Below are 115343 nucleotides of genomic sequence, written 5' to 3' on the forward strand. Positions count from 1 at the left end.
AGGAGCCGGTCAACAACGAGGCGCCGCCGAAACTGACGCTGTCAGGTTTTGGCGATATTAAATTTTATGGTGACGTTGAGCTTAATATGGATGCTGCCAGTAAAACGGGTAGCCTGACGTCTGTTAAGCAAAGCGCTAATAACGACTGGGCACCCGGGGATAAAGAACGCTGGGATATTAATGGCCGTATTCTGCTGGGTTTTGATGGTTATCGTAAAATGAATAACGGAAATTATGCCGGATTCTCCGTTCAGCCGCTCGGCGATCTTGCTGGGCAAATGTATCTGGATGACGCCGTATTTTTCTTCGGTTCTGAAAAAGACTGGGAAATTAAGGTTGGTCGCTTCGAAGCGTATGATATGTTTCCGCTCAATCAGGATACCTTTGTGGAATACTCGGGCAATACGGCAGACGACCTTTACAGCGACGGCTACGGCTATATCTATATGCTGAAAGAGGGGCGTGGCCGAACCGACAGCGGCGGTAACTTCCTGGTGAACAAAACGCTGGACAACTGGTATTTCGAACTGAATACCCTGTTTAAGGACGGCAGCGATCTGTACGTCGACCAGCGTTATCACGGCGCGGAGCTTGAGAACGATAAAAACGTCGCCTACGTGCGCCCGGTTGTCTCATGGCAGAGCGGACCGTTTTCAACCGCGTTCGCTATGGAGACCAACCTGGTAAACAACGCTTACGGCTATCGTGACGATGCCGGGCGCTGGGTCGATCAGTCAGACCGGACCGGCTACGGGTTTACTATGACCTGGGACGGACTTAAAACCGATCCGGAAAACGGGGTGGTCATGAACTTCAACACGGCTTACCTGGACGCGACGGGCGAAACCGACTTTACCTCAGGCATCAATGCCCTTTGGCGTAATTTTGAGCTGGGCTATATCTATGCTCATAACGAAATCGACGAGTTTAATACCTCAACCTTTGATGCCGAGTGTGAAAACGACTGCTGGATCAGCGACCCGGGCGAATACGACATTCATACCATCCATACGTCGTACCTCATTCCGAACGTCATGAAGATGAAAAACTTCAACATCTATCTGGGCGCGTATGCGTCCTGGGTCAACGCTTCTCCAAAAGAGGGTGACAATAAAAACGACGATCGCTACGGCGGACGCGTACGCTTTAAATACTATTTCTGATGCCGTACGCCAGTCAGGCTTCTTCCGGAGTCTGGCTGGCTTCCCGCAGCGTGCCCGGCGCATGGCCAATGATGCGCTTAAATGCCCGGCTAAAAGCCGCCAGCGATCCGTAACCCAGCCGCAGCGCGACGGTTTCGATCGGCTGGTTTTCATGACGAATATACTGAATGGCCAGCCGCATTCTCAGCTCGCTGAGATATTTTGCCGGTGTCGTTCCCGTCGCCGCGAGAAACCGTTCCGCGAAAACGGATCGGGAAGTCCCGGCTTCTTTTGCCAGATCGGCGACGCTCCAGTTCAGGCCTGGCTGCTGGTGCATAGCGTAAATGGCCCGGCTCAGGCGCGGGTCGCGCAGCACCTGCACCCAGCCGGTGGCTTTGCCGCAGCCGCCTTCAACCCAGCCCCGCACAATTAACGCCGCCACCACATCGGCCAGCCGCGCAAGGATCCCGGCATACCCGGCCTGACGCGCCGCGGATTCCCGCTCCATTGCCGCCAGCAGCGGATGAATTTCCGGCCAGGTGGACATCAGCCGGCTGACCATCATCACTTCCGGCATCGCCTTGATCAGCGGCTGCATGCCGCCCAGCTCAAAATCCATGCATCCGCTAAAGATAAGGGTGTTCTCGCTCTCCGGGCAGGGCTCGCAGGTGATAGCACAGACCGAGCTACAGATAGGCTCGCTCGGAAAGGCGTTGACAGGGGTAAGGGTGGCCTGTTCGTCAGAGAGCAGGGCATGAGAATTTCCGCCGGGAATAAAGAGGGCGTCGCCACCGCTCAGTTCGAACGTTGCACCGCTCTCCATGCGCAACAGGGCGCTACCGTGGCTCACAAAATGAAACTGCGCCCTGCCGGGAGCCTGATGAAACGCGACGCCAAATGGCGCACTGGCTTCAATCCGCCGGTATTTCACGCCTGACAGGCGCATGCCGCGTAAAAGTTCGCTGATCAAATCGGGTGACTGGACGGTCATGGCGCAACTCCGGACGAATAATCAATAAGTGGAGATTATATGTCATAGATCGTCCAGGGTGAACCTTCTATTCTTTTGCGACACTAGTCACATTTTTATAACGGGAGATCAACAGATGAGTTCATGTGTCGCGGCGAGCGAGGCGGTAGCGCCTGCAAAACCCGCCTGGCGGGCCGTCTATTCACTGGGGCTGGGGGTATTTGGTTTGATTACGGCCGAATTTCTGCCCGCCAGCTTGTTAACCCCCATGGCCGCGAGCCTGGGCGTTACCGAGGGGATGGCTGGACAAGCTGTCACCGCCACCGCGCTGGTGGCGCTGGTCACCGGACTGCTGATCACCCCGGCAACCAAGAGTATCGACCGCCGCTGGGTTCTGATGTTTTTCTCGGTGCTGCAAATTATCTCCAGCCTGCTGGTGGCCTTTGCGCCCAATTTGCACGTCCTGCTAATGGGGCGCCTGCTTCTGGGGATAGCGATCGGGGGATTCTGGGCGATGTCGACGGCCACGACGATGCGTCTGGTTCCGGCAGATAAAGTGCCGAAAGCGCTGGCGGTGATCTTCTCCAGCGTGTCGATTGCCACGGTAGTCGCGGCGCCGCTGGGTAGCTATCTGGGCAGCCTGATCGGCTGGCGCAACGTCTTTGTGCTCTGCATTCTGCCGAGCATGCTGGCGCTGCTGTGGCAGCTCTGGGTGCTGCCGTCCATGAAGCCGGAGAGCAGCGGTAGCCTGAGTACGCTGTTCCGCGTGCTGCGCCGTCCGGGGATGATCGGCGGCATGCTGGCGACCATCCTGATCTTCAGCGGCCATTTCGCTTTCTTTACCTACCTGCGTCCGTTCCTGGAGACGGTAGGCCAGGCGAGCGTGGAGACCATTTCACTGATCCTGCTGGGCTTTGGTATCGCCAACTTTGTGGGCACCTCCGTGGCCGGGCATCTGCTGGCACGTAATCTGCGCCTGACGCTGGCGCTGGTGCCGTTTGCGATGGGCGTTCTCGCGCTCATGATGGTCGCCTTTGGTCATCTGGCCATGCTGGACGGGCTGCTGGTTGCGCTGTGGGGCTTTGCATTTGGCCTGGTTCCGGTGGGCTGGTCCACCTGGCTTGCGACCACTGTTCCGGATGAAGCCGAAAGTGCAGGGGGGCTGCTGGTGGCCTCAATCCAGCTGGCGATAAGCGCCGGTGCGGCCGGAGGTGGGGCAGTGTTTGATCTTAACGGCGCAAGCGGCGTGTTCGCGGGCAGCGGTTTCCTGCTGGTGACGGCGATGGTGATTGTGTTTATGGGTGTGAAAGTGAAAGCGGAGTGATTTTTTGCCGGGTGAGCGTTCGTGCCACCCGGCCTCAGGTTTACAGCCCTTTCTTATCCATCAGCACCGCCAGATCCACCAGGCGGTTAGAGAAGCCCCACTCGTTGTCATACCACGCCAGGATCTTCACCATGTTTCCGCCAATGACCAGCGTGGAAAGCCCGTCGATAATTGACGATCGCGGGTCGCCCTGGTAATCGCTGGAGACCAGCGGTTCATCGCTATAGCCCAGGATATCTTTCAGGGGGCCGCTGGCGGCCGCGTTGCGGAACGCGTCATTCACCTCTTCGGCGGTCACGTTGCGGCTCAGCGTCACGGTTAAATCGACAATCGACACCACCGGCACCGGCACGCGCAGGGAGTACCCGGTCAGCTTGCCGTCCAGGGAGGGGATCACTTTCCCCAGCGCTTTCGCCGCGCCGCTGGAGTAGGGCACAATCGACAGCGCCGCCGCGCGTGCGCCGCGCAGATCTTTTTCCGGCTGATCGTGCAGCGCCTGGCTGTTGGTGTAGGCGTGCGTCGTGTTCATCAGGCCATGCTCAATCCCGAACTGCTGGTGCAGCACCTGAGCGGCCGGTGCCAGACCGTTCGTGGTGCAACTCCCGTTGCTTACCACCGTGTGCCGGTCGGGATCGTACTGGTCATGGTTGACGCCCATCACAATCGTCAGGTCGTCGTTTTTCGCGGGAGCGGAAATGATGACACGCTTAGCGCCGCCGTGGGTGATATGCACCGCCGCTTTCTCCCGTTCAGTGAAGAAGCCGGTGGCTTCAATCACCACGTCTACCCCGGCATCACGCCACGGGATATTCGCCGGATCGCGTTCGCTAAATACGGCGATCCGCTGGCCGTCTACCTGCAGCGCGCCGTCAGCCGCTTCAACGGGCGCGGGCAGCTTGCCCAGAAGGGAATCATGTTTCAGCAGATGGGCGAGGGTTTTACTGTCTGTCAGATCGTTGATGGCCACAATCTGAAGCGCCGGGTTGCCCAGCGCCGCGCGCAGGACATTACGTCCGATACGGCCGAAACCGTTAATACCGACCTTAACCATGGTGCACTCCTTATCTCTGTTGTCTGGAGTCACTGTAGGCGTCGGGCCGGTTGGCGTAAACGACAAAAAAGGATCAGATTACGCCATCTTGCGGCAGTGAAAGCGCTGGCGGTATTCGCCGGGCGTGAGGTGAAGCTGTTTCTCAAAGATGCGGCGCAAGTTAATGCTGGTACCAAAGCCGCTTTGCTCAGCAATGCGTTCAAGGGGATCGCGGGTCTGTTCAAGCAGCTGGCGGGCGGCGGCCAGACGCGCTTCGGTCACGTAGCGGGCAGGCGAGACCCCGGCCTCGCGGGTAAACACGCGGGTGAAGTTACGCGGGCTCATCGCCGCTTTCTCGGCCAGGTTCTCCACGCACAGATCGGCGGTGAGGTTCTGCAGGATCCAGCTTTGCACCTCGCCTATCGGGCCTGCTGTGCCGGGCTGCTGCAGGCTGTAGCGGCTGAACTGCAGCTGTCCGCCGGGACGTCGCAGATACATCACCATATCCTGCGCCACGTCGCGGGCGAGGGTAAATCCGTAGTCGTCCTCCACCAGCGCCAGGGTCAGGTCGAACCCGGAACTCACGCCGCCGGAGGTCCAGATGGGGCCGTCCTGAATGTAGAGTGGGCCGCCTTCAACCTGGATTGACGGGTACTGGGCTTGCATGGTTTCCAGCAGCCGCCAGTGGGTGGTGGCGCGACGACCGTCCAGCAAGCCGGTCTGGGCCAGCAGCATCGCGCCGCCGCAGATAGAGGCGATCCGCCGGGCGTGCGGCGCAGCGAGGTGCAGCCAGTCGACTACGGCTATGCTCTCCTGCTCGTTCATACCGCGTCCGGTGATGATAATGGTATCCAGCGGTTCACGCGGATCCAGCTCCGGCAGACGATAGTCCGCCAGCAGGTTCAGGCCGGACTGGCCGTGGATCACCTGGTGAGGCTGCGTGGTGGCGATGATAATCCGGTAGCGGGGCTGCGCAAGCCCTTCCGGATGCAGCCGGTTGGCCTGCATCAGAATGTCGGCGATACCGGCGGCTTCAAACAGCATGCCGCCGTCGGGAACGATAATCAGGATCTTCTTCATGTCCTGAAAAGTACCTTTAATACAGAATAAGTCAAGCGACGCGTGCGCTCTGTGTTTCTGGCAAAGCAAAGCGATTTAAGTTCTTTGTTATTTCAGGCGTAATCCCCGATCTTCAGGGCTCTGTCTCTGGCGAAACGGCGTCTGAAGGAATGGGTAAACGAAGCTCCCTCTATTTACATCCACAACAACGCAATCAAATCCACCGCCTCGCGTCGGGTTTCTTGTGGCGAAGCGAACTGCCCACCTGGCTGTTAATGTTCACGATTTATGCGGGCTGGTTTGCCACGCTGGCGTTCTGGCAAACGCTCGGCCTGCTGCCCGCCACGCTGCTGCTCATCGGGTTTACCGCCTGGTATATGTCGTTGCAGCATGAGCTGATCCACGGGCATCCCACGCGTTTTGCCTGGCTTAACCAGCTGTTCGGCACGCTCCCGCTGGCGGTGTGGTACCCGTACGGCCTGTACCGGGATTCCCATCTGGCTCACCATCGGTACGATAGCCTGACCCATCCGGTGGATGACCCGGAGTCGTACTATTTTACCGAGGCGAGCTGGGCGCGCTTTTCTCCCTGGCAGAAGCGCCTGATCCGGGCCCGAAATACCTTTGCCGGGCGGCTTCTGCTGGCGCCGCTGCTGGATATCGTCCAGACGCTGGGCAGCGCCGTGGCGGCGTTTCGTCATCTTCACCTGCGGGCGATGACGATGTGGCTGGTTCACATCACGCTGCTGGCGGCACTCTTCGCCTGGATGACGCACGTTGGTTTTTCACCTGTCTGGTTTGTGCTGGCGGTCAGTTATCCGGCGCTGGCGCTGACCAAGGTACGATCGTTTTTCGAACATCGTGCGGCGGACGATCCGCTGGCGCGCTCCGTCATTAACGAGGCCGGGCTGTTCTGGCGGATACTGTTTTTAAATCTCAACTATCATTCAGTACATCATGATCTACCGGGCGTGCCGTGGTACGGACTGAAGGCGATCTACCAGCAAAACCGGGAGGCGTACCGGGAGCGAAACCGCGGTTTTCTGGTCAGGGGCTACGGTGAATGGCTGCGCCGGTTCTGGTTCAGTCCCGTCGACGTCACCGTTCACCCCGGAAAGCAACAGGGAGAAGGGTATGAGTAACCTGCTGGCGTTTCCCATGTATGCGGTGGATCGCGCCGACACGCGCGCGCTCTGGCTGGCGGTAAAGGGGCTGCTGGCCGCACGGGGTGTGCCCGTCGATGATCTCCCCGACGGGCCGGAGTCCGATCTGCTCACGCACTGGCAACAGCCCGGGCTTATCCTCAGCCAGACCTGCGGTTACCCGCTGGTCACGCAGCTTCCGGACGTGCAGGTTGTCGGCTGTTTTCACTACGCGGCTCCGGGCTGCGAAGGGATCCAGTACCGCAGCTTTCTGGTGGTGCGCGAGGAGGATCGGCATCTCACGCTGGCGGATTTTCGCGGCCGACGGGCGGTCTGTAACTCTGCGGACTCGCAGTCCGGCTACAATGCGCTGCGAAAAAAAGTAGCGCCTCTGGCGGCTGACGGTCCGTTTTTCGCGCAAACGTCCTTCAGCGGCAGCCATCGCCAGTCGCTGAAGGATGTCAAACGCGGAGCAGGGGATATCGCAGCCATCGACTGTGTCACCTGGGCACTGCTGCAGCGTCACGAACCGGAAAGTCTGACGGGGCTGGCGGTCATTGACCGTACCCCGCTGACGCCAGGGCTGCCGCTCATTACCTCGCCCCACACTTCGCCTGACACCCTGAACGCCCTTCGCGATGCGCTCCACGCGCTGGTGAGTTTGCCGGAACACCGGACCGTTTGCGACGCGGTACTGATTGAGGGGTTTAGCGCCGTGACGCGTCAGGCCTACGCCTCATTGCTGGCGTAATAAATCTCCTGCGCGTCGGTAAAGCAGCGCAGCGCCAGCGAGGAGACCGGTTTTTGCCTGCGCATAATCAGGCCGACAGGGGCCTCAATGTTCGCATCGGCGATGGGGACAATCCTGAAATGGCTGTTCAGATCTTCCAGTCCGTTGTTCAGCGGCATCACGGCGCAGCATACGCCGCTTTGCACCGCCTGAATGATCTGGAACGTGGAGTCGCTCTCGAAAACGGACCTCGGTTCAATGCCAGCAGACTTAAAGCTGGCCTCCATATGCGCCCGGTAATGCATCCCTTTGGTCAGGAACCCCAGTGGAAAATCCGTCAGGTCGCGCCAGGTCAATTTCTCCTGGCCGAGCTGGAAATGGCGGACGTCGTGCAGCAGGCCCATCTTCGTTTTGGGAAGCTGGATAATATCGAACTGGCTGATGTCGATGCTGTTGAGATAGCAAATCCCCAGCTCAAGCTGATTGCGGCTGACGCCGTCGGCAATCTGCGCGGAGGACATGGAATAGAGGCTATAGGTCAGCTCCGGGTATTTTTGCGTCAGCAGGCGAATAAAGATCATCGGATCCACACTCGCCAGCGGCACCATCCCCAGACGGAGTTCCCCCACCACCTGGCCTTTGCACAGCGCGGCTTCCGCCTGTAGCCCGTCATGCGCGGCCAGCAGCGCGCGGGCCCATGCGAGGATGCGTTCACCCTCCGGCGTAAACCCCTCAAAGCGCTGCCCGCGCACAATCAGCACCAGCCCCAGCTCCTCCTCCAGGCTGCGGATGCGCATGGAGAGGGTCGGCTGGGTGATGTTGCACTGCGAGGCCGCCTTGCCAAAATGGCGGGTCTCGTCGAGCGCGATTAAATATTTTAACTGTTTAATATCCATCTTTTTCTCTGCGCGAACAGCCTTACAGCATGCGGATCTCTTTTGAGCGCAGGGTGATGCGAACCGGAACGGATTTATACGACGGCGTACCGCTGTCCTTATCCAGATAATCAAGCGGTACCAGCACGTTGGCCTCCGGATAATAGGCCCCGACGGTCCCCGGCGCGATGTTGTACGCCACCACGGTAATGTCTTCCAGACGCTGTCCGTTGCCGGGCAGGGCGGTTTCGATATCCACGCGGTCGCCGTGTTCCAGCCCTGACTGCGCCATATCGTCTTCGTTCATAAACAGCACGTCGCGACGGCCAAACACGCCACGGTAGCGGTCATCCAGCGCGTAAATGGTGGTGTTGTACTGGTCGTGGCTGCGCAGCGTGATCAGGCGCAGAACGTGCTCACCTTCACCGCTGGCGTTCTCATGTACGCCGTCGAAGACCGAGAACATCGCTTTTCCCGTCGCCGTTGGCCAGAGACGTTGCGTTGGCGGCAGCGGCATACGGAAGCCGCCGGGAACGCGGATCCGCGCGTTGTAGTTCTCAAAGCCCGGAATGGTCTGCTCGATCAGGTCGCGGATGCGGTCGTAATCCTCAACCAGCGTCAGCCAGTCTACGCGGGTATCCGGCAGGGTGGCTTTCGCCATGCCCGCGACGATAGCGGGTTCTGACCGAAGCAACGGCGAGGCGGGTTTTAACTTGCCGGATGAGGCATGGACCATCGACATCGAGTCTTCGACGGTAATGGACTGGCGGCCGGTGGCCTGAATATCCAGCTCGGTACGGCCAAGACACGGGAAAATAAAGGTCTCTTTGCCCACCAGCAGATGGGTACGGTTCAGCTTGGTCCCGACGTGAACGCTCAAATCGAGGGAGCCCATGGCCGGAAAGCCGCGTTCATGATCGGGCATCGCCACCGCAAAATTACCGCCGAGGCAAATGAGCGCTTTTGCGCGGCCGTCGATCATCGCCTGCGTGGCCTGCACCGCGTCATGGCCGTGGTGAGACGGTGGCTCAAAGCCGAATACATCCTTCAGACTGTTCAGGAAGGCCGGCGTGGGTTTCTCGCTAATCCCGACGGTACGGTTCCCCTGCACGTTTGAGTGACCGCGCAGCGGGCATATTCCCGCGCCGGGCTTACCGATATTCCCGCGCATCAGCAGCACGTCAGCGATCAGGCGGACGTTGGCCGTCCCTTTATTGTGCTGGGTAATGCCCATCCCGTAGGTAATAATGGTGGCATTCGATTTCGCATAGGCCTCAGCCACCTGTTTGAGTGCCCCCTGGCTCAGACCCGACTCGCGCTCAATGTCGTCCCAGCGGGTTTGTGCGATATCGTCGGCAAAGTCCTCAAAGCCCTGGGTGTGTTCGGCAATAAACGTGCGATCGAGCACGTCCCCGCGTTCGGCCTCCATTTCCAGCAGGTGTTTGGCAATCCCTTTCAGCGCGGCGGCATCGCCTCCGGCCTTCACCTGGAAATAGGTCGAGGCGATATCCGTGGAGCTGTAGGTCGCCATTTCAATCACGCTCTGCGGATCCGCAAAACGTTCCAGGGCGCGCTCGCGCAGCGGGTTAAAGACGATAATCGGCACGTTGCGGCGGGCCAGCTCGTGGAGGGTCCCCATCATTCGCGGATGGTTAGTGCCGGGGTTATGGCCGATGGAGATCACCAGTTCAGTCTTATCAAAGTCATCCAGCGAGACGGTCCCTTTCCCAATCCCGATCGAACGGGGCAAACCGACGCTGGTGGCCTCGTGACACATATTCGAGCAGTCGGGGAAGTTGTTGGTGCCGTATTCGCGAGCAAACAGCTGGAACAGATAAGCTGCTTCGTTAGAGGCGCGTCCGGAGGTATAGAACTCGACCTGGTCCGGCTCGAGCCCGCGCAATACTTCGCCGATGCGTTGAAACGCCGCGTCCCAGTCGACGGGGCGGAAGGTGTCACTCGCCCGATCATAGCGCAGGGGGTGCGTGAGTCGACCGTAGCCTTCCAGCTCAAAGTCCGATTTTGCCAGCAGCGAGGAGACGCTGTTTTCAGCCAGAAACGCGGGGGTGACGCGTTTGCTGGTCGCTTCCCAGGTCACCGCTTTGGCGCCGTTCTCGCAGAACTGGAACGTCGATTTGTGTTCTTTATCAGGCCACGCGCAGCCCGGGCAGTCGAAGCCGTCAGGTTGGTTGGTGCGCAGCAGCGTCGCGGGGGCGTCAAGGGTATCCATTTGGGTGCGTACCGCAATGGCCGTTGCTTTCAATGCGCCCCAGCCGCCAGCAGGGCCGTCATAGTGTCTGATGCCTGGCACCGAGCGTCTTTTCTTGTTCATACCCACTCCTGGTTTGTTCGATCACACAACGCCTGAGCTCAAAAAATCACTGACGAGAGCAATAGGTGAAAGCAATGACGACCGAATGGCAACGCACATACGGAACGGAAAAGTGCCTTAACGCAAACTCTTTTTATTACAGTAATTTATCTGGTCTGGTGTTTAAATATTTAAAGAAATTATAACGAATTTTTATCATTTTAATAATAAATCTTATCTATCGTCCGGTAGGCGAGATAGATGGCGGTGAGCAGGAAAGTATGTAGCGCCAGTAAAACTTCGAATGAAGCTGATGCGCTGAGGATATCGCCGCGATTCGCGGCTGGTGGGCTGCTCGAGGCATTTTTCAATTGAGAGAATGGCAGGAAGGTTTACTCACGCTTAATGAATAATAGATATAAGGTATACCTGACAGTGGAATTATTACGGCCGAAAATATACGCTTTTTTTGCGGCATGAAATTAACATCTTGCTGCATAAGTGAAATATTCTCACCCAGGCGATGAAGCGTCTTCAATATTAAAGATACCCTGTTAGTGCAACAAATAATTCATCAGAGATATATTCCTTTGACATCAAAAAAACGCGAATTCTACTAATTATGGTAGTGGCGATAATAGCGTGATTGCGTTAATGAAAGTGGTTCTCCTTTGTGTTTTTTAATATATAAAACATAAAGTTATGTCGTTTTGTGGTGAAGAAATAAGAAAGGGTGGGCCATATCGTTTTTTATCATAGGATTAATCCTATAATTTTCCGACTGCTTCATTTACCAACAGTTACGCGGCGGTAAATATTGAATTGATACGAAGCTCATGTAAACTTGTTTACCGTTTGTCAAAATATGTCAGGAAGACACTGGGCCTTATTCTGAAAGGCTCGTGCGGTAGCTATGCCCTTAAAGTAGTAACGCCCCGAAAATATCCTGGCTATTTTAACAATAGCACTTAAGTCAAACTTCATCCCCTTATCTCCATCATCGAAATATCGCTACGGAAAAGCATATGAAAATGCGCGTACTGTTTTCACTTCTGTTTGTAATGGCGGTGGCGGGCTGTAAAGCACCGCAGAAACCTGTGATCAACGACGATACGATCGAGACCAGCCAGGTCAACGGCGTCACCTTAACCCACCGTCACGCCGTGACGGCGCCGACGGAGTTCAACCCGGTTAACGAGCCGTATCGTGCCATGTATCCGGCCTCCCTGATGAGCCGTCCTGACTTTGGCGGTAAAGTTATCCGCACTCTCGAGACCGGAAAAACGTACGTGGTGCTGGGGCAGGTTGAACACTACTGGATGGCGCTTGCCGATGAAGGTAACGAACAGCTGATTGGTTACGTTCCGATGCGCGCTGTTATCAAGGCCGACCAGTACGAAGCCACCGTGCGTAAACAGGCTATTCGTCCAAAGGTGCGTAAAAAAGCGACCTGTGTTGATGTCGACGGTAACAGCAAAGCCTGCAAAGACAGCGCTAACGGTACCTGGATCCTGAACTAAACGGCTTTCATGAGCGCATTTTTATGAATAATAAAAATTTTCATAAGCTGTGGTTACCCTTTTACGCGATGATTTTCGCGCTGGTCAGTGGTTGTACGTCGTCTTCACACAGCGACCCCTCCCGCTACAATCTGCAGTTTCAGGCTCATCCACAAATCAATGAATCTGCGCCGCTTAAGGTCCGGGTACTGTTGCTGAAATCCGATGCGGATTTCATGTCCAGCGACTTCTACTCCCTGCAGAACAACGCGTCAGCTACGCTTGGCGCGAATCTGCTGAACAGCGATGTGTTCTTCCTGATGCCGGGACAGCTGTCAAAAACCCTCAGCGGGCAAAGCTCGCCGGAGGCTCGCTACATCGGCGTGATGGCGGAGTATCAGGTGCTGGATGGCAAAAAATGGCGCGTTTCACTCCCTCTGCCCGTGCCTGGCGAAAATCATATCTACCAGTTCTGGAAATGGTCCGCAGATGAACTTCAGGCCAACGTTTTTCTCGACGTGAACGGCATTCGGGTCATCAGCCAGTAACGCGCTTCAAAACAGGAAACACATCATCATGACGAAAGCAGAAAAGGTCGTCTGGACCGAAGGCATGTTCCTGCGTCCACACCATTTTCAGCGGACTGAAAGCTATCTGCTCAACCATGTTCGTGAATGGGGCGCGCTGCAGCGATCGTATCTCTGGGGCTTTCTCGACGTTGAACTGGATGAAGCGATGCTTCGTCAGGGATGCATAGCACTGAGCTACTGCAGTGGGCTGCTGCCGGACGGCACCTTTTTCCAGGTCCGTAACGGGCGCAACGGTCCTGTACCGTTGAAAATTCCTGACAATCTCACCAACGAAAAAGTGGTGCTCGCACTGCCGGTTCGTCGGGGTGAGAGAGAAGAGGTGATTTTCAGCGAAGAGCCAGCCTCGCTGGCGCGCTTTATCGCGTTTGAGCAAGAGGTTGAAGACGATAACGCCATGTCGGTGGGGGATGCCACCGTCCAGTTTGGCCGCCTGCGTCTGACCCTGATGCTCGAAAAAGACCTCACGGCAGAGTGGACCGCCATCGGCGTGGCGTTTGTGACCGAGAAGCGTAACGACAACCATGTGCGGCTCGACAACAGCTACATCCCGCCGATGCTGAATGCCAATAACAGCCCGCAGATCTACAGCATGATCAACGATCTGCACGGCTTGCTGGTGCAGCGCAGCCAGCAAATTGGCGGCCGTTTGCGCCAGCCCGGCCGCTTTAACACCTCCGAACTGATCGAGTTCACGCTGCTGTCGCTGGTTAACCGTCACCTTGGCGAGGTGTCTCATTTAAAAACCCTTCCGCTGCTGCACCCGGAAACGCTCTGGCGCAGCTGGTTGCCGTTCGCGACCGAACTTGCCACCTGGACATCGCAGCGAACCGCTGAAAGCGTGCTGCCGATTTACGATCATGACGATCTGGCAAACTGCTTCAGCAAGCTGATGCTGATGCTGCGTCAGGGGCTGTCGCTGGTGATGGAAGACCACGCGATCCAGCTGCCGCTTAACGAACGCTCTCACGGCCTCAACATCGCCACGGTGCCTGAAACCAGCATGGTGCGTGAGTTCGGCTTCGTGCTGGCGGTCAAAGCCAATGTGCCGGGCGAACACCTGCAAACCCATTTCCCGGCGCAGATGAAGGTCGCACCGGTGTCGAAAATCCGCGATCTGGTTCAGCTTCAGTTGCCGGGCATTATGCTGCGCGCCATGCCGGTCGCACCGCCGCAGATCCCGTGGCATGCCGGCTACAGCTACTTCGAGCTCGAGAAGGGCAGCGAGCTGTGGCACGAGATGGATAAGTCCGGCGCATTCGCCCTGCACCTTGCAGGGGAGTTCCCGGGGCTGGATATGGAGTTTTGGGCCATCCGTAGCCCGACAGAATAATAAAGCGAGCGCTTAATATGCAGGAACGACAGGATACCGGCAGCGATGCCGCGTTCACCGGGGCCAGTAGCAACAATCAGCTGGTGGCGGCCGCCAATCCGCTGCTCAATGCGATTCCGCAGATCCGTCATTCGGTATCGCATGACGATCAGGTGGCGCTACGCCAGCGCCTGATCGATGAAATTCGCCGTTTTGAAGTCCGTTGCCAGCAGGCGGGGCTGCCCTACGAAGTGATCGTCGGGGCACGCTACTGCCTGTGTACGGCGCTCGATGAGGCTGCCGCGCTCACCCCCTGGGGCAGCAGCGGGGTCTGGTCAAGCAATGGCCTGCTGGTGACGTTCCATAACGAAACCTGGGGCGGCGAGAAGTTCTTTCAGCTGCTGGCGCGCCTGTCGCAAAACCCGCGCGAGCACATTCTGCTGCTGGAGATGATCAACTACTGTCTGCTGCTCGGTTTCGAAGGGCGCTATCGGGTGCTGGACAATGGCCGCACCCAGCTTGAGACCATCAAGCAGCGGCTGTGGCAGATGATCCGCGGCGTGCGCGGCAGCTATCCGCCGCCGCTTTCTCCTCATCCGGAAGATCGTCCGGTGCTGCGCAAGCTCTGGCGGCCCATGGTCCCCCTGTGGGCCTGTGTGGCGCTGGCCGGGTTTATCGCCTGCCTGTTTTATATCGTGCTTAACTGGCGTCTTGGCGACAGCACCAACCCGGTGCTGGCGAAGATTTACCAGTCCCAGCTGCCGGAAACCACTATTCAGCAGCCGGCGCGTCAGCTTCCGGCGGTGCTGAACCTGCGCGGCTTCCTGAAACCGGAGATCGAGGCTGGCCTCGTCGCGGTGAAAGATGAAGCGGATCGCAGCGTGGTTATCCTGAAAGGCGACGGGCTGTTTGCCTCTGCCTCGACCGTCGTGCGTGACCGCTATGAACCGGTCATCCACCGCATCGCGCAGGCGATGAATAACGTGAGCGGCAAAATTCTGGTGGTGGGCTACAGCGACAACGTGCCGATCCGCAGCGCGCGCTTTGCCTCTAACTATGAACTCTCTCTGGAACGTGCTCGCTCGGTACAGAAAATGCTGCAGGGAAGCCTCTCTCAGCCTGGCCGCGTGAAAGCGGAAGGGCGGGGCGAGATTAACCCGGTGGCGCCGAACACGACGCCTGAAAACCGCGCCCGTAACCGCCGTGTGGAAATTACTCTGCTGGTGTCGCCTGAAAATACCCAGGCCGAGCTGAACGGATTGCCGCAAGGAAACTAAGGAATGCTGACGACTCTTCTTTCCATACTGACTAACCGCATTCTGTGGAGCTTCCTCGGCGTCACGGCGCTGGCGGCGGTGATCTGGATGATTGGACCGCTGCTGTCCATCGTGGACACCCGACCGCTTGAATCTGAACAGAACCGCATCATCAGCATCGCCGTGGTCTACCTGCTCTGGGCGCAGGGCCATATTCTGCCGCGCCTGTACAACGCCTGGCTGAACCGCAAGCTGATGGATAAGCTCAAAGAGAATACCGCCAGCCCGGAAGCGGCGGATCCGCAGAAGCGACTGAACAGTGAGGAGCAGATCCTCGCCAGCCGTTTTGATGAAGCCGCGCAGATGCTGAAAAAAGCGCACTTCAGCAAGGCGGGACAGGGCGCCCAGTGGACGCAGCGCTTCAGCACGCAGTACCTCTACCAGCTGCCGTGGTACGTCATTATCGGCGCGCCGGGATCCGGTAAAACCACTGCGCTGGTCAACTCCGGGCTGCAGTTCCCGCTGGCCGACCGTTTCGGTAAGACCGCCCTGCGGGGTATTGGCGGCACGCGTAACTGCGACTGGTGGTTCACCAACGAGGCCGTGCTGCTGGACACCGCGGGTCGCTATACCACCCAGGAGAGCGAGCAGGTGCAGGACGCCGGGGAATGGCTGCAGTTTATGGGGTTACTGCGTAAGTATCGCCGCCGCCAGCCGATCAACGGCGTGATCGTCACCATCAGCATTTCTGACCTGCTCACCCAGTCAGCCGAGGCGTCCCGCCAGCAGGCGGTAAACCTGCGTCAGCGTCTGTCCGAGCTGCATGAACAGCTGGGTATCCGCTTCCCGGTCTACGTGATGGTGACCAAGGCCGACCTGCTTAAAGGCTTCCGCGCCTGGTTTGCCGACTACGACAAAGCGCAGCGCGACCAGATCTGGGGCTTCACGCTGCCGTGGGAACAAACTAAACACGCCGATTACGACCTGATGGGCAACTTCCAGCAGGAGTTTTCTCTGCTGCAGCAGCGCCTCGACGCCGGGCTGCCGGAAACCATGCTCAAAGAGCATGACGCGAAAACCCGCGCCGAAGCGTATCTCTTCCCGCAGGAGTTCGCCGCGCTGCGTCCGCTGCTGGCGGATTACCTGAGCACGGTCTTCGCCCGCTCCAACTTCGAAACCGAATTCTCCCCGCGCGGGATCTACTTCGCCAGCGGGACGCAGGAAGGCATGCCGTTCGACCGCGTGATGGGCGAACTGAACCGCGCCCTGTCGCTGCCGGAAGGGGCAGAGAGCGATAACTGGGATTCGGTCAGCAAAGAAGCGCCAATCCCGGGCGCAAAAGGCCAGAGTTTCTTCATCAAGAACCTGCTGCAAAACGTCATCTTCCAGGAAGCTGGGATCGCCGGGGAAAACCGCTGGTGGGAGCTGCGCAACCGGGCGGTGATCTGGTCAGGCTATGCGGCGCTGCTGGCCATGCTCGTGATCCTGGGCGGGCTGTGGCTCACCAGCTATGCCAAAAACAAGGCCTATCTGGAAGAAGTGGATGCGAAGGTTCCGCTGCTCGACCAGCAGAGCAAAGCCCTACAGAACCAGACTCAGCGTGACCTGTTCGAACTGCTGCCGCTGCTGAATAGCCTGGTGGATCTGCCGAAAAGCGACGCCTTTGATGTGAACGATCCGCCGATCTCCCGCCGCATGGGGCTTTATCGCGGGGATGACGTTAGCGACGCCTCCCAGTCCCTGTACCAGAAAGCGCTGGATCAGATGCTGCTGCCTGCCGTCGCCATGCACATCACCACCTGGCTGCGCAACGACAACGGCAGCGATGTGGAATACAGCTATGAAGCGCTGAAAGCCTATCAGATGCTGTATCAGCCGAAACACTATGACGGCAAATTCCTGCATTCATGGGTGATGCTCAACCTGCAGCGTAACCTGCCGCAGAACGTCACGAAGGCGCAGCTGCAGCAGCTTGAATGGCATCTGACGCAGCTGCTGGAGCCGAAGATTCAGGCCTCGCCGTACGCGCAGGACGAATCCCTGGTCGCACGCGAAAGAGCGATGATCAACCAGCAGCCGCTTTCCACGCGCGTCTATGGCCGCCTCAAGCGCCTGCTGGAACATGATGACAACCTGAAGCCGGTCTCCCTTTCCGAACTTGGCGGACCGCAGAGCGAGCTGGTGTTTTCGCGCAAAAGCGGCAAGCCGGTGAGCGAGGGCGTACCGGGTCTCTATACGCCGGACGGCTACTGGAAAAGCTTTAACGGCCAGATTGACAGCGTCACTACGGCGCTGCACGAGGACGACGCCTGGGTACTGGGGGCCGCCACCGCGCAGGAAGATAAGCAGCAGATCGATAACGCCGTGCGCCAGCTCTATATGCGCGACTTTATCGCCAACTGGGATCGCTTCCTCGCCGACATCCAGCTCAATAACAGCGCCGACCTTTCCCAGCGCATCAACACCGCGCGCCTGCTCTCCGGCGCCAACTCGCCGCTGCGCCGTCTGGTGCAGAACCTGAGCCAGGTCCTGACGCTGTCACGCAATGCGCCAGCGCCGGAAGATGCGGGTAAAGCGCAGGATCAAAGCAACCGCGCCACCCGTACGCTGGAAGCCCTGTTCAGCAACAACGATGCTGCGCCGACGCAGGCCGCGGTGGTTACGCAGGCACCGGAACAGCTGGTGACCGACCACTATGCGCCGATGATTGAGCTGGCGCAGCCGCTGGAGAAGGGCGGGAAGACCATCGTGTTTGATGATTTTCTCAAGCAGGTGGATGAACTCTATCGCTACCTGACCGCCGTTCAGGATGCGGCCAACAGCGGCATGCCTGCGCCGGGCGGGGAGGCGATCAGCCGTCTGCAGGCCAGCGCCGGTCGTCTGCCGGGCGGGCTGCAAACCATGTTCAGCAACATGGCGGTAGGCGCCAGCAGTGACACCCAGCGCCGTGACCTGGAAAACGTACGTAAGCGCATTAACGTTGAAGTGGGTGGTTTCTGCCGTCAGGCAATTGCCGGTCGCTACCCGCTGGTGCGCAGCGCCAGCACCGAGGTGACGCCGGACGATCTCGCGCGCATGTTTGCGCCGGGAACCGGGCTGATGGACGCCTTCTTCCGCGACAATCTGACCAACAAGGTGGATACCACGCAGGCCAACTGGCGCTTTATGCCGGGCATTGACGGGAAAACGCTGCCGGGAAGCGAAGGGCTGCTGAGACCGTTCCAGCAGGCCCAGTCGATTCGCGACGCCTTCTTTGCTAACGGCGCAACCACGCCGTCTTTCAAGGTGACGGTTCGCACCGTGCGAATGGATAACACCATTCTGAACCTGACCCTGGATGTTGACGGTCAGCTGCTGCGCTACAGCCACGGCCCGCAGGCCGTGCAGATCATGAACTGGCCGGGGCCGGGCGGCACCAACCAGGTCCGTATGCAGCTGGGGCTGGCGAACGGCAGTACGGCGACGCTGGTCACCAACGGCGCCTGGGCGCTGAACCGCTTTTTCGATAAAGCGAGCACCAGCCCGGGTACGGGTAGCCTGAGCCGTCAGGCCACCTTCAACGTCGACGGACATCAGGTCACGCTGGAGTTTGCGCCGAACAGCATTCGTAACCCGTTCCAGCTTCCCCGTTTCACATGCCCATAACCGCAAGGACAGCCGTATGACGAATACCCCTGCGATGAACCGCTACAGCTGGTATGGCAAGTTACCCAGCGCCGGAGATTTTTTGCAGCGTCGCTTTCCTGACACCTTACAGCGCCAGTGGTCGCACTGGTTCCAGGTCGGTCTGCTGGCCTGGCAGCAGGAAGAGCAGCGCAGTGGCGAGCGCCCGTTTCAGAAAGCGCCAGTCTGGAATTTTGTGGTACCGCCCATGCTGGGCAGCCAGATGATCCAGATGGGCTGTCTGCTGCCCGGCCGCGACAGCGTTGGCCGACAATACCCGGTTTGCCTTCAGCTAAGCTTCGCGCCGTCAGAATGGTCGACCAGCCTGCTCAGCCAGGCCGAAAGCTGGTATCAGCAGATTGGGCGCCTGGGGCTGCACGCGGTGCGCAACAGTTTTTCCGCCTCGCAGCTGGATGAGATGCTGATGACCATTCCGGCGCCGCAGCCGGTCGAGCCGCAAAAGCGCTCCGACATCCTGGATGTGATTGGCTATGACGAGGACGGTCAGAGCACGCTGGGCTGGCCGCAGGCGGCAGAGTGTTTTGATCCGCTGCGTCAGACCAGCTACTGGTGGACCAACCGCTGCGACGGTTACCCGCTGTACACCCACGTGCACAGCGGTAACTTCACCGGGCAGCTTTTCACCCTGCTGTTCGATCCGGCAGGGGGCGCCCGTCCGGGCCGTCACGGTCTCTATCCGCCTATGTTTGAATAAGCAGGGATCTCATGAATATCGAAGAATTTCTCGCGCCGATAAGCGCCGACAAGCCCTGCGGCGAAAACCTGGAATATGACGCCGACTTTCAGGCGATGAACCAGGCAAGCCTTGGGAAAGCGGAACAGCAGTTTGGCGACACCATTATCCCGGCGGAGCCTGCTGACTGGAACACGGTCGAAAAATACGCCACCAGCCTGCTGACCCGCACCAAAGATCTTCGCGTCCTGCTGGCGTTAACCCATGCCTGGACCCGCCGTCGCGGGCTGGCGGGCTACGCGGACGGATTACTGCTGGTGCAGGAGGCGATCGCCCGTTACTGGGAGCCGCTCTATCCGCTGCTGGAAGAGTATGGCGAAACCGATCCGTTCTACCGCATTAACGCCCTGGCAGGGCTGAGCGATAAGTCTGACCTCACCGTCGCCGTGCGTAACGCCTCGCTGCTGCGTTCAAACGGCGATGAAATTTCGCTGCGGGATGCCCAGGCCCTGCTGGACGGCAGTAAGACGGAGTGTCCCGACTATCCAGGCGGCCGTCCACGGCTGATTGACGAGCTGGCCCGCGGCGACCAGCCGGGAACCGCAGCGGTTATCGTCATCAACGAACGGCTGCTGGCGATTCGCGAGCTGCTCACCGGTCATCTCGGTGAAAGCGGCGTGCCCGAGATGGAGCAGTTGTTGAAAACCGTGGGGCTGGTGGCCAGTGCCTGTCAGGTGACCGACATCAGCAAGCTGCTGCCGAACCGTGAGGCGCAGGCAGAACTACAGGCGGAGCCGCCATCAGCGGCAACGCAGCCCGTTCAGCCGGTGACCGACTGGCGCAGCGTGCAGGTCACCAGCCGCGCCGACGCCCAGCTGATGCTGGAAAAAGCGAAGCAGTATTTTGCACAGTACGAACCGAGCCACCCCGCACCGTTGATGATTGAACGGGTGCAGCGGCTGTCAGAACTTAACTTTATGGACATTATTCGCGACCTGGCGCCAGACGGCGTTAACCAACTGGAAAACATCTTTGGGCGCCGCGAATAGCGCGTCCAGGCATTATGACGTCAGGCATGGAGCCTGGCGTTTCACCTTCACCGCGCATCTTTGATGGAGAACATCATGGCAATGAGTAACAGTGGGCAGAAATTCATCGCACGTAACCGTGCCCCCCGCGTGCAGATCGAGTATGACGTAGAGATCTACGGTGCAGAACGTAAAATTCAGCTGCCGTTTGTGATGGGCGTTATGGCCGATCTGGTCGGCAAACCGGTGGAAAACCTGCCGGCCGTCGACGAGCGTAAATTCCTCGAAATTGACATCGACAACTTTGACGAACGCATGAAGGCGCTGAAGCCGCGTGTGGCGTTCCAGGTGGATAACACCCTGACGGGCGAAGGTAAGCTTAACGTGGATCTGACCTTCGACAGCATGGACGACTTCCTGCCGGACGCGGTAGCCCGCAAGGTTGAGCCGCTGAACAAGCTGCTGGAAGCGCGTACCCAGCTCTCCAACCTGCTGACCTATATGGACGGTAAAAACGGTGCGGAAGAGCTGATCGCAAAAATTCTGCAGGATCCGACGCTGCTCAAATCCCTGAGCCAGTTGCCGAAAAATGACGAAAGCGCGAAAGGTAGCGAGGAATAATCGATGAGCAACCAGACTCAACAACACGAGCAGCAGGCGGGTCAGGCGTTCAGCCAGGATGAATTCAGCGCGCTGCTGAACAAAGAGTTCCGCCCGAAAACCGACCAGGCCCGCTCCGCGGTAGAAAGCGCGGTCAAAACCCTGGCGCAGCAGGCGCTGGAAAATACCGTCACCTTCTCGAACGATACCTACCGCACTATTCAGAACCTGATTGCCGGTATCGATGAGCAGCTGTCGCAGCAGGTGAACCAGATCATTCACCACGAAGAGTTTCAGAAGCTGGAGAGCGCCTGGCGCGGTCTGAGCTACCTGGTGAACAACACTGAAACCGACGAGATGCTGAAGATCCGCTTTATGAGCATCTCCAAGCAGGAGCTTGGCCGCACCCTGAAGCGCTACAAGGGCGTGGGCTGGGACCAGAGCCCGATCTTCAAGAAAATCTACGAGCAGGAGTACGGTCAGTTCGGCGGCGAGCCGTTTGGCTGCATCGTCGGCGACTACTACTTCGACCACAGCCCGCAGGACGTTGAGCTGCTGGGCGAAATGGCGCGCATCGGTTCTGCAGCGCACTGTCCGTTCATTACCGGTACCGCACCGGGCGTGATGCAGATGGAGTCCTGGCAGGAGCTGGCCAACCCGCGCGACCTGACCAAGATCTTCCAGAACACCGAATACGCCGCCTGGCGTTCACTGCGTGAATCGGAAGATGCCCGCTATCTGGGCCTGGTGATGCCGCGCTTCCTGTCGCGCCTGCCGTATGGCATTCGCACCAACCCGGTGGACAGCTTTGACTTTGAAGAGCAGACCGACGGCGCGAACCACAACAGCTACTCCTGGGCGAACGCGGCCTATGCGATGGCCGCCAACATCAACCGCTCCTTCAAAGAGTACGGCTGGTGCACCTCGATTCGCGGCGTGGAGTCCGGCGGGGCGGTGGAAAACCTGCCGTGCCACACCTTCCCGAGCGATGACGGCGGCGTGGATATGAAATGCCCGACCGAGATCGCCATCAGCGATCGTCGTGAAGCCGAGCTGGCGAAAAACGGCTTTATGCCGCTGGTTCACCGTAAAAACTCCGACTTTGCCGCCTTCATCGGCGCGCAGTCCCTGCAGAAACCGGCGGAGTACCACGACCCGGATGCGACCGCTAACGCGCGCCTGGCATCACGCCTACCGTACCTGTTCGCCTGCTGCCGTTTTGCCCACTACCTGAAGTGCATCGTGCGCGACAAAATCGGCTCCTTCCGCGAGCGCGAAGAGATGGAACGCTGGCTGAACGACTGGGTCATGAACTACGTCGACGGTGACCCGGCGAACTCCTCTCAGGAGACCAAGTCCCGTAAACCGCTGGCAGCTGCGGAAGTGCAGGTGCAGGAGATTGAGGACAACCCAGGCTACTATGCCGCGAAGTTCTTCCTGCGTCCTCACTACCAACTGGAAGGTCTGACCGTTTCCCTGCGTCTGGTTTCTAAGCTGCCGTCGCTGAAGACGAAAGACGCGTGATGATGAGTGCCGGCCCTGGAGGGCCGGCAAAGTAAACTACATTGGCAAAATTCATCTAGAAAGCCATCGACATTCATGAACCTCAGGAGGAATCAACTTTGGGAACGAGTTCACCAAAAGAAATTGCAGATGGCATGCTGAAAATTTTTGATACGCGTAAACAAAGTGGCCCAGAAATTTTCGCTCGCAGCGCGGTCGATGGTTTTATGTCAATTCCAGAAGACTTATGGATGTTAACAAAAGATTTTCTGGATACAGACCATCGGTGGCGAAATGAAACAGATAAAATTAGATTGTTAACTTTAATAAAAAAAGGGCTTACATCAGAAGATGTGCGTCGGTTAATCAATACAGTGGTCAAACGATATCTGTCTGGTTTATCTGAAGAACAATCTAAGGAACTCCTCCTAAAAGTCGGTGGGTCGCAAGTAGGTGGTATAGCCTTTAAAATGGTTTTCGTAAATGAATTAATTACGCTATTCGTTTCAAAAATTGTGCCGCGATTTCTTGTTTCTGCAGGGCTTACTGGTGTATTAAGCGTGGGGGCTTCAATTTCTCGCTCAGTTTATGCCTCATACGATCTATTAAAATTAAACAAAAATGTTTACTATGAGTTGCGTGGTGCGGGCGATTTAGATTTGTTATATTTTCTCGTTGAAGATAATGTTAAGCCATTTATTGAAGCTATAAATTTCCAACAGAGTCATGGTGCCATAGATAAAGAGATTTTTAGTCAGTTTTTAGCAGGAGCTACTCGTGTTTGAAAGAGCATCAAAGTACGTTATAGTCTATCTCATGCTTATTGTTTCATTTATGCTTTTTTTCTCAACCCTTGGCTATTATATTTTTGTTTTTGATTGGTCGGTAACCATCTTGGAAATAACGATAAATGCCGCTCTATTAATCATTCTCTTAGTTGCATCTATCGCTATTTACTATTTTGCGGAAAAATTAAAATCAAGGCTTTGATTTGCGCAAAAATCTTAGCGAGAAGTAAAATGCTAAAAGTATGATCAGCAGGAAAAGTAATTTTCCAAAAAGTAAACCTGCAGAACTTGTAGTGACTTTTTCTAATGAAAATACATACCAGGCGGACTGAAAAAGATCTACAGTTGTGAAAATTGCGATAATTAAAAATACAATGGTAAGTATTAATAACAATATTTTCTTCATGTTATGTTGCCTTTGATGAATGATAGACGATTGAAAATATTCTAGATGATACAGTGAATGATTGTCTAGCGCTTAGTTACCATGAAGTGTAACTAACAAAATTTAGGGTGGTTGCAATTGCAGGCACTCTGAAGAGTCTGTACGAAGTACGAATTCGTCAGGCTAGAGGCAGAGGTAAAATATGGACGGTTTTATTCAGCCCCATGCTTTCCTGTTTGCCATATAAGTGCTTTTTCGAAAGCAATAATTTTCATCCACGAAGAGTAGATATTATGGCTATTGATATGTTTCTGAAGGTCGAGGGTGTTACGGGCGAATCTAAAGATTCTAACCACACCGGCTGGACTGATATTACCTCCTTCTCCTGGGGCGCTTCCCAGCCAGGTAATATGAGCGTTGGCGGTGGCGGCGGTGCCGGTAAAGTTAACTTTAACGACCTGCACGTTAACGCGCTGATCGACAAATCCACCACCGCTATCCTGAAACACTGCGCAAGCGGTAAACACCTGACTAAAGTTGAACTGTCCGTTTGTAAAGCGGGCGGCCAGCAGGTGGAATACTCCCGCATCACGCTGGAAGATGTGCTGGTGACCTCTGTTCAGTACACCGGTGCAGACAACGGCGATACCGTTGGTGTGACCTACGCATTCCAGGCTGCGAAAGTGAAACAGCAGTACTGGGAGCAGACCACGTCGGGTGGTAAAGGTGCTGAAAGCAGCGCTGGCTGGAACATCAAAGAGAACAAAGAAGCGTAATAATAGTGGGCCCGAAAGGGCTCACTTTATCCGGAGCTTCTTATCAAGGAGAAACAAGATGTCTCAAATGCGTCCTGCTTTTGGTGCCGCCTGGAACAGATTCAGAGAAGTGAACGTAAGCGTAGAACAGGTTGGAAAATTGTTGGGTGGAAAAGTTCAGCATAATATCGACGCCGGTATTTTTAAAAATGCCTGCCCAATTCGTATGAGCTACGTTTTAAATTACTGTGGCATTCCGATTCCTTCTAACAGTAAATATGCGACAGTGACCGGAAACGACAAAAAGCGCTATATGTTCCGCGTTAAAGATATGATTGCATTTCTACCCACGGTACTGGGTAATGCCGATATGTCTGTCTCTTCTCCCACTCCTGCGCAATTTGCAGGCAAACAGGGCATTATCATCTTCACCGGGCACGGCTGGAGCGACGCTACCGGGCATGTCACACTCTGGAATGGAAATATTTGCTCTGATGATTGCCATTTTCTGGGCTCACCGGGTAATGGTTCATTTATTCCGACCAACGCAACATTCTGGAGCCTGAAATGAAACGTTTGTTACTGCTGATCCTGGCTATAAATGCCCCTGCTGTTTATGCCCAAACCCTGCCTGATGTTAGCGCTTTTTCTCAGCAACAAATCTTTGAAAACTGGGTGCAAAATCGATGCATCAGTAAGATTGCGGACAGTAAAAGTCTTAAAGATGATGCAGAGGCCAGTGCGGCCGCATGGCTGGAAGCAAGCAATCTCCCTGCTGAGAATTTTGAGAAAGCTGACAAGGTGATTGTTTCTTTACTGAAAGAGAAAGTAGGTGGTACCGAACCGGGTCAATATCAGGTTTTAAAGTGCAGCTTAATCGCCAACAGCGACGCGATTCGTCCGCTCAAAACCGCAAAATAGAACCAATGGAATCGCCCCCAAACGCCGCCGTTCTCGCTCCGAGAGCGGCAGCGTTTGAGCGCTAATCATACCAGCAGGAATACGCCATGCGATTCACGATTATTTCTACGAAACCCGGTCATCAGCCGCCGCAAAGCAGCTGTGATTTTTACGCCCCGGGCGGCACCATTGGGCGCGGTACGGATAACAATCTGGTGTTGCCGGACAATGACCGCACCATCTCTCGTCTGCAGGCCATTGTTCACGTTGACGCCCAGGGCGAATGCCGCGTGACCAACCGTGGCAGCGTCACCCGCGTGGTATTAAATGACATTCCGCTGGAGCGGGGACGTCAGGTTGAGCTGCAGGATGGCGATATTCTCGGTATTGATGACTACCGTATTGAAGTGACCGAACTGATCCACGATACGCAGCCCGTAAGCCGCATGGCGGCCAGCCTGCACCAGCAGGCGCGTCCGACGGTCGCCCCTGCGCCAGCGCAGCAGCCGAAACCGGCGAATGCCGCACCGCGCGGGAAAACCGAGCCGACCGCCGTGCCAACGGAGATCTGGGATAGCCTGATGCAGGAGTTCTCCATCTCCGACAGCATCTCCAGTAACCGCACAAAGCCGCAGCCTGCTGCATCGCACGATCCGTTCTCCCAGCCTGCGGCTCCGGAGCGTAACGCCGAAGATCCGCTGGCGATGTTCAACGACAGCGATCCGACGCTCGAGCGTAAGCATGTCGATCCGGATACGCTGTTCAGCGATGAAGCGTTGTTCAAAAAAGAGAGTATTTTTGACGACGTCACCCCGTCAACCCTGGTGCCGCCGGGCGAGACGAGCCCCGTTAAGCCAGAAGAAGAGGCGACGGACGAGCTCGATCCGCTGGCCCTGTTTGGCGGTAAAGCCAGCGCGCCAGCCGCGCGCAATGACGACCCGCTCGGGCTGATGGGCGGCGCGCCGTTAACCCATCCGGATGACATTATCAACGAGAAGCCTGCCCCCGTGCCGGAACCTGAGCAGGAAGAGGACGTCCTGGCCGATTCCCCGCTGTTCGCCCCTGAGCCGCAGGAAGAACCGCGTGCTGAAGAAGAACCCGCGCGACCGGATTACGCAGGCTTCACCATGCCTACGCCGCAGGCCGTTGCGCGCAGCAGCGCGCAGGCCCCGAAGGGCCGCCTGCGCATCGACCCGGTCAATAACGCTGCCGCCCCAACCGCCACGGCAAACAGCGGTGAGAAGGGTGAAGTGCTGCAGGGCGAGCTGCTGGAGGCGCTGCTGGAGGGGATGGGGCTGAGCGAAATGCAGCCCGTTCCGCAGTTTGACCGTGAAAATATGCGTCAGCTGGGGCAGATCCTCGGTATGTTCTCTCAGGGGACCGTGGCGCTGCTCTCCTCGCGCTCCATTCTCAAGCGCGGCGTAAAAGCCGACATGACCATGGTGCTGGACGATGCCAACAACCCGTTCAAGCTGTTGCCGACCGGCAAAACCGTATTAATCCAAATGTTCGGCACCCCGATGCCGGGCTTTATGCCACCAACCAAATCCGTGCGCGACGCGCTGATCGATCTGCAGGCGCACCAGCTGGGTATGATCTCCGGCATCCGCGCCATCATTGCCGCGATGCTGCAGTCCTTTAACCCGGAGCAGCTGGAAGAGCAGGCGAAACAGAACGGCATGACCTCGCGTCTGGCGCTGCCGGGCAGCCGCAAAGCCGCCCTGTGGGACTACTTTGTTCGCAGCTATGGCGAGACGGCGGGCGAGATTGAGGACGACTTCCACACCCTGTTCGGCGAAGCCTTCCTTCATGCGTATGACATGGAGGTCAATCAGTACAAAGACTCACAGAGCGGATCGGAAGACAAATGAATATCGCAACGGCTTCTCTCTCCCGCCAGGGGACGCGCGCCAGCAACCAGGATCAGACGGGAGAAACCATAGGGGAACGTTCAGCCTGCTTTGTCGTCTGCGACGGCATCGCGGGGCTGCCGGGCGGCGAGGTGGCCGCCGCGCTGGCCCGCAACAGCATTATCTCCCGCTTCGATGGCGACAAACATCTTAATGCGCAGCACATCCGCGACTACGTGCAGACGGCGAATCGCACCATTCTCAGCGAACAGCAGGCCGTTCAGGACTATCGCCGGATGGGCACGACGCTGGTCAGCCTGTTCATTGACCGTGATTACGGGCTGGCCTACTGGGCGCATGCCGGAGACAGCCGCCTGTACCTGTTCCGCCGCGGATGGCTGTGGCATGTGACCACCGACCACAGCCTGGTGCAGCAGATGAAAGATGCCGGACACCAGACCGACAACCTGAACAGCAATCTGCTCTATCTGGCGCTCGGGATTGAAAACGGCGGGCCGGAAGCGAGCTACAGCGACGTGGTACAGGTTGAAGACGGCGATGCATTCTTACTCTGCACCGACGGATTCTGGCACGGCGTCAGCGAAGAGCAAATGAAGCAGTCGCTGCACATGGTGAATACGCCGCAGGAGTGGCTGACCTTAATGAACCAAATCATTCAAAAGAATGGCGAGCAGGAGGGGAATGCTCAGGATAACTATACTGCCCTGGCGGTATGGATGGGCAACCCTCAGGACACCACTTTGCTGCACACCCTCTCTGACGCAGCACAATTTCTTCCCTGCGGAACTGATTAGACACACAAGGAACGATATGAAACTTTGGCTATCGGGTTTGGCACTTCTGGCGGCGACCTCCACCGCGCAGGCTGAAAATTTCCGCATCGTGCAGTCTCCTGCGCAGAAGCTGGATATCTGGATCGACAACATCAAAGACAATACGCCGCAGAGCTGGTGTAAGCCTGAGGTGGCGCTGCGTATTGTGGCAAACGGCAAGAAAGATGTCTCCGTGCTGGAGAACTTTGTGCCGCGTCTTGGCTCACTGCTGGAACACCAGTGCAGCAAAGTGAATAAACTCAGCTGGACGCTCAACGATCCGGCGGGTACCACGCTGGCGCAGGGCTCGGCTGGCAAAGCGCAGGACTGGGCGCTGGTGGTGAAACAGGAGCAGGCCGCGTCTGCCGCGACCGTCACCGCCACCCCAGCCAGCGGCGCGTTACTGCCGCCCGATCAGAACGTGGCTTCCCGCACCGTTGCCGCCGACCGTACACCGTGGCAGGAGTTTACGCTTCAGGACGGCTGCCACCTGCGCACCTTCTGGGAAGGGGGCGCTTCTGCACCGGCGCTCTTTATTCCCGATTCTGACACCACCCGCTGCGGGAACGGCAGTTGGCTGAGCGGACACACCGTTGTGTCGCAGTCCCGCAACGGCGGGCAGAAAGAGATGGCGGTGACATACATTCATGGCTTCCCGGTCACCGGGCTGAATCAAAGCGCCGACCCGGAAAACGCGCTGATCACCTCCGTCAACAAAGAGCGCATGGTATTCAGCACTCCAAACAGCGACCAGAGCTGGATGATCCTGCCTTACGATAACGCCCTGAACAGCTGGAAGAGCAACGGCACGGTCGCGGTGGAGATTTCCCGTGAAACCGCCAGCGATGATGCAAAACTGCAGGCGCGTATCGCGGCGGTGAAAAAAACCTGGAGCGCCTGGGTGGCACCCGGTACCCCGCTGAATATCGTTCTGATTGACACCCTGCGTCCTCAGCTGCGCGATCCGGCCGTCGGCGCATGGCGCGCGGCAAATTAAGGAATGGCAATGAATACGCTCTATCAACACCTGGCGGGTGAGTCGCTTAACGACGCGCTCGCGCGTCTGGAAGCAGAAATCAAAGCCCGTCCGGCAGATGCCGACCTCCGCGCCGCGTTCGTGCAGTTTTTAACCCTGAGCGGCAACTGGACGCGTGCCCTGACCCAGCTAAAAAGCTGGCTGGCGCTGAAGCCGCAGGCGAAGCCCACCGTCACGCTGCTGGAGCAGTCCATTCAGGGCGAGCTGCAGCGCGCGCAGGTGATGGCGGGACAGGCGCGTCCGGCGATGCTTGAAACCCAGTGGCCGTGGCTGACCACCCTTGCCGCGGCGCTGAGCGAGGAGGGCGAGCGCGCGCAGGCGCTGCGTCTGGAAGCCCTTGAACAGGCGCAGGCAAACCCTGGTAGTGTCACCCTTGAAAACGAGGAGACGCTGGCCTTTGAGTGGCTGATGGACGGCGATGCCCGGCTCGGCCCGGTGTGCGAAACCATCGTCAACGGCCGCTATTTCTGGCTGCCGTTTAACGCTATCGCGGAGATCCGTTTCCAGGCGCCTGCCAGCGTCACCGATCTGGTCTGGCGTCACGCGCTGGTGCGCCTGACCGACGGAACGGAACAGGTGTGTCAGATCCCGGCGCGTTACCCGTTTGCAGCCGATGCCTCTGATGCGGTCAAACTGGGCCGCACCACCGACTGGCACCCGCTCGACACTGACGGCACGCTGTATGAAGGCCAGGGCCAGAAGGCCTGGCTGAGCGAGCAAAGCGAAAGCCCGCTGCTGTCCTTGAGCCTCGTGACGTTCGCGACGGATGGAGCCGATGAGTAATCCCGCTGGCGAAGGCGATCTGCTGCGCAGCGGCTGGCAAGCCCGCAGCAAGCAGGAGAAGGTGGGGGCGCGCGACAAAATGCAGCCTTCGCTGCTCGATCGCCTCACCGATAACGATCCGGAAAAAAAGCGCGAGTCGGCCAACAGCAATCTGATCACCCACGCCGCCCTGCGTCGCAATGTGCTGCGGGATCTGCAGTGGCTGTTTAATACCATCAACCACGATGCCTCCGGTGATTTGAGCGCGTTACCGCACGTGAGCCGCTCGGTGGTTAACTTCGGCGTCGCGCCGCTGGCCGGAAAAAGAATGTCGGACATCGAATGGCACGACATTCAGCGCAAGCTCACCGAGGCCATCATTAATTTTGAACCACGCATTTTGCCGCAGGGGCTGCAGGTCCGCTGCGTGTCGGATACCTCCTCGCTGGATCTGCACAACGTGCTCTCCATCGAGATAAAAGGGCGTTTATGGTGTGTGCCGTACCCGCTGGAGTTTCTGTTTCGTACCGATGTCGATCTGGAAAACGGCCATTTTGAACTGAAAGATGCGGGGTAATCATGGAAAGTAAACTGCTCGAATACTACAACCGTGAGCTGGCCTACCTGCGCGAAATGGGGGCCGAGTTTGCCGAACGCTACCCTAAAGTCGCCGGACGGCTGGGCATGCGCGGCATCGACGTGGCGGACCCGTATACCGAACGCCTGATGGAAGGGTTCGCCTTCCTGACCTCCCGCGTGCAGATGAAAATGGACGCGGAGTTTCCGCGCTTCTCCCAGCGTCTGCTGGAGATGATTGCGCCAAACTATCTTGCGCCCACGCCGTCGATGGCGATTGCGGAGATTCAGCCCGACAGCAGCCGGGGCGACCTGAGCAAGGGATTCATTGTGCCGCGCGGTACCATGATGGACAGCCTGGCGCTGAAAAAAACCGGCGTGACCTGCAGCTATACCACGGCGCACGAAGTCAACCTGCTGCCGCTGAAAATCGACAAGGTCGAGCTGGGCGGTGTCCCCGCCGATTTGCCGCTCGCACAGCTGGGTCTGAGTCAGCGGGGGATCGGCAGCGCCCTGCGGATCCGCATCGCCTGCGACGGCCCGCAAAATCTCGGGCACCTGGATTTCGACCGTCTTGAGTTTTTCCTCGCCGGTCCGGATATCGAGGCGCTGAAGCTGCTGGAGCTGGTGATGGAACACCACGCCGGGATCGTCTGTCAGACGGTCAGCCCGCAGCCGCAGCGACAGCTGCTGGCGTCGGACGCGCTGCGTCAGGAGGGCTTTGAGCCTGACCAGGCGCTGCTGCCGGACGATCTGCGCAACTTTGACGGCTATCGTCTGCTGCAGGAGTATTTCGCCTTTCCGGCCCGTTTCCGCTTCATTAGCCTCAGCGGCCTGAGCACGCTGATCCAGCGCTGTGAAGGCGAAAAAGCCTTCGACATCTTCATTTTGCTGGATAAGTCGGATGAACAGCTGGAGCGCGTGGTCGATGCCAGCCACCTGGCGCTGCACTGCACCCCGGTCATCAACCTGTTCCCAAAGGTCGCGGCGCGTCAGAAGCTGAATGAAGGCCAGCATGAATACCATCTGGTGGTCGATAACATCCGTCCGCTGGATTATGAGATTTACGCGGTCAAAAAAATCTATGGCAGCGCGGATGGTCAACGCGATGACCAGACGTTTCGCCCGTTCTGGAGTACCTGGAGCGGTGATGCGGGCAACTACGGAGCCTATTTTTCCCTGCGCCGTGAACAGCGCGTGCTGTCCGAGCATGCCCTGCGCTACGGCACCCGTACCGGCTATATCGGCTCGGAGGTCTTTGTTTCGCTGGTGGATGAACAGCACGCCCCCTGGCAGGAAAACCTGCGCTATATCTCTGCCGAGGTGCTCTGCACCAGCCGCGACCTGCCGCTGATGCTGCAGCAGGAGCTCGGGCAGTTCATTATGGCGGACTCCATGCCGGTGAAATCCCTCACGCTGCGTAAAGGCCCGACGCCACCGCGTCCGGCGCTGGCGGAAGGGTTCAGCACCTGGCGGCTTATCAGCCAGCTGCAGATGAACTACCTCAGCCTGATGGACAGTGACAATGAGGAGGGGGCTGCCGCGCTGCGCCAGCTGTTAGGACTGTACGCCAACCTGGCCGAAACGCCCGTTGCGCGCCAGGTGGAAGGCGTTCGTCACTGCGTGCTGGAGCCGGTTCACCGCCGCGTGCCTGAACCCGGCCCGGTGGTGTTCGCCCGCGGGATCGGCATTACCCTGACGGTGGATGAGCGAGCCTTTTCGGGGGCCAGTCCGTGGCTCTTCGGCAGCGTGATGGAGCGTCTTTTTGCCCGCCTGGTCTCCATCAACAGCTTCACCGAGTTCACCCTGAAGAGTCAGCAGCGAGGCGAGATTGGCTACTGGGCGCCGCGCATGGGTAAAAGGGCGCTGATATGAGTGACGCCGCCACTGTACCGCTGCGCGTGCATCGCCTGACGAAGCTGCCGGACGCGTTCTGGCACGGCGTCCGTGAGACGCCCTGGCGCTACGATCTGTTTCAGCTGTTAAGGCGCATTGATGCCCAGGGCGGCGAGCGCTACCCGCTGGGCCGCGCGCCGCTGCCAAAATTTGAACCGCTGCGCATCGGCCAGCAGCCGTCGATGAGTTTTGCCCCGTCGACGCTGGCCAGGGTGCGTCAGCGGGAAGAGAGCGGGCTGCATGAGGTGTCTATCCTCAGCTTCGGCCTGTTTGGCCCGAACGGCCCGCTGCCGGTCCACATGACCGAGTACGCCCGCGAGCGTATTTATCATCATCAGGACACCAGCCTGAGCGCGTTTGCCGATCTGTTCCACCATCGTCTGGCGCTGCTGTTTTACCGCGCCTGGGCGGATGCGCAGCCCACCGTCTCGCTGGACCGCGCCGATAACAAGCGCTTTGAGGGCTATCTGGCGTCGCTGATTGGTATGGGCCAGCCGGGTCAGATGGACAACGGCAGCCTGAGCTCACACGCGCGCTTTACCCACGCCGGGCACCTGACCCGTCACGGGCGGGATCCGGAGGGGCTGGAGAAGATCCTGCGCAGCTATTTTAAGGCGCCGGTCAAACTGGTCAGCAACGTGCCGCAGTGGATGCCGCTCTCCACGCGCGAGCAGGCGCAGCTGGGAGCAGGACGCCGCATGCCGCGCATGGGTGAGTCCGCCTTTCTCGGCGTCGCCGTCCGCGACGTGCAGCATAAGTTTCGCATCGAGATTGGCCCGCTGAGCGCGGAGGAGTACAACCGCTTTCTGCCGGGTGAAGCGTGGGTCACCGAACTGCGCGACTGGGTGCGTCAGTACGCCGGAGTGGAGTTTGAATGGGAAACGCGGGTGATCCTGCACGCAGACGCGGTGCTGGGCGCCACGCTCGGCGGTCATGCGCGATTAGGCTATAACACCTGGCTGGGCCTTCAGCCGCAGCCTGTCCCGCGCGGCGATCTGGTGTATCGCGCAGAGCGGTAATCCTTCCGTATACCGAATCATTGTTAATGGAAACTAACATGTCAGAAATTAGCCGTGCCGTGCTTTTCGGCAAACTGGATACGCTGTTATTTACCTCTCTGGAAAGCGCCACTGCGTTCTGCAAGCTGCGCGGCAACCCCTATGTTGAGCTGGTGCACTGGCTGCATCAGCTGATGCAGCAGCAGGATGGCGATCTGCAGCAGGTCATCCGCCACTTTGCCCTTGATGAACAGCAGCTGACGCGCGATATCGTTGCCGCGCTGGATGTGCTCCCGCGCGGGGCGAGTTCCGTTTCCGATCTCTCCGAGCATATCGACAGCGCCGTGGAGCGCGCCTGGGTCTTCGGCTCGCTGAAGTTTGGCGTCAGCCGCATTCGCGGCGGCCATTTGCTGATCGGCATGCTGAAAACCTGGAATTTGGCCAACGTGCTGAAAAGCATCTCGTCGCAATTCACCCGCCTTAACGTCGAGGTGCTGATTGAGCAGTTCGACGCTATTTGCGCCAACAGCAAAGAGACGCAGCAGGCTGCTGCTGCCGTCGATGCACCGGCGGGTGCGGTACCGGCTGCGCAGGGGACGCTGGCCCAGTACGGTCAGGACCTGACCGCCCGCGCCCGCGACGGGAAGATTGACCCGGTTGTCGGGCGCGACGAGGAGATCCGCCAGATGGTCGATATCCTGATGCGCCGTCGTCAGAACAACCCGCTGCTGACCGGGGAAGCCGGGGTCGGCAAAACGGCGGTGGTGGAAGGTCTGGCGCTGCGTATCGCCGACGGCGACGTGCCGGAGCCGCTGCAGAACATTCAGCTGTGGCTGCTGGATATCGGCATGCTGCAGGCCGGTGCTGGCATGAAAGGCGAGTTTGAAGCCCGTCTGCAGGCGCTCATTAACGAAGTCCAGTCCAGCGCCACGCCGATCATTCTGTTTATCGATGAGATCCACACCCTGATTGGCGCAGGCGGCCAGCAGGGGACCGGCGATGCGGCGAACCTGCTGAAGCCAGCTCTGGCGCGCGGCCAGCTGCGCACCATCGGGGCCACCACCTGGGCGGAATACAAAAAGTACATTGAGAAAGATCCGGCGCTGACCCGTCGTTTCCAGACGGTGCAGGTGCACGAGCCGGACGAAGCGAAAGCCATTCTGATGCTGCGCAGCACCGTGTCGCCGCTGGAGACGCATCACCAGGTGTTGCTGCTCGACGAAGCGGTCAGCGCGGCGGTGAAGCTGTCGCATCGCTACATTCCGGCGCGTCAGCTGCCGGACAAAGCCGTGGCCCTGCTCGACACAGCCTGCGCCCGCGTCGCGGTCAGCCAGAGCGCGCCGCCGGCGCAGCTGGAAGACTGCCTGCGCCATCTTGCCGCGCTGGATGTGGAAATTGAGATTGCTGAACGCGAAGCGCGCGTGGGGGCCGGTGATGCCGATCGCGTCACGGCATTACGCGCCGAACGAGACGCGTATGAGACAAAACGCGCAGCCCTGGCCGAGCGCTGGGAAGAAGAACGCAGCCTGGTGCAGGAGATTATCCGCCTGCGCGCCGCGCTGTTCGCGGCGGGCGAGGAAGATACCGCTGAGCTGCGCGGCAAGCTGGCGGAACAGCAGCAGGCGCTGAACGCCTTACAGGGTGACGAGCCGCTGCTGTTTGCCGCGGTGGATGAAAACGTGGTTGCCGCGGTGGTCTCTGACTGGACCGGGATCCCGCTGGGCCGGATGGTGAAAAACGAGATCGACGCGGTACTCAACCTTGCCGACACGCTGAACCAGCGTGTTATCGGCCAGCGTCACGGTCTGGATCTGATTGCCCGCCGCGTGAAAACCTCGCGGGCGAAGCTGGACGACCCGAACAAGCCGGTGGGCGTCTTTATGCTGTGCGGCCCGTCCGGCGTTGGTAAAACCGAAACCGCGCTGGCGCTCGCCGAATCTCTGTACGGCGGCGAGCAGAACGTCATCACCATCAACATGAGCGAGTTCCAGGAAGCGCACACCGTCTCCACCTTAAAAGGTGCGCCTCCAGGGTACGTAGGGTATGGTGAAGGCGGGGTATTAACCGAGGCCGTCCGCCGCCGTCCATACAGCGTGGTGCTGCTGGACGAAATTGAGAAAGCGCACCCGGACGTCCATGAGATCTTCTTCCAGGTCTTTGATAAAGGCTGGATGGAGGACGGCGAGGGGCGCCACATTGATTTTCGCAACACCATTATTATTCTGACCTCCAACGTCGGTACCGAGCTGATTAGCGCCATGTGCGCCGATCCGGACCTCATGCCGGAGCCTGAGGCCTTAAGCGGCGCGTTGCGCCAGCCACTGCTGGAGGTCTTCCCACCGGCGTTGCTGGGCCGCCTGCTGGTGGTGCCGTACTACCCGCTCAGCGACGAGATGCTGGGGCAGATTGTTCGCCTGCAGCTCAGGCGCATTCAGCGTCGTCTGGAAGAGAATCACAGCATCATTTCTGAGTTTGACGACAGCGTGGTGGAACAGATTGTTCAGCGCTGTACCGAGGTGGAGTCGGGGGGACGCATGGTGGATGCTATTCTGACCAACACCCTGTTGCCCCAGATGAGCCAGATCTTACTTACCGCCAGCCGCAGCGACGAGCAGTACCGACGTCTGCATGTCACCTGCGAGCAGGGCGAGTTTCACTGTCAGTTTGCCGCGTAATAATCATCAAGAGAACTGTAAAAGATGACGGATAATGATAACAATCGGACTGTCCCAAACGCGCTCCCGGTCGGGTACCGCTTCAACGAGTTTGAAATCAAAGAGGTGATCGGCGGCGGCGGTTTTGGCATTGTCTATCGCGCGTGGGATCACCAGCTCGAACGCACTATCGCTATCAAAGAATTTATGCCTTCCTCGCTCGCCGTACGCGGCGACGACATGACCCTGGTGCTGCGCAGCGAGCGCTTTGGCAAAGCGTTCTCCGCGGGCCTGAACAGCTTCATTCAGGAAGCGCGTCTGCTGGCGCGCTTTAACCACCCGAACCTGCTGCACGTCCTGCGCTTCTGGGTGCAAAACGACACGGCCTACATGGGGACGCTGTTTTACAGCGGCACCACGCTGTCACGCCTGCGTGAAGAAAAGCCGGAGCTGATCAACGAAGCCTGGATCCGCCGCACGCTACCGATGCTGTTCGGTGCGATCAAGACCATCCACGACGAAGGCTACCTGCACCGCGACATCTCTCTGGATAACATCCAGATCCAGGATAACGGCCTGCCGGTGCTGCTCGATTTCGGCTCCGCGCGCCGCACGATTGGTAACCTTTCCGACGAAACGGAAACCATGCTGCGTCCGGGCTTTGCGCCGATTGAGCAGTACACCGACGACAACGAAAGCGAGCAGGGCCCGTGGACGGATATTTACGCCCTCGGCGCCGTGCTGCGTACCCTGATTGTGGGTTCTCCGCCGCCGGTCAGCGTGGTGCGCTCTATTCAGGATACCTGCAAACCGCTGGTAGAAATCATGCCGCAGGGCTATTCCATCCCGCTGCTGCAGGCCATTGACCGCGCGCTGGCGCTGCACATGGAGGATCGTCCGCAGTCCATCGACGAGTTCGCCGCGCTGATTGAGATGCCGGTCGCCGGGATCAACGACGTGCTGACGGCGAAAAAGCCCGGCACGATGCTGGTTCCGGTTGAAGACGAGAAACCGGCTTCGCTGCTCGACTGGCGCCGCTACAAGATCCCGGGCATGGTTGCCGCGGGCGTGCTGGTGGGTATTGTCGCCGGGGCGATGATTTTCAGCGGCGGTAACGATGCGCCAGAGCAGGCTGCGCAGGCACCGGCAGAGACGCGTCCAACCGAAACTGCCGCGAACGCCCCAGACGTGAAGCCAGAAACGGCGAAGGTGAGCGAACCGGCGACAGCACAGCAGACCCCACCGCCTGCCGCGAGCCCTGTTGCGTTGGTCTATATCCGCATCCTCGACGGCGAAACGCTGAAAGTAAACGGCGAGCCAAAAGCGCTGCGCCCGGGAACCAACGGCTATGCATCGCTCAAGCTGCCAGCCGGTGAGGCGAAGATTGAACTGCAGGGCAACGGAAGAACGCGTGGCCAGACGCTGGATATTGCCAAGCCGGGCACCTGGCTGGTGAATCCGTAGGAATATAAACAGGAGATACTATGGAAGTGTACAATCTTCGAAGCCAGAGGCTTCACATCCAAAGGAATGTGAGAAGGTTGTCTCTCCTGTTTATGCGTTTTGAATTTAACCCTAATCTGGAGAGTTGAGTTGAAGCCAACATGTGCCTCCCCATTTTTGTAAATAATAATATCGGGCGTACACAAAACAACCTCGCTCATTTAAATAGCAATCTATGGTATTTCTGGGGAAGCATGGATCTTCTCGCAATGTTACTTTATTGCGTGAATTCAGTTCGCCACGACAGAATTCCATTCATTTCTGATGCAAAAGCGTTTGGTGATTCGTTGCATTATTATGCAGGTGATGGTTTCAGCATTTTGGTCATGCTTTTTTTTGTGCTTGACTTACTTTTATTACTCTCTTTGTTTACTTCGGCTTGGTTATTCTTCAAGCGAAAGATTGGAGCGGTTAAATTTGCCCTTGCTCAGGAATTATTTCGCTTGATTTCATTCAGATGTTCGGTCTCATTGTTCCCTCTTTTAGTAAGTATGTTTGATATTTCAAACATCTGGTTGAATGTAGGTTTATTTGTCACATCAGAGTCACTGAAAATCTACTCTCTTGTTTTTTGGATGATCAAGAGGGAAAAGCCCCTTTCTTGAATGACGCTTTATCACAGATGCGAACCCCTTTTCTGCATCGCATAAGCTAGATGGAATAAAGATTATGCTCAACCGAATTACCGTTCAGCTCCCGGTGGAGGGGCTTCTGTTCTGGAAACTGACGGGCCGCGAGGCGATGTCAGAGTCGTTCGCGCTGACGCTGACCGTGCTCGGCACGGACGCACGCATTGACCGCAGTAAGCTGCTGGGCCAGCCGGTCACGGTGGCTATCCCGACGCAGAATCTGCTGACGTCCCGCTATATTAACGGCAAGATTACCCGCGTGGCGGTCAGCGCCGTTGAGCTGACGGGCACCCGTTATGCGGTGTACCAGCTGACGGTGGAGCCGGACCTGTGGCCGATGAAGCGCGACCGTAACCTGCGTATCTTCCAGGGTCAGACGGTGCCGCAGATTGTGAAAACGCTGCTGGGTGAGCATCAGGTCAACGTTGAGGACAAACTCACCGGCAGCTACCGGGTGTGGGACTACTGCGTGCAGTATCAGGAGTCGAGCCTGGACTTCATCAGCCGCCTGATGGAGCTGGAGGGGATTGCGTATCACTTCCGCCATGAGGCGGACAAGCACACCCTGGTGCTCACCGACGCCGCCACGCAGTACCAGCCCTTCAGCGGCTATGAGGTCATTCCTTACCACCAGACGCCGTCAGGCGGCAGTACGGATGAAGAGGGCATCAGCCAGTGGGCGCTTGAGGACAGCGTGACGCCGGGGATTTACAGCCTCGACGACTATGACTTCCGCAAGCCGAACGCGTGGCTGTTCCAGGCCCAGCAGAACCCGGCGTCGCCGAAGCCGGGCAGCATCGACGTGTACGACTGGCCGGGTCGCTTTGTGGACAAGGGGCACGGGGAGTTCTATGCCCGTATCCGTCAGGAGCGCTGGCAGGTGGAGCATCAGCAGATTCAGGCCACCGCGACGGCGGCGGGGATTGCGCCCGGGCACACCTTCACCTTAACCAACGCGCCGTTCTTCAGCGACAACGGCGAGTATCTGGTCACTGCCGCGGGTTACCACCTCGAAGAGAACCGCTATGCCAGCGGCGAGGGGGAGACCATTCACCGGACCGATTTCACGGTCATTCCTGCGTCGGTGGCCTACCGTCCGGCGCAGAGCACGGCGTGGCCGCGCACCTACGGCCCGCAGACGGCGAAAGTGGTGGGGCCGAAGGGCGAGAGTATCTGGACGGACAAATACGGCCGGGTGAAGGTGAAGTTCCACTGGGACCGTCTGGCGAAGGGCGACGACACCAGTTCCTGCTGGGTGCGCGTGTCGAGCGCGTGGGCGGGCCAGGGCTACGGCGGGGTGCAGATCCCGCGCGTCGGCGACGAGGTGGTGGTGGACTTTATCAACGGCGACCCGGACCGTCCAATCATTACCGGTCGCGTGTACAACGACGCGAGCATGCCGCCGTGGGCGCTGCCGGCTGCGGCGACGCAGATGGGCTTTATGAGCCGCACGAAAGACGGTTCCGTGGACAACGCCAACGCCCTGCGGTTTGAGGATAAAGCGGGCGCAGAGCAGGTATGGATCCAGGCCGAGCGTAACATGGACACCAGCGTTAAAAATGATGAAACGCACAGCGTCGGCGGCGAGCGCAGCCATTACGTGAAGAAAAATGAACTGCATCGCGTGGAAGCGAATCAGACTCAGGCCGTGAAAGGTGGCACCGAGATCCTGACGGGGAAAGGCAAGCTGGATGCGGCGGTAGAGCAGTATGTTATCGCTTCCGGGACGAAGCTGCGGCTGGTCTCAGGGGAAAGCGCCATTGAGCTGAATGCTAACGGCAAGATTAACCTCATCGGCAAAGAGTTTAACTTCTTCGTGGAAGGGGATGGGTATATCACCACGGGCGGTAAGCTGCATCTGAATACCTCTGGTACAAAACCGGGCACCACGGCGCCGGGTTCCGGACATAAAGGGGATATTGATGCGGCGGTGCAGGCGAAATTTACGACCAAAGATGAGTAAAGCAGGTGCGGTACTTATCGCGTTACTAACGATGGGAATGGCTGGAGGAGACGCGCAGAAAAAGGATCTCTGGATGTTTATTTCCGGGATGAGTGCATCGCTTAAGACGTTATCCGTTACAACCCTTAGTAACGCGCCGTTACCGTTTAAGATGACCAGGCAAAATGAATATATCAATTTCTACAATGCCGACGATATCAAACTCGCTGATGGAACGAACATAACCGCAATTGAGTTACGTTTAAGCAAAGATAACGACGGCATGGCGCCTTTACTGAATTTTTCACCCTCCTCAGGTCAATGCATAACGCTGGATACCGTTAAAAAGCATTATCCGCAGCTGACGTTAACTGATTATCCACGAGGCCGTTCGGAGAAAGAAGTGACCAGCCATACAGCCCGAAAAGATATGAATGGACAAAAGGTGAGCTTCAGTTTCACCGTGAAAAATCCTCACTGTCTGGGTTCAGTCGTCATTAGCGCAGACTAAGAAATACTGCACTCATGTCCTGGCGGTTTCTTCAGGGTGATAATTGCAATACACATTCAATAAATGACGATTAACGTGAAAAAACACACGCCGATATTTCTTTGTTCCATCCTGATGTTTACCTGGCTCGGCAGCAATGTGGTTTTGGCTCAGGTAATGCCTCCCGTTCTGACAAAACGGGATTTTTCTGTGCAGATCAAAGACCAGCCTGTCGCATTGGGCGACCGATGGTCTCCTGATAGTGCCGGTAAAATTGATGTGCCGTTGGAAGGCAACTTTGTCGGTGAGGTTCCTTTTGACGGAACGAACTATAAATTCTACCAGCATCAAAGGGCTGGGTTAGAAATATTCAGTTCCAATCTCTGGTGGGATAAAGCTGAACGAAGCGTTGATGATTATATCGTGTCGCAGATTACGCTGACTGCCGAAGACTTCGCAACGCCGCGTGGTGTCCATGTGGGTTCAACGAGAAAGGAACTGAACAGCGCATACGGTACCGGTCAGGTCGACAATGATGCGGGGGAGCAGTGGATTACCTACGAATTGGATAAAAAAGTGCTTTCTTTTGAGATAAAAGGCGGGAACGTTATAAAAATAACGATGAATTACAACAATGATTCTCAAGAATAATTTATGACCAAAAAATATCTGGCAGTCGTATTGTTCGCGGCTTTATTGACAGGCGTCGTTGAAACGTCATCGGCACTTGAATTATCGCAATACAATAAGCTCGATACGGTAAATCGCATCCTTAACGACAGTGAAGTGACAGACAATCTCAGGACGCTGTTGGGAAATCATTACCAAACCTTTATTGATAACTTTGACGTCTTCGGCGAACCGCACACCACCGCAGGTGGAGGACTGTTTGTTGAAGGCTGGCTAAAAGATCTTTATCTGGAGAACGCGTCAGCGCTGGTTATCAATCCTGACGGCAAAATCTTTGCGGCCTGGGTGGTTCCGGAGTCGGACGTAATCCATTACCAATCCTCTGATAATGGCCCGGGTATTAATGCTGATATCCAGCAATGGGCCGCCAGGTTCAATACGATGCAGTTTGCAACGAACAGCCAATCGAGACCTGCGTTTGACGGGGTTTGGGCAGGCGGGGTTGGCAACGACTCGACATTAACCCTGCAGTTAGCTGAATCAGGCAACCGTATCACCGGGTCTTATTGCTATATCTTCCAGAGAGGTAATCGCATCGACTGCCCGGAAGAAGATGAGCGAAATCTTAGCGGTACGATCGCGGGAAACCGTGCGAACGTAGAGTTCAACTCATCGTTTGGCGGCGCAGGCGGAAGGGCTGTTCTGGAAATAAAGGGGAGTGAAATGGAATGGCGTCTGGTAACGCCTCCACAAAAAGGAAATGATTATACTCCGCTGCGTTATACGTTACGTAAAGCCGCTTCGGTTCATCACGCTGAAACCAGAAAACTGGACACCGAAAAGTTCACTATCTCTCTGATAAACAAGTGCGGGCGTTTCGAGAGCGAATGTGACCAGATGTTTTATCTCGGCGTGCGCAAAAGCGATAACAGTACGATCTCCTTAAAGGGAAAAACGTTACACGACCCCGCAGGTAAAATAATCGGCTCAACGTACAAGAATGGCGAGATCGTTTACACCGTGACGTATGCGCCTGTGAAATTGGTTGTCAGTAAAGGCAGCCATGTTTTAGTCGAACAATCAGGTCAATGGCGTAAATAAAACAGCCAGCCAAAAGGCCAGCATGGATTGGCCTTCTTGTTTCTCTCAATATTAATCATCCCGAGTTCACTTATGAAATACACCCTCCAGGAAGGTTCATTTTCCCTTTTTCCTGCTGCCTGGCAGGATAACAGCATGAACATCATTCGCGATGACGAAAGCGGGCTGTCCGTGGTGGTCAGCCGCGGCGTGATTCCCGATGGCAGCGACTACGAACAAGAGTTTCACCGCCAGTGGGATGTGTTGCGTCCTCAGATGGGTGAGATCGCCCAGAGCGAATTCCGGAACGTAAACGCCGGGCCTGACGGCAAAATCACCGGGCTGGAAGTTGAGACCACCTTTGACCGTAACGGGCAACGCCTGTGGCAAAAACAGCTGGCCGTGCAGACGCCGGGCAAACCGGTATTGATGATTTTTACCCTCTCGGCATTAAGAGCTTTTACCGAAGAGGACGAGGTGCGCTGGAGCGCGCTTAAGCAGAGTCTGACGCTAAACGACAACCGGAATGTGTAAGGCATGAGCGATAACAACGCGGCCCGTAAGGGCGACGAGATTATTCACTCCAGCATTTTTGCTGACATCACCAGCATCGTGGCGGAAGGTGCCGCCTATGCGGTGATCGGTGCGGCAGTGGGGCTGGCGGCTACGGCCGCCGCGCCACTCCTTGGTGCCGGAGCCGCCGCAGCGGGCGTGGCGGCGATTGGGTCCAGCTGTCTGTTAAGCGGGATTATCGGTGGCGTGCTGGCGAACGTGGCGGGGATCACCGACGATATCAGCAACGCCGCGGAAGGGTTAGGCAATGCGCTTTTCCCACCGTCGCCTGCGGGTAAAATTACCACCGGTTCGAACAACGTACTGACCAACGCAATCCCCGCCGCACGTGCGGCAGGCACGCTGACGCCCGCCGATACACCGTCCCCTGAGCCGCAGTCACCGGGCAGCTTTGCCGATTACGCGGGCATGTTGCTTTCCGCCGCCGGACAGTTTGGCAGCGAAATGTGGCAGCCGAGCGTGGCCTCTGCCGCCGCGGGGACCTCGCCGCTGGAAGAGGACAAGGTGGCGTGTGAAAAGCACTCCGGGCCGCAGTATCTGGCGGAAGGCTCTAAAAGCGTCTTTATCAACGGGCAGCCCGCGGTGCGTGCGAAAGATCGCACCACCTGCGAAGGCACCGTTTCCGACGACGTCTCCCCGAACGTGATCATCGGCGGGGACACGCTCACGGTCCGCGATATCAAAAGCGGTAAAACGCCGGGTCTGGCGCTGGGGATGATTGCGCTCTCCCTGCTGCGCGGGCGTCCGGGCAAGATCCTGAAAAACATGCCCTGCGCGCTGGCCTCGGCCGGCGGCGGGATGCTGGCGGATATGGCGGTCAACGCCGTGTTTGGCTCCTCGCACCCGGTCCACGCCGCCACTGGCGTGAAGGTGCTGAACGACGACGATGAGCTCGACTTCTCGCTGCCGGGGCGCTTCCCGCTTCGCTGGCAGCGCAGCTACAACAGCCTGACCACCCGCGAAGGGCTGTTTGGTCTGGGCTGGGCAACGACCTTTGACAGCTATCTCTCGCTGGAAGGTAACCATGCGACCTGGTTCGATGAAACCGGGCGCGAGCTGAGCTTTGAACTGCCGCCTGTCGACCGCGCGTTTTACAGCATCAGCGAAGGCATCATTATCCGCCGTAATGAGAACGGCGACGTGGCGATTGCCGACGATGACGGTGCGGTGTGGCGTCTGTATAAACCGACACGGGCGAATCCCTCCATCCTGCGCCTGGCCTCCCTCAGCGACGAATACGACAACGCGTTGCTGACGGCGTGGGACGAGCACGGCAGGCTGGTTGGTCTTCACGACGAGCCGCGGGCGATAGACGTCACCCTGCGCTATGAAGATGAACGATTCCCCCATCGCGTTACCGCTGCCAGCCATTTCGACGGCAACCAAGCCTGGCCGCTGATGCAGTGGGGCTACGATGCGCGCGGCCAGCTGGCGAACGCGACGGACGCCTCCGGCGTGGTGACGCGTGAATACCGTTACAACGACCACGGCCTGATGGTCTGGCACCGGATGCCGGGCGGGCTGGAGAGCGAATACCGCTGGCAAAAATTCGACCACTGGCGCGTGGTGGAAAACCGCACCAGCACCGGCGACGGCTGCCGCTTTAGCTATGATTTAGCCGCCGGGCTGACGACCGTCGAGCACTACGATGGTCAGACGCGCCGCCACTACTGGAACGCGCAAAATCTGATTGTCCGCTACGTAGACGAGCGCGGTGAAAACTGGCGCTACGAGTGGGATGATAACGAGCTTCTGACGCGTCGCATCGATCCGCTCGGCAACGCCGTCACCTTCGTCTACGACGAGATGGGCAACCGGGTGCAGGAGACCGATGCCGACGGCAATACCCTCACCACCACCTGGCTGGAGCACCGCGCGCTTCCCGCGGCCATTATCGAAGCCGACGGCAGCGCCACCCGGTTCTGGTACGACGAACACCACGGGCTGAAGCGCGTGGTGGACCCGATGGGGCAGACGACGCAGCTGCGCCGGGACGCGTTCGGCCAGGTCGTGGAAGAGGTCGATGCCGCTGGCAACAGCCGCTACCAGGAGTACAATGAGGCCGGGCAGATTGTCCGTTCGACGGACTGTTCCGGGCGTATTACCCGCTATCGCTATCATCCGCTGGGCTGGCTGGTGGCTGAGACTGGCGCCGATGGTGAAGAGACGCGCTACCGCTACGACGCCGCAGGGCGTCCGGTGCAGCTCGATCGCCCGGAAGGCTGGACGGAATCGCTCAAATGGAACGAACGTGGCCTGCCGGTGAAGCATGCGGGCGCTGACGGGAAAGAAAGTGAGTTCAGATACGACGAGGCGGGGCGCTTAATCGCCACCCGTAATACGCAGGGTGAAGAAGTGCGCCGCCGCTGGGACAGCCGCGGGCGTCTGATTGCCCTGGAAAACGAGAACGGCGAAGCGTATCAGTTCCGCTGGGGGCCAGACTCGCTGCTGCTGGAAGAGGTGGGGCTCGATGGCGTAGCCTCGCAGTATCGCTATGATGCCTGCGGGCGCACGATTGCGCGCACCTTTGCCGCCGGTCATCCGGAGGCTATCACCCACGCCTTCGCCTGGAGCGCGAGCGGCCAGCTGGTCGCCCGCACCACACCGGAAGGGCAGACCCGCTACCATTACACGCCGTCCGGGCTATTAAGCCGGATTGGTCTGCATCCTGCGCTTTCACCCGACGCGTGGACCACCGAGGCAGAGCAGGAGCTTGCCTTTGAGTATGACGCGCTCGGTCGCGTGACGCGCGAAGCGGGCGAGCACGGTGAGCTGGCGTGGGAGTATGACGCGCTGGGCAACCGCACCTCCGTCACGCTGCCCGATGGTCGCGAGCTGAAGCAGTTCTACTACGGCAGCGGGCATTTGCTCAGCATTGCTCTCGATAAGCTGTCGGTCTCCGATTTTACTCGCGACGAACTCCACCGTGAGACCAGCCGCACCCAGGGGCTGTTGACCACCCGCAGCGAGTACGACCGCCTCGGCCGACTGCACCGCCGGGACGTCTTTACCGGCAATGCGCAACGCCCGTCGCCGCGCCGCTGGTCCCGCCGCTGGGATTACGACTACCGCAATAATCTGGTGCGCGAAGAGCGGGACGATAACCCGTTCAGCTGGTACCGCTGGCAGTACGACAGCGCCGGGCGCCTGCTTGTTCAGGACGGCACGCTGCCTGGCCAGGAGCAGTGGCGCTGGGATGCAGCCGGTAACCCGCTGGAAGGTTCTGCTGAGAAGGTCACGCACAACCGCCTGACGCAGCTGAACGGCATTCGCTGGCGTTATGACATCCACGGCCGCACCGTGGAGAAGGATAACGGCCAGACCCGCTGGCACTACCGCTACGACGGCGAACATCGCCTGACGGAAGTCATCAGCCAGCCGCGGGACCGCAACAAACCGCAGACGCAGGTCAGCTTCCGCTACGATCCGCTCGGTCGCCGCATCAGCAAAACGCGCCGCCAGATGCTGGGCGGACAGTCAACCGGCAAGCCGGTCACCACCCGGTTTGTCTGGGAAGGGTTCCGGCTGCTGCAGGAAGTGCACGGGGATGTGCCGCTGACCTACGTCTACAGCGATCAGGACAGCTACGACCCGCTGGCGCGTATTGACGGCGTTGATGCTCCGGAGATTTTCTGGTTCCACTGCCAACCCAACGGCACGCCGGAGCGGATGACGGATATCGAAGGGCAGGTGCGCTGGGAAGGGGTGAACGGCGCCTGGGGCAAGCTGCTGCGGGAAAGCGAGACGCAGATATCAGGATATTCTCAGAACCTGCGCATGCAGGGGCAATACCTGGACCGTGAGACAGGGCTGCACTACAATCTGTTCCGGTATTACGACCCGGACTGCGGACGGTTTACGCAGCAGGACCCGATAGGGCTGGCGGGGGGGATTAACTTATATAAATATACTGTTAACCCTCTTACCTGGATAGATCCTCTGGGTTTAGCTGGTTGCACTTTAACAAAATCGAAGTCAAAAAATTACGAATACGTTTTGAAACTGAAACGCTCTGAATATCCTGCAACGTTTGGTCACATATCAGACGCGATCGATTTAGGACATGCAAAGGTTGTAACAATTCAACGAGGCACTGCGAAAGCTAACAGGAAAACGAGTCTAAAAAATATCAAAACAAAGCCTGGTTATGATCGTGATGAATGGCCTATGGCGATGTTTAAAGAAGGCGGTGATGGCGCTAGCGTAAGATATATAGATCCTAGTGACAACCGTGGTGCAGGTTCAAGTATTGGTAATGTTTTATCAGAACTGCCAGATGGAACAAGAATAAAAGTCGAGGTAATATAATGAGTGATAAGAGCATGCAAACAGTAGATCTACTTATTTCGCATAGTCAAATATTGTTACGATCCCGAGATTATGACGAAAAGCTGAGTCAGTGGGGAAAAGGCAATGTTTCTCAAGGTGCTGTTCTACACAAGGATTATGTTATATTCGATCCATTACCAGAGGACGCGTTTGGAGCAAACGTCAATATCAAAAAAGAGAATGCTTTCAAAATGGATGAAAATGCTCAGCGCTGTATTGTTGTGCCATTTTTCATTACGGATAAAGATAAGCTGCAAATCGCTTCTGCAACTGAGAAATTTGATTTAAATATAGATGTGAACGATAAAGTTTATTCACTCTTTTATGAGATCTGTGAAGGAGATGAAATTTACTATAATTTCACTCTTGTACCGGCAAAAGAAGCTATTGATGCTAAGTTTTTGCTAGATGACCCTTGGGGAGGAATAAAAGACCATCCTCTCAAAGAAGGTATTTTTTAAATTTAATACTATCTGGGAAATTTATCTCGGAAAAAAAATCCACGCCAAAGCGTGGATTTTTTTCATTCAAAACCAATCAAACGTTAAACAGGAAGTTCATCACATCGCCATCTTTAACGATGTAATCTTTCCCTTCTGCACGCATCTTGCCTGCTTCTTTCGCGCCTTGCTCACCCTTGTAGGTGATAAAGTCTTCAAACGCGATAGTCTGCGCACGAATAAAGCCTTTCTCGAAGTCGGTGTGGATCTTACCGGCCGCCTGAGGCGCAGTCGCACCCACAGGGATGGTCCACGCACGCACTTCCTTCACGCCAGCGGTGAAGTAGGTCTGCAGGTTCAGCAGCTCATAGCCTGCACGAATTACGCGGTTCAGGCCCGGCTCTTCCAGACCCAGCTCGGCCATGAACTCTTCACGGTCGGCGTCGTCCAGCTCGGCGATGTCGGATTCAACGGCAGCGCACACGGCAACAACCACAGAACCTTCCGCCGCGGCGATTTCACGCACTTTGTCGAGGTACGGGTTGTTCTCGAAACCGTCTTCGTTAACGTTGGCGATGTACATGGTTGGCTTCAGGGTCAGGAAGCTCAGGTATTTGATCGCCGCTTTGTCTTCGTCAGTCAGGTTTTTCAGCGCGCGCAGCATGCCGGCGTTTTCCAGCTGTGGCAGGCATTTTTCCAGCGCAGCCAGTTCCGCTTTCGCGTCCTTGTCGCCGCCTTTGGCTTTCTTCTGCACGCGGTGAATCGCGCGTTCGCAGGTGTCGAGGTCAGAGAGCGCCAGCTCGGTGTTGATAACGTCGATGTCGTCAGCCGGATCCACTTTGTTGTTAACGTGGATGATGTTGTCGTTCTCGAAGCAGCGCACAACGTGGCCGATCGCTTCGGTTTCACGAATGTTGGTCAGGAACTGGTTACCCAGACCTTCGCCTTTGGATGCGCCTTTTACCAGGCCCGCGATGTCCACGAATTCCATGGTGGTTGGCAGAATGCGCTGCGGCTTCACGATTTCCGCGAGCTGGTCCAGACGCGGATCAGGCATTGGCACAACGCCGGTGTTAGGTTCGATGGTACAGAACGGGAAGTTCGCCGCTTCGATACCCGCTTTGGTAAGCGCGTTAAACAGGGTGGATTTGCCCACGTTTGGCAGACCGACGATACCGCATTTGAATCCCATTTCTAAATCACCTTAATATCTTGATAATCAATCCGTTAACGATAACCGATTGATGAAAAGTAAATAACTACGCCTATTATACACGTAACCCGCATGACGCGCGGTAAAAAAGCCGTATCGGGCGGATTATTGCGCTTTGAAAGCGTGTAAGCGGTTTGTCGCTTTGGTTAAGCCGTCTTTCAGCCAGATTTCCGTGCAGCGTGCCGCTTCGTCTACCGCCTCGTCAATCAGTTTCTGCTCAGAAACCGGTGGCTTACCGAGCACGAAACCGACAACTTTGTTTTTATCGCCCGGATGGCCGATTCCCACGCGCAAACGGTGGAAATTCGGGTTATTGCCCAGCTTGCTGATGATGTCTTTAAGACCGTTGTGGCCGCCGTGTCCGCCGCCCAGTTTGAATTTTGCTACGCCAGGGGGAAGATCCAGCTCATCGTGGGCGACCAGAATTTCATCCGGATTGATGCGATAAAACGTTGCCATTGCCGCCACGGCTTTACCGCTCAGGTTCATAAAGGTGGTAGGCACCAGTAAACGAACATCCGCGCCAGCAAGGTTGATACGTGAGGTATACCCGAAGAATTTAGGTTCTTCACGCAGGGGAGCACGTAACCGCTCGGCCAGCAGATCGACGTACCATGCCCCGGCATTGTGGCGGGTAGCCGCATATTCTGCGCCCGGGTTGGCGAGGCCGACAATCAGTTTAATCGTCACGATTCAATTCCTAATGGGTTCCAGATCTGGCGCGTAGTTTACTGTCTGGCGCGCCGCTTGACAAAATTCTGCGATCGTCGCAGCGAAATACGAATAATTACTTATCTGAACAATTAGAATTTCAAGCTGTTCAACGTGTTATTTGTAAACTTTTGTTTGGGAGTTATCTGTAATTGTGATCATTCACGCAACTCATAAAAGGGGCGTTGTCTATACTTTACACACAAGGATTAGGGGCTTTTCCCCTGACAACCCAAAGTTCCGGAGGTGACACATGAAACGCAAAAACGCTTCGTTACTCGGTAACGTGCTCATGGGGTTGGGGCTGTTCGTGATGGTTGCCGGCGTGGGTTATTCAATTTTAAACCAACTGCCGCAGCTTGATCTCCCGCAATACTTTGCGCATGGCGCGATATTGAGCATCTTCATTGGTGCAGTGTTGTGGCTGGCGGGAGCACGCGTGAGCGGCCATGAGGAAGTGTGTGACAAATACTGGTGGGTGCGCCACTACGATAAACGCTGTCGTCGCGATCAGCATAAGCACAGCTGACGCTACGTTAAAGAATACCGAAACGGCTCCTCAGGGAGTCGTTTTTTTTTGCATCAAGGGTTGACCCTCACGTAACGTAAGGCTCCAGAGTAGCGGCACTGGCAAAGTAAAAGGAGCAGTTATGTTGATTCAGGTGGGTGAGCTGGCGAAACGGGCCGGGATCACCGTACGCACATTGCATCACTATGAGCAAACAGGGTTGTTGCTGCCTTCTGCCAGAAGCGCAGCAGGTTACCGGCTCTACAACCTGGCGGATGTTCAGCGTCTGCATATGATCCAGGCGCTGGCAAAGGCGGGGCTGGAACTTGCTGAAATCAGGGATTTCCTGGAACAGGAGTCGCTGTCGTTAACCGAGTTACTCGATGCGCAAATCACGCTGCTGGATAAACAGCTGCGCAGCATACGTACGCTGCGCGACCGACTGGTCGAACTGCGCACCGGGCTGCTCAACGATGCGACGCCGGATCTGGAATCCTGGCTACAGACTCTGGAGTTAATGAATATGTACGATCGCTGGTTTAGCAAAGAAGAGTTACAGCAGCTGCCGTTTGCGGTGCAGAAGGATGCGCTGGCGGCCATCTGGTCAGGGCTGGTTGCGGAGGCAAACACGCTGTTGAAACAGCACATACCCGTCACGGACCCGCGGGCGATGGCCCTGGCGACGCGCTGGATGGAACGCCTGGAGCAGGACACGGCGGGCAAGCCGGAGTTTCTCACCCGGCTGAACGAGATGCACAGCGTGGAGCCACAGATGCAGGTGCAGACCGGCATCACGCCGGAAATGACCGATTACATTACGCGAGCGTTCGCCGAGTCGAAGCTGATTATCTGGGAAAAATATCTTTGCGCCGAGGAGATGGCCTTTACCCGGAAGCACTACTTTGACCGCATGATGGAGTGGCCGCCGCTGGTGGCAAAACTGCATCAGGCGCAGCGGGAGAATATCGATCCTGCCTCGGAGGAGGCGCAAAAGCTGGCTGAAAACTGGCTGGCGTTATTCCAGTCATATGCAGGCACCAGCCCGGAGACCCAGCAAAAGTTTCGCACGGCCATGCAGCAGGAGCCGCATCTGATGAAGGGAACATGGATGACGCCTGCCGTGCTTGGGTGGCTTCAGCAGGCGATTGGGGTGCTGATGCAGAGACGTTCCTCTGCATCAGGCGGCTCACAGATCCGCTAACGCGGCTTCACGGTTAGGATAAAAGGCAAGGCGGCCAGGGATCGGCTGCACGCCCGCGCGCGCCATGGTGCGCAGGGGCTGGAATTCGAGGTTACTCACCCGCAGTTCACAGCCTTCCGGCAGACGCGCAACAAAGCGCTGGAAGGCATCCAGGCCGCCAGCGTCCAGCACCGGTACGGCATCCCATTTCAATACCACAACCCGTTTGCCCGCAATGCGGGACTCCAGATCGCTGAACAAACCTTCCGCCGCGGCAAAGAACAGCGGGCCAATCACGCGCAGAACCAGCGCATCGTCAGGCACCTCTACGTTGACCGGGGAGAGGCGCGTCATCTGCGCGATACGGCGCATAAACAGCAGGGACGCCAGCACGATCCCGACGCTGATGGCGATGACCATATCGAACAGCACGGTCAGCGACATGCAGATCAGCATCACGATGATGTCGTCTTTCGGCGCGCGACGCAGCAGGTTCACCACCTTGTGCGCCTCACTCATGTTCCAGGCCACCATCAGCAGCAGAGCGGCCATGGCGGAAAGCGGTAGCCAGGAGAGCAGCGGGGCGAGGATCAGCAGGGCGAGGATCACCAGTACGGAATGGATAACTGCCGAAACGGGTGACGTTGCCCCCGCGCGCACGTTGGCCGCGGAACGGGCGATGGCTGCCGTTGCGGTAATACCGCCAAAGAACGGCGCGACGAGGTTCCCCAATCCCTGACCGACCAGTTCGCTGTTAGCTTTGTGCTTGGTGCCGGTCATCCCGTCCAGAACGACGGCGCAGAGCAGGGATTCAATCGCCCCCAGCATCGCCATCGAGAACGCGGCGGGAAGCAGGGCGCGCAGGGAATCCCAGCTTAAGGTAAAGCTGGAGCCGGGCATATCCCACGGCAGCACCAGCTGCGGCAACAGTTGCGGAATGCCGCTGCCCTGTGACCCGTCCGCCAGAACATAGTGGAACTGTGAGCCGATAGTCGCGACATGACCACCGAACATATTGACGATAGCCATCACCGCGCAGCCCAGCAGCAACGCGGGCAGATGGCCCGGCAGTCGAATGCCCAGACGAGGCCAGACGATCAGCGTGCCCAGCGTCACTATCCCGATGGCGGCGTCGCCGAGGTTCGCAGTCGGCAGCGCCATAAACAGCGCGCCCACTTTTTGCAGATAGTGTTCAGGGACGTGAGCCATTTGCAGGCCGAGGAAATCCTTGATCTGCATGGTTCCGATGGTGATCCCAATCCCCGAGGTGAACCCCAGCGTCACGGAAAGGGGGATGTACTCAATCAGCCGCCCAAAACGGGCCAGACCAAACAGAATCAAAAAGACCCCGGACATCAGGGTGGCGACCAGCAGGCCTGCCAGACCAAACTGCTGTGAAACCGGGTAGAGGATCACCACAAAGGCGGCAGTCGGGCCGGAGACGCTGAAGCGCGAGCCGCCGGTCAGAGCGATGACGATCCCGGCCACGGCTGAGGTGTACAGGCCGTACTGCGGCGCAACGCCGCTGCCAATCGCCAGCGCCATCGCCAGCGGGATGGCAATAATGCCGACGGTGATCCCGGCAATCAGGTCACGCACAAAGCGTGAGGAGGTGTACTTCTCTTTCCAGCAGGCGTCGATGAGGGCGCGAAAGGGCAGAACATGTGAGGAGGCTACGTTTTTCACAATTATCTATCATCCGTATGCGCATCATCTGTCATATGAATGGCAGGTGAAGGAGGCATTAATCATACAAATAAAACCCAGAGACAAAAAAACCCGCCGCAGCGGGTTTTTTGGCCGTGCTCGATCAGTGTTCGAACATTGCAGAGATGGATTCTTCGTTGCTGATACGACGAATCGCTTCGGCCAGCATCCCGGACAGGGTCAGGGTACGCACGTTTGGCAGTGCCTTGATCTCGTCGCTCAGTGGGATGGTATCGCATACCACAACTTCGTCAATTACGGAGTTGCGCAGGTTGTTTACGGCATTGCCAGAGAAGATCGGGTGGGTCGCGTAAGCGAATACGCGCTTGGCACCACGCTCTTTCAGCGCTTCAGCCGCTTTACACAGCGTACCGCCGGTATCGATCATGTCGTCAACCAGCACGCAGTCGCGGCCAGCCACGTCACCGATGATGTGCATCACCTGAGAAACGTTAGCGCGCGGACGACGTTTGTCGATAATCGCCATGTCGGTATCGTTCAGCAGCTTAGCGATAGCACGGGCACGTACCACGCCGCCGATGTCCGGAGAAACCACGATTGGGTTATCCAGGTTCAGCTGCAGCATGTCTTCCAGCAGGATTGGGCTGCCGAATACGTTATCAACCGGGACGTCGAAGAAGCCCTGGATCTGCTCTGCGTGCAGGTCAACGGTCAGTACGCGGTCAACGCCAACGCTGGACAGGAAGTCAGCGACAACTTTCGCGGTAATTGGCACACGCGCGGAACGGACGCGACGGTCCTGGCGGGCATAGCCGAAGTAAGGGATTACAGCAGTGATACGGCCTGCGGAAGCGCGACGCAGGGCGTCGACCATAACAACCAGTTCCATCAGGTTGTCGTTCGTTGGAGCACAGGTGGACTGGATGATGAAAATATCACCACCGCGTACATTTTCGTTAATTTGTACGCTGACTTCGCCGTCGCTAAAGCGACCTACGGCGGCGTCGCCGAGGGAAGTGTACAGGCGGTTGGCAATACGTTGTGCTAGTTCCGGGGTGGCGTTACCAGCAAAAAGCTTCATATCAGGCACGAGAAGAACCTCAGGCATGCGTCCAGTGGTGGATAGCGTTCGCCGTAAACTGTGCGGGCCAGGCAAAGGCTATCCAGGCGGTGTATTAAAGAGCGCGATGCAACGTCTGGAACAGGGTGACGTTGTCACCGAAACTCAGTCTGCGCCAGAATGGCCTGCTGTAGGGGGGAAATGTTCATCCCACGCGCTACAAAACCATGCAGCCAAACCGGCGCTTGCTCAAGCACCTGACGAGCGGCGGATTCGGTGTCAAATTCAGCAAAGACACAGGCCCCTGTACCAGTCAGGCGCGACGGCGCGTATTCTAACAGCCAGGAAAGCACCGCATCAACCTCGCGAAAACGTTTTCTTGCGATATCCTCGCAATCGTTGCTGAATTCACAATTTAATAACGTTTCTATTGACCGAATCGGGGTATTTCTTTTCAGGTCAGGATCTTTAAAGATGACCGGGGTCGGAATGCACACGCCGGGGTGAGCAACAAGATACCATTTTTCCGGCGGGTTGACCGGGGAGAGGATTTCCCCCACGCCCTCGGCAAAGGCCGCATGACCGCGAACAAACACCGGAACATCCGCGCCCAGCGTCAAGCCCAGGGCGGCAAGTTCGTCCTGCGACAGCCCGCATCCCCAGAGGTGGTTCAGGGCAACCAGCACCGTGGCGGCGTTAGATGAGCCGCCGCCCAGACCGCCGCCCATCGGCAGACGTTTCTCAATACGAATATCCGCACCGCTTCCCGCAGGCAGACGACCCGATTCCGCTGCGGCGTTCATCAGCAGACGCGCGGCGCGCACAATCAGGTTGTCCTCATGCGCCACGCCGTCGACCGGCGTCAGGAGGCAAATCTGCCCGTCCTGACGCAGTTCAATGGAGAGGGTGTCGCCATAGTCAATAAACTGAAACAGCGTCTGCAGGGTGTGATAGCCGTCAGCGCGCTGGCCGGTAATGTATAAAAACAGATTCAGTTTTGCCGGAGAGGGCCAGTGGGTCATCATTTAACGATCCAGTTGTCCATTTTCAGCTTGATGCGCTGGCTGCCCTGGGTCAGTTCCATATTCGATGGCAGCGACGGTTTACTCTTGCTGTCATAGTCGCTGTACACCACTTTCCAGGTCTTGCCGTTCTGAGTGTAGTTCACCTGGCTCAGACGATATTGATCGTCCAGGGTGTAGTCGGTGGCATCGCCCGGCAGGCCGAGGATCCACTGGCGCAGGCTGTTGAGCGGGATAGGCATTCCGGTCAGCTTGCCAATCATCTCTTCGGCATCGGTTGCGGTGTAGTGCTGGCCTTTGTTATCGGTGATCTGCGCTTCGCCCGGTTTCGCGATAAGCTCCAGCTCGGTGCTGCCCAGCGGGTTCAGCAGCAGCAGGCGATAGTTGTCCTGACCCGTTTGTTGCCAGAAGAAGCGTGCATACACTTTTTGCTCATCAGAGAGATAGGCGAAGGCGCCGCGGGTCTGGTACTGGCTCAAATTACGGACGTCCTGCTGGTGCTGACGCCACTGGGGTGAATCAGGGCTTTTGCCCGGGCCTTTTGGTTGGGTGACGGTACACGCGGTCAGAACCAGTGCCGCCAGGGGCAGCAGGCGAATCAGTCGGGTCATAATGAGGACAAATCCTTGAGATACGTTGCAGTTATAACTGTTAATGCTAGCGTCGAAGGGGGCTACCGTCTACGTTCAAATTATCTCAAAGCGTTGTGTAACCTATTACTCCGAAAGGGGGCTGTCTCTTTTATTGATCTCGCGCATCCTGTATGATGCGTTCTGCTAACCTTATTAACGCTGGTACTACTCCCGCTCAACATGACCCTATTAGCACTCGGTATCAACCACAAAACAGCCCCGGTTTCGCTGCGAGAACGCGTAACGTTTTCGCCAGATACGCTCGACCTGGCGCTGGACAGCCTGCTTGCACAGCCTATGGTGCAGGGTGGCGTGGTGCTCTCGACGTGCAACCGTACCGAGCTCTATTTAAGCGTGGAAGAGCAGGATAACCTGCACGAAGCGCTGATCCGCTGGTTATGCGACTACCACAATCTCAATGAAGACGAGCTGCGCAACAGCCTGTACTGGCATCAGGACAACGATGCCGTCAGCCATCTGATGCGCGTGGCCAGCGGGCTGGATTCGCTGGTGCTCGGCGAACCGCAAATTCTGGGTCAGGTGAAAAAAGCCTTTGCGGATTCGCAAAAAGGGCATCTGAAGGCCAGTGAGCTGGAGCGCATGTTCCAGAAGTCATTCTCCGTGGCGAAGCGTGTGCGAACCGAAACCGACATTGGTGCCAGTGCGGTTTCTGTTGCTTTCGCGGCCTGCACCCTTGCACGCCAAATCTTTGAATCCCTCTCCACCGTCACCGTGATGCTGGTGGGCGCGGGCGAAACCATCGAGCTTGTGGCGCGCCATCTGCGCGAGCATAAAGTGAAAAAGATGATTATCGCTAACCGCACCCGCGAACGCGCGCAGGTGCTGGCGGATGAAGTGGGCGCAGAGGTGGTTGCCCTGAGCGACATCGATGAACGTCTGAAAGAGGCGGACATTATTATCAGCTCGACTGCCAGTCCGCTGCCAATTATCGGCAAAGGGATGGTGGAGCGTGCGCTGAAGTCCCGTCGTAATCAGCCGATGCTGCTGGTGGATATCGCCGTCCCTCGCGATGTTGAGCCGGAAGTGGGCAAACTGCCTAACGCCTATCTCTACAGCGTGGATGACCTGCAAAGCATCATTTCGCACAACCTCGCCCAGCGTAAAGCGGCGGCGGTGCAGGCGGAAACCATTGTTGAGCAGGAAACCAGTGAGTTTATGGCCTGGCTGCGCGCGCAAAGCGTCAGCGAGACCATCCGCGAGTATCGCGGACAGGCGGAGCAGGTGCGTGACGACCTGACAGCCAAAGCGTTAGCGGCCCTGGAGCAGGGCGGCGACGCACATGCAATTATGCAGGATCTGGCGTGGAAACTGACCAACCGCCTGATTCATGCGCCAACCAAATCTCTTCAGCAGGCTGCCCGTGACGGGGATGATGAACGCCTGACTATTCTGCGCAACAGCCTCGGGCTGGAATAGCGCCCTATACCCATTTTCTAAGACAAGGTGCACTTACGCCTATGAAGCCTTCTATCGTCGCTAAACTGGAAGCTCTGCACGAGCGCCATGAAGAAGTCCAGGCGCTGCTCGGCGATGCCGGGACCATTGCGGACCAGGAGCGTTTTCGCGCGCTCTCACGTGAATACGCGCAGTTAAGTGATGTTTCTAAATGCTTTACCGACTGGCGACAGGTTCAGGAAGATATCGAAACCGCGCAGATGATGCTCGACGATCCTGAAATGCGCGAGATGGCGCAGGAAGAGTTGCAGGATGCGAAAGCGCGTTCTGAGGAGATGGAGCAGCAGCTTCAGGTGCTTCTGCTGCCAAAAGATCCGGACGACGAGCGTAACGCGTTCGTGGAAGTCCGCGCCGGGACCGGCGGTGACGAAGCGGCACTGTTTGCCGGGGATCTGTTCCGCATGTACAGCCGCTATGCCGAGTCGCGTCGCTGGCGCGTGGAGATCATGAGCGCTAACGAAGGCGAACATGGTGGCTACAAAGAGGTTATCGCCAAGATCAGCGGCGACGGCGTATATGGTCGTCTCAAGTTTGAATCCGGCGGTCACCGCGTGCAGCGCGTTCCGGCCACCGAATCTCAGGGCCGTATCCACACCTCCGCCTGTACGGTGGCGGTGATGCCGGAGCTGCCGGAAGCGGAGCTGCCGGACATCAACCCGGCGGACCTGCGTATTGATACCTTCCGCTCCTCCGGGGCGGGTGGTCAGCACGTTAACACCACCGACTCCGCCATCCGTATTACCCACCTGCCAACCGGTATCGTGGTGGAGTGTCAGGACGAACGTTCCCAGCATAAAAACAAAGCCAAAGCGCTGTCCGTGCTGGGTGCGCGTATCCACGCGGCCGAAATGGCGAAACGCCAGCAGGCGGAAGCGTCTACGCGTCGTAACCTGTTGGGGAGCGGCGATCGCAGCGACCGTAACCGCACCTACAACTTCCCGCAGGGCCGTGTAACCGACCACCGCATCAACCTGACGCTGTACCGTCTGGACGAGGTGATGGAAGGGAAGCTGGACATGCTGATTGAGCCTATCGTGCAGGAATACCAGGCCGACCAGCTGGCGGCACTGTCCGAGCAGGAATAATGGATTTTCAGCGCTGGTTACGTGAGGCTGCCGGTGAGCTTTCCGAAAGCGAAAGCCCGAAACGCGATGCCGAAATTTTACTTGAGCATGTGACGGGCAAAGCCCGCACGTACCTGCTGGCCTTCGGTGAAACCGAACTGACCGCTGAGCAGGAAGCACGGCTCGCCACGCTGCTTGCCCGCCGTAAGCACGGCGAGCCGGTGGCGCACCTTGTCGGTGAGCGCGAGTTCTGGTCGTTACCGCTTTACGTCTCGGCGGCGACGCTGATCCCGCGTCCCGACACCGAGTGTCTGGTCGAACAGGCGCTGGCGCGTTTACCGACGGCGGCCTGCCGCATTCTCGATCTCGGCACAGGCACCGGGGCCATCGCGCTGGCGCTCGCCAGTGAAAGACCCGACTGCGCGGTGACGGCAGTGGATGTGATGCCCGACGCGGTGGCGCTGGCGCAGCGCAACGTGGAACGTCTTGGCCTGACCAACGTAACGGTGCTGCAAAGCAGCTGGTTTAGCGCGCTGGAGAACCAGACGTTCGGCATCATTGTCAGTAACCCACCCTATATTGACGAGCATGATCCGCACCTTGCGCAGGGGGATGTGCGCTTCGAACCCCTGACGGCGCTGGTCGCCGCCAGGGAAGGTTTAGCCGACCTCGATCACATTGTGACAATGTCACGACAACATTTACTTTCCGGCGGCTGGCTTCTTGTGGAGCATGGCTGGACGCAGGGAGAAAGCGTGCGGGCATTGTTTACCCAGGCGGGTTACGCCGACGTCAAAACCTGCCGCGACTACGGCGGCAACGAACGCCTGACGCTGGGGCAGTGGCTATGAGTGCAGGCTATCTGACATTTACTGATAAAGGCGTAAGGCTGACTGAAAGGCGGTTTGGCGTTATCATCTACATCGTTTTGAGTTTTATCTCGTCCGGGCGTCGCTGTGCGCTCGGTCGTTACTGGGGTAAGTCATGAGATCCTTAGCCGATTTCGAATTTAATAAAGTGCCGCTTTGCGATGGCATGATCCTGATTTCTGAGATGATTCGCGACGATTTTACGTCGCAGTTTGTCTACGATGAGCTGGAGAATCTGGTCAGCCTGGCGCGTGAAGAGATTAATCAGGCGCGCCCGCAAGACTGGCAATTAGAGAAGCTGCTTGAGCTTTTCTACGGCGAATGGGGTTTCTGCGACACGCGGGGTGTGTATCGCCTGTCTGACGCATTATGGCTGGACCAGGTCTTAAAAAATCGTCAGGGCAGCGCCGTTGCGCTGGGCTCTATTTTGCTGTGGGTCGCGCATCGCCTGGATATTCCGCTGGTGCCGGTTATTTTCCCGACGCAGATGATCCTGCGTGCGGAGTGGCTGGACGGCGAGATGTGGCTCATTAATCCCTTCAACGGCGACACGCTGGATGAACATACGCTGGACGTGTGGCTGAAAGGCAACATCAGCCCGGTGGCTGAGCTCTTCAACGAAGATCTCGACGAGGCGGATAACGCAGAAGTGATCCGCAAGCTGCTCGATACGCTGAAGTCAGCGTTAATGGAAGAGCGTCAGATGGAGTTGGCCCTGCGCGCCAGCGAAGTGCTGCTGCAGTTTAATCCGGAAGACCCGTACGAAATTCGCGACCGCGGGCTGATCTATGCCCAGCTCGACTGCGAACACGTGGCGCTAAACGATCTGAGCTATTTCGTTGAGCAGTGTCCGGAAGACCCCATTAGCGAAATGATTCGTGCGCAGATCAACGCGATCTCGCACAAGCAAATTACACTGCATTAATCTTAATTCCGATTCACACCTGAATAAGGCGATCCTATGAAACAAAAAGTGGTTAGCATTGGTGATATCAAGGTAGCAAACGACCTGCCTTTCGTGCTGTTTGGCGGCATGAACGTGCTGGAATCCCGCGACCTCGCCATGCGTATCTGCGAGCACTACGTGACCGTGACCCAGAAGCTGGGCATCCCGTACGTGTTTAAAGCCTCTTTTGACAAAGCCAACCGCTCCTCCATCAACTCTTACCGTGGCCCGGGCCTGGAAGAGGGGATGAAGATTTTCCAGGAGCTGAAGCAGACCTTTGGCGTGAAAGTGATCACCGACGTGCATGAAGCCTCTCAGGCGCAGCCGGTGGCAGACGTGGTTGACGTGATTCAGCTCCCGGCATTCCTGGCTCGCCAGACCGACCTGGTTGCCGCGATGGCGAAAACCGGTGCCGTGATCAACGTGAAAAAACCACAGTTCGTGAGCCCGGGTCAGATGGGCAACATCGTCGATAAGTTTATCGAAGGTGGTAACGATCAGGTGATCCTGTGCGACCGTGGCGCTAACTTCGGTTACGACAACCTGGTGGTGGACATGCTGGGCTTCAGCGTGATGAAAAATGTCTCCGGCCAGTCTCCGGTGATTTTCGACGTGACCCACGCGCTGCAGTGCCGCGACCCGTTTGGCGCCGCGTCCGGTGGACGTCGTGCTCAGGTGACCGAACTGGCGCGTGCCGGTATGGCAACCGGTCTGGCAGGTCTGTTCATTGAAGCGCACCCGGATCCGGATAACGCAAAATGCGACGGCCCATCCGCGCTGCCGCTGGATAAGCTGGAGCCGTTCCTGAAACAGATCAAAGCGATTGACGATCTGGTGAAGAGCTTCGACGAGCTGGATACCAGCAAATAATAAAAAACCCGCTTCGGCGGGTTTTTTATGGGGCATATTGCCGGGTGGCGCTTTGCTTACCCGGCCTACAAAACCCGTAGGCCCTGCAAGCGAAGCGCCGCCGGGCAAACAGACTACGCAAAAATTGTCATCAAGTAAGCCGCAAACAGCGCCATATGCGCTGCCCCGTTAAGCACGTTGGTGCGCCCGGTTGAGAACGAAATCTGGCACAGCAGCAACGAGGCTACCATCACAATCATCTCCGGCGCGCCCAGCGCAAACTGCAGCTCGTTACCGGTCATAAAGGCAATCAGCGTCACCACCGGCACGGTGAGTGAAATGGTCGCCAGCACGGAGCCGAAGAACAGGTTCATTGCGCGCTGTACCTGATTGTTTAAGACGGCTTTCAGCGCGCCCAGCCCTTCAGGAGACAGGATCAGCAGTGCCACCAGGAAGCCGGTAAAGGCTACCGGCGCGTTCAGCTCGGTTAACAATGTTTCCAGCGGGTTGGCGTTCATCTTGGTGACGGCAATCACCGCAATCAGATGCACGATCAGCCAAACCGTATGCCACGCGCTGCTGTGGGCCGACGGCTTACCGTGGTGCGGGTCATCGTCGTCGCTGTCGTCTTCATGCTCATACACAAACAGGCTCTGGTGCGTTTTGGTCTGAATCAACAGGAACACGCCGTACATGGCTGCGGAAATCAGCGCGACCAGCAGCGCCTGACCGGTGGAGAAGTTTGCACCCGGCAGCGCCATCGGGAAGACCAGCACGATAATCGCCAGCGGGAAGAGGGCAATCAGATACTGTTTAATGCCGAACAGGTTCATATACTGGGTCGCAAATTTACGCCCGCCCAGCAGCAGAGAGAAGCCCACCAGGCCGCCCGTCACAATCATGATGATCGAGTAAAGGGTGTCGCGCATCAGCGTCGGTGCGGCATCGCCGGTCGCCATGAGCGCGGAAATCAGGCTGACTTCGAGAATAACGACGGAAAGGCTGAGAATTAACGATCCGTAGGGCTCGCCCAGACGGTGGGCCAGTACGTCCGCATGGCGAACGACGCTAAAGGCGCTGGTTAAAATACCGACCAGGGCAAGAATATTGATACCAACCACCACTGGCAGTGACTGACTGCTTCCCCAGAAGAGCAGCACAGCCAGTGCCAGAACCGGGAAAATGAGAGACGTCTCCTTGTGGCGGGTCTTTACCGCCTCGTGTGTTGCTGTCATGTGCTTCTCCATCAATGCAGGTGCTTGTAATTATAGATAGATTTTTGAGGGCATTAAATTAACAGATCTCTGTTAAATACCCTTAACTTTTTACTTAATTTTACCCTTTGTCATAAATTTAATATCTGACTCCTGTAATTGACTGTTTTCACAAAATATTTATTAAATAACAATTAATTAGATATAATGTTAATCCATAAATTAAGACCGGGTGGCACGCTGGCATATCGTCGTCCACACTTATCTCTTTAAGCAAAAGAGAGGTGAGTGATGCCATATAAAACGAAACGCGAATTACCCGATAACGTGCAAAACGTGCTGCCCGCTCACGCGCAGGATATCTACAAAGAGGCGTTTAACAGTGCCTGGGATCAGTACAAAGATAAGGAGGATCGCCGGGATGATGCCAGTCGTGAAGAGACGGCACACAAAGTCGCCTGGGCCGCCGTAAAACATGAATATGAAAAAGGAGACGACGATAAATGGCACAAAAAGAAATAGCCGTGAAATAATTCGCTGCCTTCATTTTGACTTTTCAGGCGGTTGAACTGCCGTTGTATTGCAACTGGTCCGCTAATTGCTTATCGTTATTTAACTGCTGGCAAAATGACCAGCACATAATGCCGGGAAGGCGAATTACAGATGTCGCAAGGAAGCATGCAGTGGCGGAGGTGGAAAGTGTTAACGCGTGATTTCTTAATGAAGGCAGATTGTAAGACGGCATTTGGTGCTATTGAGGAATCGCTTCTCTGGTCAGCTGAACAACGTGCGGCGTCACTTGCTGCTACGCTTGCCTGCCGCCCGGATGATGGCCCGGTATGGATTTTTGGCTACGGCTCCCTGATGTGGAACCCGGCGCTGGAATTTGTCGAATCGGCAACGGGAACGCTGCCTGGCTGGCACCGCGCATTTTGCCTGCGTCTGACGGCCGGACGCGGCAGCGCGTGCCAGCCCGGACGTATGCTTGCACTGAAAGAGGGCGGGCGCACCACGGGCGTGGCGTATCGCCTCCCGGATGCAACGCTGGAAGAGGAGCTTACGCTGCTCTGGAAGCGTGAGATGATCACCGGCTGCTATATGCCGAGCTGGTGTAAGCTGGAGCTGGACGACGGACGCACCGTCAATGCGCTGGTGTTTATCATGGACCCGCGCCATCCGCTGTATGAAGCGGACACCCGCACGCAGGTCATCGCCCCGTTGATTGCTGCCGCCAGCGGACCGCTGGGTACCAACGCGCAGTATCTCTTCTCCCTCGATCAGGAGTTGACCCGCCTCGGCATGCAGGACGATTGTCTGAATGAGCTGGTGGCGAAGGTGAAGGCGCTGCTGGAAGGAAACCCGCTCAACGGCACGCTGCGACCGGGTTTTGCCTGAAAATACGCCCGGCTTGCCGGGCGTTTGACGTTATGCTGCTACGTAACTGACGGAATGCTCCAGCGACTGGCTGTGGCTGTCGATCAGCACATCCCACGTGCCGGTATATGGCACGGTAAGCCAGGCCTTATCGTCCTGCACGGTCAGAATATCCGCCTGGGATTGTTTTTGTGCTTTCGCACTCATGAGATGAATACGACAGCGCTCTGAGCAACGCACCACAACCGTATCCCCGCCAAACAGCTTCAAACTTGTTTTTACCAGTGCCATTTTTTACCCCGTAGTCTTAAACAACGCTCTCCCTGCTGCCATATCCGAGCGTGATGTTGTTCACAATTCACTCATGGAATAACACCAAAGGGGAGGGGGTGGGATGCTGATTTTGATCAAAAAATGGCATAACGATTAAACAAAAATGACAAAATTCCTCAAAATTTCCGCTGGCGCGCGTTTTACCCGCTAAACGCGCGCCGCGAGAAAATTAAATGCGGAAATGGCCGGCGGTTTCAGCAAGGTCGCCCGCCTGGCTCTGCAGGGCACCCGCAGCGGCGGCGGATTGCACCACCAGTTCGGCGTTCTGCTGGACCATGCGGTCGAGATGGGTCACCGCGTGGTTGATCTCGTGAATGCCTTTCATCTGCTCGCTGGTGGCGATGGAGATTTCGCGCATGATGCCGGAGACGCTGCCGATGCTGGAGCGGATCTCGTCCATGCTTTCCCCGGCCAGATGCACGTAGCGGGAGCCGGTGGCCACGCTGTCGGTGGTGGAATCGATCAGCGATTTGATCTCTTTCGCCGCCTGGGCGCTACGGCTCGCCAGGTTACGCACTTCGCCTGCCACCACGGCAAACCCGCGACCCTGCTCCCCGGCACGGGCCGCCTCGACGGAGGCGTTCAGCGCCAGAATGTTGGTCTGGAACGCGATACCGTCAATCACGCTGGTGATGTCGCCAATTTTAGCCGACGCGACTTCGATGGACTGCATGGTGCTGATCGCCTGGGATACCACTTCGCCGCCGCGCGCAGCGGCCGCAGAGGCCTTACTCGCCTGGTCATTCGCTTCTGCCGCTGACTCGTTCGACTGGGTCACGGAGGCGGTGATCTGCTCCACGGCGCTGGCCGTCTCGCGCAGGCTGGACGCCGCCTGCTCGGTACGTCCGGAGAGATCCTGGTTACCCGCCGCAATCTCCTGGGCGGCGTTTTTCACCGACTCACTGGCATCACGGAGCTGCACCATCACCACCGACAGCTTATCGCTGAAGGCGTTAAAGGCCTGGGCAATCTGCGCCACCTCGTCTTCGCCGCTGTCCGGCAGACGCTGCGACAGATCGTTAGTCCCGTTGGCAATGTTGTGCATCGCGTCGCGAATGTCAGACAGGCGCTTCAGCAGACGGGCGATCAGGAGGTGAACAATGGCCGCGCTCAGCAGCGCCAGGATCACCAGCGAAATCGCCGATGCCTTAAGCAGGGAACGCATGCCGGAAGTGGCGTCACCGTTGTCGAGGGCGACGACCAGCAGCCAGTTTGTACCCGGCACGGCTGTCGCCACGAAGGTTTTTTCGACGTCGTTAAGCGTACCGTCGACAAGGTTACCGCTTTTCAGCGCAGCAAAATCGATGCCTTTGATGGTCTCAGCAAACGGTTTAAGCGTCAGCGCCGGATCGTTAGCCGCTATCACGCTGCCGTCACTGTTCAGAAGCAAGCCGCTGCTGGACGGAGTTGGATGGATCCCGCGCACGTTCGCCACCACGCTGTCCATGGCCACATCGCCCGCCACCACAGCTTTCAGGGTGCCATTCTCTTTCACCGGCACGGCGAAAGTCACCACCAGTTTACCGGTACCGGCATCAACGTAAGGTGCGGTGACGACCGGGCCATCCGTGCTGACCACCTGCTGATACCAGGGGCGAATGGTCGGGTCATAATCCGCAGGTACGCCCGCGGGCTCAGAGAATTTCGCCGTTTTGCTGGCGTAGCCCACATAAACGTTGGTGAATCCACCCGCCTGCGCAAGCTGTTTAAACACCGGAACCGGATCGTCACTCAGCGCAACGGTCTGGGCAGAGGCAATCACCGTCATCTTGCTTTTGACCCAGTCGGCAATCGCCATGTTATGGCTTGCGCTGGTGCTGGTCAGGATATCGCGCTGTGACTGCTGGTTATCCTGACGTGTGACCTGGAAGTTAATAACGGTATTGAGGAGAAGGGCGACGACCAGACAGCCTGCCGTCGCCGCGATGATGCGTGCACGAATCGATCTGAACATAAGTGAAATACCTGCTGTGTTGTTTCCATGCCTATCGGCAACCCCGCAGGTAAACTTGATGCTGAAACCGCGTCCATAAGAAAATAATATTTTTACGGGTTTATTATTAAAAAGTTAATACTTTATCAGCGGACAACGTCCACTCGGCCAGTTCAACCAGCGTACCAATTTCTACGCCATCAATCAGCGGCAGCCCGGTGATACCGCGCCCGTCGGTGCAGGTTTTGCACAGTTTCACCGGCACGTTTTGCGCGGTCAGGATCTCCAGCATCTGCTGAATGTTATAGCCCTCGGCCGGTTTTTGTCCCTTCAGCCCGGCGGTGACCGCGTCCGACATTAAAAAGAGGCGTAACGCCAGGTCGCTCTCTTTTTCACGTAGCGCGATTGCCAGGCGCAGGCTGTTGAAAAGGGATTCGCTGCCGTAGGCCGCACCGTTGGCGATGATCACAATCTTCTGCATGTTGACTCCTGTTCTTATAAAGGCACGAATATTGCTTAATTTCCCGGAGTTTCGCTGTCCGGGAGAGTAAGCATGATATTAATGGCAGGCATTTCGCCAGGCGCTGCCGAATGGCTCACGCGCGCAAAGATGATGCGCCAGGAGCAGTTCAGCAAGCTGGCACAGCTGGGTGTGCTTGTGCACGGCATTAGCCAACTGGTGCACATGTTACAGTGCGAGCGCGGGGCGTCCAACGTCTGGCTCTGCTCACAGGGCAAGCTGTACGCCCCCGAATGCAAAGCCAGCCGGGCGCTGGTGGATGAAAACCTCGCTGCCCTTTACGGCATTCTTGAAACACAGTCGCCGATCCCAGGAAGTGCCGTCTGTGAACGCATCGGCGGCGCGCTCCTGAGCCTGGATACACTTCCCGCGCTGCGTGACGGTGTGATTCAGCAGACTGTAACGGCACCCCAGGCGATGGAACACTACTCCCGCATGCTTCGCCATCTGCTCAGTATCGTGCCGCAGCTTAATGACAGCATTGACGATCCGCAAATCGCAGGACGTTTTGTCGCGCTTTATAGCCTGATGCAGGGAAAAGAGCTGGCAGGACAGGAGCGGGCGCTGGGGGCGATTGGCTTCACGCAGGGTTTTTTCGATGATGTGACTCGTCAGAGGCTGGTTGACCGCATTGACGGGCAGCAGGCCTGCTTTGAGATCTTTCTCTCACACAGCTCCACTGACGTTCAGACCACCTTTTCAATGCACTGTCAGCCCGATCGTGAAACGGAGCAACTCCGGCGCGTGGCCTGTACCCGCCAGCCTGCCGCCGATAACGGCCTTACCGCACTGGCCTGGTTTGCTCTGCAAACCGCGCGCCTTGAGCATCTGCGCACGCTGGAGGAGACGATCATCGCCGATCTGATGGTCGCGGTGGACGAATGCATTCACCGTGACGATGAGTACGCGCTCCCCGGCGATGAACAGGATGATCCGCCGATCCGCTATCCGGAAAAACCGTTGCTTACCCTGGTTCGCCAGCAGGCGCGCGAGATAGAGCAGCTCTCACGTCAGCTTGCGTCGCTGCGCGATACGCTTGAAGAGCGCAAAATCATTGATAAAGCGAAGAGCGTGCTGATGACCCACCAGAATATGAGTGAGGAACAGGCCTGGACGGCGCTGCGCAAAATGGCGATGGACAAGAACCAAAGGATGGTGGATATCGCCCGCGCGCTGCTCATGGTGAAGAATGTATGGCAGGTAACACCAAAGGAGTAGCTGCACGGTCAGTGGGCATTTTATGCCTGTTTGCGGTGCGTAAAGGCGAGGGAAGAACGGTAAGCACCGCAAGAAACAGTGTGTTAAAACCTGGCATTCACTTTGCATTATCAGATTAACCATTTTTGACGATGCGCCAACGGCGGTGCATCCGTCTTCGGGATAAAGGCGTCCACTGGTGCTTCGGCACCGTGGGCGCTTTTTTTTGGTTTTTTTTCAGGAGTGGTCATGGCGGATTTGTCGAGACGGCGTTTTTTGCAGGCCAGCATGCTGGCGAGTGGTGCAATTCTGTTGCCGGGTGTCATGCAGGCCGCATGGGCGGCAGGCTCGGATAAACCGGAGCAGGAAACAGTGCGCATCGGGTTTATCCCGCTGACCGACTGTGCCCCGGTGGTTATCGCTGCGCTGAAAGGGTTTGATAAAAAATACGGTATTACCATACTGCCCACCAAAGAGGCGAGTTGGGCGGCGGTGCGCGACAAGCTGGTGGCGGGCGAACTCGATGCCGCGCACATTCTTTACGGCCTGCTGTACGGACTGGAGCTAGGCATCGCTGGCAAGCCACAGCAGATGGCTAACCTGATGACCCTCAACCAGAACGGCCAGGCGATTACGCTCTCCAGCGATTTGGCAGAGAAGGGCGTTCGTGACCTTGACGGGCTGAAAAAGCTGATTGGGCAGCAGGCGCCTGGCACCTATACCTTCGCGCACACCTTCCCGACCGGGACGCACGCCATGTGGCTCTACTACTGGCTGGCCAGCGCGGGCATTCACCCCTTTGACGACGTGCGTACGGTGGTGGTGCCGCCGCCGCAGATGGTGATGAACATGCGCATTGGCAACATGGTCGGCTTTTGCGTCGGCGAGCCGTGGAACGCGCGTGCCATCAACGACCGCATCGGTTTTACCGCCGCCACGTCGCAGTCTATCTGGGCCGACCATCCGGAAAAAATCCTCGGGACGCGTCGCGACTGGGTGGAGAAAAATCCGCACACCGCCCGGGCGCTGGTGAGCGCAGTGCTGGAGGCGGCGCGCTGGATTGAGGCCTCCCCGGAAAACAAACGCGAAACCGCGCAGATCCTCTCCCGCCGGGCGTGGCTCAACTGCAAAGAGCAGTATCTCACCGGACGCATGCTCGGCGAGTACGACAACGGCCTGGGCCAGCGCTGGCAGGACGCGCACCCGATCCGCTTCTTCAACGAGGGGGCCGTCAGCTACCCGTATCACTCCGACGGCATGTGGTTCTTAACCCAGTTCCGCCGCTGGGGCTTGCTCAAAGCCGCCCCGGACTATACGGGCATCGCACAGCGCATTAACCAGACGGCGGTCTGGCAGGATGCAGCCACGGCGGTGGGGGGCATTACCACACCGACTTCACCACTACGCAGCAGCACATTGATGGACGGCACCGTCTGGAACGGTACCGACCCGGAAGGATACGCCAGCCGTTTCGCCATTCACCGTAAAGGGGCCTGATTATGCAGCATCTGCAAAAGACAAAATCACACGAGACGCCGGAGAGTGGAGAGGTGATTCTCCTGCCTCCGGTGCAGGTTCGCCGCCGTACGCCGACGTTTGTGCGTCGTATTAACGCGATCCTTCAGCGCATCATTCCGGCTTTTCTGGGGCTGGGACTGCTGGTGGTGCTCTGGCAGCTGGCGGCGATTAACAGCAAAGGTTTCCCGACGCCGCTCAGCACGCTCGATTCCGCTATTACCCTGTTTGCCGATCCGTTTTATCGCGACGGGCCAAACGACATGGGCATCGGCTGGAACGTGCTCGCCTCATTACAGCGCGTGGCGGTGGGGTTTGGCCTGGCCGCGTTCGCCGGGATCCCGCTTGGTTTCCTGATTGGCCGCTTCACCTTTTTTTCGCGCATGTTCGGCCCGCTGATCGCGCTGTTACGCCCGGTTAGCCCGCTGGCCTGGCTGCCCATCGGCCTGCTGCTGTTCCAGAAAGCGGAGCCCGCGTCGAGCTGGACCATTTTTATCTGCTCCATCTGGCCGATGGTGATCAACACCGCCGAAGGCGTGCGGTGTATTCCGCAGGACTACCTTAACGTCGCCCGGGTGCTGCAGCTTTCAGAGTGGACCATCATGCGCCGCATTCTCTTCCCGGCGGTGCTGCCCGCGGTGCTGACCGGGGTGCGCCTCTCTATTGGCATCGCCTGGCTGGTGATTGTCGCCGCCGAGATGCTGACCGGCGGTTTAGGGATCGGTTTCTGGATCTGGAACGAGTGGAACAATCTCAACGTCGAAAACATTCTCATCGCCATCGTCATCATTGGCGTGGTCGGGCTGCTGCTCGAGCAGGGGCTGATGCTGATCGCCCGTCGCTTTAGCTGGCAGGAAAAATAAGGAGCGAACATGAAACCATTAATCCAGGTCCAGGCCGTGAGCCAGCGTTTTTCCACCGCCAGCGGCGAATTTCTGGCGCTGCAGAACGTCTCCTTTGATATCCATGAGGGCGAAACCGTCAGCCTGATTGGGCACTCCGGCTGCGGTAAATCGACGCTGCTTAATCTTATCGCTGGGATCACGCTGCCGACGGAAGGCGGGCTGATTTGCGACAACCGCGAAATTGCCGGGCCGGGTCCGGAGCGCGCGGTGGTATTCCAGAACCATTCGCTGCTACCGTGGCTCACCTGCTTCGACAACGTGGCCCTGGCGGTAGATCACGTGTTTCGCCACAGCATGAGCAAGGCGGAGCGCCGGGAGTGGATTGAGCACAACCTCGACAGCGTACAGATGGGGCACGCCTTGCACAAGCGCCCGGGGGAGATCTCCGGCGGCATGAAGCAGCGCGTCGGGATTGCCCGCGCGCTGGCGATGAAGCCGAAAGTCCTGCTGATGGATGAACCCTTCGGCGCGCTGGATGCGCTGACGCGCGCCCATCTGCAGGACTCGGTGATGCAGATCCAGCAGGCGCTGAACACCACAATCGTGCTGATTACCCACGACGTGGACGAGGCGGTGCTGCTCTCCGATCGCGTGCTGATGATGACCAACGGCCCGGCGGCGACCGTCGGGGAGATCCTGCACGTTGACCTGCCGCGCCCGCGTAACCGGGTGCAGCTGGCTGACGACAGCCGCTATCACCACATGCGCCAGCAGATCCTGCATTTCCTCTATGAAAAGCAGCCGAAAGCGGCGTAGCGAGGGGGCTTTGATGCGACTGGTCATTATCGGAAATGGCATGGCGGCCACGCGGCTGATTGCCTCGCTCACCGGGCGTGCTGCCGATCGTTTCGCAATTACCGTCATCGGTGACGAGCCGGAGCATGCCTATAACCGCATCCAGCTTTCGCCGGTGCTGGGCGGTGAAAAAACGGCGGCGGGCATCAGTCTTCAGAATGACGACTGGTACCAGGAACGGGGCGTGACGGTGCTGCGGGGCGAAAAGGCGCTCGCCGTGAATGTGGACACGCGGGAAGTGCAAACCACCGTCCGCACGCTGGGCTGGGATGCGCTGGTGTTTGCCACCGGATCAACGCCCTTTGTTCCGCCAATTCCCGGCTGCGATGCGCCGCATGTCTTCACGTTCCGTACCCTTGAGGATATCCGGGCCATAGGGGCGATCGCCGGTCCGGTGGTAGTGCTGGGCGGCGGCGTGCTCGGGGTTGAGACGGCGGCAGCGCTGGCGCGCTCAGGGGACAACGTCATCCTTGTTCATCGCGGTCTGTGGCTGATGGAGCAGCAACTGGATGAGCAGGCGGGCGTGCTGCTGGAAGAGGCGCTGGCGGCGCGGGGCGTGCGCTGTGAGCTCGCCTCTGGCATCGCGGCGATTGACGGGAATAGCGTGACGCTGCTGAACGGACGCAGCGTCACCGCCGCGCGCGTGGTGCTGGCGACGGGCGTGCAGCCTAACGTCGTACTGGCGCAGGCCAGCGGCATTCGCTGCGCGCGCGGCATCGAGGTGGATCACCAAATGCAAACCTCCGTGCCGGACGTCTACGCCATTGGCGAATGCTGTGAAATTGACGGCCAGACGTTTGGCCTGGTCGCCCCCTGTCTGGCGCAGGCGGATATCCTCGCCGCACGGCTGGCCGGAGACGTCACCGCGCCATTTGCCCTGACCGACAACGGCATGCGCCTCAAGGTGACCGGCGTGGAGTTGTTCAGCCTTGGTCGCGCGGCAGAGCAGAAGGGCGATGTGGTCTGGAGCGCATGGGATCCGCTGACCCGTCACTATCGTCGTTTACTGATCCATCAGGGGGCGCTGGCTGGCGTGCTGCTGATGGGTGACTGCCGCAGCGCGGCGACATTTACCGAATTACTGGCAACGGCTGCGCCCGCGCACGCGGACTGGCTGTTCGATCGTTTCACTACGCAACCGCAGGTTGCAGGACAGAACGCTATGACAAAACCTACTCTGGTGGTGGTTGGGCACGGTATGGTCGGCCATCATTTTCTCGAAGACTGCGTTAACCGCAATCTGCATCAGCAGTATCAGATCGTTGTCTTTGGCGAGGAGCGCTATGCCGCCTACGACCGCGTGCATCTGTCGGAATATTTTGGCGGCCGCAGTGCGGCGTCGCTTTCGCTGGTGGAGGGGGATTTCTTTGCCGACAACGGCATTGAGCTGCGCCTGTCGCAGCAGATTGTCGCTATCGATCGCGACGCGCGCGTGGTGCGTAGCGCCAGCGGGCACGAAACCCACTGGGACAAGCTGGTGCTGGCGACCGGCTCATACCCGTTCGTGCCGCCCGTGCCGGGCCACGATTTGCCGGGCTGTTTTGTCTACCGCACCCTTGACGATTTGGACAAGATTGCGGCGCATGCGGCGGGCTCACGCCGGGGTGTAGTGATTGGCGGCGGGCTGCTGGGGCTGGAGGCGGCGAATGCCCTGAAGCAGCTCGGGCTGGAAACTCACGTGGTGGAGTTTGCGCCCAATCTGATGGCGGTCCAGCTCGACAACGACGGCGCGGCGATGCTGCGCAAGAAAATTGAGGCGCTGGGCGTCGGCGTTCACACCAGTAAAGCGACAACGGAGATCGCCACGGCGGACGGCGGGCTGGTGTTGCGCTTTGCCGATGGCGAACAGCTTGAAACAGACATGGTGGTCTTTTCTGCAGGCATTCGTCCGCAGGACGCGCTGGCGCGCAGCAGCGGGCTGGCTATCGGCGAGCGCGGCGGGATCGGCATTGACGACCGCTGTCAGACCTCCGATCCGGACGTGCTGGCCATTGGTGAATGCGCCCTGTGGGAAGGGAAAATCTTCGGGCTGGTTGCGCCCGGCTACCAGATGGCGCGGGTGGCCGCCGCCGCGCTGGCGGGAGAGGAGAACATCTTCGCCGGCGCGGATATGAGCACCAAACTCAAGCTGCTGGGCGTGGACGTGGCCTCTTTCGGCGATGCTCACGGGCGCACGCCGGGGGCGCTGAGTTACCAGTGGACGCACGGCCCGCAGCAAATCTACAAGAAAATCGTGGTCAGCCACGACGGCAAAACGCTGCTCGGCGGCGTGCTGGTGGGTGATGCCAGTGAATACGCCACGCTGGTACAGATGATGCTCAACGGGATAGCCCTGCCAAAAGAGCCGGAAACGCTGATATTACCCGCGTCTTCAGGCAGTGCGCCAAAAGCGCTCGGCGTGGCAGCGCTGCCGGAAAGCGCACAAATCTGTTCGTGTCATAACGTCAGCAAAGGCGATATCTGTCAGGCGGTAAGTGCGGGCGCAACGGATATCGGCGCGATTAAGCAGTGCACCAAAGCGGCGACCGGCTGCGGAGGATGTAGCGCACTGGTGAAGCAGGTGATGGAGTTCCAGCTGGCGGCGCAGGGCGTGGAGGTGAAAAAGGACATCTGCGAACACTTCCCGTACTCGCGTCAGGAGATTTACCACCTCGTGCGCGTCAACCATATCCGCACCTTTGACCAGCTCATTAGCCGCTACGGTCAGGGACACGGGTGCGAAATTTGTAAGCCACTGGTGGGGTCAGTGCTCGCCTCCTGCTGGAACGAGTATCTGCTGAAACCGGCACACCTGCCGCTGCAGGACACCAACGACCGCTACTTCGCCAATATCCAGAAGGACGGTACTTACTCCATCGTACCGCGCATGCCTGCGGGGGAAGTGACCGCCGACGGGCTGATCGCCATCGGCCAGATTGCGAAACGCTACAGACTGTACAGCAAAATCACCGGCGGCCAGCGTATCGACCTGTTTGGCGCCACGCTCGAACAACTGCCGGAGATCTGGCAGGCGCTGGTGGAAGCCGGATTTGAAACCGGGCACGCCTACGGCAAATCCCTGCGCACGGTGAAATCCTGCGTCGGGTCGACCTGGTGTCGCTACGGCGTGCAGGACTCCACCGGCCTCGCAGTCAGGCTCGAGCACCGTTACAAAGGCCTGCGCGCACCGCACAAAATCAAAATGGCGGTCTCAGGGTGTACCCGCGAATGCGCCGAGGCGCAGAGTAAAGACGTGGGGGTGATTGCCACCGATAAGGGGTGGAACCTCTACCTGTGCGGCAACGGCGGCATGAAGCCTCGCCATGCGGATCTCTTCGCCAGCGATCTCGATGATGACACGCTGATCCGCACCGTCGATCGATTCCTGATGTTCTACATCCGCACGGCGGATCGCCTGCAGCGCACCAGCACCTGGATGGACAACCTGGAAGGCGGTCTCGACTACCTTCGGGAGGTGATCCTCAACGATAGCCTGGGCATCGCCCACGAGCTGGAGCAGGAGATGGCCCGGGTGGTGGAGACCTACCAGTGCGAATGGCAAACCACGCTTAACGATCCGAACCGTCTGGCGCTGTTCCGCACGACGGTGAACGACATCACAGCGGATCAAGGTAAACGCTGGCAGGAAATCTGTGGCATCGACGATATCCCCGAGCAGGCGGGCATTGGCGCGCGGCTTGGGCGTAAGCCGATTGCGTTGTTCCGATTTGGCAAAACCGTCTATGCCCTTGACGACCGGGAGCCTGGCAGCAGCGCGAACGTGCTTTCCCGAGGCATTCTTGGCGATGCGGCGGGGGAGCCGGTGGTGATCTCTCCGCTCTACAAGCAGCGTATTCGCCTGCGCGACGGCTGTCAGGTGGAGAACGGCGAACCCGCGGTGCGCGCCTGGCCGGTCAAAATTGAGAACGGCAAGGTGTGGGTCGGTAATGATGCCCTGGTAATGCGTGCGGAGGCCTCATGACGGAAACCCGGACAACGTGTCCCTACTGCGGGGTAGGCTGCGGCGTGGTCGCCCGCGTGGACGGTGAAACGGTCAGCGTTCGGGGGGATGAAACCCATCCTGCGAACTTTGGCCGCTTGTGCGTGAAAGGATCGGCCCTGGGGGAAACAATGGGGTTACAGGGGCGATTGCTGCGCCCCGTTGTTGACGGTGCTGAGGTGGCCTGGGCGCAGGCGCTGGGAGCGGCAGGCGAGCGCCTCCAGGACATTATCGACAAATGGGGGCCGCAGGCGGTGGCGTTTTATGCGTCCGGGCAATTGCTTACCGAGGATTATTACGCCGCCAATAAGCTGATGAAAGGGTTTATCGGCGCGGCGAACATTGATACCAACTCCCGGCTCTGCATGTCATCGGCGGTCGTGGGCTACAAGCGCGCCTTTGGTGAAGATGTCGTGCCGTGCAGCTACGAGGATGTGGAAAACAGCGATCTGGTGGTGCTGGTGGGCTCAAACGCGGCCTGGACGCATCCGGTGCTGTATCAGCGCCTGGTACAGGCAAAGCACAACAATCCGGAGATGAAAGTGGTGGTCATCGATCCGCGCAGAACCGCCTCCTGTGATATTGCTGACCTGCATCTGGCGCTCACTCCCGGCAGCGACGCCGGGCTGTTCGTCGGTCTGCTCAATGTGATTCAGGGAACGGACGCGTGGCCGATATCCCGCGTGGCGGCGTTTTGCGGCCTCTCGCCGCAGGATATTGGTACGTTTTACGACTGGTTTATGACGGCGCCCAGGGCCATCACGCTCTACACCATGGGAATCAACCAGTCCTCCAGCGGCAGCGACAAATGCAGCGCCATCATTAACGTGCACCTTGCCAGCGGGAAATTTAACCGTCCGGGCTGCGGCCCGTTTTCGCTGACCGGACAGCCAAACGCGATGGGCGGAAGAGAGGTGGGCGGGCTGGCAAATCAGCTGGCGGCGCACATGAACTTTGAGCCGGACGATCTCTCGCGGGTGGCGCGTTTCTGGGGAACGGAACGGCTTGCGCAGACGCCGGGCTTGATGGCGGTGGAGCTGTTTGACGCCATTGCCCGCGGCGAGGTGAAGGCGGTGTGGATCATGGGCACCAATCCTGCCGTCTCGCTGCCGGACAGCCACGCGGTGTGTCAGGCGCTGGGGCGCTGCCCGCTGGTCATTGTCTCTGAGGTGATGAACGATACCGACACCAGCCGGTTTGCCCATATTCGCTTTCCGGCGCTGGCCTGGGGAGAGAAGGACGGTACGGTAACCAATTCCGAGCGACGCATTTCGCGCCAGCGCGCGTTTCTGCCCGCGCCCGGTGAGGCAAAGCCGGACTGGTGGATCGTCGCGCAGGTGGCGAAACGGCTGGGGCACGGCGACGCCTTTGCCTGGCAGCATCCCCACGAGATTTTTTGCGAGCATGCGGCGCTGACGGCCTTTGAAAATGACGGTGCGCGGGCCTTAAACCTTCACGACCTGGCTACGTTAACCCGTGAGGAGTGGGAGCGGCTTGAGCCCTGGCAGTGGCCTGGGGGGGATTTTCCGTGCCGAAACATTGTTCCCGTTGACCCACAGTCGCACGGTGCGACGGTCAGCGCGTTGTACCCGCTGATTCTCAACTCCGGGCGCATCCGCGATCAGTGGCATACCATGACGCGAACAGGATATGTGGCCAGACTCATGCAGCATATCGCCGAACCCTTTGTTGAGGTTTGCCCCACAGACGCCGTTCGGTTTTCCCTGTGCGGCGGCCAGCTGGCGCGCATCAGTTCGCCGCGCGGCGTCATGGTAGCAAGAGTGCGCATCAGCGACGCTCAGCGTGAAGGGAACGCTTTTGCCCCGATGCACTGGAACGCTGAGTTTGCCCGCCAGGGAAAGGTGAATGCGCTGGTGGAAGGGCGCTGCGATCCGGTTTCGGGGCAGCCGGAGAGTAAACAAACCGCCGTCAGAATCCAGCCCTGGCAGCCCGCCTGGCAGGGAGAACTCTATGCCCGCGAAGGACTGGAAATGCCCTCTCCGGTTTACTGGTGGCGTAAAGCTTCACGCCTGACGGTGGCATGCGATAAACCGCTGCTGTCGTGGGTAATGGAATACGCCAGCGGCCGGGGCTGGCAACTGCAGGTTGCTCAGGCCGGTGAACGCAGCAGCGTGCTGGCCTGGTATGAAGGCCAGCTTATGCTGGGTTTCTGGGAAGGTACCGCGTTACCGGCGCTGGCGCATACGGTGATTGAAGCCGCTTTTCATTCACCACCCGTGCTGCCCGCAGAACGCCACGCCCTGTTGAACGGGCAGAGCGTCGGGAGGGCGACGGATCCGGGACGCATTATCTGTAGCTGTTTCAGCGTCGGGGAAGAGGCGATACGGGAGGCGATTGCCGGAGGGTGTGATTCCGTCACCGCGCTGGGAGCTAAGCTGCGCTGTGGTACGAACTGTGGTTCCTGCGTGCCGGAGCTGAAAGGGCTGTTTCAGGATAATCCTGAAATGTCCGCCAGGACTGCATTTCAGGGCTTATCGCGTTAACATAATAAGAGTTTATTCATAAACACAGGTTCTTATTGACGACGTTGATGGCTGTATCGTCCCGCATTCGTTTGCTGTTTTTACTCCCCCTTCTTACGGCCGGAGCCGTTCACGGTGCGCCGAATTCCTTTATGCATCAGGCGCAGCACCCCTTTGATAATAACGGGGACAGTCTGCCCGACCTCGGCATGGCGGCGCCCACCGGCGAAGGGGAAAAACATCTGGCCGAAATGGCGAAAGCCTTTGGTGAAGCCAGCATGACCGACAATGGCCTGACGACCGGCGAGCAGGCGCGTCAGTTTGCCTTTGGTCAGGTGCGCGACGCGGTAAGCGGGGAAGTGAACCAGCAGATTGAGTCCTGGCTGTCGCCCTGGGGAAACGCCAGCGTGAACCTGCTGGTGGATAACGACGGCAAATTTAACGGCAGCAGCGGGAGCTGGTTTATCCCGTGGAATGATACTAACCGCTACCTGAGCTGGAGCCAGCTTGGCCTGACGCAGCAGACGGATGGCCTGGTCAGCAATGCCGGAATCGGTCAGCGCTGGGTCGCCGGGAAGTGGCTGCTGGGCTACAACACCTTTTACGATAATCTTCTGGATGAAAACCTGCAGCGTGCCGGGCTGGGGGCGGAAGCGTGGGGGGAAAATCTGCGCCTGTCAGCGAACTATTATCAGCCCTTTGCCGGATGGCGCGCGCGATCTGACGTTCAGGAGCAGCGCATGGCGCGCGGATATGACGTGACCGCTAAAGCCTGGCTGCCGTGGTTCCATCATCTGAATACCAGCGTCAGCTTTGAGCAATATTTTGGCGATAACGTCGACCTGTTCAACAGCGGCACCGGGTACCACAACCCGGTTGCGGTCAATCTGGGGCTTAACTATACCCCCGTTCCGCTGGTGACGTTGACCGCCGGGCACAAGCAGGGCGAAAGCGGCGAGAGCCAGAATAACCTCGGACTGAAGCTCAACTACCGCTTTGGCGTGCCGTTGGCAAAGCAGCTATCCGCCGATGAGGTCGCCGCCACGCGCTCCCTGCGCGGCAGCCGCTACGACTCACCTGAGCGCACCAGCCTGCCGGTGATGGAGTTCCGCCAGCGTAAAACGCTATCCGTCTGGCTGGCCACGCCGCCGTGGGATCTGAAAGGGGGTGAGACCGTGATGCTGAAGCTGCAGGTTCGCAGCACGCACGGCATCCGTCAGATCCACTGGCAGGGCGATACGCAGGCACTGAGCCTGACGTCACCGGCCAAAAGTGACAGCGCAGACGGCTGGAGCGTGATTATCCCTGCCTGGGATGATCGGGAAGGGGCGACAAACCGCTGGCACCTGTCGGCGGTGGTGGAAGATGAGAAAGGCCAGCGCGTCTCGTCCAATGAGATCACGCTGGCCGTGGTGCAGCCGCTGGTCGCACTGCCTGACGACGATCCGCGCTGGAAGCTGCTGCCGGAGGAGTAGTCCTTAGAAGATGCGTTCCTGATGCACCCACACGGCGGCTTCAACGCGAGATTTTAACTTCATTTTCTTCAGCATATGCTTCACGTGCACTTTCACCGTGCTTTCGGTGATGTCCAGGCGGCGAGCGATCATTTTGTTCGGCAGGCCTTGGGCAATGAGCTTGAGAATGTCGCGCTCGCGCGGCGTGAGCTGGCTGACGTCACGGTCAGAGGTGGCGCGGTTGGCACGGAGGCTGGCGGCCAGGACCGGCGTTAAGGCTTCGCTGAGCACCATCTCGCCCGCCGCCGCCTGCTGCAGCGCCTTAAGCAGATCTTCCGGCTCCATGTCTTTCAGCAGATAGCCATCCGCACCGCGCTTCAGCGCCGTGACCACGTCCTCTTCATGGTTCGACACGCTAAAGACGACGATGCGGCCTGAAAGCGATTTTTCCCGCAGCTTGTCGAGGGTCTCCAGACCGTTCATGCCCGGCATATTCAGATCGAGCAGGATCAGATCGGGATCGAGGGATCCGGCAAGCTCAATGCCCTGTTCACCGTTACTGGCTTCGCCCACCACGGTGATATCGGGTGCCATGCTGACCAGCTGTTTCACGCCAGTACGCAGCATCGGATGGTCGTCGATCAACAGGATGGATGCCGGTTCCTGATTAGTCATGGGTTTCTCCTTGAGCAGTTGTGAGCGGTTTCTCGGGAATAAAGGTGACGACAACTTCCGTGCCGCCCGTTTCTCTCCGGCGAACCTGGCAATCACCGCGCAGGCTTTGGGCGCGGTCTCGCATAATGATTAAACCATAGTGGTTAGTGCGTTCGGCATTTTCCGGCACGCCGCGGCCGTTATCGTGAACCGTCAGTTTCACCTGATTGTCGTGCTGGCTGACGGTGACCGTGACCGCCGTTGCTTCAGCGTGTTTAAGCACGTTGCTCAGCGCTTCGCGGGCGATCTGCAGTAGATGGATGGCCTGATGGGAGGGGACAAACCGCGGCGGCAGCTGATAATCCAGCTTCACCGGGAACCCCAGCCGGGCGCTAAATTCGTGACAGCTTGATTCCAGCGCCGGGCGCAGGCCCGGCTCGGTCAGCTGCAGGCGGAAGGTGGTCAGCAGCTCGCGCAGCTGCACCCAGGAGGTGTTTAGCTCGTTGCGGATCTGGCTGAGCAGCTGTTTGTTGCTTTCGGGCATCTCCGCATCCTGCATCTGCAGGCAGCTCACCTGCATTTTCATACAGGAGAGAGACTGGGCGATGGAATCGTGCAGCTCGCGGGCGATGGTCGCGCGCTCTTCCATGACGATAAGCTGCTGCTGTTTTTCCTGATGCCTGTCGAGCGCCAGCGTGGCCGTCAGCTGTTCAACCAGCGTATCCACCAGCTGCTGCTGGTCGTGGCTCAGGTGGCGTCCGGTTGGCAGGGTGGCCAGCAGAATGCCGTACTGGGTGTGGCTGTCCGTCAGGCGCCACTTCAGGGTCGTGCCGCCGGAGGCCAGCGGCGGCAGGCCGCGAGGGCAAAGATGGCAGCCTTTGTCATCGCAGGACATATCGGACTGACAGGTAAATTCCTGGTGGTTCTCTTCGTCTTCCACATCGTAGACCCGTAGCTCCAGGTCACGCAGCAGGGTCAGATTTTGCAGGCCGTTCAGCACCGGCGAAAGACGTTCACACAACGGCACCTGCATGTGCAGCCGACGGTTGGCCTGCCAGAGGAAGGAGAGGATCTCGTTTTTCTGCTCCAGCCCGGCCGTTTTTTCCTGAACGCGCTGTTCCAGCACCGCGTAGCTCTCGGAGAGCTCTGCCGACATGGTATTGAGTGCCTGGCCGAGCATGGCCATCTCGTTGCGCCCGCTGATGTGCGTGCGCTGGGTAAAATCGCGTGCGGTCACCGCGCGGGCCATTGCCAGCAGCTGTTTCCAGGGATTTAACAGCCGCGCGCGGAGCCAGACGATGGTGAAGATCAGCAGCAGGCCCATAAACAGGGCCATGGCCCGGTGTACTATCACCACCCGGTCAATGCGTAATTCGGTCGTCTGGTCAAAAGCGGAGACCAGCGCATCAATGCGGGAGACAAACCCCGCCACGTCCTGGGCAACGGCTTCTGTACTGCGCGCCTGTTTCAGGCCGGGCTGCAGCTGGGTGTGCCAGTACCCCTGAAGGGCCTTAAGCTGGGATTGCTGGCCTGCGCGGATAGCGGCGTTTTCCAGCTCGGGGCTGAACGCCGTGCGCTCCATTTCATCGATTAAAGGCCGATCGTCCTGCGTCAGGGGAACCGCCGCCAGCAGGCGATAACTCTGCATGCGTAGTGAGCCTGCCTCGTTGATGGCATGCGCATTACCCTGTACCCCTTGTACCAGCCAGCCGGAGATCGCCATGCCGGTCACGCCGATGGCGGTGGACAGCAAAACAATCAGGGCGAGCTGATTCACGAGCGTTAGCGGAGATAAGCATCTTTTTAACATTGAGTGGGCGTGCTCCTGACGTGGCCTGCTTGCAGGAATGGCGCTATTCTGGTGCATACCCTGGAGTATACCCATACCAATAAAGGATTACCCCTAAATTGCCAACGGAGTAGGGGGCAAGAGGTGGGCGTTGCAGGGAATCGTCAGTGCCGTGAAAAACCACGTCTTTTTTACCGAATTAGCCTACTCACTAAGGATAACACCTTTTTTTGTGCCGCAAATCCTCCCACTTTTCCTTTGATTTATATCAACTTACCGCCGCCCTAAAACCCTAATGTTTGCAGCATCATTCGAGAATCAGAGGTGTCTATGAGTCACTCATCCGCTCCCGAAAGGGAAAATGGTGCCGTTATTACTGACTGGCGTCCAGAGGATCCGGCGTTCTGGCAACAGCGCGGCCATCGTGTAGCAAGCCGAAATCTGTGGATTTCCGTGCCGTGTTTGTTATTAGCGTTTTGCGTATGGATGTTGTTTAGCGCGGTGGCGGTAAACCTGCCCAAAGTCGGCTTTACGTTCACGACCGATCAGCTGTTTATGCTGACCGCGCTGCCGTCGCTGTCAGGCGCGCTGCTGCGCGTCCCTTACGCGTTTATGGTGCCGGTCTTTGGCGGCCGTCGCTGGACGGCATTCAGTACGGGCATCATGATTATCCCCTGCGTGTGGCTGGGCTTCGCGGTGCAGGATACCTCCACGCCGTTCAGCGTGTTCGTGATTATCTCCCTGCTGTGCGGCTTTGCCGGGGCGAACTTCGCCTCCAGCATGGCCAACATCAGCTTCTTCTTCCCGAAAGCGAAGCAGGGCGGCGCGCTGGGGATTAACGGCGGTCTGGGCAATATGGGCGTGAGCGTGATGCAGCTGATCGCTCCCCTGGCGATCTCGGTCTCCATTTTTGCAGCCTTTGGCGGCGGTGGCGTTGAGCAGGCGGACGGTTCTTCCCTCTATCTGCAAAACGCAGCCTGGATCTGGGTACCGTTCCTCGTGGTCTTCACCCTCGCAGCCTGGTTCTTTATGAATGACCTGTCCGCGTCGAAGGCGTCGCTGAGCGAACAGCTGCCGGTGCTGAAGCGTGGACACCTCTGGGTGATGGCGCTGCTGTATCTGGCGACCTTCGGTTCGTTTATCGGCTTCTCGGCGGGCTTCGCGATGCTGTCGAAAACGCAGTTCCCGGACGTGCAGATCCTGCAATTCGCCTTCTTCGGCCCATTTATTGGCGCCCTTGCTCGCTCGCTGGGTGGCATGGTGTCTGACCGTCTGGGCGGTACCCGCGTGACGCTGGTTAACTTCGTCGTGATGGCGGTCTTCTGTGCGTTGCTGTTCCTCACGCTGCCGGCCGACGGACAGGGCGGTAACTTCATCGCCTTCTTCGGCGTGTTTATGGTGCTGTTCCTGACGGCCGGGCTGGGGAGCGCGTCCACCTTCCAGATGATCTCCGTGATCTTCCGTAAGCTGACCATGGACCGCGTAAAAGCGCAGGGCGGAAGCGAAGAACAGGCCATGCGCGAAGCGGCAACGGATACGGCTGCGGCGCTGGGCTTTATCTCCGCCATCGGCGCGATTGGCGGCTTCTTTATCCCGAAAGCGTTCGGTATCTCTCTGGACCTGACCGGCTCTCCGGCCGGTGCCATGAAAGTCTTCCTCGTCTTCTATATCGCCTGCGTCGTGATTACGTGGCTGGTATATGGCCGTAATACCAAGAAAAATAAGTAAGTATGATTATCCGTTTACGCGGCCTTCGGGCCGCGTTTTTTTGGCATCAAAATAGTTACAACATACTGATTGGCATGCCGAGGAAATCCGCAGGCAGCACTGTGATCGCCATCGCTTTACAGGGCGCTCTACCCCTTAATACCTGCGAGGTTAAATTTTGCCTGGTGGTTTGTACGATAAATTAAAAATAACGATATATTTCATATGGATATGAAATTTTAAATGGTACCGCTTTGGTGGTATTCGGTGTAACCCCTCGCCTGAAAGTCCCTCGCCGTCTTGATCGTTATCAATTCTCCCCCTCTTTCAGGGCGTTACCTTCGCTGCAAATCAGCAATGTCGATTTAGAGAGCCACAGGCTCCACACAGGAGATACCCGATGAGCAAATTTTTGGACCGGTTTCGCTACTTCAAGCAGAAGGGCGAAACGTTTGCCGATGGGCACGGCCAGGTTCTGGATACCAACCGGGACTGGGAAGACGGTTACCGCCAGCGCTGGCAGCATGACAAAGTCGTCCGTTCGACCCACGGCGTGAACTGCACCGGCTCATGTAGCTGGAAGATTTTCGTTAAGAACGGTCTGGTGACCTGGGAAATGCAGCAGACCGACTACCCGCGCACCCGCCCGGATATGCCGAACCACGAACCGCGCGGCTGCCCGCGTGGCGCCAGCTACTCCTGGTATCTCTACAGCGCGAACCGTCTGAAATACCCCCTGATGCGCAAGCGCCTGATGAAAATGTGGCGTGAAGCGAAAGTGCAGCACAGCGATCCGGTGGATGCCTGGGCCTCTATCATTGAAGACGCGGATAAAGCGAAAAGCTTCAAGCAGGCTCGCGGCCGCGGCGGCTTTGTGCGTTCCTCCTGGAAAGAGGTGAACGAGCTGATTGCCGCCTCCAACGTCTACACCGTGAAAACCTACGGTCCTGACCGCGTGGCGGGCTTCTCGCCGATCCCGGCGATGTCGATGGTCTCTTACGCTTCCGGCGCGCGCTATCTCTCTTTAATCGGCGGTACCTGCCTGAGTTTCTACGACTGGTACTGCGACCTGCCGCCGGCGTCTCCACAGACCTGGGGCGAACAGACCGACGTGCCGGAATCCGCGGACTGGTACAACTCCAGCTACATCATCGCCTGGGGCTCTAACGTGCCGCAGACCCGTACGCCGGACGCGCACTTCTTTACCGAAGTCCGTTATAAAGGCACCAAAACCGTGGCGGTGACCCCGGACTACGCCGAAATCGCCAAGCTGTGCGATCTGTGGCTGGCACCGAAGCAGGGTACCGATGCGGCGATGGCGATGGCGATGGGCCACGTCATGCTGCGCGAGTTCCATCTGGATAAACCAAGCCAGTACTTCACCGACTACGTCCGTCGCTACACCGACATGCCGATGCTGGTGATGCTCGAAGAGCGTGACGGCTACTACGCAGCAGGCCGTACGCTGCGCGCCGCCGATCTGGTGGACGCGCTGGGCCAGGAAAATAACCCAGAGTGGAAAACCGTTGCCTATAACAGCAACGGCGAGCTGGTGGCGCCAAACGGCTCTATCGGCTTCCGCTGGGGCGAGAAGGGCAAGTGGAACCTTGAGCAGCGTAACGGCACGACCGGTGAAGAGACGGAGCTGCGCCTGAGCATGCTGGGTAGCCAGGACGAGATCGCCGAGGTGGGCTTCCCGTACTTCGGCGGTGAAGGTTCCGAGCACTTCAACAAGGTTGAACTGAAAAACGTGCTGATGCACAAGCTGCCGGTGAAACGCCTGCAGCTGGCCGACGGCTCTAGCGCCCTGGTGACCACCGTGTATGACCTGACTATGGCGAACTACGGCCTGGAACGCGGTCTGGGTGATGAAAACTGCGCCACCGGCTATGACGACGTGAAGGCTTATACCCCGGCATGGGCGGAGCAGATCACCGGCGTTCCACGCGCGCAGATCGTGCGTATCGCCCGCGAGTTCGCGGAAAATGCCGACAAAACCCATGGTCGTTCAATGATCATCGTCGGTGCGGGTCTGAACCACTGGTATCACCTCGATATGAACTACCGTGGCCTGATCAACATGCTGATCTTCTGTGGCTGCGTTGGACAGAGCGGCGGCGGCTGGGCGCACTATGTGGGCCAGGAAAAACTGCGTCCGCAGACCGGCTGGCAGCCGCTGGCGTTTGCCCTCGACTGGCAGCGTCCGGCACGCCACATGAACAGCACCTCCTACTTCTATAACCACTCCAGCCAGTGGCGCTACGAGACGGTCACCGCGCAGGAGCTGCTGTCGCCGATGGCGGATAAATCCCGCTACAGCGGCCATCTGATTGACTTCAACGTGCGCGCCGAGCGTATGGGCTGGCTGCCGTCTGCGCCGCAACTGGGCACTAACCCGCTGCGCATTGCGGAAGCGGCGAAGAAAGCGGGCATGTCACCGGTGGATTACACCGTGAAATCGCTGAAGGAAGGCTCAATCCGCTTCGCGGCGGAACAGCCGGAGAACGGTAAAAACCATCCGCGTAACCTGTTCATCTGGCGCTCCAACCTGCTGGGCTCGTCCGGTAAAGGCCACGAGTACATGCTGAAATACCTGCTCGGTACCGAAAACGGTATCCAGGGTAAAGATCTCGGCAAGCAGGGCGGCGTGAAGCCGGAAGAGGTGGAGTGGAAAGACAACGGTCTCGACGGCAAGCTGGATCTGGTGGTCACCCTCGACTTCCGCCTGTCCAGTACCTGCCTGTACTCCGACATCGTGCTGCCTACCGCGACCTGGTACGAAAAAGACGACATGAATACCTCGGATATGCATCCGTTTATTCATCCGCTGTCTGCGGCCGTTGACCCGGCGTGGGAATCGAAAAGCGACTGGGAGATCTACAAAGACATCGCGAAGACATTCTCCGAAGTCTGCGTGGGGCACCTCGGCAAAGAGACCGACGTGGTGACGCTGCCCATCCAGCACGACTCTGCTGCCGAACTGGCGCAGCCGCTGGACGTGAAGGACTGGAAAAAAGGCGAATGCGATCTGATCCCGGGCGTGACCGCACCGCACATCATTCCGGTTGAACGTGACTACCCGGCAACGTACGAGCGCTTTACCTCTATCGGCCCGCTGATGGAGAAAATCGGTAACGGCGGGAAAGGGATCGCCTGGAACACCCAGAGCGAAATGGACCTGCTGCGCAAGCTCAACTACACCAAAGCGGACGGTCCGGCCAAAGGCCAGCCAATGCTGAACACGGCAATTGATGCGGCAGAGATGATCCTGACCCTGGCACCGGAAACCAACGGCCACGTGGCGGTGAAGGCCTGGGCAGCGCTGAGCGAGTTCACTGGTCGTGACCATACGCACCTGGCGACGAATAAAGAGGAAGAGAAAATCCGCTTCCGCGATATTCAGGCCCAGCCGCGTAAGATTATCTCCAGCCCGACCTGGTCTGGCCTCGAAGACGAGCATGTCTCCTATAACGCCGGCTACACCAACGTTCACGAGCTGATCCCATGGCGCACCCTGTCCGGCCGCCAGTCGCTTTATCAGGATCACCAGTGGATGCGCGACTTCGGTGAAAGCCTGCTGGTGTACCGTCCGCCAATCGACACCCGCTCCGTGAAAGCGGTGATGGGCGCGAAATCGAACGGTAACCCGGAGAAGGCGCTGAACTTCCTGACGCCGCACCAGAAGTGGGGGATCCACTCCACCTACAGCGACAACCTGCTGATGCTGACCCTGTCGCGCGGCGGTCCGATTGTCTGGATGAGCGAAACGGATGCCAAAGATCTGGGTATTGAAGATAACGACTGGATCGAAGTGTTCAACAGCAACGGTGCCCTGACGGCGCGTGCGGTGGTGAGCCAGCGCGTACCGGCCGGGATGACCATGATGTACCACGCGCAGGAACGTATCGTTAACCTGCCGGGGTCAGAGATCACCGAGCAGCGCGGCGGGATCCACAACTCCGTGACCCGCATTACGCCGAAGCCGACCCACATGATCGGTGGCTATGCGCAGCTGGCCTACGGCTTTAACTACTACGGCACCGTAGGATCGAACCGCGATGAGTTCGTGGTGGTACGTAAGATGAAGAATATTAACTGGTTAGACGGCGAAGGTAATGACCAGGTACAGGAGAGCGTAAAATGAAAATTCGTTCACAAGTCGGCATGGTGCTGAATCTGGATAAATGCATCGGCTGCCATACCTGCTCGGTCACCTGTAAAAACGTCTGGACCAGCCGTGAAGGTATGGAATACGCCTGGTTCAACAACGTGGAAAGCAAGCCGGGCACCGGCTTCCCGACCGACTGGGAAAACCAGGAGAAGTGGAAGGGCGGCTGGATCCGCAAAATCAACGGCAAACTGCAGCCGCGCATGGGTAACCGTGCGATGTTGCTGGGAAAAATCTTCGCTAACCCGCATCTGCCGGGCATCGATGATTACTACGAGCCGTTTGATTACGACTACCAGAATCTGCACAACGCGCCGGAAGGCAAACACCAGCCGATCGCCCGTCCTCGCTCGCTGATCACCGGTCAGCGCATGGACAAAATTACCAGCGGTCCAAACTGGGAAGAGATTCTGGGCGGCGAGTTTGAGAAACGCGCCAAAGACCAGAACTTCGAGAACATGCAAAAGGCGATGTACGGCCAGTTCGAAAACACCTTCATGATGTATCTGCCGCGCCTGTGCGAGCACTGCCTTAACCCGGCGTGCGTGGCGACCTGCCCGAGCGGCGCCATCTACAAGCGTGAAGAAGATGGCATCGTGCTGATCGATCAGGACAAGTGCCGCGGCTGGCGTATGTGCATCACCGGCTGCCCGTACAAAAAGATCTACTTCAACTGGAAGAGCGGTAAGTCTGAGAAGTGCATCTTCTGCTACCCGCGTATCGAAGCCGGTATGCCGACCGTCTGTTCCGAAAGCTGCGTAGGCCGTATTCGCTACCTGGGCGTGCTGCTGTACGACGCGGACGCGATTGAAAACGCAGCGAGCACCGAAAACGAGAAAGATCTGTATCAGCGTCAGCTGGACGTGTTCCTCGATCCGAACGATCCGAAGATCATTGAGCAGGCGCTGAAGGACGGCATTCCGCAGAGCGTGATTGACGCCGCGCAGCAGTCTCCGGTGTACAAGATGGCGATGGACTGGAAGCTGGCCCTGCCGCTGCATCCGGAATACCGCACGCTGCCGATGGTCTGGTACGTGCCGCCGCTGTCGCCGATTCAGTCTGCCGCTGACGCGGGCGAGCTGGGCAGCAACGGCATTCTGCCGGATGTGGAGAGCCTGCGCATTCCGGTGCAGTACCTGGCAAACCTGCTGACCGCAGGGGATACCCAGCCGGTCCTGCTGGCGCTGAAACGAATGCTGGCGATGCGCCACTTCAAGCGTGCCGAAACCGTGGACGGCGTATCCGATACCCGCGCGCTGGAAGAGGTTGGTCTGACTGAAGCGCAGGCGCAGGAGATGTACCGCTATCTGGCGATTGCCAACTACGAAGACCGTTTCGTGGTGCCGAGCAGCCACCGTGAGCTGGCCCGCGAAGCCTTCCCGGAGAAAAACGGCTGTGGCTTTAGCTTCGGCGACGGTTGCCACGGGTCAGACAGCAAATTCAACCTGTTCAACAGCCGCCGCATCGACGCCATGGATGTGACCAGTAAAACGGAGCCGCACTCATGATTGAACTTGTCATTGTTTCTCGACTGCTTGAGTACCCGGATGCGGCGCTTGCGCAGCATCAGCAGGAACTCTTTGATGCACTCGCGTCTTCAGAAAACCTGGATAAAGAGGATGCCCAGAAGCTTGGCGTTTTCCTCCGCGACCTGTTAGCGCGCGACCTTCTGGACGCGCAGGCGGACTACAGCCAGCTGTTTGACCGTGGACGTGCAACGTCCCTGCTGTTGTTTGAACACGTTCACGGTGAATCCCGCGACCGTGGTCAGGCGATGGTGGATCTGATGGCCCAGTACGAACAGCACGGCCTGCAGCTCGACAGCCGCGAGCTGCCGGACCATCTGCCGCTCTATCTGGAGTATCTGGCGCAGTTGCCGAAAGAGGAGGCGCTGGGTGGTCTGCAGGACATCGCGCCGATCCTGGCGCTGCTCGGCGCGCGTCTTCAGCAGCGTGAGAGCCGCTATGCGGTGCTGTTCGATCTGCTGGTGAAGCTGGCCAACGCCGCGGTCGACAGTGAAAAAGTGGCGGAGAAAATCGCCGATGAAGCCCGTGACGATACGCCACAGGCGCTGGATGCGGTATGGGAAGAAGAGCAGGTGAAATTCTTTGCTGACCAGAACTGCGGGGAATCTGAAATCTCAGCGCATCAGCGTCGTTTTGCCGGTGCCGTGGCCCCGCAATATTTGAATATCTCTAACGGAGGACGGCACTAATGCACTTCCTGAATATGTTCTTCTTTGACATTTACCCGTATATCGCGGGCACCGTGTTCCTGGTGGGAAGCTGGCTGCGTTATGACTACGGCCAGTACACCTGGCGTGCCGCCTCCAGCCAGATGCTGGATCGCAAAGGGATGCATGTGGGCTCTAACCTGTTCCACATCGGTATTCTGGGCATTTTTGCCGGTCACTTCCTCGGGATGCTGACGCCGCACTGGATGTATGAAGCGTGGCTACCGATTGAGGTGAAGCAGAAGATGGCGATGATCGCCGGCGGTGCCTGCGGGGTGATGACCTTAGTCGGTGGCCTGCTGCTGCTGAAACGTCGTCTGTTCAGCCCACGCGTGCGTGCTACCACGACCGCTGCGGACATCCTGATCCTCTCCCTGCTGATGGTGCAGTGCGCGCTGGGTCTGTTGACCATTCCGTTCTCGGCGCAGCATATGGACGGCAGTGAAATGATGAAGCTGGTGGGCTGGGCGCAGTCCGTGGTGACCTTCCACGGCGGAGCGTCTGCGCACCTGGACGGCGTAGCGTTTATCTTCCGTGTTCACCTGGTGCTGGGGATGACGCTGTTTGTGCTGTTCCCGTTCTCCCGCCTGGTGCATATCTGGAGCGCGCCGGTGGAGTACCTGACGCGCAAATACCAGATAGTACGCGCCCGTCGCTAATTTGCCGTTTTGATACCAACCCCGCACTCGCGGGGTTTTTTTTCGCCCCAGCCCAGGTTGTTACCCGCGGCAGCAAACAGGATAAGCGCGCCACCTGCCAGCTGCGTCAGGCTCAGCGCATGTCCGAACAGCAGATTATCAACCACAATTGCTACCACCGGATAGATAAACGACAGGGAGCCGGTAATGGGCGTCGGCAGCTTCTGAAGCGCGCTGTAGAGCAACTGGTACATAATGCCGGTATGGACAATGCCCAGCGTGAGCAGGATCGGCCACGGGAAATCACCGGAAAATGACGGCAGGCTGGCAAATGGCAAAAGCATCACGACGCCCGTCAGTACCTGGATAAAGGCGATATGCTGCGGTGCGATGGATTTCAGCTTGCGGGCAATCATGGCCGTTAGCGCGTAGAAGAAGGCCGCGGCCATGGCCAGACCGATTCCGGCGAGCCATTCACCGCCATGCGCGCCGGTCAGCTCGCTGGAGAGCAGTATCACCACGCCGCCAAAGGCGAGGAACAACCAGCCCCATTTCACCAGGCTAACGCGTTCCCCTAAAAACATCCCCATCAAGACCAGCATAAACGGCTGGGTGTTATAGACCACGGTCGAAAGGCCAATCGAGATCCGCTCATAGGCTGCGAAGAGTAGCAGCCAGTTCACCACGAGCGCCACGCCGCCGAGAATAGCCAGCAGCAGCGTGGTGCGGGTGAGGGGACTAAAGGGCTTTTGACTGACCCGGATAAAAATAAAAAGCGCCATAGCCCCGATAAGACAGCGCCAGAACACCACTTCCGTCACCGGCAGACCGGAGAGCAAAACAAACGCGCCGATAGAGCCGGAAATTAACATCGCCAGGCTCATTTGCCAGACGCCTTTATGTAAATCACGCATCTTTCACCTCCTGATTAATGACGCTATTGTCGAAAATCGCTGTCGGGTTTTACAGGGGTGATATAAGGTTGAAAAGGTAAATGACTTTTTAAAATTAGGTGAAAAGAATGGAATGCCTTATCGATGATATCGACCGACAAATTTTAGCCTGTCTGGTTGAGGATGCGCGCATGTCGTTGAAGGTGCTCAGCGGCCGCATCGGTCTGACGTCCCCCAGCACGGCAGAACGCCTGAAGAGGCTGGAAGAGCGCGGTGTGATCCAGGGTTATGGTGCACGGGTGAATCTGGCGGCGCTGGGGTATACGCTGCAGGCGCTGGTACGGGTTCGCCCCTTACCGGGTCTGTTGCATAAGGTGGATAAGTACATTCAGGCGATGCCGGAGTGTATTGAGAGCGACAAAGTGACCGGGGAAGATTGCTTTGTGATTAGGCTGGTGGTGCGATCGATAGAGCAACTGGATGCGCTGCTGGACGGTCTGGCAGAGCATGCTCAGTGTAATACGTCGATTGTGAAGAGTTCGCCTGTCAGGCGTCGTTTGCCGCCGATGTAGCCATTTTTCGCTGGGTGGCGGCTGCGCCTTACCCGGCCTACAAAGGCGGACTTGGTTTTTTTATGCTGAGGAAGTGATGGTGGTGGGGGAAGGATTCGAACCTTCGAAGTCGATGACGGCAGATTTACAGTCTGCTCCCTTTGGCCGCTCGGGAACCCCACCAGGGGTAATTCAAATTTTGAGGTCGTGCTGAGAGATGGTGGTGGGGGAAGGATTCGAACCTTCGAAGTCGATGACGGCAGATTTACAGTCTGCTCCCTTTGGCCGCTCGGGAACCCCACCACGGGGTAATGCTTTTTACTGGCCTGCTTCCTGCTGGAAGCGGGGCGCATCATATCAAATGAGACGCCCCTGTAAAGCATTCCTTTAGGGAAACGAAGTTGTTTGCCTGCTTTTTATCCGTAAAGGCGCAAAGCTAATCAATTCATTTTCCGAAAGATTAAAGAATGATGGTTCTGTTACCGTAAACGAAGACTCGCTGAGCCAGCACCTGATACAGCGCGCGGCTTAACACATTCTTCTCAACGTCACGGCCTGCGCGCATCATGTCCTCAGCGGTGTAGGTGTGATCCACATGAATCACGTCCTGCATGATGATGGGACCTTCGTCCAGGTTGTCATTCACGTAGTGTGCGGTCGCGCCGATGATCTTCACGCCGCGTTCGTAGGCCTGGTGGTATGGACGCGCGCCGATAAAGGCCGGCAGGAACGAGTGGTGGATGTTGATGATCTTGTTCGGGAAACGCGCCACGAAAGATGGCGTTAACACGCGCATGTATTTCGCCAGCACCACATAGTCCGGGTTATGCGCTTCAATGGCCTGCGCCATCAGATCGTCGTGCTCTTCGCGGGAATGGCCTTCATGGCTGACCAGCTCGAACGGAATATCAAAGCGCTCGACCAACGTACGCAGCGTCTCGTGGTTGCCAATCACGGCAGCAATTTCAACGTCCAGACCGCCGTAGTTGGCCTTCATCAGCAGGTCACCCAGGCAGTGTGCTTCTTTGGTCACCAGGATCACGATGCGGCGTCGGCCCGCAGGGGTCAATTCGCGCACGGAGCCTTCCGGAAGCGCGCTGTCAAGATCGGCCAGCAGCGTGGTGTCGTTGAAAATACCTTCCAGTTCGGTACGCATGAAGAAGCGGCCGGTACGGTGGTCAACGAACTCGTTGTTCTGCACGATATTCAGTTCATGTTTGTAGCAAATGTTGGTAATTCGTGCGATCAGCCCTTTTTGATCGGGACAGATGGTGCGCAGAACTTTACGTTGTAATGATTGCATCGCCGGGAAATCCTGTTTGTATTTGCGAAGTCTGGGTTGTCAGGCATTACTGCCCGCAACACTTTTTAAATTTTTTACCTGAACCACACGGGCAGGGATCGTTACGACCAAACTGTGGGCGCGTTCCGTCAATATAATACCATTGCCCGCTTTCCTTTAAGAACCGGGAACGCTCGATAATGGCACCCGGTTTATTATTCTCGGTAAAACGGGCAACAAAGCTGACGTAACCTTCATCCACATGACTGCCTGGAGAGGATTCATAGACGGTGAGGCCGAGCCACTGCGTGTTCGCAAACCCGGCTTCGATGTCCTGTTTGAAATCGGCTGCACGGCAGGATGGATGCCAGGTTTTAATCAGATAGTCTGCGTCTTTGATCACAAAAGCAGTGTACCGTGAACGCATAAGGTGTGACGGGTCTGGTGCAACCTGATCGCCAGAAAGATATCGCTGGCAACATAGGCTATACTCCAGAGCGCTACCACAAGGGCAGAGTTGAGACACGATTCTCTTCCTGGAACAAAATATTAAGGCGTAAAACGCTTCGGGTAGCACTATGTTAACTGAGGCGTTGCGTTGACGCTATGTCAGGAATCCAGGGGAAGTAAAACAGGACTAATGAGAAAGGTTAAAATTGGGCTGGCGCTGGGTTCAGGGGCCGCCCGGGGATGGTCGCACATCGGCGTGATTAATGCCTTAAATCAGATGGGCATTACCGTCGATATTGTTGCAGGGTGTTCAATCGGATCGCTTGTCGGCTCCGCTTACGCGTGCGGGAAGCTTCCGGAGCTCGAGACATGGGTGCGCTCCTTCAGCTACTGGGACGTGCTGCGTCTGATGGACCTCTCCTGGCAGCGTGGTGGACTGCTGCGCGGCGAACGCGTCTTTAACCAGTTCCGCCAGGTTATGCCTCTCGAAGACTTCACTGATTGTCAGATGCCTTTCGGCGCCGTCGCGACAAACCTCAGCACAGGACGCGAGCTCTGGCTCACCGAAGGCGATATCCATCTTGCCGTGCGTGCCTCCTGCAGTATGCCGGGACTCATGGCGCCTGTCCCACACAACGGTTACTGGCTTGTCGATGGTGGCGTCGTTAACCCGGTTCCCATCTCTCTGACGCGTGCTATGGGTGCGGACATCGTGATTGCCGTCGACTTGCAGCACGATGCCCACCTCATGCAACAGGATCTCATGCCGGTCAATCTCCAGAGCGAAGATGCTGAGGGCGAGAAACTGGCCTGGCATGAACGCCTGCGCGGAAGAATCGGGCGTCTGGCCGCGCGTCGTTCGGTTGCCGCGCCGACGGCGATAGAAATCATGACCACGTCAATTCAGGTTCTCGAGAACCGCCTTAAACGTAACCGTATGGCAGGCGATCCTCCGGATATTCTTATTCAGCCGTACTGTCCGCAAATCTCTACCCTTGATTTCCATCGGGCTGAGGCCGCCATCGCAGCGGGCTCGTTAGCCGTCGAAAAGAAAATGGACGAATTGTTGCCTTTTGTGCAGACCGCACGTTAAGCACCTTTTTTTGACTACTTCAGCAAAATCTGACAGGCGATAGTGCCGATCGCATGCCACTATTTAGTTACTGTCAGCCAGGGGAGGAACCATGACGCAGCCATTGGCCGGAAAACACATTTTGATTGTTGAAGACGAGCCCGTTTTCCGATCGCTACTGGATTCGTGGTTATCCTCGCTCGGCGCAATGACGTCGCTGGCTGAAGATGGCATCGACGCCCTGGAAAAAATGATCAGCATTACGCCCGATTTGATGATTTGCGACATTGCGATGCCGCGCATGAATGGACTGAAGCTGGTTGAACATCTGCGTAACGAAGGCAATCAAACGCCGATTCTGGTGATCTCTGCCACCGAGAACATGGCGGACATTGCAAAAGCATTACGTCTTGGGGTACAGGATATCCTGCTTAAGCCGGTCAAAGATTTGCACCGGCTGCGAGAAACGGTCCTGGCGTGCCTTTATCCGAATATGTTTAATTCCCGGGTAGAGGAAGAGGAGCGTCTTTTCCAGGACTGGGACGCGCTGGTAAGTAATCCGCCTGCCGCGGCGAAACTGTTGCAAGAACTCCAGCCACCCGTCCAGCAAACAATTTCACACTGTCGCGTAAATTATCGGCAGCTGGTGGCCGCTGACCAGCCAGGACTGGTGCTGGATATTGCGCCACTGTCAGATTCCGATCTTGCGTTTTATTCTCTGGATGTCACCCGGGCGGGGGATAACGGTGTATTAGCGGCGTTACTTCTTCGTGCGCTATTTAATGGTTTGTTGCAGGAACAGTTATCCCATCAGGGACAACGGTTGCCTGAGTTAGGCAGTTTACTCAAACAGGTAAACCAGCTTTTTCGTCAGGCCAATCTGCCTGGACAGTTCCCGCTATTGGTTGGCTATTACCATAGCGGTTTAAAAAATCTGATCCTCGTTTCAGCCGGTCTCAATGCATCACTGAATACCGGTGAACACCATATTCAGGTGAGTAACGGTGTACCGCTTGGGACGTTGGGAACGGCGTATCTTAATCAAATTAGCCACCGCTGTTCCTCGTGGCAGTGCCAAATTTGGGGTGCCGGAGGACGGTTACGCTTAATGTTGTCCACGGAATAAGCAATTGGATCGTCATTTTAAGATTGCTTTACCTGTGTTTTACGGGGAGTGCTACTATCGCTGCCCAGTTTCATGCGTATTTATCCTAATTGATCGGCAACGCGTTCTTTTCAGACCCGGACTGCGGGGTGAGGCTGATATACTCAACGCGTTATTTATTGCATAAAAGTTCAAAACTTGAACAGCTCAGGAGAATTTGAATGGCTGCCCTAAATTCGAAAGTCAGAAAGGCCGTTATCCCGGTAGCGGGATTGGGGACCAGGATGTTACCAGCAACTAAGGCGATTCCTAAAGAGATGCTGCCTCTGGTTGATAAGCCATTAATCCAGTATGTCGTGAATGAATGTATCGCAGCCGGCATCACTGAAATTGTGCTGGTTACGCATTCATCTAAAAACTCTATCGAAAACCATTTCGATACAAGCTTTGAACTTGAAGCCATGCTGGAAAAACGTGTTAAGCGTCAGCTGTTAGAAGAAGTTCAGTCTATTTGCCCTCCACACGTCACCATTATGCAGGTTCGTCAGGGGCTGGCTAAAGGTCTGGGCCACGCTGTTATGTGCGCGCACCCTGTCGTGGGGGATGAGCCTGTAGCGGTAATTCTGCCTGACGTTATTCTGGATGAATACGAATCCGATCTTTCTCAGGATAACCTGGCTGAAATGATCAAACGTTTCGACGAAACCGGCAGCAGCCAGATTATGGTTGAGCCTGTTGAAGACGTAACGGCATACGGTGTGGTTGACTGCAAAGGCGTTAACCTGGAGCCGGGTGAGAGTGTGCCGATGGTGGGCGTCGTAGAGAAGCCTAAAGCCGATGTCGCGCCTTCAAACCTTGCTGTTGTAGGTCGCTATGTCCTGAGTGCTGAAATCTGGCCTCTGCTGGCTAAAACGCCTCCAGGAGCGGGTGATGAGATCCAGCTGACGGATGCCATCGATATGCTGATCGAGAAAGAGACCGTTGAGGCCTACCATATGAAAGGTAAGAGCCATGACTGCGGTAATAAGCTCGGTTATATGCAGGCGTTTGTTGAATATGGTATCCGCCACAATACCCTTGGCGAAGAATTTAAAACCTGGCTCAAAGAGAGCGTAGGTATTAAGAAATAAGCCACGGTTGTAAATGTTCGAAACCGGTGAGGCGCTGCCCACCGGTTTTTTTATGCCCATAACACTCCCGAAAACCTGTCTGAAAGTACAGTCGATGAAATTGCTAAATAATGCTTTATGACAGAGTGTAAGAGGATGTTTGTGGCAAATTTAGGTTAAAAAAAATCCCGCAATATGCGGGATTTTTCTGAATGAGGCTCGATTAATCCTTGATCAGGAAGTCGTCCAGCTGTTTACCCTGCTCATCCATCGCTTTCTTGATAACAGCAGGAGTACGACCCTGGCCAGTCCAGGTTTTAGTTTCGCCGTTCTCATCAACGTAGCTATATTTAGCAGGACGGGCAGCACGCTTAGCTTTAGTACCGGTTTTAGCGGCAGCCATGCTGTTCAGCAATTCATTTGGATCGATACCATCAGCAATCAGCATTTCACGATATTGCTGCAGTTTACGAGTACGTTCTTCGATTTCAGCCGCAGCAGCGCTTTCTTCTTCGCGACGTTCATTAACTACAACTTCTAATTTTTCCAGCATTTCTTCAAGCGTTTCGAGGGTGCATTCTCTTGCCTGCGCACGAAGAGTACGGATGTTGTTCAGAATTTTAAGTGCTTCGCTCATTGTAGTAATCTCAAACTTATAATGGGGGGTGGTTTGTTGACCTAATAATAGAGCCATAAATTCAGATGTGCAATAGCCAGGAATGTAAGGAATTCAAAAAATACTAAATAATGCCGCTATTATTAATTACGCTAACTTAAATTCCACCACCCAGCTGTCTCGGTTGTTATCACCGGAACCTGCTTAACCCGGTCGATTGCGTCTTTTTTTTGTGACATTTCCCGCAGGAATTATAGTTGCGGCGGAGAAATATCAGCCTTTTGTATTAGTTCTCACCCCTGGTGTTAAGCCTGAAATAGTTAATAAATAGTGAATTTTAAAGGGCCGGGATTCCACTATAAAAAGAAGTGTTATGTTTGGCTTAACTTATAACATATTGGCGTGGCTGAATGGGTTTACTTCATGTTTTAACGGGTTATTTTCAGAAACAGAAGGTACTGAACGCGGCACTGAACCGCATCCTCTGTGCGCTGCATCGCTGATGACCGGACAAAATATGGTACAATGACTCATCGGGAATATTACACATTGATTAGGGTTTTACGGCCAATGGCACAACTTTATTTCTACTATTCGGCAATGAATGCCGGGAAATCCACCGCGCTGCTGCAATCCTCGTACAATTACCAGGAACGCGGGATGCGTACCGTTGTTTATACGGCTGAAATTGACGATCGCTTTGGCGCAGGGAAGGTGAGCTCCAGAATAGGGCTCTCGTCGCCTGCCAGGCTGTTTAACCCGAAAACCGATCTGTTTGAAGACATTCGTGCAGAACATGCGGCACAGCCCATTCACTGCGTACTGGTCGATGAGAGCCAGTTTCTGACGCGTGAACAGGTCCATGCCCTGTCAGAGGTGGTCGATGAGCTTGATATCCCCGTGCTCTGTTACGGCCTGCGTACGGATTTCCGCGGGGAGCTTTTTGAAGGGAGCCAGTATTTGCTTGCCTGGTCGGATAAACTTGTCGAACTGAAAACGATCTGCTTCTGCGGTCGTAAAGCGAGTATGGTGCTTCGTCTCGACCAGTCCGGGAAACCTTATGCAGATGGCGAGCAGGTGGTGATAGGCGGCAATGAACGCTATGTTTCGGTCTGCCGTAAGCATTATAAAGAAGCGTTGTCTGTAGGCTCGCTGACGGCGATTCAGCACGACAACAGAAAATAACGTCAGTCTTATTATTCAGACATAAAAAAACCCGCCATTAAGGCGGGTTTTTCATCTGCTGCTGTCAATTAAGCGCTTTTCTTCGCTTTCTTGTCAGCTTTGATGACTGGGGCTTCTGTTTTCACAGCGGCAACGTCACCTTCTTTGAACTCACGACCGTAGTAGGTATCCAGCAGAATCTGTTTCAGCTCGGAGATCAGTGGGTAGCGCGGGTTAGCACCGGTACACTGGTCATCGAATGCATCTTCAGACAGCTTGTCTACGTGAGCGAGGAAGTCAGCTTCCTGTACGCCCGCTTCACGGATTGATTTAGGAATACCCAGTTCAGCCTTCAGGCTTTCCAGCCATGCCAGCAGTTTCTCAATCTTCGCAGCAGTGCGGTCGCCCGGTGCGCTCAGACCAAGGTGGTCAGCGATTTCAGCATAGCGACGACGGGCTTGTGGACGGTCGTACTGGCTGAAAGCCGTCTGCTTGGTTGGGTTGTCGTTAGCGTTATAACGGATAACGTTGCTGATCAACAGGGCGTTCGCCAGACCGTGAGGAATGTGGAACTGTGAGCCCAGTTTGTGCGCCATTGAGTGGCAAACACCCAGGAAGGCGTTGGCAAACGCGATACCAGCGATGGTTGCTGCACTGTGAACGCGTTCACGTGCTACAGGGTTTTTAGAGCCTTCGTTGTAAGACGCTGGCAGGTTTTCTTTCAGCAGTTTCAGAGCCTGCAGGGCCTGACCATCTGAGAACTCAGACGCCAGCACAGAAACGTAAGCTTCCAGGGCGTGAGTCACCGCATCCAGACCACCGAACGCACACAGTGACTTCGGCATCTCCATGACCAGGTTCGCATCAACGATAGCCATGTCTGGCGTCAGCGCATAGTCAGCCAGTGGGTATTTCTGACCTGTTGCATCGTCGGTTACTACCGCGAATGGCGTAACTTCTGAACCGGTACCGGAAGTGGTGGTGACCGCGATCATTTTCGCTTTTACGCCCATTTTCGGGAACTTGTAGATACGTTTACGGATGTCCATAAAGCGCAGCGCCAGTTCTTCGAAGTGCGTTTCTGGATGCTCGTACATAACCCACATGATTTTCGCGGCGTCCATTGGGGAACCACCACCCAGTGCGATAATCACATCTGGTTTGAAGGAGTTAGCCAGTTCAGCACCTTTACGTACAACGCTCAGGGTTGGGTCAGCTTCAACTTCGAAGAATACTTCAGTTTCGACGCCAGCCGCTTTCAGCACGGAGGTTATCTGGTCAGCGTAGCCGTTGTTAAACAGGAAACGGTCAGTCACGATGAGCGCACGTTTGTGGCCATCAGTAATCACTTCATCCAGCGCGATTGGCAGAGAGCCACGGCGGAAGTAGATAGATTTCGGAAGTTTGTGCCACAACATGTTTTCAGCTCGCTTAGCAACGGTTTTCTTGTTGATCAGGTGTTTTGGACCAACGTTTTCAGAGATGGAGTTACCACCCCAGGAACCACAACCCAGAGTCAGGGAAGGTGCGAGTTTAAAGTTGTACAGGTCACCGATACCACCCTGAGAAGCAGGGGTGTTGATCAGGATACGTGCAGTTTTCATCTTCTGACCGAAGTGAGCAACACGCTCTGGCTGGTTGTCCTGGTCAGTGTACAGACAAGAGGTGTGACCGATACCGCCCATGGCAACCAGCTTCTCTGCTTTCTCAACCGCGTCTTCGAAATCTTTCGCACGGTACATGGCAAGCGTAGGAGACAGTTTTTCGTGAGCAAACGGCTCGCTTTCGTCAACAACTTTCACTTCACCGATCAGGATTTTGGTTGTTGCCGGAACGGTAAAGCCTGCGAGTTCAGCAATTTTGTAGGCTGGCTGACCCACGATAGCGGCGTTCAGCGCGCCATTTTTCAGGATGATGTCCTGAACCGCTTTCAGCTCTTTGCCCTGCAGCAGGTAGCCGCCGTGGCTGGCGAAACGTTCGCGAACCGCGTCATATACGGAATCCACGACCACAACAGACTGTTCAGATGCACAGATCACGCCGTTATCGAAGGTTTTAGACATCAGCACAGACGCGACAGCACGTTTGATATCAGCGGTTTCATCGATAACAACAGGGGTGTTACCCGCGCCCACGCCGATAGCAGGTTTACCGGAGCTGTATGCGGCTTTAACCATGCCTGGACCACCGGTCGCCAGAATCAGGTTAATGTCCGGGTGATGCATCAGCGCGTTGGAGAGCTCAACAGAAGGTTGGTCGATCCAGCCGATCAGGTCTTTTGGTGCACCCGCAGCGATAGCCGCTTGCAGGACGATATCTGCAGCTTTGTTAGTCGCGTCTTTCGCACGTGGGTGTGGAGAGAAGATGATTGCGTTACGGGTCTTCAGGCTAATCAGTGATTTGAAGATTGCAGTAGACGTTGGGTTAGTGGTCGGAACAATACCGCAGATGATGCCGATAGGTTCAGCGATGGTGATGGTACCGAAGGTGTCGTCTTCGGACAGCACGCCACAGGTTTTCTCATCTTTATAGGCGTTGTAGATATACTCGGAAGCGAAGTGGTTTTTAATCACTTTATCTTCCACGATACCCATGCCGGATTCGGCAACGGCCATTTTAGCGAGAGGGATTCGAGCATCTGCAGCAGCCAGTGCGGCCGCGCGGAAGATTTTATCAACCTGTTCTTGAGTGAAATTGGCATATTCACGCTGGGCTTTTTTAACGCGCTCGACGAGGGCGTTCAGTTCAGCGATATTAGTAACAGCCATAATGCTCTCCTGATAATGTTTAAACTCTTTTAGTAAACCAGCGCTCGATACGTCACACAGTATAGACAGAGCCGATACGACTTGCGTAACACAAAGTAAAACAAAGAGTTACTTTCTGCGTCAGCACACTAATTTACTAAAAGAGCCTTACCTTAGCATCATCCCTTTTTGTCAGGTGACCTCCCTGGGGGTGTAACCAAGATTACTCACTTCTGAGTACGAAAATCATGATCTGTGTCAATTTTCCCCCAAGCTGATACCTTTCAGCAGGGTTATTTCGTGCTGATTTTTCCAGTGTTAAATAATTACGTAAGTATTGGAAGCGGCACTATCATTGATTATACATATGTTTAACATCCTGAAATGATAACGTTTTGGTACAGATTTCAAGTGAAGTATGCTGATAAAAAGGGTATCTTCAGCGCGATTTCTCACGACAAATTGTCAGTCCAGGGCATGTGTATAAGTGGAGCAAAACGTGATCCAAACGCTCTTTGATTTTCCAACGTATTTTAAATTTTTTATTGGTTTGTTTGCCCTGGTCAACCCGGTGGGGATCATTCCTGTCTTCATTAGTATGACGAGTTACCAGACAGCGGCGGCCAGGAACAAAACCAACCTCACCGCTAACCTGTCGGTAGCGATCATATTGTTGACCTCTCTTTTTCTCGGCGACACGATTCTTCAGCTGTTCGGGATTTCCATTGATTCTTTCCGTATTGCCGGCGGGATCCTGGTGGTGACCATCGCCATGTCCATGATCAGCGGTAAGCTGGGCGAGGATAAGCAGAATAAACAAGAGAAGTCAGAAACCGCTATTCGCGAAAGCATTGGCGTAGTGCCGCTGGCCTTACCGCTGATGGCCGGTCCGGGAGCCATCAGTTCAACCATCGTCTGGGGGACGCGTTACCATAGCCTGATGCACCTGATTGGCTTTTCAGTGGCTATTGCCATTTTTGCGCTCTGCTGTTGGGGGGTGTTCCGCATGGCACCCTGGCTGGTGCGGTTGCTGGGTCAAACGGGCATCAACGTCATTACGCGTATCATGGGCCTGTTGCTGATGGCGTTAGGGATCGAATTCATCGTCACGGGTATTAAAAGCATTTTCCCCGGTTTATTGCATTAATACTTCATATGAAAGGACGGAGCGACGGCTCCGTTTTTTTACGTGATTATCAGCAAATCATATAACTAAAGTTGAAACGCTCACATATCATAATAAATTCTACTAATAATGTTCATTGCTTGTATTTCAATAGGTTATTAATTCCGCCTCAACCCGCCTGCACAGAAAATCTTCGATCGCTCTGTTATTTTACTCACATGATACTCTTGGGCTTGCTGAGAGATAACCGAAATGATATTAGTAATTTCAACATTCCCCTAGACGAATGTGCTAAATAATAACCAGTTGTTAAATTTTTGTACAAAATCACTCGATGATAGCGCAGCGACGCGCTTGGAGAGAAAATTTTCTCTATCCTATTGAATGTCATGTTGTTTTACTGATGTTCGATGTCTGGCAGGGCTGCCCTCAACGATACGGTACTCACCGTAAAAGAGAATTGCTTAACAAATTTGCAAAATGTATTGGCGCACGTTTACGCCATTTGATACTTTCCGGCCTAATATTTTGCAGCATAAAACAATCAGATGAGAATTATTTTCATATAGTTCTCTTCTTAGATATCCAGCGCAGGCCTCAAACAGGGGAGGCCTGTAAAGAATCGACGCAAGACGGCCATACGAGCGGTCAGTAATAAAAAAGTCGGTGATAGCAAGCAGTAAAAGAAGAACCTGACAGCAGCAAAAAAAACTCCTGCGCTGTACAGGCCCCAACAGGGGATTACACAGCTGGCGAAGGCCAGTCATTATAATGAGTGGAGTACCAACACAATGTCCATCATCACAAAAAAAAATCTGGTAGCGGCGGGGATTTTAACTGCGCTAATCGCGGGAAACGCTGCAATGGCTGCGGACGTTCCTGCAGGTGTTCAGCTGGCGGAGAAGCAAACGCTGGTGCGTAACAACGGTGCGGAAGTTCAGTCTCTCGACCCGCACAAAATTGAAGGTGTTCCTGAGTCTAACGTCAACCGCGACCTGTTCGAAGGTCTGCTGGTAACGGACGTAGACGGCCACCCGGCACCGGGCGTGGCAGAAAAATGGGAAAACAAAGATTTCAAAGTCTGGACCTTCCATCTGCGTAAAGATGCGAAATGGTCCGACGGTACGCCGGTGACGGCTGAAGATTTCGTTTATAGCTGGCAGCGTCTGGCGAATCCAACGACCGCCTCTCCGTATGCGAGCTACCTGCAATATGGCCATATTGCCAATATTGATGACATCATCGCGGGCAAAAAACCGATCACCGATCTGGGCGTTAAGGCGATCGATGCCAATACCTTCGAAGTCACGTTGAGCGAACCTGTTCCGTACTTCTATAAGCTGCTGGTTCACCCGTCCGTCTCCCCGGTACCAAAATCCGCCGTGGAAAAATTTGGTGAAAAATGGACCCAGCCTGCCAATATCGTGACCAACGGTGCCTACAAGCTGAAAGACTGGGTGGTCAACGAGCGTATGGTGCTTGAGCGTAACCCGCAATACTGGGACAACGCGAAAACCGTCATTAATCAGGTTACCTACCTGCCAATTTCGTCCGAAGTGACTGACGTTAACCGCTACCGCAGCGGCGAAATCGACATGACCTATAACAACATGCCGATTGAACTGTTCCAGAAACTGAAGAAAGAGATCCCTAAAGAAGTTCACGTCGACCCGTACCTGTGCACCTACTACTATGAAATCAACAACCAGAAAGCACCGTTCACCGACGTACGCGTTCGTACTGCGCTGAAGCTGGCACTGGATCGCGATATCATCGTGAACAAAGTGAAAAACCAGGGCGATCTGCCGGCATACAGCTATACCCCTCCATACACCGATGGCGCAAAACTGACCGAGCCAGACTGGTTCAAACAGACGCAGGAACAGCGTAACGCAGAAGCGAAGAAACTGCTGGCCGAAGCGGGCTATACCGCCGATAAGCCGCTGACCTTCAGCCTGCTGTACAACACCTCCGATCTGCACAAAAAACTGGCTATCGCCGTTGCCTCGATCTGGAAAAAGAACCTGGGCGCGAACGTGAAGCTGGAGAATCAGGAGTGGAAGACCTTCCTCGACAGCCGTCATCAGGGCACCTTTGACGTGGCGCGTGCTGGCTGGTGTGCGGACTATAACGAACCGACCTCCTTCCTGAACACCATGCTGAGTGACAGCTCAAACAACACCGCGCACTATAAGAGCCCGGCGTTTGACAAGCTGATCGCCGACACGCTGAAAACTACTGACGAAGCACAGCGTACTGAACTGTACTCTAAAGCTGAGCAGCAGCTGGATAAAGATTCCGCGATCGTTCCGGTTTACTACTACGTTAACGCCCGTCTGGTGAAACCGTGGGTAGGTGGATATACCGGTAAAGACCCGATGGATAATATCTACGTTAAAAACTTGTATATTATCAAGCATTAATGGCAATGAGTGGGGCGGGCGTGCTCGCCCCACGGTGTCTAACCAACGTCACATTATATAGGCACACGCCAGAAGGTACGGGCAATGTTGAAATTTATCCTACGTCGCTGTCTGGAAGCGATTCCGACGCTATTTATTCTCATCACGATTTCCTTCTTCATGATGCGCCTTGCGCCGGGAAGTCCATTTACCGGTGAGCGTACGCTGCCGCCAGAAGTCATGGCGAATATCGAAGCGAAATACCACTTAAACGATCCTATCTCCACCCAATACTTCAACTACCTGAAGCAGCTGGCGCACGGTGATTTTGGACCGTCATTTAAATATAAAGACTATTCCGTTAACGACCTGGTGGCGTCCAGCTTCCCGGTGTCGGCGAAATTGGGTGCTGCGGCATTCATTCTGGCGATCGTTTTCGGGGTCACCGCTGGCGTCATCGCCGCGCTCAGACAAAATACCAAATGGGATTATGCCGTAATGGGGGTGGCGATGACCGGGGTAGTCATACCCAGCTTCGTTGTCGCGCCATTACTGGTGATGATATTTGCCATCACGCTGAAGTGGCTGCCTGGCGGCGGCTGGAACGGCGGGGCACTCAAGTTCATGATTTTGCCGATGGTGGCATTATCTCTGGCGTACATCGCCAGTATCGCGCGTATCACCCGTGGTTCAATGATCGAAGTGCTGCACTCGAACTTCATTCGTACCGCGCGCGCGAAAGGGCTGCCGATGCGTCGGATTATCTTCCGCCACGCGCTTAAACCGGCGCTATTGCCCGTGCTCTCCTACATGGGACCGGCATTCGTCGGGATCATCACCGGCTCGATGGTTATCGAAACCATTTACGGCCTGCCGGGCATTGGTCAGCTGTTTGTTAATGGCGCGCTCAACCGCGACTATTCGCTGGTACTGAGCCTGACCATTCTCGTCGGTGCGCTGACCATTCTCTTTAACGCAATCGTCGATGTTCTGTACGCCGTCATCGACCCGAAAATCCGTTACTAACTGGAGCACGCCATGATGTTGAGTAAGAAAAACAGCGAGGCGCTGGAAAACTTCAGTGAAAAACTGGAAGTGGAAGGTCGTAGCCTCTGGCAGGACGCGCGCCGTCGCTTTATGCACAACCGCGCGGCGGTGGCGAGTCTGGTGGTTCTGGTGATCATCGCACTGTTTGTGACCCTGGCGCCGATGCTGTCGCAATTTACCTATTTCGACACCGACTGGGGCATGATGTCCAGCGCGCCGGATATGGAGTCTGGCCACTATTTTGGCACGGACTCTTCCGGACGCGATCTGCTGGTGCGTGTTGCTATCGGGGGGCGTATCTCGCTGATGGTCGGGATTGCTGCCGCGCTGGTGGCGGTGATCGTGGGGACGCTCTACGGCTCACTGTCCGGCTACCTTGGCGGTAAAGTGGACTCGGTGATGATGCGTCTGCTGGAAATCCTGAACTCCTTCCCGTTTATGTTCTTCGTCATCCTGCTGGTGACCTTCTTCGGTCAGAATATCCTGTTGATCTTCGTGGCCATCGGGATGGTTTCCTGGCTGGATATGGCGCGTATTGTCCGCGGCCAGACGCTGAGCCTCAAACGCAAAGAGTTTATCGAAGCCGCACAGGTCGGCGGTGTCTCTACCGGGAATATCGTGGTTCGCCATATCGTTCCTAACGTGCTGGGCGTGGTGGTGGTTTATGCCTCACTGCTGGTGCCAAGCATGATCCTGTTTGAATCCTTCCTGAGCTTCCTCGGTCTGGGTACGCAAGAGCCGCTGAGCAGCTGGGGCGCGCTGCTGAGTGACGGTGCAAACTCAATGGAAGTGTCACCGTGGCTGCTGTTATACCCGGCGGGTTTCCTGGTCGTTACCCTGTTTTGTTTTAACTTTATCGGCGATGGCCTGCGTGATGCCCTCGACCCGAAAGACCGTTAAGGAGTGCCGTCATGACAATGATTGAAACGGCAACCGCGCCACAGGCGCAGCAGCGGAGCGACCTTCTGCTGGACGTAAAAGATCTTCGTGTCACCTTTAAGACCCCGGACGGGGATGTGACCGCCGTGAACGATCTCAACTTCAACCTGCGTGCGGGCGAAACGCTCGGCATCGTGGGTGAATCCGGATCCGGGAAATCCCAGACCGCCTTTGCGCTAATGGGCCTGCTGGCCGCTAACGGTGTGATTGGCGGTTCAGCAAAATTCAACGGTCGCGAAATCCTCAATCTGCCGGAGCACGAGCTGAACAAGCTGCGCGCCGAGCAGATCTCGATGATTTTCCAGGATCCGATGACCTCGCTGAACCCGTACATGCGCGTCGGTGAGCAGCTGATGGAAGTCCTGATGCTGCACAAAGGTCTGGGCAAAGCCGAAGCCTTTGAAGAGTCGGTCAAAATGCTCGATGCGGTGAAAATGCCGGAAGCGCGTAAGCGCATGCGCATGTTCCCGCACGAGTTCTCTGGCGGTATGCGTCAGCGCGTGATGATTGCGATGGCGCTGCTGTGCCGGCCAAAACTGCTGATTGCCGACGAACCGACCACCGCGCTGGACGTTACCGTTCAGGCACAAATCATGACCCTGCTGAACGAGCTGAAGCGTGAGTTCAACACGGCGATTATCATGATCACCCACGACCTGGGCGTGGTGGCGGGCATCTGTGACAAAGTGCTGGTGATGTATGCCGGCCGTACCATGGAATACGGCAAAGCGCGTGACGTATTCTATCAGCCAGCGCATCCTTACTCGATTGGCCTGCTGAACGCGGTACCGCGTCTCGATGCGGAAGGGGAATCCTTGCTCACCATTCCGGGCAACCCGCCAAACCTGCTGCGCCTGCCGAAAGGCTGTCCGTTCCAGCCGCGCTGCCCGCACGCGATGGAAATCTGCAACAGCGCACCGCCGCTGGAAGAGTTTGCACCAGGCCGCCTGCGCGCCTGCTTTAAGCCGCAGGAGGAGCTGGTATGAACGCATTAGATGAAAAACGCAATGTGCTGCTCGAGATTGCTGACCTTAAGGTGCATTTCGACATCAAAGACGGCAAACAGTGGTTCTGGCAGCCGTCGAAGACCCTGAAAGCGGTGGACGGCGTCACGCTGCGCCTGTATGAGGGGGAAACCCTGGGCGTGGTGGGCGAGTCCGGCTGCGGTAAATCGACCTTTGCGCGCGCCATTATCGGTCTGGTGAAAGCCACCGACGGCAAAGTGGCCTGGCTGGGTAAAGATCTGCTGGGCATGAAACCCGACGAGTGGCGCGACGTGCGCAGCGATATCCAGATGATTTTCCAGGATCCGCTGGCATCGTTAAACCCGCGTATGACCATCGGTGAGATTATTGCCGAGCCGCTGCGGACCTATCATCCGAAGATGTCCCGTCAGGAAGTGCGCGATCGCGTTAAGGCGATGATGCTGAAAGTCGGGCTGTTGCCTAACCTCATCAACCGCTATCCGCACGAGTTCTCCGGCGGTCAGTGTCAGCGTATTGGTATTGCGCGCGCCCTGATCCTCGAACCGAAGCTGATTATCTGTGATGAGCCGGTCTCCGCGCTCGACGTCTCCATTCAGGCGCAGGTGGTTAACCTGCTGCAGAAGCTGCAGCGCGAAATGGGGCTGTCGCTGATCTTCATCGCGCATGACCTGGCCGTGGTGAAACACATCTCTGACCGCGTGCTGGTGATGTATCTGGGGCACGCCGTGGAGCTGGGCACCTATGACGAGGTGTACCACAATCCGCTGCACCCTTACACCAAAGCGCTGATGTCGGCAGTGCCGATCCCCGATCCCGATCTGGAAAAGAATAAGACCATCCAGCTTCTGGAAGGGGAATTGCCTTCACCGATTAACCCGCCGTCGGGCTGTGTCTTCCGCACGCGCTGCCCAATGGCCGGGCCGGAATGTGCGAAAACGCGACCGGTTCTGGAAGGCAGTTTCCGACATGCGGTTTCCTGCCTGAAAGTAGACCCGTTATAATCGCAAGGGCTGACATGATGTCAGCCCTTATATTTTGCGAGGTCACTGTGTCGCGTTTATTCACGTCAGCCCGTCGGCGGCTTTATCATGTTTTATTCGATCCTGAAACGGTATCCGGGCGACGCTTCGAAGGTCTTTGCGGTTTATTTGCGCTCCTCAGCGTGGTGGTCATCTTTATTGAGTCAGGCGCCGGGACGCAATACCACCTGACGTTTGACGAATGGCATGTCTTTGTCTGGCTTGAGCTGGCGATAACACTTGTTTTTACCGCTGAATATCTGCTCAGAGTAATTGCCTGGCCCAACCCGGCCCGATATGTTTTCAGCTTCTGGGGATTTATTGATTTAGCCACCATTCTGCCGCTCTACGTCATGTGGCTGTGGCCGGAAATCAGCCTGAGCTATGTCTTTGCCTGGCGAGCGATGCGCGTTATTCGCGTATTACGTATTCTGAAATTACTGCGCTTTATGCCCTCACTGCGCGTGTTCTGGAGCGCTATCGTCAGCGCGCGGCATCAGCTTATTCTCTTCTACTCGTTTATTGCCATCGTCATGATCGTTTTTGGCGCGCTGATGTATCTGATAGAGGGGCCGAAATATGGTTTCACGACGCTCAATGCGTCCGTTTATTGGGCGATAGTGACCGTGACGACCGTCGGGTACGGTGATATAACGCCCCATACGCCGCTGGGCCGCATTGTGGCCTCAGTGCTGATTTTGATTGGCTATTCGGTCATTGCTATTCCGACCGGGCTTATTACCACGCACATGAGCAGCGCATTTCAGAGCCGCAAGCAGCAGCGCAAATGTCCGGCATGTCACCAGGGTGAACATGACCTTAACGCGCGGTTTTGTAACCGCTGCGGAAGTGCGTTGCCGGAGTAAATAAAAAAGGCTGCAATCGCAGCCTTTTTTATTATTCGCGCCAGAGAATATGGCACAGCTTGTGGTCTTTCTCTCGACAGAGCAGGACGCGGGCGAAAATATCGTTAATCTCGCCACCGTCTTCATCGGCCAGCCCGATGACCACTTCGGCAAAGAAGTCAGGATTCAGATCGAAATCCACATGTTCAGCCCAGTCTTCTGAAGGGTCGAACAGTTCGGCACCGCCGCGCTCTTCGAACTGCAGATTAAAGAGGATCACGTCTGCGGGATCGAGGTTATCAACCGCCAGTTCGAGAAAAATGTCATAGGCCTGCTCGAGCGTTTCGTCTTCGGTCAGGCGATTGTTCAGATCCATTTCCATGATGACTACCTGTTTAACATCGTTGGGCACGTTTTACAGCAACGGACTAAAGAAGTAAAACAGTCGTTCGGCAATTCTCTGCCACAGCGGACGTTTTACCCACAGTCTGGCATCCAGCAGTCGCGAGCGGGAGATATAATCATCCTGCACCGCCGCGAGATCGCCGCCAAAGCCGGCATCATCAATAACCAGAGTGATTTCAAAGTTGAGCCACAGGCTGCGCATATCCAGGTTCACTGTCCCCACCAGGCTTAACTCGCCGTCGACAAGCACGCTTTTGGTGTGGAGCAATCCGCCTTCGAACTGGTAGATCTTCACCCCTGCAGCCAGCAGTTCGCTAAAGAATGCCCGGCTGGCCCAGCCCACCAGAAGGGAGTCATTTTTGCGTGGCAAAATAATGCTCACATCGACGCCGCGCTGCGCTGCGGTACAGATCGCGTGCAGGAGATCATCGCTGGGAACAAAGTAGGGCGTCGTCATGATCAGGTATTCACGCGCCGAGTACGTCGCCGTCAGCAGCGCCTGATGGATCAAATCCTCCGGGAAGCCCGGCCCGGAAGCAATGGTATGAATGGTGTGACCGCTGGCCTCTTCAAACGGCATAATATTGCCGTCCGGCGGTGGCGGCAGAATGCGTTTGCCGGTTTCTATCTCCCAGTCGCAGGAGTAAACGATGCCCATCGAGGTGGCAATCGGCCCCTCCATTCGCGCCATTAGATCCACCCACTGGCCCACGCCCGAGTCCTGCTTGAAGAAGCGCGGATCAACCATGTTCATGCTGCCGGTGTAGGCAATATAGTTATCGATCATGATCATTTTGCGATGCTGACGGAGATCCATCCGGCGCAGAAACACGCGCAGCAGGTTAACCTTCAGCGCCTCAACCACCTCGATACCGGCATTGCGCATCATGCCCGCCCAGGGACTGCGGAAAAATGCCACGCTGCCTGCGGAGTCAAGCATCAGACGGCAGTGAATGCCGCGTCGCGCCGCGGCCATCAGCGATTCAGCGACCTGGTCAGCCATCCCGCCAGGCTGCCATATATAAAAAACCATCTCGATGTTATGACGCGCCAGCTGGATATCGCGGATTAATGCCTGCATGACGTCGTCGGACGAGGTCAGCAGCTGCAGTTGATTGCCTTTAACACCACCAATCCCCTGACGGCGCTCGCACAGCTTAAACAGTGACGAGGCGACGCTGCTGTTCTCCTCGGCAAAGATATGCTTGCAGGCCTTCAGATCGTTCAGCCACTTTGCGGTTGAGGGCCACATGGCGCGGGCCCGCTCGGCGCGGCGTTTGCCGAGATGAAGCTCACCGAAAGAGAGATAGGCAATAATTCCCACCAGCGGCAGGATGTAGATGATCAGAAGCCAGGCCATGGCAGAGGGTACGGCTCTGCGCTTCATCAGGATGCGTAACGTCACACCCGCGATTAACAGCCAGTATCCTAAAATGACCAGCCAACTCACCACGGTGTAGAAGGTTGTCATAGGTAAAAAAATCCTTTTGAAAGCGTATTGTTATGAGTGTACGCATCAGGATTCATCTGGCAAATAAAAACGCCAGGTAAAAGCGCTGGTTTGCTGCCCGCATGGGTTTATAATGTCGTCTCTGTTAGAGAAAGAGTTGTAGACATGAAGCGCAGTAGAACAGAAGTAGGGCGCTGGCGCATGTTGCGACAGGTGAGTCGTCGCAAGGCTCGTTGGCTGGAAGCACAATCCCGCCGCAATATGCGTATTCACGCCATCAGAAAATGTGGAATGACCCGGCATCGCAACGCGTTGCTGTTCGCAGTCCAGGATATCTGAGTACCATGAGGGCACCGTAATGGTGCCCGCTGATTTTATAGGATCTGATTTTTGGGAGTAGCGTGGTTGCAGCGCTATTCCTGTTGTGTTGAGCAAAAGGAGGGAGAAGTAGTGTTTGCGGAGTTTGGCGTACTGAATTTCTGGACGTATGTTGTTGGCGCGTTTTTTATCGTGCTCGTACCGGGGCCGAATACCCTGTTTGTGCTCAAAACCGGAATTGGACACGGCGTTAAAAAAGGGTACCTTGCCGCGTCGGGTGTATTTATCGGCGATGCGGTACTGATGTTTCTGGCCTGGGCGGGCGTCGCGGCATTAATTCAGACCACGCCGGTACTGTTTAATATCGTGCGCTATCTCGGCGCCTTCTATCTGCTGTGGCTGGGCGGCAAAATGCTCTGGTCGGTCATTACCCGGCAGAATCACGCTCAGGAGAGCGGTACCGAGCCTGCCAGCGCGATCATGAAACGTTCGCTGGTATTGAGCCTGACGAATCCAAAAGCGATTCTGTTCTACGTATCGTTCTTCGTTCAGTTCATTGACGTGAATGCGCAGAACACCGGTACCTCTTTCCTTATCCTCGCGACGACGCTTGAGTTAATAAGCTTCATGTATATGAGCTTCCTGATCTTCTCCGGTGCGTTTGTCACGCGCTATCTCAAAACGAAAAAGAAACTGGCAAAGCTGGGGAATGGGCTGATAGGGCTGCTGTTTGTCGGGTTTGCGGCGAGGTTGGCGTCGCTGCATTGATGGATGAAAGGCTCCTGCGGGAGCCTTTTTAATGTCTGGCGTAGCTGGAAAGCCGCGCCAGACAAGGCTTCACGTTTTACTACTAGCAGTCAAAAGCCATAAAAAGCGGCTAGGGTGTGGACACATTGTGGACATTCTGACCACCATTAGCACCCTTCAACGGGTTAAGCGAAATCGCGTCCTGCAGGTACTGAGGAGCGAAGTGCGCATAGACCATTGTCTGCGCAATTTTCGTACAGCGCTGAGCTGCCTGATGTTGTGCGTCGGCTGCACACCCGCGCCGCCTGCGCCTCCGCCGGTCATTGCTTACAGCGCCTGCCCGAAGGTGAGCTATTGCCCGATGCCGGGAAGCGACCCGCCACTAATGGCGATCTGAGCGCCGATATTCGCAGGCTTGAGACCGCGCTCACCGCGTGTGCTCTGCAGATTGAAACCGTCAAAGACTGTCAGGATTAACTCGATGAAGAAAGCACGCAGCCCGCGCGAAGCGCTGATTAAAGCCGTCCCGCAGCTTGAAACAAACCCCGAAATGATGCGCATCTTTGCCGATGAGGGGAATATCGATGCGCGTCTCGCGGCCTCGCTGTCGCACGAGATAATTTACACCCTGAATGTGATCGTGTGTGACTTTGTAGGCGACCCTGACATGATTTTCGTGCCGGTGGCCGCATGGCTCAGGGAAAACCAGCCGGATATCTGCACGCTCGATGACGGCCGCAAAAAGGGCTACCGTTTCCAGATGGATTTAAACGACGGGGACAGTGTCGATATCAGCATCAGCCTGCAGCTCACCGAGCGCACCATTATCAAAGAGGAAAACGGCGCGCTGCACGTGAGCTATGCTGCTGAGCCTCCACTACCGGAACCCGTAACACCACCAAAAGAGCTTTATCTTGACGGAGAGCTGGCGAGTAAATGGGATGAGTGAATTTAAGCCCTTTGACGACCGGCTCAACGGTATGATAGCTGCCCTGTCACCGGCAGCGCGCCGGAAGCTGGCTTGGGAGATAGCAAAGGAACTGCGCAAGTCGCAACAGCAACGTATCAAGCTGCAGAAAGCTCCTGACGGCTCCCCCTATCAGGCGCGAAAGCGTCAGCTTCTCGGATTAAATTTTGACAATAAAAGGTATATTGAAAGAATTATTTTTGCATTTTTGACTTGACTCTTTTGCATTAAAATTGATTATAGTTAATTTTAATGTGTCTTTGATGATAACTAAGTTCAATCATGATCATATATTTTCAGGTCTTATATGAAATTGCATGTGTCAAAACTAAAAAAGAGTGGGTGTGACGAGTAAGTCTCTAAATGGATTAGGTTTTATGTATGTTTATAACGATGTAGTCATGTTAACTAAAAAGTAATACTCTCAGGGGGTTAAATGATTAATGTAACTTTGAAGGTTTTAGCTTTATTAAAACATATCACAATGAGGGTGGAGTATTTATTTCAAACATCTTTCTCTACTACGACGCGGGATGATGTGATAGAGAAAATAAAAGTTCTAAATAAAGAGCGAAATGAAATATATGTGCGTTATGCCGTCTTTACAAAGTTGAGACGTTTAAAAGAAAATGGTGTTGTCATTGAGCGTTCAAAATTTTTTGAAAGTAAAGAGTTGCCTGATGAGGAGTTGAGTGAGATATATGAAAATATAGAGATTGTTGAATCATTGCTGGAGACAGAGCAAGAAAGCGCATACGCCAATAAAAATGAAACTGTTGTAAATTTATTTTTATTAAGTGAAAAGAAAAAATATTTCAAGTGTAAAGCTATTGCTGTTTTGACTTTGATAATGAGCGCGGTCTCGGTTGTTTTTTTAAATGTCCCGTATTGGACAGTGTTTATTGGTTTTGTATTGTATGTTTTGTTTGAAGTAAAAGATCAAGTAGTTAGTTATCGTGTTGCAAAAGGATTTTTTGGGACCACGACTACTGAAGCAATAGAATTAATCAAATTCATTCGTGACAATATTGAAGATATTGACTCTGGAGATGGAGGAGGGACGGGACGGAAGGTACTTAATCCAATAAAAAATGCAACCATCGATGATACGCTGACCCGAGGGGAGTTACCTAATGTCTAGTATCGATATGGATATTGTTTCTAAGCGTTTGAATAAATCACTGGATATTGTTTTTTTGCGTCATCCTATTCGCACAGCCTTTGGGTTTATTGTTGGCTATCTTATCTATATGTGTGTGTATACCGCTAGGGGGGTTATTGGTGCGAATTGGTTCGAGATTGATGTGGTGCATTATATAGGATGCTTTATTTTGGGTGTTGTACTGATGCATATAAATACAATCATTGATGCCTATAATGGAACAGCTTTGGATGAGAGGCTTTCTACATTGTTAAAGGCCGTGGAAAGTAGGACTGATATTTCTAAGGAGCAAAAGAGAATGATGGTTATTAGCATATTAAATCAGGAGATAAAGTCTCTGACGGCGCACGATCTAGATGCGGCTGAAAAAGAGATTGCTGATAAATAAAAATGTAAGATTTGGCTGGGTTTTTAATTTTCTAATGTTGTGTTGGGTGATGGTTTAATTATGGGTTGTTGGGTTTTTTTATTGAGGTTGGTATGGTTATATATAAAAATCGTATTTTTGCTATGTGTTGAATTTTTTTGTTTAAAATGTCGAAGCAGCAATCAGTGGTTTAGAAGTTAATTTTTCAGTAGCAAGATATAGGCATCCATAACTCTTTTAAATAGTTATATTGTGCATTTGTTGTCTCGTCCGCCACAAAACCCCGCTCAATTGCCGCCGGTCTTGCCCGGCGGCATCCTTTCCCTATGAATAATCTAAATTCTCTGCAGGAAATCGCACGTGCGATCCGCAACCTTATCCGCACCGGCATCGTGACTGACATCGACCACGACGAGGGGCTTTGTCGTGTCCAGACCGGCGGCATGGAAACCACCTGGCTGAACTGGCTAGCCTGCTGCGCCGGTCGCTCACGCGTATGGTGGGCTCCATCCGTTGGCGAGCAGGTGCTTTTGCTGGCAATCGGCGGCGAGCTCGATACGGCATTTGTGCTGCCCGGCACTTTCTCTGATGACAATCCCGCACCGTCTGCCTCCCCTGATGCGCTTCATGTGTCCTTTCCTGACGGGGCGGTTATCAAGTACGAACCCGAAAACGGCGCGCTCACCGTGTCAGGCATCAAAACCGCTGACG

At 56.6% G+C, this 115343-nt stretch carries 97 protein-coding genes, 2 tRNA genes and 4 pseudogenes (2 of these 103 running past the window's edge); 76 read left to right on the forward strand and 27 right to left on the reverse strand.

Going from position 1 to position 115343, the window contains the following annotated elements; translation table 11 throughout:
- Positions 1–1163 carry the 3' portion of a carbohydrate porin gene (locus BMW97_RS00565; RefSeq protein WP_090392339.1) on the forward strand. It extends 175 nt beyond the left edge of the window, so only the last 1163 of its 1338 coding nucleotides appear in the window; the start codon falls outside the window, past its left edge; it ends in the stop codon at positions 1161–1163.
- Positions 1164–1176: 13 nt separating this feature from the next.
- On the opposite strand, the gene BMW97_RS00570 is transcribed toward BMW97_RS00565, so the two are convergent.
- Positions 1177–2133 (reverse strand): AraC family transcriptional regulator, encoded by a 957-nt coding sequence (locus BMW97_RS00570; protein ID WP_048029460.1) that lies wholly within the window; start codon positions 2131–2133, stop codon positions 1177–1179.
- 115 nt (positions 2134–2248) lie between these two features.
- On the opposite strand from BMW97_RS00570, the gene BMW97_RS00575 reads away from it, so the two are divergent.
- A complete protein-coding gene (locus BMW97_RS00575) occupies positions 2249–3436 on the forward strand; it encodes an MFS transporter (RefSeq protein WP_032675011.1) in 1188 nt (395 codons plus the stop codon).
- Positions 3437–3476: 40 nt separating this feature from the next.
- Here the strand turns inward: BMW97_RS00575 and gap are convergent, their stop codons facing one another.
- Together gap and BMW97_RS00585 are read right to left on the reverse strand one after the other, a co-directional pair.
- On the reverse strand, positions 3477–4487 hold the full coding sequence (gene gap / locus BMW97_RS00580; protein WP_045908256.1) for a type I glyceraldehyde-3-phosphate dehydrogenase: 1011 nt from the start codon (positions 4485–4487) through the stop codon (positions 3477–3479).
- A 78-nt stretch (positions 4488–4565) separates the two neighbouring features.
- Positions 4566–5546 (reverse strand): GlxA family transcriptional regulator, encoded by a 981-nt coding sequence (locus tag BMW97_RS00585; protein WP_045908257.1) that lies wholly within the window; start codon positions 5544–5546, stop codon positions 4566–4568.
- A gap of 149 nt (positions 5547–5695) precedes the next feature.
- On the opposite strand from BMW97_RS00585, the gene BMW97_RS00590 reads away from it, so the two are divergent.
- Complete coding sequence (locus tag BMW97_RS00590) at positions 5696–6667, forward strand: fatty acid desaturase (RefSeq protein WP_045908258.1); 972 nt, start codon at positions 5696–5698, stop codon at positions 6665–6667.
- A complete protein-coding gene (locus tag BMW97_RS00595; RefSeq protein ID WP_045908259.1) occupies positions 6660–7418 on the forward strand; it encodes a phosphate/phosphite/phosphonate ABC transporter substrate-binding protein in 759 nt (252 codons plus the stop codon). The genes BMW97_RS00590 and BMW97_RS00595 overlap by 8 nt, the downstream gene beginning before the upstream one ends.
- Here BMW97_RS00595 and BMW97_RS00600 read toward each other — a convergent pair.
- Together BMW97_RS00600 and BMW97_RS00605 are read right to left on the reverse strand one after the other, a co-directional pair.
- Positions 7397–8293, reverse strand: a complete 897-nt coding sequence (locus BMW97_RS00600) for a LysR family transcriptional regulator (protein ID WP_045908260.1) — start codon at positions 8291–8293, stop codon at positions 7397–7399. The two genes, BMW97_RS00595 and BMW97_RS00600, sit on opposite strands and share 22 nt — an antisense overlap.
- A gap of 22 nt (positions 8294–8315) precedes the next feature.
- A complete protein-coding gene (locus BMW97_RS00605) occupies positions 8316–10604 on the reverse strand; it encodes an FdhF/YdeP family oxidoreductase (RefSeq protein ID WP_045908261.1) in 2289 nt (762 codons plus the stop codon).
- A gap of 1004 nt (positions 10605–11608) precedes the next feature.
- Between BMW97_RS00605 and BMW97_RS00610 the strand changes: the two genes are divergently transcribed.
- The 30 genes from BMW97_RS00610 to comJ all read left to right on the forward strand — a co-directional run bounded on the left by BMW97_RS00610 (position 11609) and on the right by comJ (position 47795).
- Positions 11609–12103 carry a hypothetical protein gene (locus BMW97_RS00610; RefSeq protein ID WP_045908262.1) on the forward strand — a complete coding sequence of 165 codons (495 nt, stop codon included), beginning with the start codon at positions 11609–11611 and terminating at the stop codon, positions 12101–12103.
- A 23-nt stretch (positions 12104–12126) separates the two neighbouring features.
- Positions 12127–12630 carry a type VI secretion system lipoprotein TssJ gene (gene tssJ / locus BMW97_RS00615; protein ID WP_023618341.1) on the forward strand — a complete coding sequence of 168 codons (504 nt, stop codon included), beginning with the start codon at positions 12127–12129 and terminating at the stop codon, positions 12628–12630.
- Positions 12631–12658: 28 nt separating this feature from the next.
- A complete protein-coding gene (gene tssK / locus BMW97_RS00620; RefSeq protein ID WP_029740099.1) occupies positions 12659–14002 on the forward strand; it encodes a type VI secretion system baseplate subunit TssK in 1344 nt (447 codons plus the stop codon).
- Between the two features lie 17 nt (positions 14003–14019).
- A complete protein-coding gene (locus tag BMW97_RS00625; RefSeq protein ID WP_045908263.1) occupies positions 14020–15258 on the forward strand; it encodes a DotU family type VI secretion system protein in 1239 nt (412 codons plus the stop codon).
- Positions 15259–15261: 3 nt separating this feature from the next.
- Positions 15262–18882 carry a type VI secretion system membrane subunit TssM gene (tssM, locus tag BMW97_RS00630; RefSeq protein WP_045908264.1) on the forward strand — a complete coding sequence of 1207 codons (3621 nt, stop codon included), beginning with the start codon at positions 15262–15264 and terminating at the stop codon, positions 18880–18882.
- 16 nt (positions 18883–18898) lie between these two features.
- On the forward strand, positions 18899–19615 hold the full coding sequence (gene tagF / locus BMW97_RS00635) for a type VI secretion system-associated protein TagF (protein WP_045908265.1): 717 nt from the start codon (positions 18899–18901) through the stop codon (positions 19613–19615).
- A gap of 11 nt (positions 19616–19626) precedes the next feature.
- Positions 19627–20643 (forward strand): type VI secretion system protein TssA, encoded by a 1017-nt coding sequence (gene tssA / locus BMW97_RS00640; RefSeq protein WP_045908266.1) that lies wholly within the window; start codon positions 19627–19629, stop codon positions 20641–20643.
- Positions 20644–20718: 75 nt separating this feature from the next.
- A complete protein-coding gene (gene tssB, locus BMW97_RS00645) occupies positions 20719–21243 on the forward strand; it encodes a type VI secretion system contractile sheath small subunit (RefSeq protein WP_008502644.1) in 525 nt (174 codons plus the stop codon).
- Positions 21244–21246: 3 nt separating this feature from the next.
- On the forward strand, positions 21247–22746 hold the full coding sequence (gene tssC, locus BMW97_RS00650; protein ID WP_021240385.1) for a type VI secretion system contractile sheath large subunit: 1500 nt from the start codon (positions 21247–21249) through the stop codon (positions 22744–22746).
- Between the two features lie 98 nt (positions 22747–22844).
- Positions 22845–23510: a hypothetical protein gene (locus tag BMW97_RS00655; protein ID WP_025913122.1), complete on the forward strand. Its 666-nt coding sequence runs from the start codon at positions 22845–22847 to the stop codon at positions 23508–23510.
- A gap of 681 nt (positions 23511–24191) precedes the next feature.
- Positions 24192–24674 carry an Hcp family type VI secretion system effector gene (locus BMW97_RS00670; RefSeq protein WP_008502640.1) on the forward strand — a complete coding sequence of 161 codons (483 nt, stop codon included), beginning with the start codon at positions 24192–24194 and terminating at the stop codon, positions 24672–24674.
- A gap of 58 nt (positions 24675–24732) precedes the next feature.
- Complete coding sequence (locus BMW97_RS00675) at positions 24733–25224, forward strand: type VI secretion system amidase effector protein Tae4 (RefSeq protein ID WP_032645536.1); 492 nt, start codon at positions 24733–24735, stop codon at positions 25222–25224.
- The gene (locus tag BMW97_RS00680; protein WP_045908268.1) at positions 25221–25574 is read left to right on the forward strand and encodes a T6SS amidase immunity protein Tai4 family protein; all 354 of its coding nucleotides are present in this window, start codon (positions 25221–25223) and stop codon (positions 25572–25574) included. The genes BMW97_RS00675 and BMW97_RS00680 overlap by 4 nt, the downstream gene beginning before the upstream one ends.
- Positions 25575–25660: 86 nt before the next feature.
- Positions 25661–27424, forward strand: a complete 1764-nt coding sequence (tagH, locus tag BMW97_RS00685) for a type VI secretion system-associated FHA domain protein TagH (protein WP_045908269.1) — start codon at positions 25661–25663, stop codon at positions 27422–27424.
- Positions 27421–28218 (forward strand): PP2C family protein-serine/threonine phosphatase, encoded by a 798-nt coding sequence (locus tag BMW97_RS00690; protein ID WP_008502637.1) that lies wholly within the window; start codon positions 27421–27423, stop codon positions 28216–28218. Before tagH ends, BMW97_RS00690 begins: the two co-directional genes overlap by 4 nt.
- 16 nt (positions 28219–28234) lie before the next feature.
- The gene (locus BMW97_RS00695; protein ID WP_045908270.1) at positions 28235–29233 is read left to right on the forward strand and encodes a hypothetical protein; all 999 of its coding nucleotides are present in this window, start codon (positions 28235–28237) and stop codon (positions 29231–29233) included.
- 9 nt (positions 29234–29242) lie between these two features.
- The gene (locus BMW97_RS00700; protein ID WP_090392341.1) at positions 29243–30055 is read left to right on the forward strand and encodes a type VI secretion system accessory protein TagJ; all 813 of its coding nucleotides are present in this window, start codon (positions 29243–29245) and stop codon (positions 30053–30055) included.
- A complete protein-coding gene (gene tssE, locus BMW97_RS00705; protein WP_024909842.1) occupies positions 30048–30611 on the forward strand; it encodes a type VI secretion system baseplate subunit TssE in 564 nt (187 codons plus the stop codon). The genes BMW97_RS00700 and tssE overlap by 8 nt, the downstream gene beginning before the upstream one ends.
- Positions 30612–30613: 2 nt before the next feature.
- Positions 30614–32485, forward strand: a complete 1872-nt coding sequence (tssF, locus tag BMW97_RS00710; RefSeq protein ID WP_045908273.1) for a type VI secretion system baseplate subunit TssF — start codon at positions 30614–30616, stop codon at positions 32483–32485.
- The gene (gene tssG / locus BMW97_RS00715) at positions 32482–33525 is read left to right on the forward strand and encodes a type VI secretion system baseplate subunit TssG (protein WP_045908274.1); all 1044 of its coding nucleotides are present in this window, start codon (positions 32482–32484) and stop codon (positions 33523–33525) included. The genes tssF and tssG overlap by 4 nt, the downstream gene beginning before the upstream one ends.
- A 38-nt stretch (positions 33526–33563) precedes the next feature.
- A complete protein-coding gene (gene tssH / locus BMW97_RS00720) occupies positions 33564–36179 on the forward strand; it encodes a type VI secretion system ATPase TssH (RefSeq protein ID WP_045908275.1) in 2616 nt (871 codons plus the stop codon).
- Positions 36180–36203: 24 nt separating this feature from the next.
- Positions 36204–37622 carry a serine/threonine protein kinase gene (locus BMW97_RS00725; protein WP_090392343.1) on the forward strand — a complete coding sequence of 473 codons (1419 nt, stop codon included), beginning with the start codon at positions 36204–36206 and terminating at the stop codon, positions 37620–37622.
- Positions 37623–37855: 233 nt separating this feature from the next.
- Positions 37856–38266 (forward strand): hypothetical protein, encoded by a 411-nt coding sequence (locus tag BMW97_RS00730; RefSeq protein WP_223539133.1) that lies wholly within the window; start codon positions 37856–37858, stop codon positions 38264–38266.
- Between the two features lie 64 nt (positions 38267–38330).
- Positions 38331–40253, forward strand: coding sequence for a type VI secretion system Vgr family protein (locus BMW97_RS00735; RefSeq protein WP_090392345.1), 1923 nt, complete (start codon positions 38331–38333; stop codon positions 40251–40253).
- A complete protein-coding gene (locus BMW97_RS00740) occupies positions 40246–40743 on the forward strand; it encodes a hypothetical protein (protein WP_045908995.1) in 498 nt (165 codons plus the stop codon). Before BMW97_RS00735 ends, BMW97_RS00740 begins: the two co-directional genes overlap by 8 nt.
- A gap of 75 nt (positions 40744–40818) precedes the next feature.
- Positions 40819–41373 carry a hypothetical protein gene (locus BMW97_RS00745; RefSeq protein WP_254783034.1) on the forward strand — a complete coding sequence of 185 codons (555 nt, stop codon included), beginning with the start codon at positions 40819–40821 and terminating at the stop codon, positions 41371–41373.
- Positions 41374–41376: 3 nt separating this feature from the next.
- Entirely contained in the window at positions 41377–42453 is a 1077-nt protein-coding gene (locus BMW97_RS00750; RefSeq protein WP_045908994.1) for a hypothetical protein, read from the forward strand.
- A gap of 72 nt (positions 42454–42525) precedes the next feature.
- Positions 42526–42966: a DcrB-related protein gene (locus BMW97_RS00755; protein ID WP_045908993.1), complete on the forward strand. Its 441-nt coding sequence runs from the start codon at positions 42526–42528 to the stop codon at positions 42964–42966.
- Positions 42967–42969: 3 nt separating this feature from the next.
- Complete coding sequence (locus BMW97_RS00760) at positions 42970–47313, forward strand: RHS repeat-associated core domain-containing protein (RefSeq protein ID WP_072052274.1); 4344 nt, start codon at positions 42970–42972, stop codon at positions 47311–47313.
- Positions 47313–47795 carry a competence protein ComJ gene (gene comJ, locus BMW97_RS00765; RefSeq protein ID WP_032652283.1) on the forward strand — a complete coding sequence of 161 codons (483 nt, stop codon included), beginning with the start codon at positions 47313–47315 and terminating at the stop codon, positions 47793–47795. The genes BMW97_RS00760 and comJ overlap by 1 nt, the downstream gene beginning before the upstream one ends.
- Positions 47796–47871: 76 nt before the next feature.
- Here the strand turns inward: comJ and ychF are convergent, their stop codons facing one another.
- Both ychF and pth read right to left on the reverse strand, forming a co-directional pair.
- Complete coding sequence (gene ychF, locus BMW97_RS00770) at positions 47872–48966, reverse strand: redox-regulated ATPase YchF (RefSeq protein ID WP_003856650.1); 1095 nt, start codon at positions 48964–48966, stop codon at positions 47872–47874.
- Positions 48967–49092: 126 nt separating this feature from the next.
- On the reverse strand, positions 49093–49677 hold the full coding sequence (gene pth / locus BMW97_RS00775; RefSeq protein WP_023336005.1) for an aminoacyl-tRNA hydrolase: 585 nt from the start codon (positions 49675–49677) through the stop codon (positions 49093–49095).
- Positions 49678–49951: 274 nt separating this feature from the next.
- On the opposite strand from pth, the gene ychH reads away from it, so the two are divergent.
- The gene (gene ychH, locus BMW97_RS00780) at positions 49952–50227 is read left to right on the forward strand and encodes a stress-induced protein YchH (protein WP_024907062.1); all 276 of its coding nucleotides are present in this window, start codon (positions 49952–49954) and stop codon (positions 50225–50227) included.
- A gap of 121 nt (positions 50228–50348) precedes the next feature.
- On the forward strand, positions 50349–51407 hold the full coding sequence (locus BMW97_RS00785; protein WP_045908991.1) for a MerR family transcriptional regulator: 1059 nt from the start codon (positions 50349–50351) through the stop codon (positions 51405–51407).
- Here the strand turns inward: BMW97_RS00785 and dauA are convergent.
- The 4 genes from dauA to lolB all read right to left on the reverse strand — a co-directional run bounded on the left by dauA (position 51393) and on the right by lolB (position 55747).
- Positions 51393–53072 carry a C4-dicarboxylic acid transporter DauA gene (gene dauA, locus BMW97_RS00790; protein ID WP_045908990.1) on the reverse strand — a complete coding sequence of 560 codons (1680 nt, stop codon included), beginning with the start codon at positions 53070–53072 and terminating at the stop codon, positions 51393–51395. The two genes, BMW97_RS00785 and dauA, sit on opposite strands and share 15 nt — an antisense overlap.
- Before the next feature lie 124 nt (positions 53073–53196).
- Positions 53197–54144 (reverse strand): ribose-phosphate diphosphokinase, encoded by a 948-nt coding sequence (prs, locus tag BMW97_RS00795; RefSeq protein ID WP_003856663.1) that lies wholly within the window; start codon positions 54142–54144, stop codon positions 53197–53199.
- A gap of 125 nt (positions 54145–54269) precedes the next feature.
- Entirely contained in the window at positions 54270–55139 is an 870-nt protein-coding gene (ispE, locus tag BMW97_RS00805) for a 4-(cytidine 5'-diphospho)-2-C-methyl-D-erythritol kinase (protein WP_045908989.1), read from the reverse strand.
- Positions 55136–55747 carry a lipoprotein insertase outer membrane protein LolB gene (gene lolB / locus BMW97_RS00810; protein WP_008499511.1) on the reverse strand — a complete coding sequence of 204 codons (612 nt, stop codon included), beginning with the start codon at positions 55745–55747 and terminating at the stop codon, positions 55136–55138. The genes ispE and lolB overlap by 4 nt, the downstream gene beginning before the upstream one ends.
- Before the next feature lie 201 nt (positions 55748–55948).
- On the opposite strand from lolB, the gene hemA reads away from it, so the two are divergent.
- The 6 genes and pseudogenes from hemA (at position 55949) to kdsA (ending at position 60993) form a co-directional block, all read left to right on the forward strand.
- Positions 55949–57205: a glutamyl-tRNA reductase gene (gene hemA, locus BMW97_RS00815; protein WP_024907067.1), complete on the forward strand. Its 1257-nt coding sequence runs from the start codon at positions 55949–55951 to the stop codon at positions 57203–57205.
- A 41-nt stretch (positions 57206–57246) separates the two neighbouring features.
- Positions 57247–58329 (forward strand): peptide chain release factor 1, encoded by a 1083-nt coding sequence (gene prfA, locus BMW97_RS00820; RefSeq protein ID WP_021240360.1) that lies wholly within the window; start codon positions 57247–57249, stop codon positions 58327–58329.
- Positions 58329–59159 (forward strand): peptide chain release factor N(5)-glutamine methyltransferase, encoded by an 831-nt coding sequence (prmC, locus tag BMW97_RS00825; protein WP_045908988.1) that lies wholly within the window; start codon positions 58329–58331, stop codon positions 59157–59159. The genes prfA and prmC overlap by 1 nt, the downstream gene beginning before the upstream one ends.
- Before the next feature lie 5 nt (positions 59160–59164).
- Positions 59165–59263 (forward strand): annotated as a pseudogene (locus BMW97_RS24225) (siroheme synthase); the annotation flags it as partial.
- A 29-nt stretch (positions 59264–59292) separates the two neighbouring features.
- Entirely contained in the window at positions 59293–60102 is an 810-nt protein-coding gene (sirB1, locus tag BMW97_RS00835; RefSeq protein ID WP_024907069.1) for an invasion regulator SirB1, read from the forward strand.
- A gap of 36 nt (positions 60103–60138) precedes the next feature.
- Positions 60139–60993 (forward strand): 3-deoxy-8-phosphooctulonate synthase, encoded by an 855-nt coding sequence (gene kdsA / locus BMW97_RS00840; protein WP_023312123.1) that lies wholly within the window; start codon positions 60139–60141, stop codon positions 60991–60993.
- A 113-nt stretch (positions 60994–61106) separates the two neighbouring features.
- Here the strand turns inward: kdsA and chaA are convergent, their stop codons facing one another.
- Positions 61107–62207, reverse strand: coding sequence for a sodium-potassium/proton antiporter ChaA (chaA, locus tag BMW97_RS00845; RefSeq protein WP_045908987.1), 1101 nt, complete (start codon positions 62205–62207; stop codon positions 61107–61109).
- A 270-nt stretch (positions 62208–62477) separates the two neighbouring features.
- Between chaA and chaB the strand changes: the two genes are divergently transcribed.
- Entirely contained in the window at positions 62478–62708 is a 231-nt protein-coding gene (chaB, locus tag BMW97_RS00850; RefSeq protein WP_045908986.1) for a putative cation transport regulator ChaB, read from the forward strand.
- Between the two features lie 177 nt (positions 62709–62885).
- On the forward strand, positions 62886–63581 hold the full coding sequence (locus tag BMW97_RS00855) for a gamma-glutamylcyclotransferase (protein WP_023618421.1): 696 nt from the start codon (positions 62886–62888) through the stop codon (positions 63579–63581).
- 30 nt (positions 63582–63611) lie between these two features.
- Here the strand turns inward: BMW97_RS00855 and BMW97_RS00860 are convergent, their stop codons facing one another.
- From BMW97_RS00860 to BMW97_RS00870, 3 genes are all read right to left on the reverse strand, one after another.
- Positions 63612–63851: a DUF1883 domain-containing protein gene (locus BMW97_RS00860; protein ID WP_013096243.1), complete on the reverse strand. Its 240-nt coding sequence runs from the start codon at positions 63849–63851 to the stop codon at positions 63612–63614.
- A 211-nt stretch (positions 63852–64062) separates the two neighbouring features.
- Complete coding sequence (locus BMW97_RS00865; RefSeq protein ID WP_045908985.1) at positions 64063–65847, reverse strand: methyl-accepting chemotaxis protein; 1785 nt, start codon at positions 65845–65847, stop codon at positions 64063–64065.
- Positions 65848–65953: 106 nt separating this feature from the next.
- Entirely contained in the window at positions 65954–66307 is a 354-nt protein-coding gene (locus BMW97_RS00870; protein WP_045908984.1) for a DsrE/DsrF/TusD sulfur relay family protein, read from the reverse strand.
- A 72-nt stretch (positions 66308–66379) separates the two neighbouring features.
- On the opposite strand from BMW97_RS00870, the gene nasR reads away from it, so the two are divergent.
- The 7 genes from nasR (at position 66380) to BMW97_RS00910 (ending at position 78695) form a co-directional block, all read left to right on the forward strand.
- Positions 66380–67564: a nitrate regulatory protein NasR gene (nasR, locus tag BMW97_RS00875; protein ID WP_045908983.1), complete on the forward strand. Its 1185-nt coding sequence runs from the start codon at positions 66380–66382 to the stop codon at positions 67562–67564.
- Positions 67565–67792: 228 nt separating this feature from the next.
- Positions 67793–69040, forward strand: a complete 1248-nt coding sequence (locus BMW97_RS00885; RefSeq protein WP_045908982.1) for a CmpA/NrtA family ABC transporter substrate-binding protein — start codon at positions 67793–67795, stop codon at positions 69038–69040.
- Positions 69041–69042: 2 nt separating this feature from the next.
- Positions 69043–69921 (forward strand): nitrate ABC transporter permease, encoded by an 879-nt coding sequence (ntrB, locus tag BMW97_RS00890; protein WP_045908981.1) that lies wholly within the window; start codon positions 69043–69045, stop codon positions 69919–69921.
- A gap of 9 nt (positions 69922–69930) precedes the next feature.
- On the forward strand, positions 69931–70719 hold the full coding sequence (locus BMW97_RS00895; protein ID WP_045908980.1) for an ABC transporter ATP-binding protein: 789 nt from the start codon (positions 69931–69933) through the stop codon (positions 70717–70719).
- Between the two features lie 13 nt (positions 70720–70732).
- Positions 70733–74719, forward strand: a complete 3987-nt coding sequence (gene nirB / locus BMW97_RS00900; protein ID WP_082087745.1) for a nitrite reductase large subunit NirB — start codon at positions 70733–70735, stop codon at positions 74717–74719.
- On the forward strand, positions 74716–77241 hold the full coding sequence (locus BMW97_RS00905; RefSeq protein ID WP_045908979.1) for a nitrate reductase: 2526 nt from the start codon (positions 74716–74718) through the stop codon (positions 77239–77241). Before nirB ends, BMW97_RS00905 begins: the two co-directional genes overlap by 4 nt.
- Positions 77242–77288: 47 nt before the next feature.
- The gene (locus tag BMW97_RS00910) at positions 77289–78695 is read left to right on the forward strand and encodes a YchO/YchP family invasin (protein ID WP_045908978.1); all 1407 of its coding nucleotides are present in this window, start codon (positions 77289–77291) and stop codon (positions 78693–78695) included.
- Positions 78696–78698: 3 nt separating this feature from the next.
- Here the strand turns inward: BMW97_RS00910 and narL are convergent, their stop codons facing one another.
- Together narL and narX are read right to left on the reverse strand one after the other, a co-directional pair.
- Positions 78699–79349: a two-component system response regulator NarL gene (narL, locus tag BMW97_RS00915; RefSeq protein ID WP_045908977.1), complete on the reverse strand. Its 651-nt coding sequence runs from the start codon at positions 79347–79349 to the stop codon at positions 78699–78701.
- Positions 79342–81138 (reverse strand): nitrate/nitrite two-component system sensor histidine kinase NarX, encoded by a 1797-nt coding sequence (gene narX, locus BMW97_RS00920; protein ID WP_045908976.1) that lies wholly within the window; start codon positions 81136–81138, stop codon positions 79342–79344. Before narX ends, narL begins: the two co-directional genes overlap by 8 nt.
- 309 nt (positions 81139–81447) lie before the next feature.
- Here narX and BMW97_RS00925 point away from each other — a divergent pair, with 309 nt between their 5' ends.
- From BMW97_RS00925 to narI, 5 genes are all read left to right on the forward strand, one after another.
- On the forward strand, positions 81448–82845 hold the full coding sequence (locus BMW97_RS00925) for a NarK family nitrate/nitrite MFS transporter (protein WP_045908975.1): 1398 nt from the start codon (positions 81448–81450) through the stop codon (positions 82843–82845).
- Between the two features lie 379 nt (positions 82846–83224).
- Positions 83225–86968 carry a nitrate reductase subunit alpha gene (locus BMW97_RS00930; RefSeq protein WP_045908974.1) on the forward strand — a complete coding sequence of 1248 codons (3744 nt, stop codon included), beginning with the start codon at positions 83225–83227 and terminating at the stop codon, positions 86966–86968.
- Positions 86965–88500, forward strand: a complete 1536-nt coding sequence (narH, locus tag BMW97_RS00935) for a nitrate reductase subunit beta (RefSeq protein ID WP_045908973.1) — start codon at positions 86965–86967, stop codon at positions 88498–88500. The genes BMW97_RS00930 and narH overlap by 4 nt, the downstream gene beginning before the upstream one ends.
- Complete coding sequence (gene narJ / locus BMW97_RS00940; protein ID WP_045908972.1) at positions 88497–89207, forward strand: nitrate reductase molybdenum cofactor assembly chaperone; 711 nt, start codon at positions 88497–88499, stop codon at positions 89205–89207. Before narH ends, narJ begins: the two co-directional genes overlap by 4 nt.
- The gene (gene narI, locus BMW97_RS00945) at positions 89207–89884 is read left to right on the forward strand and encodes a respiratory nitrate reductase subunit gamma (protein WP_023312107.1); all 678 of its coding nucleotides are present in this window, start codon (positions 89207–89209) and stop codon (positions 89882–89884) included. The genes narJ and narI overlap by 1 nt, the downstream gene beginning before the upstream one ends.
- On the opposite strand, the gene BMW97_RS00950 is transcribed toward narI, so the two are convergent.
- Positions 89881–90777 (reverse strand): DMT family transporter, encoded by an 897-nt coding sequence (locus tag BMW97_RS00950; protein ID WP_045908971.1) that lies wholly within the window; start codon positions 90775–90777, stop codon positions 89881–89883. The genes narI and BMW97_RS00950 overlap by 4 nt on opposite strands.
- Positions 90778–90884: 107 nt before the next feature.
- Between BMW97_RS00950 and BMW97_RS00955 the strand changes: the two genes are divergently transcribed.
- Complete coding sequence (locus tag BMW97_RS00955; RefSeq protein ID WP_021240337.1) at positions 90885–91328, forward strand: Lrp/AsnC family transcriptional regulator; 444 nt, start codon at positions 90885–90887, stop codon at positions 91326–91328.
- A gap of 77 nt (positions 91329–91405) precedes the next feature.
- Here the strand turns inward: BMW97_RS00955 and BMW97_RS00960 are convergent.
- The 4 genes from BMW97_RS00960 to BMW97_RS00975 form a co-directional block, all read right to left on the reverse strand.
- Positions 91406–91490, reverse strand: a tRNA-Tyr gene (locus BMW97_RS00960).
- A 35-nt stretch (positions 91491–91525) separates the two neighbouring features.
- Positions 91526–91610: transfer RNA gene (locus BMW97_RS00965), tRNA-Tyr, on the reverse strand.
- A gap of 157 nt (positions 91611–91767) precedes the next feature.
- Positions 91768–92610 carry a formyltetrahydrofolate deformylase gene (gene purU, locus BMW97_RS00970; protein ID WP_045908970.1) on the reverse strand — a complete coding sequence of 281 codons (843 nt, stop codon included), beginning with the start codon at positions 92608–92610 and terminating at the stop codon, positions 91768–91770.
- A 46-nt stretch (positions 92611–92656) separates the two neighbouring features.
- Positions 92657–93115 (reverse strand): YchJ family protein, encoded by a 459-nt coding sequence (locus tag BMW97_RS00975; protein ID WP_045908969.1) that lies wholly within the window; start codon positions 93113–93115, stop codon positions 92657–92659.
- Positions 93116–93229: 114 nt separating this feature from the next.
- Here BMW97_RS00975 and rssA point away from each other — a divergent pair, with 114 nt between their 5' ends.
- The 3 genes from rssA to galU all read left to right on the forward strand — a co-directional run bounded on the left by rssA (position 93230) and on the right by galU (position 96346).
- The gene (gene rssA, locus BMW97_RS00980) at positions 93230–94132 is read left to right on the forward strand and encodes a patatin-like phospholipase RssA (RefSeq protein WP_045908968.1); all 903 of its coding nucleotides are present in this window, start codon (positions 93230–93232) and stop codon (positions 94130–94132) included.
- Between the two features lie 91 nt (positions 94133–94223).
- A complete protein-coding gene (gene rssB, locus BMW97_RS00985; protein ID WP_032647605.1) occupies positions 94224–95237 on the forward strand; it encodes a two-component system response regulator RssB in 1014 nt (337 codons plus the stop codon).
- Positions 95238–95437: 200 nt separating this feature from the next.
- On the forward strand, positions 95438–96346 hold the full coding sequence (galU, locus tag BMW97_RS00990) for a UTP--glucose-1-phosphate uridylyltransferase GalU (RefSeq protein WP_008502780.1): 909 nt from the start codon (positions 95438–95440) through the stop codon (positions 96344–96346).
- A gap of 202 nt (positions 96347–96548) precedes the next feature.
- On the opposite strand, the gene hns is transcribed toward galU, so the two are convergent.
- Complete coding sequence (gene hns / locus BMW97_RS00995) at positions 96549–96962, reverse strand: histone-like nucleoid-structuring protein H-NS (RefSeq protein WP_008502781.1); 414 nt, start codon at positions 96960–96962, stop codon at positions 96549–96551.
- A gap of 549 nt (positions 96963–97511) precedes the next feature.
- Between hns and tdk the strand changes: the two genes are divergently transcribed.
- Positions 97512–98126 (forward strand): thymidine kinase, encoded by a 615-nt coding sequence (tdk, locus tag BMW97_RS01000; RefSeq protein ID WP_021240332.1) that lies wholly within the window; start codon positions 97512–97514, stop codon positions 98124–98126.
- A gap of 68 nt (positions 98127–98194) precedes the next feature.
- On the opposite strand, the gene adhE is transcribed toward tdk, so the two are convergent.
- On the reverse strand, positions 98195–100873 hold the full coding sequence (gene adhE / locus BMW97_RS01005; protein ID WP_045908967.1) for a bifunctional acetaldehyde-CoA/alcohol dehydrogenase: 2679 nt from the start codon (positions 100871–100873) through the stop codon (positions 98195–98197).
- Between the two features lie 478 nt (positions 100874–101351).
- On the opposite strand from adhE, the gene BMW97_RS01010 reads away from it, so the two are divergent.
- The 7 genes from BMW97_RS01010 (at position 101352) to BMW97_RS01040 (ending at position 109237) form a co-directional block, all read left to right on the forward strand.
- Complete coding sequence (locus BMW97_RS01010) at positions 101352–101999, forward strand: YchE family NAAT transporter (protein WP_008502784.1); 648 nt, start codon at positions 101352–101354, stop codon at positions 101997–101999.
- 770 nt (positions 102000–102769) lie between these two features.
- Positions 102770–104401 (forward strand): oligopeptide ABC transporter substrate-binding protein OppA, encoded by a 1632-nt coding sequence (gene oppA, locus BMW97_RS01015; protein WP_008502785.1) that lies wholly within the window; start codon positions 102770–102772, stop codon positions 104399–104401.
- 84 nt (positions 104402–104485) lie between these two features.
- Positions 104486–105406 (forward strand): oligopeptide ABC transporter permease OppB, encoded by a 921-nt coding sequence (gene oppB, locus BMW97_RS01020; protein ID WP_008502786.1) that lies wholly within the window; start codon positions 104486–104488, stop codon positions 105404–105406.
- Between the two features lie 12 nt (positions 105407–105418).
- On the forward strand, positions 105419–106327 hold the full coding sequence (oppC, locus tag BMW97_RS01025; protein WP_008502787.1) for an oligopeptide ABC transporter permease OppC: 909 nt from the start codon (positions 105419–105421) through the stop codon (positions 106325–106327).
- 11 nt (positions 106328–106338) lie between these two features.
- The gene (locus BMW97_RS01030; protein WP_024907097.1) at positions 106339–107352 is read left to right on the forward strand and encodes an ABC transporter ATP-binding protein; all 1014 of its coding nucleotides are present in this window, start codon (positions 106339–106341) and stop codon (positions 107350–107352) included.
- Positions 107349–108353, forward strand: coding sequence for a murein tripeptide/oligopeptide ABC transporter ATP-binding protein OppF (gene oppF / locus BMW97_RS01035; RefSeq protein ID WP_008502789.1), 1005 nt, complete (start codon positions 107349–107351; stop codon positions 108351–108353). The genes BMW97_RS01030 and oppF overlap by 4 nt, the downstream gene beginning before the upstream one ends.
- A gap of 14 nt (positions 108354–108367) precedes the next feature.
- Entirely contained in the window at positions 108368–109237 is an 870-nt protein-coding gene (locus tag BMW97_RS01040; RefSeq protein WP_048223634.1) for an ion transporter, read from the forward strand.
- Between the two features lie 31 nt (positions 109238–109268).
- On the opposite strand, the gene BMW97_RS01045 is transcribed toward BMW97_RS01040, so the two are convergent.
- Both BMW97_RS01045 and cls read right to left on the reverse strand, forming a co-directional pair.
- Complete coding sequence (locus BMW97_RS01045; RefSeq protein ID WP_006810881.1) at positions 109269–109598, reverse strand: HI1450 family dsDNA-mimic protein; 330 nt, start codon at positions 109596–109598, stop codon at positions 109269–109271.
- Between the two features lie 33 nt (positions 109599–109631).
- A complete protein-coding gene (gene cls / locus BMW97_RS01050) occupies positions 109632–111092 on the reverse strand; it encodes a cardiolipin synthase (protein ID WP_008502791.1) in 1461 nt (486 codons plus the stop codon).
- A gap of 144 nt (positions 111093–111236) precedes the next feature.
- Between cls and BMW97_RS01055 the strand changes: the two genes are divergently transcribed.
- Together BMW97_RS01055 and leuE are read left to right on the forward strand one after the other, a co-directional pair.
- On the forward strand, positions 111237–111410 hold the full coding sequence (locus BMW97_RS01055; protein WP_021240326.1) for a YciY family protein: 174 nt from the start codon (positions 111237–111239) through the stop codon (positions 111408–111410).
- A 111-nt stretch (positions 111411–111521) separates the two neighbouring features.
- A complete protein-coding gene (gene leuE / locus BMW97_RS01060; RefSeq protein ID WP_045908965.1) occupies positions 111522–112157 on the forward strand; it encodes a leucine efflux protein LeuE in 636 nt (211 codons plus the stop codon).
- 109 nt (positions 112158–112266) lie between these two features.
- On the opposite strand, the pseudogene BMW97_RS24230 reads toward leuE, so the two are convergent.
- A pseudogene (locus tag BMW97_RS24230) lies at positions 112267–112392 on the reverse strand (integrase); the annotation flags it as partial.
- Positions 112393–112410: 18 nt separating this feature from the next.
- On the opposite strand from BMW97_RS24230, the pseudogene lysC reads away from it, so the two are divergent.
- From lysC to BMW97_RS01090, 6 genes and pseudogenes are all read left to right on the forward strand, one after another.
- Positions 112411–112613, forward strand: a pseudogene (gene lysC, locus BMW97_RS24170) (Rz1-like lysis system protein LysC).
- 4 nt (positions 112614–112617) lie between these two features.
- Complete coding sequence (locus BMW97_RS01070) at positions 112618–113085, forward strand: phage tail protein (RefSeq protein WP_045908963.1); 468 nt, start codon at positions 112618–112620, stop codon at positions 113083–113085.
- A pseudogene (locus BMW97_RS01075) lies at positions 113078–113254 on the forward strand (phage virion morphogenesis protein); the annotation flags it as partial. The gene BMW97_RS01070 and the pseudogene BMW97_RS01075, both read left to right, overlap by 8 nt.
- A 285-nt stretch (positions 113255–113539) precedes the next feature.
- Positions 113540–114244 (forward strand): hypothetical protein, encoded by a 705-nt coding sequence (locus BMW97_RS24070; RefSeq protein ID WP_021240322.1) that lies wholly within the window; start codon positions 113540–113542, stop codon positions 114242–114244.
- Complete coding sequence (locus tag BMW97_RS01085) at positions 114237–114653, forward strand: hypothetical protein (protein ID WP_045908962.1); 417 nt, start codon at positions 114237–114239, stop codon at positions 114651–114653. Before BMW97_RS24070 ends, BMW97_RS01085 begins: the two co-directional genes overlap by 8 nt.
- A gap of 305 nt (positions 114654–114958) precedes the next feature.
- Positions 114959–115343 carry the 5' portion of a phage baseplate assembly protein V gene (locus BMW97_RS01090; protein ID WP_045908961.1) on the forward strand. Its footprint extends 257 nt past the window's final position, so the window shows 385 of its 642 coding nt (coding positions 1–385); it begins with the start codon at positions 114959–114961; its stop codon lies off the right edge, out of view.

Origin of the sequence: Enterobacter sp. NFIX58, from assembly GCF_900110475.1 — a bacterium.
Taxonomy (GTDB): domain Bacteria; phylum Pseudomonadota; class Gammaproteobacteria; order Enterobacterales; family Enterobacteriaceae; genus Enterobacter; species Enterobacter quasiroggenkampii.

Bases quoted from the DNA above. Each gene is read 5' to 3' on its own strand.
- BMW97_RS00570 (WP_048029460.1), bottom strand. From the start codon at position 2,133: ATGACCGTCCAGTCACCCGATTTGATCAGCGAACTTTTACGCGGCATG.
- BMW97_RS00575 (WP_032675011.1), top strand. From the start codon at position 2,249: ATGAGTTCATGTGTCGCGGCGAGCGAGGCGGTAGCGCCTGCAAAACCC.
- gap (WP_045908256.1), bottom strand. From the start codon at position 4,487: ATGGTTAAGGTCGGTATTAACGGTTTCGGCCGTATCGGACGTAATGTC.
- BMW97_RS00585 (WP_045908257.1), bottom strand. From the start codon at position 5,546: ATGAAGAAGATCCTGATTATCGTTCCCGACGGCGGCATGCTGTTTGAA.
- BMW97_RS00590 (WP_045908258.1), top strand. From the start codon at position 5,696: ATGGGTAAACGAAGCTCCCTCTATTTACATCCACAACAACGCAATCAA.
- BMW97_RS00595 (WP_045908259.1), top strand. From the start codon at position 6,660: ATGAGTAACCTGCTGGCGTTTCCCATGTATGCGGTGGATCGCGCCGAC.
- BMW97_RS00600 (WP_045908260.1), bottom strand. From the start codon at position 8,293: ATGGATATTAAACAGTTAAAATATTTAATCGCGCTCGACGAGACCCGC.
- BMW97_RS00605 (WP_045908261.1), bottom strand. From the start codon at position 10,604: ATGAACAAGAAAAGACGCTCGGTGCCAGGCATCAGACACTATGACGGC.
- BMW97_RS00610 (WP_045908262.1), top strand. From the start codon at position 11,609: ATGAAAATGCGCGTACTGTTTTCACTTCTGTTTGTAATGGCGGTGGCG.
- tssJ (WP_023618341.1), top strand. From the start codon at position 12,127: ATGAATAATAAAAATTTTCATAAGCTGTGGTTACCCTTTTACGCGATG.
- tssK (WP_029740099.1), top strand. From the start codon at position 12,659: ATGACGAAAGCAGAAAAGGTCGTCTGGACCGAAGGCATGTTCCTGCGT.
- BMW97_RS00625 (WP_045908263.1), top strand. From the start codon at position 14,020: ATGCAGGAACGACAGGATACCGGCAGCGATGCCGCGTTCACCGGGGCC.
- tssM (WP_045908264.1), top strand. From the start codon at position 15,262: ATGCTGACGACTCTTCTTTCCATACTGACTAACCGCATTCTGTGGAGC.
- tagF (WP_045908265.1), top strand. From the start codon at position 18,899: ATGACGAATACCCCTGCGATGAACCGCTACAGCTGGTATGGCAAGTTA.
- tssA (WP_045908266.1), top strand. From the start codon at position 19,627: ATGAATATCGAAGAATTTCTCGCGCCGATAAGCGCCGACAAGCCCTGC.
- tssB (WP_008502644.1), top strand. From the start codon at position 20,719: ATGGCAATGAGTAACAGTGGGCAGAAATTCATCGCACGTAACCGTGCC.
- tssC (WP_021240385.1), top strand. From the start codon at position 21,247: ATGAGCAACCAGACTCAACAACACGAGCAGCAGGCGGGTCAGGCGTTC.
- BMW97_RS00670 (WP_008502640.1), top strand. From the start codon at position 24,192: ATGGCTATTGATATGTTTCTGAAGGTCGAGGGTGTTACGGGCGAATCT.
- BMW97_RS00675 (WP_032645536.1), top strand. From the start codon at position 24,733: ATGTCTCAAATGCGTCCTGCTTTTGGTGCCGCCTGGAACAGATTCAGA.
- BMW97_RS00680 (WP_045908268.1), top strand. From the start codon at position 25,221: ATGAAACGTTTGTTACTGCTGATCCTGGCTATAAATGCCCCTGCTGTT.
- tagH (WP_045908269.1), top strand. From the start codon at position 25,661: ATGCGATTCACGATTATTTCTACGAAACCCGGTCATCAGCCGCCGCAA.
- BMW97_RS00690 (WP_008502637.1), top strand. From the start codon at position 27,421: ATGAATATCGCAACGGCTTCTCTCTCCCGCCAGGGGACGCGCGCCAGC.
- BMW97_RS00695 (WP_045908270.1), top strand. From the start codon at position 28,235: ATGAAACTTTGGCTATCGGGTTTGGCACTTCTGGCGGCGACCTCCACC.
- BMW97_RS00700 (WP_090392341.1), top strand. From the start codon at position 29,243: ATGAATACGCTCTATCAACACCTGGCGGGTGAGTCGCTTAACGACGCG.
- tssE (WP_024909842.1), top strand. From the start codon at position 30,048: ATGAGTAATCCCGCTGGCGAAGGCGATCTGCTGCGCAGCGGCTGGCAA.
- tssF (WP_045908273.1), top strand. From the start codon at position 30,614: ATGGAAAGTAAACTGCTCGAATACTACAACCGTGAGCTGGCCTACCTG.
- tssG (WP_045908274.1), top strand. From the start codon at position 32,482: ATGAGTGACGCCGCCACTGTACCGCTGCGCGTGCATCGCCTGACGAAG.
- tssH (WP_045908275.1), top strand. From the start codon at position 33,564: ATGTCAGAAATTAGCCGTGCCGTGCTTTTCGGCAAACTGGATACGCTG.
- BMW97_RS00725 (WP_090392343.1), top strand. From the start codon at position 36,204: ATGACGGATAATGATAACAATCGGACTGTCCCAAACGCGCTCCCGGTC.
- BMW97_RS00730 (WP_223539133.1), top strand. From the start codon at position 37,856: ATGGATCTTCTCGCAATGTTACTTTATTGCGTGAATTCAGTTCGCCAC.
- BMW97_RS00735 (WP_090392345.1), top strand. From the start codon at position 38,331: ATGCTCAACCGAATTACCGTTCAGCTCCCGGTGGAGGGGCTTCTGTTC.
- BMW97_RS00740 (WP_045908995.1), top strand. From the start codon at position 40,246: ATGAGTAAAGCAGGTGCGGTACTTATCGCGTTACTAACGATGGGAATG.
- BMW97_RS00750 (WP_045908994.1), top strand. From the start codon at position 41,377: ATGACCAAAAAATATCTGGCAGTCGTATTGTTCGCGGCTTTATTGACA.
- BMW97_RS00755 (WP_045908993.1), top strand. From the start codon at position 42,526: ATGAAATACACCCTCCAGGAAGGTTCATTTTCCCTTTTTCCTGCTGCC.
- BMW97_RS00760 (WP_072052274.1), top strand. From the start codon at position 42,970: ATGAGCGATAACAACGCGGCCCGTAAGGGCGACGAGATTATTCACTCC.
- comJ (WP_032652283.1), top strand. From the start codon at position 47,313: ATGAGTGATAAGAGCATGCAAACAGTAGATCTACTTATTTCGCATAGT.
- ychF (WP_003856650.1), bottom strand. From the start codon at position 48,966: ATGGGATTCAAATGCGGTATCGTCGGTCTGCCAAACGTGGGCAAATCC.
- ychH (WP_024907062.1), top strand. From the start codon at position 49,952: ATGAAACGCAAAAACGCTTCGTTACTCGGTAACGTGCTCATGGGGTTG.
- BMW97_RS00785 (WP_045908991.1), top strand. From the start codon at position 50,349: ATGTTGATTCAGGTGGGTGAGCTGGCGAAACGGGCCGGGATCACCGTA.
- ispE (WP_045908989.1), bottom strand. From the start codon at position 55,139: ATGATGACCCACTGGCCCTCTCCGGCAAAACTGAATCTGTTTTTATAC.
- lolB (WP_008499511.1), bottom strand. From the start codon at position 55,747: ATGACCCGACTGATTCGCCTGCTGCCCCTGGCGGCACTGGTTCTGACC.
- hemA (WP_024907067.1), top strand. From the start codon at position 55,949: ATGACCCTATTAGCACTCGGTATCAACCACAAAACAGCCCCGGTTTCG.
- prfA (WP_021240360.1), top strand. From the start codon at position 57,247: ATGAAGCCTTCTATCGTCGCTAAACTGGAAGCTCTGCACGAGCGCCAT.
- prmC (WP_045908988.1), top strand. From the start codon at position 58,329: ATGGATTTTCAGCGCTGGTTACGTGAGGCTGCCGGTGAGCTTTCCGAA.
- sirB1 (WP_024907069.1), top strand. From the start codon at position 59,293: ATGAGATCCTTAGCCGATTTCGAATTTAATAAAGTGCCGCTTTGCGAT.
- kdsA (WP_023312123.1), top strand. From the start codon at position 60,139: ATGAAACAAAAAGTGGTTAGCATTGGTGATATCAAGGTAGCAAACGAC.
- chaA (WP_045908987.1), bottom strand. From the start codon at position 62,207: ATGACAGCAACACACGAGGCGGTAAAGACCCGCCACAAGGAGACGTCT.
- chaB (WP_045908986.1), top strand. From the start codon at position 62,478: ATGCCATATAAAACGAAACGCGAATTACCCGATAACGTGCAAAACGTG.
- BMW97_RS00860 (WP_013096243.1), bottom strand. From the start codon at position 63,851: ATGGCACTGGTAAAAACAAGTTTGAAGCTGTTTGGCGGGGATACGGTT.
- BMW97_RS00865 (WP_045908985.1), bottom strand. From the start codon at position 65,847: ATGTTCAGATCGATTCGTGCACGCATCATCGCGGCGACGGCAGGCTGT.
- BMW97_RS00870 (WP_045908984.1), bottom strand. From the start codon at position 66,307: ATGCAGAAGATTGTGATCATCGCCAACGGTGCGGCCTACGGCAGCGAA.
- nasR (WP_045908983.1), top strand. From the start codon at position 66,380: ATGATATTAATGGCAGGCATTTCGCCAGGCGCTGCCGAATGGCTCACG.
- BMW97_RS00885 (WP_045908982.1), top strand. From the start codon at position 67,793: ATGGCGGATTTGTCGAGACGGCGTTTTTTGCAGGCCAGCATGCTGGCG.
- ntrB (WP_045908981.1), top strand. From the start codon at position 69,043: ATGCAGCATCTGCAAAAGACAAAATCACACGAGACGCCGGAGAGTGGA.
- BMW97_RS00895 (WP_045908980.1), top strand. From the start codon at position 69,931: ATGAAACCATTAATCCAGGTCCAGGCCGTGAGCCAGCGTTTTTCCACC.
- nirB (WP_082087745.1), top strand. From the start codon at position 70,733: ATGCGACTGGTCATTATCGGAAATGGCATGGCGGCCACGCGGCTGATT.
- BMW97_RS00905 (WP_045908979.1), top strand. From the start codon at position 74,716: ATGACGGAAACCCGGACAACGTGTCCCTACTGCGGGGTAGGCTGCGGC.
- BMW97_RS00910 (WP_045908978.1), top strand. From the start codon at position 77,289: ATGGCTGTATCGTCCCGCATTCGTTTGCTGTTTTTACTCCCCCTTCTT.
- narL (WP_045908977.1), bottom strand. From the start codon at position 79,349: ATGACTAATCAGGAACCGGCATCCATCCTGTTGATCGACGACCATCCG.
- narX (WP_045908976.1), bottom strand. From the start codon at position 81,138: ATGTTAAAAAGATGCTTATCTCCGCTAACGCTCGTGAATCAGCTCGCC.
- BMW97_RS00925 (WP_045908975.1), top strand. From the start codon at position 81,448: ATGAGTCACTCATCCGCTCCCGAAAGGGAAAATGGTGCCGTTATTACT.
- BMW97_RS00930 (WP_045908974.1), top strand. From the start codon at position 83,225: ATGAGCAAATTTTTGGACCGGTTTCGCTACTTCAAGCAGAAGGGCGAA.
- narH (WP_045908973.1), top strand. From the start codon at position 86,965: ATGAAAATTCGTTCACAAGTCGGCATGGTGCTGAATCTGGATAAATGC.
- narJ (WP_045908972.1), top strand. From the start codon at position 88,497: ATGATTGAACTTGTCATTGTTTCTCGACTGCTTGAGTACCCGGATGCG.
- narI (WP_023312107.1), top strand. From the start codon at position 89,207: ATGCACTTCCTGAATATGTTCTTCTTTGACATTTACCCGTATATCGCG.
- BMW97_RS00950 (WP_045908971.1), bottom strand. From the start codon at position 90,777: ATGCGTGATTTACATAAAGGCGTCTGGCAAATGAGCCTGGCGATGTTA.
- BMW97_RS00955 (WP_021240337.1), top strand. From the start codon at position 90,885: ATGGAATGCCTTATCGATGATATCGACCGACAAATTTTAGCCTGTCTG.
- purU (WP_045908970.1), bottom strand. From the start codon at position 92,610: ATGCAATCATTACAACGTAAAGTTCTGCGCACCATCTGTCCCGATCAA.
- rssA (WP_045908968.1), top strand. From the start codon at position 93,230: ATGAGAAAGGTTAAAATTGGGCTGGCGCTGGGTTCAGGGGCCGCCCGG.
- rssB (WP_032647605.1), top strand. From the start codon at position 94,224: ATGACGCAGCCATTGGCCGGAAAACACATTTTGATTGTTGAAGACGAG.
- galU (WP_008502780.1), top strand. From the start codon at position 95,438: ATGGCTGCCCTAAATTCGAAAGTCAGAAAGGCCGTTATCCCGGTAGCG.
- hns (WP_008502781.1), bottom strand. From the start codon at position 96,962: ATGAGCGAAGCACTTAAAATTCTGAACAACATCCGTACTCTTCGTGCG.
- tdk (WP_021240332.1), top strand. From the start codon at position 97,512: ATGGCACAACTTTATTTCTACTATTCGGCAATGAATGCCGGGAAATCC.
- adhE (WP_045908967.1), bottom strand. From the start codon at position 100,873: ATGGCTGTTACTAATATCGCTGAACTGAACGCCCTCGTCGAGCGCGTT.
- oppA (WP_008502785.1), top strand. From the start codon at position 102,770: ATGTCCATCATCACAAAAAAAAATCTGGTAGCGGCGGGGATTTTAACT.
- oppB (WP_008502786.1), top strand. From the start codon at position 104,486: ATGTTGAAATTTATCCTACGTCGCTGTCTGGAAGCGATTCCGACGCTA.
- oppC (WP_008502787.1), top strand. From the start codon at position 105,419: ATGATGTTGAGTAAGAAAAACAGCGAGGCGCTGGAAAACTTCAGTGAA.
- BMW97_RS01030 (WP_024907097.1), top strand. From the start codon at position 106,339: ATGACAATGATTGAAACGGCAACCGCGCCACAGGCGCAGCAGCGGAGC.
- oppF (WP_008502789.1), top strand. From the start codon at position 107,349: ATGAACGCATTAGATGAAAAACGCAATGTGCTGCTCGAGATTGCTGAC.
- BMW97_RS01040 (WP_048223634.1), top strand. From the start codon at position 108,368: ATGATGTCAGCCCTTATATTTTGCGAGGTCACTGTGTCGCGTTTATTC.
- BMW97_RS01045 (WP_006810881.1), bottom strand. From the start codon at position 109,598: ATGGAAATGGATCTGAACAATCGCCTGACCGAAGACGAAACGCTCGAG.
- cls (WP_008502791.1), bottom strand. From the start codon at position 111,092: ATGACAACCTTCTACACCGTGGTGAGTTGGCTGGTCATTTTAGGATAC.
- BMW97_RS01055 (WP_021240326.1), top strand. From the start codon at position 111,237: ATGAAGCGCAGTAGAACAGAAGTAGGGCGCTGGCGCATGTTGCGACAG.
- BMW97_RS01070 (WP_045908963.1), top strand. From the start codon at position 112,618: ATGAAGAAAGCACGCAGCCCGCGCGAAGCGCTGATTAAAGCCGTCCCG.
- BMW97_RS24070 (WP_021240322.1), top strand. From the start codon at position 113,540: ATGATTAATGTAACTTTGAAGGTTTTAGCTTTATTAAAACATATCACA.
- BMW97_RS01085 (WP_045908962.1), top strand. From the start codon at position 114,237: ATGTCTAGTATCGATATGGATATTGTTTCTAAGCGTTTGAATAAATCA.